Origin of the sequence: Paenibacillus alba (assembly GCF_013204855.1) — a bacterium.
GTDB lineage: Bacteria > Bacillota > Bacilli > Paenibacillales > NBRC-103111 > Paenibacillus_E > Paenibacillus_E alba.
On sequence record NZ_JABMKZ010000014.1, the window covers coordinates 57,672 to 162,927 of the forward strand.

Here is a 105,256-nt window from a genome sequence, read left to right on the forward strand (position 1 = left end):
TCGTTTTGAAAAAGGATACGGCCCTCGAACGGGTTTTCCAGCCGTACAATCGAGCGACCGATCGTTGATTTGCCGCAGCCCGATTCACCAACGAGTCCAACCGTTTCCCCTTCGTAAATCGCAAGACTTACATCGTCAACGGCTCTGACGTGTCCCACTGTCCGGGATAAAACACCTTTTTTTATTGGATAGTACGTCTTTAGCCGATCAATTTGCAGCAAGGGGGTATTCGTTGTCATACGCCGACCTCCTGTGGATGGGGAATGAGGGGTTGAACCGCAGCCTGCTCCTGAGCGACCCAGCATCTCACAAGATGCTCATAACCTACTGCTTGCAGGTCAGGCTGCTGCTGTTGACATCGCTCGGTTGCCAGCGTGCAGCGTGTATGAAACCGGCAGCCTGCTGGCATGCGCTGAAGGGAGGGCACCGTGCCCGGAATGGCTGTGAGCCGTTCCCCCTCTCCTTCCACTCGTGGGATGGAGTTTAGCAGTCCCTTCGTATAGGGATGCTGCGGTTCCCGAAACAGTGTGAACACATCCGCTTCCTCTACAATTTGGCCTGCATACATAACAACCACTTTGTCCGCCATTTCCGCTACGACACCCAAATCGTGGGTAATGAGCATAATCGCAGCGCCGCTTTCCTCGCGAAGCTCCTTCATAAGTTCCAGAATTTGCGCTTGAATCGTCACATCTAGCGCAGTCGTTGGCTCATCCGCAATAAGCAGCTTGGGCTTACAGGATAAAGCCATCGCAATCATAATCCGTTGACGCATACCGCCTGACAGTGTATGCGGGTATACTTCCATGACATCTTCAGCACGGGGCAGGCCGACTTTGCGAAGCATTTGGATCGCGTATGCCTTCGCTTCTTTACGCGAGAGGCTGGTATGCTGCCGAATCATTTCTACCAGTTGGTTTCCAATGGTCAGAACAGGATTCAATGAACTCATCGGCTCCTGAAAAATCATGGCAATATCCTTGCCCCGCAAGCGCCGCAGCTCGGATTCTGACCAGGCGACCAAGTTGGAGCCTTCGAAGCGAATCTCTCCTTGCTTAATTCGCCCATTTTGACCTAGAAGACCCATCACAGATAACGAAGTTACACTTTTCCCGCAGCCCGATTCTCCAACAATCCCAATGGTTTCGCCGGCTTTAAGCTTGAAGCTGATTTCATCGACCGATATTACTTCTTCCTGTCCCGTCCGAAAGACCGTCTGGAGCCGGTCAATTTCCAGCAAATACGTCATCTTCCACACCGTCTTTTCTTATGTAGTAGCGCATCGACACTGCCCGCCAGCAAGCAGACTCAAACGAGAACTGGCGCTTTGACCTCAACAGGAATAGCTGGCAGGTACGGCTTCCCTTGTGTCTTTTTTTGAAACTCAGCTTGAGCCAAACTTAGCAAGTTCCCTCCATCCGTCAGCAGCTCATAGGTGGATAGTGCCAGCAGCTTGGCGGCATGATGCATGCCCTTCAATCCGATCGATGAACCGAAGGCAGCCGTCGCCTGCCAAGTATGCACCTGAACACCAAACGGGGCGCAAGTTGTCATGATTTGACCGGTGGGAGCAATCCAAGATACATCGCCCACATCCGTAGAGCCCCCGCCGGTAATTGGGCCTGTTGGCTTATAATTAACGAATGTCGCAGGCAGCAGGTCATCTTCTGCCAAGCCCAGATCCTTCTGCCGCTTCTTGGCGTATTGCTGCAAAGAAGGCTCCAGTGTTGCAGCCAATGCACCCGCAAACGCCAAATCTTCCTCTGTGAACAGAAGTGGCCCCGCTTCATCTTTCTGGTTAAACAGCAGATCATTCAAGGTTTCATTCACATTAAGATCATAGGCGCCGGCTTTAATCTCCCACGTGACTTCCGTTTCAGTCATAAGGGCAGCGCCTTGAGCAATCTTGATCTGCCGCTCAAGCAATTCATCAACATGAGCTCGATTCGCTCCACGCAGGTAGTACCAAACACTCGCCTTATCTGGAACGATATTAGGCGCTTCACCGCCATTCGTAATGGTGTAATGAATACGAGAGCCGTCAATGACGTGTTCCCGCAAATAATTCGCCCCAATGTTCGTCAATTCAACGGCATCCAGCGCGCTCCGCCCTAAATGAGGGGCAGCGCCAGCATGAGCGGCCCTGCCTTTGAAGAAAAATTCAACCGATGTAAGCGCCGAGCTCGGAATGTTCCACGGCGTGTTCGAATGACCGGGATGCCAGGTTAATGCCGCATCCAGATCATCGAATACACCGGCACGTGCCATGAACGTCTTTCCGGAGAGCACTTCTTCCGCCGGACAACCGTAATAGCGAATGGTCCCTTTCAATTTCTCTTGGACAAGTCGCTCCTTGAGAGCGATCACGGCCTCCACGCCTGCAGTCCCGAGAAGGTTATGACCGCATCCGTGACCTGGTCCATTGACAATAAGCGGCTCGCGAACAGAGCTGACCTTCTGGGACAGTCCAGGTAAAGCGTCGAATTCGCCCAGAATGCCAATGATGGGTGAGCCGTAGCCATATTCGGCAACGAAGGCTGTCGGCACGTCGCCAACACCCGAAACGGCAGTAAAGCCAGCCTCCTGCAGGACGGAGATTTGCAGCTTGGAAGCAAATGACTCCGTATAAGCGACCTCTGGACGGTTCCAAATTTGCAAAGCCTGATCCTCGAACGTCTTCTTATTTTCATCCAGCCAATCGACCAATTGCTTCTTTCCCATCGACAATCACCTCCGAAATCTTATTTCTTCAAATCCCATTGATTCACATTGTTAAACATTCCGATATCCAGCGGTTTGCCTACGATCACGTTTTTCGTTACCGCCAGCAGCCGTTTCTCCGAATAAACAGCAATCGACGGCAAATCCTGATGCAGCGTATCCTGCAGCTTATTATAAATATCCTTGCGCTTCGCCGGATCTGACTCCGTCTCTCCCTTCGTAATCAATTCATCGGCAATCGGGCTTTTGTACTTCGTAATATTGCTCGCATTGTCGCTTTTGAACCCGGTAAAGTAAGAGCTTGGCTCGATATAGAAATCACGCGTAAAAATAGTGATATCGTATTCGCCTTTGCGTACCTTCTGAATCAATGTTGCGAAATCAAATTTCTGGACGTCCACTTTCAGTCCAATAGCCGTTAAATTTTGCACCAGAATATCGGCTGCTTGTTCTCGAATTTTGTTGCCGACAGGGATAAGGAATTGAATCGGCTTATTTGTGTCCCATTTTGCTTCTTGAAGCAGCTTCTTCGCTTTGTCCGGATCATACGTGTATTTCGGAATGTCTTTATTGTAGTAAGGGTGGTAGCTCGGAATGCCGCCATCAATAATTTCCCCTTGCCCTTTGAGCAGCTGATCAACAATCAGATTCCGGTTGAGGGCATAGGCAATGGCCTGGCGAACCTTTGGGTCGCTAATTTTTTCTGTGTTAAAAAAAATCTCCGGTGGGACAGAAGGGTTGCCGGATACCAGCTCCACATTAGAGAAACCTTTCACTTTCTCATAATCGGTAATCGGGATAAGTCCAACGGGCACGGAATTCAACTGAATTTCACCCGTTTGCAGTTGGGCAACCAGATTGGTCGCCGGCAGAACTTTGATGAAAATTTTGTCAAGTTTGGCGACATCGCGATAATAGTTCGTGTTTTTGGCAACTTCAACATATTGGCCCTTCGCAAAGTTAGCGAACTTGAACGCGCCTATGGTCACATCAGGCTTCTGGAAGTAGGGGTGAGTAGCCAACTGCTCTGACGCCACATCTTTCAGAATATGCTGAGGCAGGAAGAACACTTTGGTGCCGAAACGCTCTTTGAAAATGAGGGGATCAATCGGTGTCTTCGTTTTCACTTCAAATGTCTTCTCGTCGATGATCTTCAGCCCGCTAATTTCTGTTTTTCCTTCTGCAAGCTTCCCCGCTTCGTTCACGCCTTCAATAAAGTTCAATTTGAAATTCGTTTCCACTTTTGGATGCAAAGCGGTTTGCAAGGTAAAGGCCACATCGGCCGTTGTGAATGGCTTCCCATCATTCCATTTGGCTGCGGGGTCCAATTTAACCGTAAACGTTTGATTGTCCTTCGTTTCTACGGATTTCGCCAACTTGGGCAGGAATTCGAACTTTTCATTCAGATCGAGCAATGAATCATTAATGAGCGCGATGACGTTATCCGAAGCGGAATCGCCTTGGTCATTGATCTGATTTACCGTAATCGGTGCATTGACGATGCCCACATAGACGGCTTTCTCTCCTTGGGACTGAGGGGCATCGGATGCTTTCGTTGTCGTTGCAGGAGCTGACGATGCTGATGGCGATGGTGTTGGCCCGGAAGTGCCGCAAGCCGAGATCACCAGCATAAGTGCAAGCAGTACATACAGCAGGATGTTGCGATAAACATATTTCATTCGAATGAACCTCCTCATATTTTATTAATCCTATAAACTAACTATGAATTATGTACCTTAATTTACCACTGCATATTTATAACTGTCTAATAGAAGTTTTCTATCCAGAATTTGGTATTACCCTGAAAGATTATTAGGTTTAGAACAATATAAATCATTAGGAATTTGATATTGGATATTGAAAATAGAGTTCTCTATACTTTGGGAAATGATTAACCCACTATTTCAATTGGAATAGAACGGATAATCATAATAAAGAAAAACGGCTGCAACGAACAGCCGCTGTTCAAATATGTGGAGGGATATATGTTGTCAATTCAACGTACACACCGCAATACTGTGCTTTTCCTATTCGCAACACTGCTGCTCATTCTTGCAGCCTGCAGCTCGCAGACCACTGGAACGACAACGAGCGAGACCTCTCCGCAGCGTACAGGCACAAGTTCAGAAGGCCAAAAAATTGTTTATATTCCAACCTTTAGTCCAACGCTAACGGTAAGCCCCATTAATAATCAGGGCAGTGGGGCATCAACGATTGTCATCAGTCTCTTTAACGACCCTTTGTACGATCTGAATGATAACCTCGAATTTGTACCAAAGCTGGCCAAATCCATTGAAACCAAAGATAATCAGACATTTATTTTCAAGCTGGACCCTGCTGCCAAATGGAACGATGGTCAGCCATTTACGGCGGACGATGTTGCGTTCACCTTGCAAACAGCCCTGAATGCAAAGGTAGATACAACCTTTAACTTCAGCTTTATTGAAGGCCTGAATGCGGCTGGGAAACTGGATTCGGACAAATCTGCGATCAGCGGAATTAAAGTCATTGACAGTACGACCTTCGAGCTCAAAACGAAGCAGCCGATCGCTTTGACCGTACTGCAGGAGCGCTTTGCCAACAAGATCTACTTCATCCCCAAGCATATTTTGAAGGATGTGCCCATGGAACAAATCAATGCTCACCCTTACTTTCAAAATCCTGAAGTGACGATCGGCCCGTTCAAATTCGTCAAGTTTGTCAAAGGCGCTTACGTTGAGGTAGCGAAGAACACTTCCTACTATCGCGGCGTGCCTAAGCTCGACAAAATATTTTTTAAAGATGTTGCGGCTGAAACGATATTGCCGCAGTTGCAGACGGGCGAGCTGCATATGAATACTTTGCCATTTGGCACGATTCCTATCACGGAGCTGGAGAAAGTGAAAGCTTTGCCTAATTTTGACGTATCCGTTTCCGAATCCGCTGAGCCGCTTGTTGCTTTTTTCAACACTGAAACCGTGCCTCTGAAAGTTAGGCAGGCTATCCCGTACGCGCTCAATCGAGAGCTTATCGTCAGCCAACTGCTGAAAGGACAAGGCAGTGTTGTTGATGGCCCCATTCCAGGCAATCATCCGAATTACAACAAAAATATACAGCTGTTTACCTATCAACCAGACAAGGCAAAAGCTTTGTTGAAGGAAGCGAATTGGGATGTCAACAAACCCCTCCGGGTTTTGATCCCTACCGGCAACGCCATCCGTGAGCACGCTTCGGAGTTAGTGGTGGAAAATCTGGAGAAAGCCGGCTTCAAGGTGCAAGCGGAGAAATACGACTATCCTTCCTTGATCGCCAAGGTACGTAAATTTGACTATGATATCGCGATTTACAATACAAGCTTCTTTATCGACCCGAGCTCTTACTTCTCGAACTTAAAAAGCGACAGCGCCAATAACTATACGCGCTACAAAAATCCGCAAGCAGATGAATTAATCACCCTTGGCGAATCGGAGACAGATCCCGCTAAAAGAAAGCTTATCTACGATCAATTGCAGGAAATCCATCATACCGATCTTCCTCACCTAAGTCTCTATACGGAGAAGAAAATCGCAGCCGTTTCTCGGAAGATTCTTGTCGGTAAACCTCTGCGATTAGGGATGTTCAACAATGTCAATGAATGGGATTTAAAATAGGAGGAAGCCCTTATGAGCAGCAATGTCGTCCAACCTCTTGCAAAAGAATTTGAATTTGGCGTTTACACCTTTGGGGATCTGCTTGCAGACCCCGTATCCAAACAGAAAAGAAGCCCTGCGAGAAGATTACAGGATATCATCGCGGCAGCCAAGCTTGCCGACGAGGTTGGTCTTGATGTATTCGGGCTAGGCGAGCACCATAAACCTGATTTCGCGATTTCCTCTCCCCCCGTCGTGTTAGCGGCTATCGCGCAAGTGACCCAGCGCATCAAGCTAACGAGCATGACGACCGTACTTAGCATCCTGGATCCTGTACGCGTATTCGAGGATTATGCAACCGTTGACCTGCTGTCAGCCGGCCGTGCCGAAATCGTCGCAGGTCGCGGCGCCAAAAATTCGCTGGATGCTTACGACTTATTCGGCTGCGATCTTGCCAGCTATGAAACTCTTTTCGATGAAAAGATCGATCTGCTGCTGCAATGTGTGGAGAGCGAAAGCGTAACTTGGGAGGGGCAATTCCGTTCTGGCCTCACGAATGCTGCCATCGTTCCCCGCCCTCTTCAAAAAGAATTGCCTGTCTGGTTGGGTATGGGCGGCACCTTAGAGAGCGCTGTCCGAGCCGGCAAGCTAGGCAGAGGCGCCCTGTTTGCCTTGCTCACAGGCGATCCAGCTAGGCTTAAGTCCATGGCAGAGGCTTACAGACAAGCCGGACTGCACGCGGGGCACGATGCTTCCAGATTGCGCATAGCGGTTGCCAGCCACGGCTGCATCGCGTCGGAACCTGAACAGGCATGGCGGGAATTCTCTCGGTATTATGAGAATTATGTGGGGCGCTTTCTGCCCAAAATTAATGAGGGCTTCCCTCATATCGACCCGGCTAAAGTAACAGATCCGCAGGAGGGGCTTGCCGTAGGAACGCCTGAGCAAATTGCGGCGAAAATCTTGTTTCAGCATGAGCTGATCGGACATAACCGTTTTATTTTGCAAGTCGACATCGGCGAACTTCCCTTCGAGAACGTGGCCACAACAATCAAATTGCTGGCGACCGAAGTAGCCCCTATCGTTCGCCGAGAAATTGCCCGTAAAAAAAGCAAAGGAATGGAGGAAGTTTCCACATACTGAGCGGCAGTACTTTTGGAGGTACATCCTATGGCACCGTATATTGTTCGTCGTCTTCTCATATCCTTGCTGGTCTTGCTAGGGATAACGATCCTTAATTTTATGATTATTAATTTGGCCCCTGGGAATCCTGTTGAGCTGTTCATCGACCCCGATACACCCAAGGAGCTCGTTCAAGCGCGGAAAGAACTGCTAGGACTGAATGCCCCGCTCTTCACGCAATATATCAAATGGTTAGGGGCTTTGCTGCAAGGGAATCTAGGCTACTCCTTCAGCTCTCACGCGCCTGTCCTCACTATCATCGGAGAACGGTTGGGTCCTACGCTGCTGTTAGCCGCTGCCTCCTTGCTATTCGGGCTCCTTATTGCCATCCCAATCGGTATTCTAAGTGCCTTGAAGCAAAATACGAAATTTGATTATTGGATGACCGGCTTTTCCTTCATCAGCGTCTCTGTTCCGCAATTTTTTTTAAGCTTAACCCTCATCTATGTCATTGCAGTCAAACTCCATCTTCTGCCAACCGGCGGCATGGTGACTTTGGGTTATGAGGGGGACTTGCGAGATCGGCTCATTCATTTGGTCCTCCCCGTGCTTGTACTTGGCAGCGTCGTCGCCGGCAAAAAAGTGCGCTATATACGCTCCAGCATGCTCGAGGTCTTGAAGCAAGATTATATGCGCACTGCGCATGCCAAAGGACTGCATCCCTTCGTTGTAATCAACAAACACGCGCTGCGCAATGCCTTGGTTCCGATCATTACCGTCATCGCAGCCGAAATTCCTATTTTGCTCGGTGGAAGCATTGTGATTGAACAAATATTCCAATGGCCAGGCATTGGCAGACTAACGTTCTTATCCATTCTTTCCCGGGATTACCCTATCTTAATGGGACTCAATCTCGTAGCTGCTATCATTGTGCTTTTAACTAATCTCCTCACAGATATTCTGTATTCGCTGGCCGACCCTCGGATTAAATATGATAGTTAGTTAGTCAGTTCCTCAAGGCAAAAGGCCTCCAAAACCACTGAACAAGTGGGATTGGAGGCCTCTTTGGCTCAAATTTAGCTTACTTCTGCAAACCGCTTTGCGGTTGCTGTTTGATTTTACCAGGCCAGAAAGACAAATCTCCCAGCAGCATGGTGATCGAAGGCACAAGGAATGGCCTTACTATAAAAGTATCCAGAATAACGCCAATGGCGCAAATGACACCAAATTGGACCAGCACTTGAATCGGCAATGAGGCCAATACAGCAAAGGTTCCTGCCAGAATAAGTCCCGCTGATGTAATGACGCTGCTCGTCGTACTGACACCAAGCCGGATGGCATCCCTCAGCTTCAATCGATTGCGCTCCTGCCAAATGCTCGAAACCATGAATATATTGTAATCCTCCCCCAGAGCCACGAGGAATACGAACGCATAGAGCGGAATTAATCCTTGGATAGCCGACGTATCCATGAAGTAATGGAGAATGAGACACCCAGCTCCCAAAGCAGAGAAGTACGAAAGCAGGACCGTAGCAATGAGATAGACCATCGCGACAATCGAGCGCAAATAGATTAATAGCAGTAAGGCAATGACGATGATAACAACCGGAATAACCATATATGTGTCTCGTTCTACAACACTTTTGGTATCATATTGCGTGGCGGTTTCACCACCCACCCAAACTTGCGGCGTCGACAATCCCGCTTCCTGCAGCTTCTGCTCCGTTGTTGAACGGATTTCCGGAATGCGATCAATGGATGAAAGCGCATAGGGATCTTCTTTAAAAATCAGTTCGTAGGCTTTGTATGCTGCATCCTTTTTACTGTCAACAGGCTTAGAAACAGACTCTACATAGGGAAGCTTCGTTAAGGCTCCCTGCACATCCGCTTCTTTCCCCTGCGTGTTGACAATTATTTTCACCGGAGCAAGCGAACCTGGCGAAACATGCTCGGAAAGCAGCGAAAAACCTTCACGAGACGGCATGGTTGATGGGAAAGATTCCAAAATGTTATACGTAAATTTAATCTGCGGTGCAAAAGCAGCAAGCGCGATTAGAATAATTAGACTGACGGCAAGAACGCTTTTAGGCTTCTCTGTTACGACGTGTCCTAGTGCAGCACTCATCTTGCCGACAGGCTTCTGCACACGAATCTTTCTCCCTTTGCGAGCTTCTTTCTCAGCACGCATCTCAGGCGTCAACGGAATAAACGGGAAAAAGGATACGCGCCCTATAATAGCAAGCAAAGCAGGAACGAGGGTTAAACTGGCTATAGCCATAATAAAAATAGCTACGCTGAACGGGATCGCAAAGCGATGATTGGACCCGTAATGGGCAAAAAGCAAAGCGAGCAACGAAACGATGACCGTTAAACCGCTCATCCCTATGGCTCCTGCAGCGCCTCCGAAAGAAGCACGCAGCGCTGCGTATTTGTCTTTCTCTTCCAGTAAAGCTTGCCGATATCTGGCTACAAAGAACAGGCAATAGTCTGTTCCAGCGCCGAACAATAACACTGTCATAATCGAAATCGATTGCGCGTCTACAGTGATCCAGCCTTGTTTGGCGAGGAAACCAAGAATCGGCGAAATGATGCCATAGGCAAAACCCACTCCCACCAGTGGAATGATAGCGAGAATTGGGGAACGATATAATACGATCAACAGGATCAACACGAGAAGAACCGTAGCTAGAAGCAGCGCGAAGTCAGCTCCTTTGAACAAGGCGGTAGCATCCGTTTGAATACCGACAGGGCCGGTAATCCGGGCGTACAATCCTGCTTCGCCAACTTTAAGTGCGAACGGGTCCGTTCCTAGCTGATTTGCTGCTATTTCTTGCAGTTTCTTCAAATCCGCTTGCAGCACGTTGGTTTCTGTCCCTTCGTTAAACGAAATCGGCAGAACCAATAAAGTGCCATCTTTCGAAAGCATCGCTTTCACAGCTTGCGCTGGCATTTGGTGCAGCGGCGGCAAGCCTTTTTGTGCGGTGAGTGGCGTATCCGTCAACTGCTTCGCAATCTTCTGGATGGCGGCGATGTCCGGATCTGTTAATCCTGCCGCCCGGTACCAAACGACCAAAGCAGGTACGCCTTCATCGCTTGGGAATTGCGCGCGCATCGTATCGCTCGCTTGAAGCGACTCAGAGTCGATAGGCAGCTTACTGGCACCATTATTTTCTTGTGAATTGACGTTAGGCAAAAAGACGGATAAAATTCCAGTTAGTAAAACCCAAATGAGCAAAGTGATCCATTTGCTGCGACGACCGGCCACGATCGCTCCCAGCTTGCTGAATAGAGGATTTTCATGCATATTGAAACATCTCTCCTATAGCTTATTTGTAGTTAAGTAAGTATTTAAGTTACACAATTAATTATATATACTATATAGTTAATTAATCAACAGGTTATTTTTTTCAGGAGTGATTGCTATGGATAAAAAAACGAAACCACTCGGTAGACCCCGCGCTGCACAAGGGGAAATGCCGCTCACTCAAAAAATATTAATGACGTCCATCCCGCTTTTTCTGTCCAGAGGCTATGAGTCGGTTTCCATGGATGATATCGCCAAAGAGTGTCAGGTAACGAAAGCTTCCGTCTATTATTACTATCCCTCCAAATCAGACCTACTGACGGCGTCCATGGTCCAGCTGATGGATAATGTCAGAAGGGTTACTTTGAAACGCTTAAGCCAACCTGCCTCACTTCGTGAAAGGCTTCTGGACATCACTGAAGCTCACTTGAAAGCCATTGATTTCGATCTGCATTCCTTCATGCGTAAAATGGAGGCGACGCTCTCCGAAGAGCAAATGATCACCATGCGCAAATCCGAGCAAGGAATTCTAGACGCGCTCGAGGAGGAATTCAGCAAATCTGTCTCGTCAGGTGAAATTGGACCTATTGATGCCCGTGTCATCGCTCGTGCTTACACTTCTCTCTTAATGATGGGGCATGCCCGGGATGGAAACGGCAATAAAATGTTTCCGCACGAAAGCGAAGCCGCTAAACAAATTATTGACATCTTATGGCATGGTTTATTCCCGCCCCAATAAGTAAAGGCAGCCTCATCAGCTCAATGAGCTGCGAGATGCCTTACACTCGGAGTTTCCGCCAACTCCACTCTTAAACTGCATCTGCATCCAGACAAGCAAAATCGATCAAAGTCGAACTGAGACTGCAAAAAAGGCAGGCTCAAGCTCGATAAAGACTCAAAACCGATCAAACTCGAACCGTGACTGCCGAAAACGCCGGCTCAGAGGTGGAAATGCTGCAGTCCCCCACTGAGTCTGCCAAAAAGGCAGGCTCAAGCTCGATAAAGACTCAAAACCGATCAAAGCCGAACTGAGCCTGCCGAAAACGCCGGCTCAGAGGTGGAAATGCTGCATTCACCCACTGAGTCTGCCAAAAAGGCAGGCTCAAGCTCGATAAAGACTCAAACCGATCAAAGCCGAACTGAGTCTGCCGAAAACGCCGGCTCAGAGGTAGAAATGCTGCATTCACTCACTGAGCCTGCCAAAAAGGCAGGCTCAAGCTCAATAAAGGATCAAAACCGATCAAAGTCGAACTGTAACTGCCAATTTTTGCCTTCTCAGACCGGGTTGGATGCTTCTCCCCCACTGAGACTGCCTCAGCATTAAAAAATGGCAGCAAAAAAGACAGCCCCGAATGAATCGGAATGCTGTCTTCGTTGTTTGTGCTATGACACTATTTATAAGTGGGAAGTCCCAATTTCTTATAACTTGGTGACGTTAGCTGCTTGAGGACCACGGTTGCCTTGAGTAATATCGAACTCAACGGATTGGCCTTCTTCTAATGTTTTGAATCCTTCGCCCTGAATTGCGGAGAAGTGTACGAATACATCGTCGCCTCCATCAACAGAAATGAAACCGTAGCCTTTTTCTGCGTTAAACCATTTCACTGTACCTTTCAAATGAACGACCTCCTAAAAATATCGCCATCTATGACGAATAAGGAAATTATATCATCCTCAGGAAGAGAAATCAACGCTCAAAACGCTGTGGATAAGCTAAAATTTGTTGATGTACCAACGGTTTCCTCCTATGCAGGCAGTGGTTTGATTATGCATAAATATTGATGAGAATTGGGTAAAAAGGGTAAATTCGCTTCTCTTCTTTCAGCGGAAAAGCCTTCCTGATCAAGCTCGTTTATTAATTCATTCAACCTGCGATATTCGACAGTTTGAAAACTAAGCAATGGGTAAATTCGCACCTCACCACCAGGCTTGCAGATACGAAGCAGTTCTCGAACCGCAGCTAGATGAAACGCAAAATCAAATTGTTCTTCATATAAAAACATAAAATGACTACATAAGACTAACTCGAAGGTCTCGTCCTCAAATGGCAAATCTGGAAGATAAGACACATGGTATCTATTTCCTGCGTCATTCTGGGAGAAATCCTCAGCAAATCGTCGCAGACTTGCGATGCGGCCTGCTTTGTGCTGCTCGACGGAGCCGTAATAGGTCCAGTCATAGACATCCCTCAGCTTCTCCATCTTCGCGGCTACTACTTCAATCTCTTGAAATCCATGCTCTGTAATAGCTTCCACCGACTTCTCGTACAGCGGATCTGCCGCTTCGGCCATAATACCAAGCTGCCTGGCCTCTGTAGTGAACGAAGACGCACCGCCTGCTACATCTAGAACACGCTTACCTCTCAAATCTTCTGTCTGCAGCATAAACATTTTCTCATACTCTGCGAATGATCTTGAGGTCATGGCGACCCCTACTTGTTCATAAACACGCTTCTGTTCCATGCTCATCTCTCCTCAGCTCATCTCTGCAATCGCTTGGATTGCCTCATAGCCCTTTCCCTATGGAAAGGATTAGGAAAATTTTAGCATAAGACGAACTTCCTTCGCAATAGCAACTTTAAGGGACTTCCTGTTTGGAAATCAACTATATTTATGGTACGATTGCCTATATCTTTGCGTTCAAGCAGAAACGAGGAATCACATTGTCAAATCAACCTTTTAAGAAGCATACGATTTACAAAAAAGACAAATGGAACATGCTCAATGTCGAAGTACAAGGCACCAAGATTGTGCTGACTGAAATAAGCGATCAATGGGGCGAAGAATGCCATACCTTTATCGGCCGTCCGGCGATGCTGCACTGGGCGAATGAGCGCTTTGCGAAGGATAAATTCCAAGGTACCGATGAAGAATGGCAAGCCATTATGGACGCTTTCAAAGCAGTCTAACTCGGTGATCATTGCATTTACACACAAGCCTTGACTTTAGGCTCGTCTTATCCCTATAATAAAGTTAACTTCATAGCGTTTACTCCAAAGGGGAGTAGCTGATACAGTAAAGTCGTCAATTCGGATCCTCATCAGGTCCCGGCTTTATTGGCAACGACAACGTTGTTAGCAAGACCTTTGCCATGTTTATTGGTGAAGGTCTTTTTTGATGAATTAGAGCCTTCACCGCCATCGGTGTCAGGCTCTATTTTTTTTCAAAAAAAATGCTAAAGGGAGTGTTTGTTCATGGAATGGTTATCAACTGGTTTTTTTCTCTCGCTGCTCAGCATTATCCTGATTGATTTGGTGCTTGCAGGAGACAATGCCATCGTGATCGGTATGGCTGCTCGCAATTTGAAAAAGGAAACACAAAAGCAAGTTATCCTCTGGGGAACGGTTGGTGCGATCGTTATCCGCGCACTTGCCACATTGGTTGTCGTCACGCTTTTGAAAATACCTGGTCTATTGTTAGCAGGCGGGCTACTGCTCCTCTGGATTTCGTATAAGCTCCTTAGCGAAAAGAAAAATCACGAAAATGTGCAAGCCAAAGACAGCATGTGGGCAGCCATTCGAACCATTATTATTGCCGACGCGGTCATGGGCCTTGATAATGTCATTGCGGTAGCCGGCGCTGCACACGGTAATTTCTTGCTTGTCATTATCGGTCTTCTCGTAAGTGTGCCTATCGTTGTATGGGGAAGCACCTTATTCATTAAATGGATCGAAACGTATCCTTGGATCATCTACATCGGCTCCGGTGTGCTTGTTCTAACAGCTGGCAAAATGATCACCGGAGAAAGCTTTCTTGCTCCTTATTTTAACTCGAATCCGCTTGGTAAATGGTTGTTCATCGGACTTCTTATCGTCGTTGTGCTGGCCGTAGGCAAATGGTCCAAAATGGTTGGGTATTTGGTGGAAGTCGGGGATCGCGGTCAATTGACCTTGCCGAAGGAATTAAGCGATGAAGCGCAAATTGTTCCGGAAGATCGTTTTACGGTGAAAATGGATGCTCGCGGCCAATTAATACTGGTCAAAGCCGAGGATGACGATAACGAAAATCCAGATGGAACGATGAAGCACGCTGGATGAAAAAGGAGTTTGCGCTTCATACAGCGAAACTAACTATCATGCGCTTATGAGCAAGCGTCATACTCTATAGGGATAAGGATGATTCTGCAATGACCAATTCCGGTTCTATTATCACATTTGTACTCGTATCCTTTTGCCTTGCCATCATTTTAATCATGAAAAAAGACAGTCTCCCAGCACAAATGAAGCGGTACCTTGCCTTATTGGCGATCGTGATGGTCTCGTTATCTTTTGTTCTTATCTTAATCAGCTTCTTTGGAGCCGGAATGTAAATTTACTTCCTTCCAGCTTTTTCATATAATCATAAATGAATAGGTTAACGGTCATACTAGGTGAAAACCATGATATGGGATTTCAACTGAATCTCAACGTGGGAATATGCCGGGAGCGTGACCGCAATGCGCTGGATCTATGTGACTGCGGCAATGGGACTTCTTCTCAGCTCTATCCCCACAGCCGATTTGCATGCAAAGGAATACCAACGACCCCAAACTCATAACAAGGACAGGAGGGCTCCAATGACTCAACTATTGGAACGCAAGCAAGTACCGGCCGAGCACCGCTGGAATCAGGAGGATTTATTCGCCGATCAGAAGGCTTGGGAACAGGAATTTCAAGAAGTGAAAAACTCGCTTGGCAAAATTAGCGCCTTCCAAGGTAAACTCAGTGAACCCGCTACCGTGAAGCAATGTTTCCAATTGGAAGATGAGGTCTCTCTGAAAACAGAAAGACTGTATGTGTATGCCAACATGAAACATCATGAAGATACAGCAGAACCAACCTATCAAGCCTTATCGGAGAAAGCCAAAAAAATCAGCGTCGAGGTCGGAGAAGCACTCTCCTTCATATCACCTGAAATTCTAAGCCTCTCGGATGAAAAGCTGCAGCAGTTGGTGAATGATCCTTCCTTGGCTTTTTATAAAGATACACTTGAAGAAATGATTCGCCAGAAGCCTCATACACTGACAAAAGAGCAAGAAGCTTTGCTTGCCCAAGCGGGCAACATGGCCGGAGCTCCGAGCACGATCTTCAGCATGTTGAACAATGCTGATTTAAAGTTCCCGAAAATCAAGAATGAAAAAGGCGAGGAAGTCGAACTCACCCACGGCAGCTACATTCAATTCTTGGAAAGTCGCGATCCCGAAGTGCGGAAAAACGCTTTCCATGCCGTATATGAAACGTACCGCAGCCATAAGAATACGATTGGCGCTACACTCAGTGCCAATATCAACAAAAATATTTTCTATGCCAAAGCTCGCCACTATCCATCCGTTCTTGAATCTACCTTATTCGGGGACAACATCAAGAAAGAAGTCTACACCAACTTAATTTCCACGATTCACGACTCGCTTCCTCAGCTGCAGCGTTACTTGAAGCTCCGCAAAAAGCTGCTGAAGGTCGATGAGTTACATATGTATGACCTCTTCGCTCCGCTGGTCGAAGAATTCAAAATGGATATTACGTACCAACAAGCCAAAGAAGAAATCAAAAAGAGCTTAGCCCCGTTGGGTGAAAACTACTTGAAAATTCTTCAAGACGGCTTCGACAATCACTGGATTGATGTCTATGAGAACAAGAACAAACGCAATGGCGCCTACAGCTGGGGTGCTTACGGCACACACCCTTACGTTTTGTTGAACCATAAAGACAACTTGAACAGCATGTTTACGCTGACTCATGAAATGGGTCACGCCATCCATTCTTATTTGTCCGACGAAAATCAAGAGTACCGCTATGCGCAGTATACGATTTTCCTGGCAGAAGTTGCCTCCACGCTCAATGAAGCACTCCTCATGGACTATTTGTTGAAACGTGTGACAGATCCGAAAGAAAAGCTCTACCTGCTTACCTACTATGCCGATCAGTTCCGGACAACGGTTTTCCGTCAAACGATGTTCGCGGAATTCGAAATGATTACTCACGAGAAATCGGAGCAAGGCGAATCGCTGACACCACAAGAGTTCAGTGAAATATACTTGGGCCTGAATAAGCTTTACCACGGAAAAGACATGGTCGTTGATCAGGATATTGAGATGGAATGGGCACGTATTCCCCACTTCTACAACAGTTTCTATGTATACAAATATGCAACAGGCTTCTCTGCTGCAACTAGCTTTGCCAAGCAAATTCTGGATCAGGGCCAGCCTGCTGTTGATCGCTACCTGGGCTTCCTGAAAAGCGGCGGCAGCGATTACTCGCTGAATATCTTGAAGAAGGCTGGCGTAGACATGTCCACACCGGAGCCGATCAAACAAGCAATGAGCGTGTTCAGCTCGCTGCTTGATCAAATGGAAGAGCTCACTAAGTAATTGAGCAGAGAAAGGTTGTTGGCGAATGCCTGCAACCTTTTCCTCATGAAAGGATGTATGCCTCAATGAAGATGCAATGGTTCCTTATCTCTGCCTTAGTATTTGCCCTCATCACGGCCATATTTGCTGTCATTAATGTGGATCACGTCCAAGTCAATTTCTTGTTCACCCAGACGTCTACCCCGTTGATCCTTGTCATTTTGACCTCCACGCTATTAGGAGGTTTGATTGTTGGCCTCTTCGGGATCGTGCGCCAGTACAAGCTTCAGCGTAAAGTCCGGCAGTTGGAGAAACAACTGCAGGAAGCCCTTATGCCAGCCATTGCCGTGCAGCCACTTGACGACACAGCCGCTGTCGAGCCTAAGCCATCGACCTTGTAAGCACAAAACACCCCTACTGCACATGCGGCAGCGGGGTGTTTGCTTTTTCACAAAGAGATTAATGAACTTATTCCCAGGCACACGGCGCCTCCAACCAAAGAGGAAATAGCGTTCACCGCATCATTGGTCATCCATTTGATACCGCGTATTTGCCTCGTTTCCTGTTCACAATGCGCGTGTTTCTCTATCGTTTTCCCGCAAACCTCGCAGTTATACATCACTTGAACGGTAGCGCCAAGCCATGAATCAACTAGAGCCCCGATGAACCCGGAGACAGCTCCAACTGCAACTAAGGTCAGAAGTGCGCTGATCGCCTGATTCGCATTACCCATTTGACTGAACCAACCACCGATTAAACCAATGAATGCTCCTCCCAGCAAAGAAGCCAGCAAGCCTAGTCCGGTAATCCCCCCGGATGTGCCTGCCGTGACACGTCGGCCATGAAGAACAGAGCGAGGTACAGCTTTGCTCATCCCGCCTATTTCTGTTGCCCAAGTATCCGCATTGACCGTTGCCATTACACCCACAAACAACACCCAACAAGCAGGAGCCGGCCATATGGCATTCCCGATACAAAGCAATAAGCCAAGCGCGCCATTCGCGGCAACTTGTCCGGCATCGCGGCGCCCGCCTTTGGCATAACCGCTTTCTGCTGCGGTCTTGCGCCGATGCTTCCATTTGGATAACAATGTTGAAGAGATGAAAAAGGCAATAAGCGTCCCGAACCAAGCTAGACTGCCAAGCGCAAACATCATAGTTCCCAGTACAACTGCGGAAATCATACCAGACAAGGAAAGAGACCTTTTCCAGTACGCAGCACCTGAGATCAGCAGACTTCCTGCCAACCCCCAAATCCACGCCATAAGCTGCACCTTCCTCCAGCATCCATCTATCATGATAATTATTGTAACATAGGTCATTAGGCAACTTCATTTTTCATAAAGAAATATTAATTTTCGACAAAAAATCGCATAAATCGTGGCTCAAGGCAGGAAAGCAACCTATCCGGGAGGAATATATGGTAAACTAATTTCGATAAGCAAGGAGGCTGACATGGAGCACGATCAATTCAATCTACCATCCCAAAAGGAAGACCTGGATCCCCAAGAAATGCTGCGTGTCATATTTGACTATGCAGCCAAAATTGCGAATGAACGAACACTAGACAACGTACTTATGTTGATGGCTGATATGGGACGCGAAATGATTGTCTCTGATCGTTGTACCGTCTGGCTGCTGGATACGGCCAAAAATGAACTTTGGTCCAAAGTGGCTCATGGCCTTGATGAAATCCGTATTCCAAGCAATGCCGGCCTTGTTGGGTATGCCGTCACTTATGATAAAGCTGTATTTATTGATAACGCTTATACAAATGAAGAATACAAACCGTATCTCCTGAATGGCGCTTTGCGAACAGACCAACAAACGGGCTACCGCACCAAGGCACTCATGGTTATTCCATTCCGCAACAGTCAAGGAGAAATTATGGGCGCGTATCAAGCCATTAATAAGCTGACCGCGTGCGAACAATTCTCAGATAAAGATATGGAATATTTAACCTTGGCTGCCTCCTATGCAGGCAAATCACTGGAATCCGCCTTGCTGACAAGCGAAATCGAAGAAACGCAAAAAGAAATTATTTTCAGAATGGGGGAAATTGGCGAGAGCAGGTCCCAAGAGACAGGCAACCATGTCAAACGTGTAGCGGAATATTCTTATCTGCTGGCGCTCGGTTTAAAGATGAGTCAGGAAGATGCTGAACTTCTGAAAATGGCCTCCCCTATGCACGATATTGGCAAAGTAGCCATCCCCGACAGCGTGCTGAACAAACCCGGAAAACTCACGGAAGACGAATTTAAATTGATGCAGAATCATACGGTCATTGGCTACAATTTACTTAAAAATTCAAAACGCCATATTCTCAAAACAGCTGCTGTTGTCGCTTATGAGCATCATGAGAAATGGAACGGACGTGGCTACCCACGTGGAATCAGCGGGGAGGACATCCATATTTTCGGTCGAATTACTGCACTTGCGGATGTGTTTGACGCCCTCGGCAGTGAACGAGTATACAAAAAGGCTTGGGAGCTCGATCGCATCTTGCACTTGTTCAAAGAAGAGCGCGGGCATCATTTTGACCCTCAAATTGTCGATGTCTTCTTCGAGCAATTACCCGCTATTCTTCGTGTTCGCGATGAATACTCCGATGCTGCTTCTGTGGATCCAGATGTTGTTTAACCCAAATAAAAGGCAGTTTCTCTAGTCCATATCGACTTTGAGAGACTGCCTTTGCTTTTTAAGCGCGAATCGTCGCTGCAGCGACTACGTCTTCGCCCCAAATCAATTCCAAGCGATCCCCATCACGAACAGGACCAACGCCTTCCGGTGTCCCGGTATAGATGATGTCTCCAGCGCCAAGGCCATAATGCTTAGCAATGTAATCCACAATGGTTTGTAGATCGAAGATCATGTTGCTGATATTGCCATTCTGAACCATGCCGCCATTCTGGCGCAGCTGAAAGTTCGTTTCCGTCAGCTTGGCAGTTCCAGGGAATGGACGAAATGCGCTAATTGCCGCTGAGTTGAGAAAACCTTTGGCAGGCAGCCAAGGTTGACCTTTTTTCTTAATGACATTTTGCACATCTCGAAGGGTAAAATCAATACCAAGCGCGTATTTATCAACAAGCTCATCTACTTGGATGCCTGCTGTATAAGGCTTTGCGATATGTAGGACTAGCTCTGCTTCATAATGAATCTCGCCTTGATCGGCAGGAAGCGTCAATTCTCCCCCTTGCATAGCAGCAAGAGCATGCGTCGGTTTCGTAAAAATCATCGGCTGATCCGGAACATCGTTCCCCAGCTCTGCGGCATGTGCGCGGTAATTGCGGCCTACACAGTAAATATTGCGAATAGCTTCTGTCATGTTCGTTGCTCCTCTGTCTTATTTCTTGCTTACTTGGCCATTATCGTTCACGCGAGCCCCAATGGAAATCTGACTTAATCGCTGAAACAGCTTGATGCCATCTTCCTGGTTCATCGGTGTCGGCAGTGCGGATTTGGTTAAAATCGGCACAAGGTGGAGATCGCAGGATTTGTCCTTGGTGCATGCGGCTTCCAAAATAACCGTCTCCCAGGTTTTGGGATTGTCATTGGTAGTAAAAATAAAATTACCCAAGCTATAGGCAATCCACTTGCCTTTGTATTGCTCAAAGCCTTGCATCACATGAGGATGGCCGCCAACAATCAAGTCAGCGCCGGCATCGATGTAACGATGAGCCAGATCGGTCTGATTTTTATCGGGATGATCGCTTCGTTCAACGCCCCAATGGGTAACAACGACCACGAGATCGGCACTGGCTTTGGCCTTTTGAATCGCTTCTACCGGCGGCTTGTAATTATAGGTTTCAGCAACCCCCAGATGATTGGGTCCTGCTTTCCAAGAAGCTTCCGGTACAACACGGCTAAAGCCGAAGACGGCAATCTTTATGCCGTTTTTTTCTACAATGACCGGCTTATAGGCTTCATCCGTATTTTTACCAGCGCCAACGTGCTCGATCCCTTCTTGATCCAGCGCATTCAGCGTATCTTGCAAGCCCTCGGGACCGTAATCCATGACATGGTTATTCGCCAAATTCACGATATCTACGCCTGCGGCTTTCAGGGGCGGTAAAGCCAGCGGTGAGGAACGATAGACGTATTCCTTATTTTGAACTGTACCTCTAGTCGTTATCGGTGTTTCCAAATTGGCAATAGTGAAATCCGGCTTGCTCAAGTAGTCTTTTACATTCGTATACGGATAATCGTAGCCTTTTTGCGTCAAAATATCTTCTACTTTAGAGGCCATAATGACATCCCCCACAAAGGATAGTCTCACTTGCCCACTGCTGCCCGCCGGCTTGTCCGATACAATTGGGGACGGCGACACAGTGACAGCTTTTGGCGTAGACTCTGGACTAGGCTTAGCTGTTGCCTTTGCTCCTGATGAACTCGCAGGCTTCACAGGTTGAGTTGTTCCCGTTGCGACCGGCGATGCAGCTGACTCCGCTTCTTCCGTCGTTCGGCTATGGGATGACCAGTACGAAGCGCCAATTCCTATAGCGAAACAAACGGCTGCAGCCAGTGTCAGTCCCCCCATCACTTTGAGCGGCGTTTTCTTCAGCGCTGCACGCTCTTTTTTCGGTTTACGGTGACGATCTTGTCTGGATTCCATTCAAAACATTCCCCTTTCCCCCTACAAATTATAACAGAAGAAGCTCGGGTTGGGTAATCACAGACATCTCACATTTTCAGGATGAGGCGCTATGTGGTATAACAGAAGCAATGAGAATACGCTGCACGTTACGCAAAGAAAGGAAGCCTTTTATGTGGGAGAAAATAGCAATCATTTCGGATATTCATGGAAATTTACCTGCACTGGAAGCTGTCCTTACCGATATCGAACGTCGTGGAATAAAGCGCATTATTTGTCTGGGGGATCTCGTTGGCAAAGGGCCTGATTCCGCTGCCGTTGTTGACCGTATCCAAACCGTATGTGAAACCGTTGTTCAAGGAAACTGGGACCTTGGGATTACTCTTCCGCAGGATCAACCATCTGGTTTGTGGCATCAAAAGCAGCTTGGTGAAGCGCGTCTGGCCTATTTGAAGCAGCTCCCTTTTTCTGTGAACTTATCGATCAGCGGCAAAAGCTTCCGGTTATTTCATGCTTCCGCGCAAAGCGTTTATCACCGGGTGAAACGCAAAGCGTCAAAGAAGGAGCGTTTAGCGATGTTTCAGGATACAGAGATGACAGGCGAAGCACCGGACGGAAAGCAGCCCGAAATCGTCGGCTATGGCGACATTCATATTCCTTATCTGCTTACGCTCAAGAACCCGTCGGAAAAGTCATCTGAGAGCCTCGCCAGCAGTGGTCTGATGCTTTTTAATGTAGGAAGCGTGGGAACCCCCTATGACGGCATACCGCAGGCTGGCTATTGCATTGTCGAAGGTGAAAAGGATGCCACAGAGCAAGCCGGATTCTCCATTCAATTCGTCCGCGTTCCGTACGATATTACGCTCGCTGTTAAATTGGCTTACGAAGCCCAGATGCCGGAAAGTCAGCGATATGAACTTGAAATTACGACAGGCTTAGTGCATAAATAAACGAAGATTCAAATAAAAATCATGTAGAATGAATTGAAATAATCGTGGGAATTACTTCCACAATATGTTAATATAGGTCTATCATTGAAAGTGAGGATCTCATTCATGAATTTGAACTGGCGCAAAATTGTATTGATTGTCCTATGTGCTGAAGTGCTGTTTATTTATTGGAATGGCCTCAGCGCCGTCCCATTCAAAAAGCATCAAACCACGAACCCAATTTCGACGCCGCAATCTGTAATCCCAATCACTCAGTTAAAGCCCAGCACGCCCAACCCTACGAACTTAAATGATCTGTATATAATTGACCAAAAGGCTTCTTAATTCTGAGCAGCACAATAACCTTCAAACCCACTTGCACTGCGGGCTTGAAGGTTATTGTGCTTTCTAACCGAAATACGTTTCCTTATCTGACTCTGGCAAGCGCCAATCCATCATAAGCCGGAAGAATGGTGCTTTCCAAACGCGGATCGCTAGCGATGGACTGGTTGAACTTCCGCATGGCTTGAACGGATGTTTTGTTCTGGTTAGCATCCACGACCTTGCCTCGCATCAACGTATTATCGCCAGCAATAATGGCACCCGGATTCGCTAATTGGATGGCAAGCTCTAAGTAATTCGGATAATTGACCTTGTCTGCATCAATGAAGAAGAAGTCGAACCGCTCCCCTTGTGCAAGCAGTTCATTCAGATGAACCAACGCTTCACCGATACGGTAATCGACAAACGCTCCAAGCCCGGCATCCGTCACATTTTGCTTCGCTACCTCAGCAAACTCCTGCTTCAACTCGAGCGATATCAGCTTACCGCCCTCCTTCAAGCCTCGAGCCAAACAAATTCCGCTATAACCGCCAAGCGCCCCAATTTCCAGTACCTTCTTAGCGCCGATCATGCCAACCATCATGGTCAAAAGTCTACCGTATCCGGGAGCAATCGAGATCTCCGGCATATTGTGGGTGCGAATGACTTCTTGCACGCGTGCAAGAACTTTATCCTCTTCATACAAGCCTTCCATATAGCTTTCGGGCGTAATTGTCTCCATGCTGGTGTCCTCTCCTTAGACCTCATAACTTGCATTTTGAGGTTTTCGTTTGTAAGTGCAACCTATTTGTCCTATACTTGTTAATTGTATGAGTTTTATGAGCGATGCACAACCCGGATGGAAGGAATTCAAACATGCCACAACAAATTGAACTAATCGCAACTTGCCCAATGGGACTTGAAGCCATCGTTGCCCGCGAGATTCGTGATCTTGGTTATTCCGAGGTCACCGTCGAAAATGGACGCGTGCGCTTTATCGGAGATGAGCTTGCCATCTGCCGCGCCAATCTATGGCTGCGTACGGCTGATCGTATTTTAGTCCTCATGGGCCAATTCAAAGCGTTGACTTTCGATGAGCTCTTCGAAGGTACGAAGGCGCTTGCTTGGCCGGACTGGATTCCGAACGATGCTGAATTCCCTGTTGAAGGGCGTTCCCATAAGTCACAATTATCAAGCGTTCCTGCCTGCCAAGGCATCGTAAAAAAAGCCGTTGTAGAGAAAATGAAGCTCCGCTACGGCACCGAGTGGTTCCCGGAGAATGGGGCGCGTTATGTGATTGAAGTCGCCCTTCTCGGCGATATCGCAACGCTGACCATCGACACGACAGGCCCCAGCTTGCACAAGCGCGGCTACCGCAAGCTTGTAACCGAAGCGCCGCTGAAGGAAACCATGGCAGCGGCTATGATCCTGCTCAGCCGCTGGAAGGTCGACCGGCCGCTCTACGATCCATTCTGCGGCTCGGGCACCATCCCGATCGAGGCTGCGATGATCGGCTGGAATATCGCGCCAGGCCTGCGGCGCAGCTTCCCTAGCGAGGCGTGGGGAAATATCCCGCGCAAGCTATGGGACAAGGCTCGCGACGAAGCCTTCGATGCCGTGAAGGACGATGTTCCGTTGAACATCATCGGCAGTGACATGGATCCCTCTGCCATCGAAGTGGCAGAGGCGGCAGCCAAAGCCGCCGGCTTGACCAAACAGTTCCAGCTTCGCGTGGAACCTGTGGCCAAGGCTCGCCCGCGCGGCGACTATGGCTGCTTGATCACCAATCCCCCCTATGGGGAGCGGCTTGGTGAGGCTCAAGATGTGGAGCTGGCGCTGCGCCAGCTCGGTGCGCTTACCGCTCCGATGCCGTCTTGGAGCATGTTCATTTTAAGCCCGAGCACGCAGCTCGAGCATTATATGAACCGTCGCGCTGACAAAAAGCGGAAACTGTTTAACGGACGGATTGAATGTAATCTGTTTCAATATCTTGGCCCGCTTCCGCCACGCAGACACACGGATAAGTAGTCGTTGAATTTGAAGTTAAAAGCCTGCAAACCCATCTAGAGGGATTTGCAGGCTTTTAATCATTTTAAATTTTCCGAATAAATCTTTAATATCAAATCTTGTTAAAGCCGTGATATGCTGAAACAAATGGATGCGAGGAGTTGTTAGCGATGAAAAATGTACTTATCTTAGGCGGGACACGATTTTTCGGCAAAAAATTAGTGGAGCAATTGATCCGTGAGGAGAACGATGTAACCCTTCTAACAAGGGGGCTGACTTCCGATTCATTCGGCAGCTCCGTGAAGCGTCTGCAGGCAGATCGTACCGATCCGGCCGCTCTGCGCAGCGTGCTGGGCTCCTCTACCTATGATGTCGTTTATGACAATATTTGCTTTACTCCGCAAGAAGCAGAGGCTGCCGTGCAGTTGTTTGAAGGACGCACAAGGAAATACATCGTAACTTCATCGCTGAGTGTCTACCCCTTTGGGGAATCTCCAAAAATAGAGAGCGATTTTGACCCTTACCGCTATCCTTTACCTGAACCTTATCCGCCAAAAGGCGATTATGCGGAAGGAAAACGGTTGGTCGAGGCTGTCATGTTTAAAAAAGCGCCATTTGCAGTGGCGGCGGTTCGGTTCCCCATTGTATTGGGGCACGATGATTACACTCGGCGCCTGCATGTTCACGTTGAGCATGTACAACAAGCGCTCCCTCTCGGGATACCGAACCTAAATGCGCGAATATCCTTTATCCACTCGGATGAAGCTGCCTCTTTTCTGGCCTGGCTCAGGAATTCCAATCTGGAAGGACCCGTCAATGCTTGCTCTCACGGCGAGATATCCCCTGGACAAATCGTCTCCCTGATAACACAGGCAACAGGCAAACAAGGGAACATTCTTAGCCAAACAGAAGATAAGCATATGTCCCCATTCGGGGTACCTCAATCGTGGTACTTGGATACGAGTAAAGCACAAGCTGCGGGGTTTGCGTTCCAATCCATACACGATTGGCTTCCGAATTTAATCAAGGAGATTTCCAGCCAATAATTCGACTTTACTATTTTGGGCTTTCATTCGATCAAAACGAAGGCTCCCATATCCAAAAGCCTGCGAAAATGCAGGTATTTCCGGCGAAATCGGCTGAAATATGCAAAAGCCTGCGATTGTGCAGGCTTTTTAAGCTTTTTCACTCACTAATCAAAAAAACGCCTCAAAAGCCTGCATAATCGCAGGAATCTATTGATTTGGGTCATTCCACGACCAAAAAGGATGCATAATTGCAGGAAATTAGCTAGAGTCGGATATTCTATCCATTTCGATGAATCGGGATGGTTTCAACGCAAAAAAAAAGATACCTTCAACGGTATCACAACAGCCCGATACATTTATCTAATAAAAAAGAACCATATGAATAATGCCCAGATAGGAATCATGACGATGAAGCCCCACAAGCAGCCTTTGGCCAAACTCAGCTTTGGCTCTTGCTCTGTTCTCTCCTTGTGCATCTTACTCATGTTCCACCAACTCTAAGGGCAGCCCATCCGGATCTGCAAAAAATGTATATTTATTACCCGTAATGGGATCAATGCGCACGGGTTCCACCTCAATTCCTTTGCTTTGCAGTTCACTTACGCTTTGTTCCATGTTGCGAACAACAAATGCCAGATGCCGCAGTCCACGTGCTTCAGGCTGGTTCACGCGCTGAGGGGGATTAGGAAAAGAAAACAACTCGATTTGCTGATCCGTCCCGCCAATTTGCAAATCCAATTTATAAGAGTCCCGTTCTTCCCGATAAGTTTCTTGAATAATGGTCAGGCCAAGCAAATCGACATAGAAGTGCTTAGAGCGTCTATAGTCGGAGCTGATAATCGCTACATGGTGAATGCGTACGAGTTCCACATCGAATCCCCTTTCCGGTGTCATTGTTGAAAAAGCCGCATTATGGGAACTCCCCCTCCTGCGGCTCGATTCATTTATTTTATCCGTCAGCTCTCATCGTTTCAACTATTTTCTGCAAAACTTCCTCGGCACGATCATACTCAATTTGACATGTACCAGCTGCTTGATGACCGCCGCCTCCGTTTTGAAGCATCAAATTGCCAATATTCGTCTTCGATGAACGGTTCACAATGCTGTGACCACAAGCAAAAACGCAGTTTTGCTTATTGCGCCCATCCACAATCCAGATTGACACATTTTGCTCAGGGTATAGCGCATAGACCATGAAACGGTTGCCCGGATAGATAGTTTCCACATTGCGCAGATCAGTAATAATGACATTACCCTCCGTACGTGTGTAGGTTTGAAGCATTTCACGATACAAAACATCCAATTCCAAATAACGGGCTACGCGCTCTTTGACATCCGGCAGTTCCATGATTTCATCAACGGATTTGGATGCACAGTGCTCGACCAGCTCTTCCATAAGTTGATAATTGCTGATCCGATAATCGCGATAACGACCAAGTCCTGTCCGAGCATCCATAATAAAAGAAAGCAGATCCCATCCGCTTGGATTCAAAATATCCTCTTTGCTGAACTGAGCTGAATCGGCTTTATCTACGCCTTGCATAATATTATCGATGTCGCCAAAGGTTTCTTTGCCGCCATAATAATCATAAACGACACGAGCCGCGCTTGGGGCAATACGCGTTTCTCCTTTGAATTCAACCTTTTCGCCCATTCTTTCCAGTTCGCTGGAATGATGATCGAACCATAAGCCACAGCCCGGCACATAAGGCACATTAGCCAAAATATCATTCTCAGTTACTTCAATTAATCCGTCCTGCATATCTTTGGGATGAACGAATTTCATCTCATCGATCATGTTCATTTTTTTAAATAGCATGGCACATACTAAACCATCAAAATCCGAACGCGTGATTAATCTCATGCTCGTAAAGCCCCCTAGCCGTAGTTCTAAAGAACTACTATTCCATATATTCATTATTATATCAGCTTCTGTCGATTCGTGACAATGCTTTTGTCTTTACAAACCCTTGTCACATCTGACAAAAAAAGAACGGTTAGCCTAAATCGGCTGCACCGTTCTTAATTTGGAAGTCAAGCATTGATATAATCTTGTTAAGAAAGCTTCGATCTGCGAGATCGGCGGTATTTTGACGGAGAGCTTAACTTCGCCTTTCCAATAGAAAATCAAGATGCTGTTGCTTCTCCCTTGAAACATTTCAACATCCCAACAGTTTTCGTTTAGGGCATATTCTTCTCGATTAATCATCAGTTTTGGCCCATCCGTGGATGGAACCAAACGGGCCACATGATTACCGCATAGTGAAGTTATTTTTTGTTCTTCATGGAGTTCAGACTGCATACTGCTTGGTCCTCCTTATTCACCTTAAAATTTGATTATGACAGAGAAAAACCCCACAATGATCATCCGATCGGAGGGGTTCTATGTTGAATACCCAATCGTTCGGCGGCTGGCTGGCAACTTACCCCTTTCAGGACAAGGAAGCCCCTCTAGCTTTGCGTCACTGGCTTTCGTCAGCTTTGCCTTTGTCGAGATGTGTAACAAGATGTATCATGCGTGTTCCTATCTCATATCTACACTCTCAAGGATAAGGGAAGTTGTTTTGAATTCGAATAGTTCTTAAGAACTATTTTTCCAGTTTTTTTCACAAAACTGCCTTTTTCGACGCTGTTTTTAGCAACCTTTGACGATTGGCGCCTCTCCAATAGAAAATTGAGCCTGCCATCGTCACCACTGCCATGATGCTGAACAACGTACTTCCGCCATACGAGACAAGTAAAAAACCGCCAACCCAAGGCCCCATGAAATGACCGATATTCGTTAATGTCTGAGCGCCAAAATACGTTCCCCGCATATGATCGGGCGCTAATTTATCAATGAGCATATTCGCCGCTGGGTAATTCAAAATTTCTCCCAAGGTAAAAATACTCATGGATAGAATTAACCAAACGAGCGAATGCGAAAAAGCAAATCCAACGTCCCCAAAGGCAAACATTAAATTGCCAAATACAATTGCCGCAAGCGGTGTGTATTTTTCAGCCAGCCGAGTCAAAGGAATCTGCATGACGATAACGACGATTGCATTCACGCTCATAAGAATCGCAAACATTTTCACACCATCGACAAAGCTCTTTTCCAAATACTGTGAAAGTGTCACCATCACTTGCGAGTAACCGATGGCTCCAATAATGCCACCCAAAATATAATAGCGGAAAGTCAGATCACTATGAACGACACGCCAAGCAGAGCCAAAGGTAACCGGTGATTTCTTCTCACCTTCGATTTTCTTAATTCCGAATACAATCAGCAGTACATATAGAGTAACCGCATAAATAAAATAAATGATTCCCGTAATTAGAAAAGGCAGGGCACCGCTCCATGTTGCAAAAAACGCCCCCAACAACGGCCCAACCGCGACACCGACGTTGATCGCCATATAGCGCAGTGAAAATACATTCAATCTTTTCTCCGGTTTCGTCAAATCGGCCATTAACGCCTGCGACACCGGCTCATAAAAGGATCGGCATAACCCATTCAGCATATTGAGCAGCATGAAAAGGACAGGCAATTTCACCACACTGAAACCTAGAAATACGAAAGCCCAGCCAAAAAGCGCAGCCAGCATTATGATTCGTCTGCCGAAGCGATCCGATAAGGTACCGCCAATAAAGCCGCCAACTGTACCTGCCAGAGCTCCCATCCCAATGACGACACCAATCATCACGGCACTCATCGACGTATGCCTGGCCAAGTAAATCGCCAGAAAGGGCAAGCTCATGGAAGACGCCGCCCTTGCCATCACGGTTCCTAGAAGCAGCGTATGTACAATAGGATGATAAGAACCCAGAAAACCACGTAACCGATTCATGTAAAGAGACTCCATTCGCCAATTAATTTACCCACGGTCAATGAAAATGAGCATCGAAAACTCATTATACACGAAATTTGGCGATACGTGTCTTAAATCTGTCACTTTTTGTTTAAGGGTGGTTGATCAGATTGGGGTATGTGGGATGAGGTGAGATGCGGTGAGATGCGGTGAGATGAGTGAGATGAGTGAGATGAGTGAGATGAGTGAGATGAGTGAGATGAGTGAGATGAGTGAGATGAGATGAGGTGAGTGAGGTGAGGTGAGATGCGGTGAGATGCGGTGAGATGCGGTGAGATGCGGTGAGATGCGGTGAGATGAGATGAGATGCGGTGAGGTGAGGTGATGTGATGTGATGAGGGGGATTAAACTGATTAGGTTGCTGAAGCTCGTCCGACTGGCGGAGCGTAGTTCTTTTTCGTCTATAAGACATACTCTCTGCAAACTCTTTGCGTCATTTCATAGTCCAAAGGGAACTATGATCCGCTATATGGCTGAAAACCGCCTAATCTCACGCCAAGGGGAACTATGGTCCGCTATTTCACCATTTCATGCTCGAAATCAGCATTTTCCACTTAAATAGCGGACCTCAGTTCCCACTCATGCTGCTTTCACCCTAATTCCCACCAATTAGCGGATCGTAGTTCCTTTTCGTCTATAAAACATACTCACTGCTTCATTTCCTAGCTGCTGCAGCTTGATCCGCAGCTGGAACTCGACGAACACGAGGAGCCTGAGCCTGAGCCCGAGTCGGAGCTGCAACTGCTGCCTCCACCTTGATCGCTGGAGCTGGCTCCGTCGCCTCCATTACTTCCATCGCTTCCATCGCCTCCATTACTTCCATCGCTTCCAAAGCTTCCGCAGCCCGAAGATGAACAACTGCTTTGCCTGTCTTTCTCTATATCCACTTGATTCTCAGGCAAGTAGTCATTGATTCCACTTGCGTAATTCTCCGAATCATTGATCGAGAAGAACATCATCGCACCGGCCAGATATACCATGCTGGTCGGCCCGATTAGCGAGTCTCTCCAACCGGTCTCCTCCAAACTGCGGCTGTTCGCCGACTGTCTGGCTTCCTCCATCGCTTGGGCAATCAGCAATCGGATCGTCTCAGCGACTTCCGGATACCTCTTCGCCTGCTCCATATCGAACCATAGCTCTGCAAGCTCAGCTTCATTCCCTGAACGAAGCAGATCCGTTCGTTCCTTATCGAGCGGATTCCGGAAAAAACCGTTCCAGCAGCGCGTACTGGCAGGAGCAAACTCAAACAAATGGGCATAAACCCAGTCGAACCAAGCTCGCTCCCCTGGCATTTGCTTAGGTTCCCTTTCTGGAGAGTGATGAATAACGCCTCCGGCAAATTGATCGCCGAACCGTTGATATTCGCGTGTAAACATCAGCAGCTCATGCCAAATGTCGTCAATTTCATTGCTGAACATCGGTGTTCGCTTCAATACCAGATTCATCAAGAAAAATCGTTTCAACTCAAACCATTTGCAAGCAAATTCATCATCTGTCATCTGCGGATTTTCGGTTTTCACACGATATTGGAGTCTTTCTACATAATCGAATGGGAGTGCGCTGTCAAGCTTAGCAGCAATGCGTTCTAATGGAATACCGGGCAGCAAACCAAGTCCTTGAGGCAGTTCCGAAGCTCGATAGCTAGGTGTGGATCTCCCTAGGCGGTTGCGCCTCTGCGTTTTGGATGATTTACGGAAAAGAAAACGAAACATGGGTATCCCTCCTTTTTTCCAATATAACACATCTCTGTTAACTGTAGAATAACGTCCAATGGAAAACATTGTATGAAAGACCTATAATGCTTGTAAGGAGGTGCGGAATCATGAAGATAGCCGTTACCGGCGGAAGCGGATTTATTGGCAGAAGATTGATTGCTCATTTGCAGCTGCAAGGCCATGAATTAATAAATATTTCACGTTCTCCCAAAGCTGTTGACCCTGCTGTACGCACGGTAACTTGGGATCAATTGCAGAGCTCGCCGCTGGAACTTGAAGGTCTGGATGCGATCGTCAACCTTGCTGGGGAATCCATTAATCAACGTTGGACTGCTAAGGCCAAAGAACGCATTGTCCAATCTCGCATCAAAGCAGCAGAGCAGGTAGCTCAGTTAGTTGAGCGGATGGCCAATAAACCGAAGGTTGTTGTCAATGCGTCCGGGATGTCGGTTTATGGAACGTCAGAAACGGCTGTCTTTGACGAACGAAGCCCTCATCATCAGGTCGATTTCTTGTCTGGAGTCGCCCAGCAGTGGGAACAAGCAGCAGATCGCATCCAAGGAACGCGAATCGTCAAAGTACGTGTAGGACTTGTGCTGGATGGAAAAGAAGGAGCATTTCCCAAAATGGCGCTGCCCTATAAGCTTGGTGTCGGCGGCCGCATAGGCAGCGGCAAGCAATGGCTCTCCTGGATTCATATTGAAGACATGGTGCGGTTGATTGACTTTTGCATCCAGCATGAAGCGATTGTCGGACCTGTTAATGCCACTGCCCCTCATCCTGTTACCAACAAGGAATTTGGGCAAGCACTTGGGAAAGCGATGCATCGGCCAAATCTATTCCCGCTCCCGGCCTTTGTCATGAAGCTGATTTTCGGAGAGTTGTCGACACTGCTCTTAGATGGCCAAAAGGTGCTGCCTCGTGTACTGCTTGAGCATGGATTTTCCTTTAAATTTGTAACGGTTGACAAAGCACTTGCCGATATCGTCTAATACATAAAACCCAGATCCGCGAGCTAGGCTCAGTGATCTGGGTTTTTCTATGAATAGCCTATTTGGTGGAGAGGTCGTCTGAAACTTGAATCAGTTGTAACTGCGTTGGAGCACCCGTTAAAGTTAATACCCCTTTATCATCATAGCTGATGCCAAAATCGTTGTCGTTGACAATCGCAATTGTATTCTTATCCACAACAGTCAAGCCTTCGATTTTCTCATAAGGGTAACCCAACTTCGCGATATCAACGATCAACTCTTTGCTGACTGGCTGAATGCCTTGATCTTTGAGCTGCTGGATAGACAGACTTTCCAGGTTGTTGCTGATTTCTTTGCCTAAAATATTCGTAGCTTTAGAGAAATCGGATTTGTAGATTCGTTTCAGCTGCGCATCAGCGCCTGCGTTTTTATCTCGCTCATCGACGAGAAGCACATCACTGGACAGCGCGGACAGATCACTGATAACGATATCCTTTTGGTTTACTTTTACAAACATACCAGCTTGCTCTGCCACGTACACGTATTCACCAACGATTTGCTTGGTAGCAATGTCCATTTTGAGAATACGCAAATTCCGGGAAGCCTCGCCTGTTTTCTTATCCGGGTTCGCCATTGGGCTTTGAATGGATGTATACAAGAACTTGCCGTCAGGAGAAATGGTAATACCCTCAAAACCACGATTGGAAATACGTTTATTGTAAACCTCAGGAAGTGTGTCATAGATCGGAATTTGAGCGCCCGCTTGTACTAATTTCTCCTTGGAGCCTTTGGGAACGTAACGGCCAAGAATCGTGCCATCGCGTTTAACTTGAAGAATAGAAGGACGGTACTCGTCCGAAATCCAGAATGTATCATCAGAAGGGCTATATGCGATGCCTTCCAAATCCAAACCATCCGGGTCATACGGAAGCTTCGTTACACCTTTCTCATCATAAGGAACTTCATCCGGTCCAACTAAGTTAGGCAAGCCTGTTATGTATTTGCTATTGGTGACTTTATCGAGTTTCCCATCGGGAAGTGAGAGTTTAATCGTTTCCAGAATTTCAATGGCTCCGTTCGAAATCTTGAATTTATATAAGCGTGGAGCGTAGTTCTCGATGGGGAACGTACGTAATTTATCTTTGCCAACTTCGCCGTTTGGACCACGATCCGCAAGGGTATAAAAGATATCAGGGGCATCTTTCGGTAAATGAATAAGTCCTGAAAAGCCGCCTTCTTGAATACCTTTATCCAGAACCGGAGCATTCTTCCATTCGAATTTACCAGTAACTTTGGGCATATCCTTTAGACCAATCGTTTGAGTCCATTCATTCCACTCCACTTGCTTCCCCAGTGCCTCGCCAATGGTGCGAAGCGGAACGTAGGTGCTGCCATCAATAACGACAGGATCTTTATCGAGTGTAAGTGTTTTGCCGCCGGAAGTCAGTTGAAATTTAACAGCAACAGCCTCAAGCGCTGCCGGGCCAGCCGACACCACTGTTGTTGTGGAGACTGCACCAAGTGCAGCCAATACGATAAGCAATCGTTTTCTTCTAAACAATCTTTTCATCTTAACCCTCCGTTATCTATTCAACGTTTACTACGATTAGCATAAAGCTTGTTTATTCGCTGGATGTTAATGGAAAATCAACGTTTTGTAAAATTTAAAATAGTCTTTGCAATCCCTTTAAAAGTTGTGTACAATTAATTTGTGTAAAATAAATAAGAGAAGGTGATCCTTTTGAACGTTCATCAATTTTCAGCTCGGACCAACCGCGGCGAAGAAAAGTCTCTTGCCGACTACAAAGGTCAAGTGCTCCTTATTGTTAATACGGCAACGAAATGCGGACTCGCGCCTCAATTCAAAGGACTTCAAGAGCTCCATGACACCTATAAAGATCAGGGCTTCAGCGTGCTTGGCTTTCCATGCAATCAATTCAAGGATCAAGAGCCCGGGGATGACGCTCAGGTTGAGCAAGCTTGCCAGCTTAACTTCGGAGTTAACTTTCCACTCTTCTCCAAAATCAATGTAAACGGCCCTGACGCTCATCCGTTATATCGTTTCCTTAAACAGCAAGCCTCCGGCTTATTCGGCTCAGGAATTAAGTGGAATTTCACGAAGTTTCTCGTCGACCAAGACGGCAAAGTGCTGAAACGCTTCTCCCCTACGACTTCCCCCAGCAAAATTGAAGGTCAAATCCGCAAATTGCTGGAGAAATCAGCCGTTCACGCCTAAAAAAAGGAATAACGAAAAAAGCATCCTGTCCATTAATGGAAGGATGCTTTTGCTATTTCACATATTTTTTGGCTTTTTCAATGACTTCATCTTCAGTTGCCGCAGTCACATAGCGGCCGTTTATGAAAATAAAAGCAAATCGGGAACAGGGGCCGCAATAGGATTTGCACGCCACTTTGACCTCAGTCTCCGGAGCAATGACGCCAATTTTGGAAATGGCGGATTTGACTTTCATGTGTTTGCATTTATCACAAATGCGAATATCATTGCGCATTAGTGATCTCCGTGATTCCCCTTGCTTGGGTTCGTAATCATGAAGCCTTCTTCTGGTGTGTAGAAGTAATCAATGCGGATACCATCCAGCAACGGCTCATTTTTGTCCAAAATAACATCAATTCCTTTATCCGTGCTGACAAGGACGTCATTGTCTGTTTTATCGTCAAGACCCAAACCATAGTGAGCGTGGTCACCGTGAGAATGTGTCACTTGTACACGAACCAATAACCCTTTGTTTTCTTCTTTATCAAGCTCCAATTGAAGTACTTTTGCTGCATTGCGAGAAATTTTGACGTTCATATGTACACATCTCCTGAAACTATAATTTTATTTCTTATTGTAAAGAATCTAGGGCACGAAATCAACCTTTGTCCTAGGATCTATCTAGAATAACGATTGTATGGAACAATAACCGCAACTCTTGCTAATTCGTGGCACGAACTTTAAAATACATAGTAGTGAAAACAAATGACACTAAATACATGGAAGTAACTTACTTACCCAGATGTTAGTGCTGCCAAAAATGAAAGGAAGCGATCTTATGTCAACCCTAGAGAATGAAAAAGTCGCTCCACTCAGCAATTATGTTCCGAAAGTACCTAAAGAGATCGAATGTTCCATTGAACGGACACTGGAAGTTATTGGCGGCAAATGGGCATTTCTCGTGCTTCGGGAATTGTTTTGCGGGACGAAGCGATTCGGTGAGCTGCAGCGTCAAGTTACAGGCATAAGTCCCAAATCATTAACCGATATCCTTCGGCATCTTGAGGAACATGGCGTTTTGGAACGAATGGCCTACCCGACGGTTCCTGTTACGGTGGAATACACATTGACACCAAAAGGCGAGGATTTGCATCAAATATTAAAAGAAATGAAGCTATGGTCAGCAAAATGGACATAATGAGACCATATCGCTAGAGGAGCTGGACACATATGATTACCATCAAAACAAAAGAACAAATTGAAAAAATGGGCAGAGCCGGACGCATCTTGGCTGATTGCCATAAAGAAATTGCCAAAATGATTCGCCCTGGCATCACGTCCTGGGAAATCGATCAATTCGTTGAAGGCTTTCTGGCTAAAAATGGCGCTACCCCTGAGCAAAAAGGCTATCACGGGTATCCCTACGCGACGTGTGCATCTGTCAATGATGTAATTTGCCACGGTTTTCCCAAGAAAGAACCATTAAATGACGGTGATATTGTCACCATTGATATGGTCGTGCGCATTGATGGCTGGCTGGCGGACTCAGCTTGGTCTTATGCGGTCGGCACGATTTCGCCGATTGCGGAAAAGCTGTTGAACGTAACAAAGGAGTCTCTCTACAAAGGCATTGAGAAAGCGATTCCCGGCAACCGGATCGGCGATGTCTCCCACGCTATTCAAGTGTACGCGGAATCCCAAGGCTTCTCCGTTGTTAGGGATTTTATCGGTCACGGGATTGGCTCAGAAATGCATGAAGAACCGCAAGTTCCTCATTATGGACCAGCCGGCAAAGGGCCTCGTATTAAAGAAGGCATGGTTTTCACGATTGAACCGATGCTTAATGTGGGCAAATTTCATTCCAAGGTCGACGCGGATGGGTGGACAGCTCGTACTTATGACGGAAGCCTTTCTGCTCAGTATGAACATACCATTGCCATCACGAGTGAAGGCCCTATTATACTAACCGAACAATCATGATGCCGGAGGAACAAGCATGCTTTCTTTTTACAGGAAATATTGGAGAACAGCCTTTGACATTGCTCTCATTGTTCTAACCGTTTATCTCTTCATGCTCTTGTTCAGCTACTTGTATCGCATTGCAACTCCTATCTTTCTGGCTCTGATCATTTTTATGATGATCGAGCCTTTTGCTAGGTTTTTGCATCGAAAGGGTATGCGCAAATCAATCGCTTCGGCCATTTCAACCCTGCTCTTCGTTCTTATCATTTTGGGAGCGCTCGCAGGTGCTGTCGTTATTTTCACCAGCCAGATCATGAGCCTTGTCGATAAAGTCGATGATTATCAAGCCATATTCAATGATCAAATCGTACATAAAATCAGTGAATTAAATGACCGCTTCCAGACCTTGCCTCCCGATGTCATTACGAAAGCCAAAGATTATGCCGGGCAGTTCGCGGGCAATGCCTCCAAATTCATCATTGCTTTCCTATCTGGATTGGTCGCTTCACTGACCACTTTCTCCACCTTTATGTTCAACTTCATCGTCGGCATTATTTTGGCCTACTTCCTCAGTATTGAAATTGATTCTTGGAAGCGTCTGGCCGGTGAAAACACACCCAAAACCTTTAAGACCGTTTTCTTTTTTCTCAAGGAAAATGTGGTCAAAGGTATCGTCTCTTACATAAAAGCACAGTCCAAATTGATCTCCTTGACGTTCATCGTTATTTTTATTGCACTGCTCGCGCTTGGCGTTAACAATGCGTTCTCTATCTCGCTCTTATCCGCCATTTTCGATGTGCTGCCGCTGCTTGGCGTTTCAACCTTGTTCATTCCTTGGATCATTTATCTGTTCATTGTTGGTCAAACAAGCTTGGCGATTTGGCTTAGCGCCATCCTGCTTGTTGTCATCATGGTCAGACAAATCATGGAACCCAAGATTACAGGTGAATCACTTGGGGTATCGGCATTTACGACGCTGGCTTTCATGATCGTTTCGCTTTCCTTGTTTGGATTTGCGGGCGTTATCCTGTCTCCAGTTCTCATCATTCTTATCAAAGCCCTACATACGCAAGGCTATTTGCAGCGCTGGATTCGCAAGCCGGAAGACGAATATGTCGAAGGCAACCTTCCATATAACGGACCTTAACAGGAACAAAAGCCTCGGTGGCCAGATAACTGGCAGATCGAGGCTTTTGTTCGTTCATACACGATGCCTGCTGCGATAGACGGAAGGCGCCATGCCGATCTTCTGCGTGAAAACGCGGCTCAAATAAAATCCGTTTTCATATCCGCATTTGGCTGCGATAGCGTCCAAGGTCAATGTGGACCCCTCCAGCAAATGGCGTGCTCGCGCAAGACGAATCTCATTCAGAAATTCTGAAGGGGTTTGGGCAAAAGCCTTGCGAAACTTGCGGGTAAGCTGCACGGCTGACAGACCTAATCTTTCCGCTACATCCAGCATAGACAGGCTGTCGTAAGCATGATCCATAATAAACTTGCGCGCATGCTCCATCAACTCATCGGTCTCGATGAGCGCTTTCTCTTGGCTGGATTGTTCTATTCGAAATATCCGAAGCAAATCCATCACCATGTGCTGCTTATGCAGCGTAATTTCCTCATCCCAGCCCTGCAGCTGCCTCAAGTAACGATAATCCGACGCCAATCGCTCTCTATCCTGAATCGTCAGCTTGCCTTGCCAATCACCTTCGTATTCCGAGCTGCGTTCTGACAGCCACACAAACTGCAAAAAGTGAAACGACAAGGGCTCACGGGTTTTCCTTCCAAAGGGAATCCGCGGAGGACAAATCACCAAATCTCCAAAACCGGCATCCCCCTCATGTTCTCCAATCTTGTACTCGAATCGACCTTCTTCTACCGCAAATATCGTCCAGCTCGAATATTGATCGACATCCAGCATAAACGCTGTCTTCTGGTGCCAGTACACATGAGAAATGAGCTTCATTGGCATCTCATGAAAGGCCATCCTGCCGCACCTCCGAGAATATGAAATAAAGTATATGCTTATTGTAACTCTCTGCATGTTAATTGGGAATGAGATCTTTTATTATGAAATCAAAGACATTACATCATTCAGTGAGGTGCTAAAAGTATGAAGCATGAAATCGTTTCATCGGATATAACCGTTGTAGGAGGCGGATTAGCAGGTGTCTGTGCAGCCGTTGCTGCGGCACGACTTGGTCAAACCGTTTCTCTTGTTCAAAATCGCTCCGTCCTTGGCGGAAATGCCAGCAGTGAAATCAGGGTTTGGGTATGTGGCGCTACCTCTCACGGCGTTCATCGAAATGCGCGGGAGACAGGCATTATGGGTGAAATGTTTGTAGAAAATCAATACCGCAATATCGACGGCAATCCTTATATCTGGGATCTGATCGTCCTTGAGAAAGTCAAAGCCGAGAAAAATATAACTTTATATTTGAACACGGATGTCCATGAAGTTGACGCAGATGGCGATGAGACCAATCGTACTATTCGCTCCGTTACTGGCTGGATGATGGGCTCCGAAAGACGAATTCGCTTCGATAGCCGGGTGTACCTGGATTGTACGGGAGATGGCCTCGTTGGCTTCTTAGCCGGGGCGAAATTCCGGATTGGGCGGGAAGCGCAAGAAGAATTCCAGGAGGAATGGGCACCACTCGTTCCCGATGATATTACGCTAGGCAGCACGCTGCTGTTCTATACGAAAGACGCTGGTCGTCCGGTTAAATATATTGCGCCAAGCTTCGCCAAGGATATCACCCAAACTTCAATCCCCATGAAACGCGTCATTCGCAGCGGCGATAACGGCTGTGCTTACTGGTGGATTGAATGGGGCGGTGAACTGGATACCGTTCATGATAATGAACGGATACGCGAGGAGCTTTCCTCTGTTATTTATGGCATATGGGATTATATCAAAAATTCCGGCAAATTCGACAGTGAAAACCTGACGCTGGAATGGATCGGTTCCGTTCCGGGGAAACGGGAATACCGTCGTTTCGTCGGGGACTACGTGCTGAATCAGAACGATGTCATCGCACAGGAGCTGTTCGAAGACCGCGTCGCCTTCGGCGGCTGGTCCATTGATTTGCATCCGCCGCAAGGGATGTATGCGACAGCCAAAGGCTCCAAGCATATGCATATGGACGGCAGCTACCATATCCCGTTCCGCTCCCTCTACTCCGTCAACGTGACGAACATGTTGATGGCAGGGCGCAACATCAGCGCGTCCCACGTGGCCTTCGGCACGACGCGCGTCATGGCGACGTGTGCCGTCATCGGCGAAGCCGCAGGCACAGGAGCCGCGCTCTGCGCGGCCAAGGGCATCTCGCCCCGCGAGCTGCACGACGGCTACTTAGGCGAGCTGCAGCAAACGCTGCTGCGCCAAGATGCCGCTGTGCTTGGCCTGAAGAACGCGGACGCGGATGATCTTGCGTTAAGCGCTGTCGCAACAGCCTCCAGCACGTTAACGCAGCTTGCGCTTGAGCAATCCGCTTCGGTCGTGCCGCTGGCTGCGCATATGGCCCTGCTCGTGCCGGCTGACCCATTCATAGACGGCGTTGAGCTGCTCTTAGACGCGTCGGAAGCAACCGAGCTGACTGTTGAGCTCTGGAGCACAGGGAAGCCGCAAAACTATGTCCCTGAAGCTCTGGTGACGTCTATCCAAGTCCCTGTGGCACAAGGCTCCCAGCAGTGGGTGAAAGCCGCGCTGGCGTGGCACCCGGATTACGCACAGAATGCTTTTATCATTCTAAGAAGCAATCCCGCTGTTTCTGTTCATTTGTCGGCCTCGCCGCAGACCGGCGTACTTTCCTTTAAATTTGCAGGAAACGATCAGGAATTAGCTGACTTCGGAGATATGCATCATCATCAGCCTGTCATCGATTGGAACCAAAAAGACTTCGTCCGCAGTCCGCTCTGTTTCCGCTTGCTTTCGCCTACCTCAGCGTTCTCAGCAGATAAAGCGACTGACGGCTACAAGCGTCCTTACGGAGGTCCGCATCTCTGGTCGTCGGCCGCGCTGAACACCGCTGAACCGGAATGGCTTGAAGTAAGCTGGCCTCAGCCCGTTAGCATTCAAAAGGTACTTCTCACATTCAATGATGATGTGAATGAAGACCTGATCAACCTGCATCATCATCGAACCGAATTTGAAATCATTCCTGAGCTGGTCAAAGATTACAAACTGCAAGCCTTCATCAACGGAGATTGGACCACTGTCGCTGAAAGAAACAGTAATCACACGCGCAGCTATATTCATATACTGCCTGCAGCCGTAACAACAGATCGTCTTCGTGTGCTGGCCGCTTCAACGAATGGAGCGAAGCGCGTCGAACTTGTAGAAATCCGTTGCTACAGTTGAACAAAACGCAAATAACTTGCCTTTTCCACGAGGCACATTTATGATAAGACTAATAGAAAGTTGATGTGTGACTGGCGGAGCATGGATACCCATGAGGAAGCACATCGATGCAGCAGCCGTACGCCTGGGCAAAGGTAAGGGGATTATCCCCTTGCCTTTTTGTGTTTTATCAACATTTGAAAGGTGTGGACAACTATGTATGCAGAAACCTTAATTTTGGATGGAAATCGCGTTGCCAATCAGATCAAAGAAGATCTTGCTGTAAGAATTGAGCAATTAACAGCCAAAGGAATACAGCCTTGCTTGGCGACGATTCTCGTTGGAGATGATCCTTCATCGGAAACTTATGTGCGCATGAAAGGCAATGCCTGCAAACGGCTTGGGATTCATTCCAGACGCATCCATCTTGATCAATCAACTACGACAGATCAGCTGATTGCCGTGATTCAGGAATTAAACAGAGATTCGCAAGTCCATGGCATTCTGCTGCAGCATCCCGTCCCTCATCATGTCGATGAAAGAGCCGCCTTTGAGGCTATTCAGCCTGAGAAGGATGTGGATGGCGTAACCATGCTTGGCTTCGCCCAAAATGCTTTTGGAATAGCCAGCTTCCCCTCCTGTACCCCTGCAGCGATCATCGCGATTCTCGATCATTATCAAATTCCGATTGCAGGCAAGCATGCCGTCGTTATTGGCCGCAGCCCTATTTTGGGAAAACCGGTGTCCCTTATGCTGCTCAATAGGAACGCTACCGTGACGATTTGCCACTCCAGGACGGAAGGACTCGAACATCTCGTTCGGCTAGCTGATATCGTGGTAGCTGCTGTCGGCAAGCCTGCTTTTGTTCAGGGAGATTGGATTAAGCCTGGCGCTGTTATTATCGATGCCGGATACAATCCGGGCAATATCGGAGATGTCGATTACGAAGCTTGTCTCCCTATCACCAGTGCCATCACACCCGTACCAGCTGGAGTCGGACCAGTGACCATTGCTACGCTTTTGAAACATACGATTGACGCCGCTGAAATGACGAATCCGTAACAAGCAGATACGACATAATTTTCCTTAAAATAGGTCTTAATAACCCTTGTTTAACCTTACATGATATGTTATATTAAAAGTGCGACAAATCAAGGTTTTCACTTCAAAAAGTTGACATAGGAGTGATGAAAATGGGCCAAAATTCCGTTCAGATTCTGCAAGGCGAAGAACTAATTCGTGTGGAAATGACTGTTAAGGAAGCGCTTGCTTTAACAGGCGCTAAGTTCAATCAGAACCACAAGCTAGAAACAGATGCCATCAAGAAGGTTAAACAAACGTTAGAAGACAAGCTGCTGACTCCCAACCATTAATCTTATATACCTTTACCGCACATCGCCCTGATTGAACGATTTCCATCGTTCGCAGGGCTTTTTGTTTTATTTGTATCAAAATCAACCGAATGCTTATACTAATTCTCGCACTACCCCAACTTACATCCTAAGGAGTGAAGATCATGTCATCCGATCACAAACAGCAAGGACAAAGCAGAAAAAATACGACAACACGCACACAGGATCAGAAAAGCGGCAAAGGTCATAAATAACAATCATTTAGGAGGGCTAACCGATGCTTGATCAGTTGGAAAGCAATTACGATTGTGCCAACGCAGGTGCTGATTTGCACAGTTTAAAGCAAGAGCTTGAGCAGTTCCAAGGTCAAGCCGCCAGCTCAGACACAACGCAGAAAGAACAGCGCAATCGTCTCGAAAACCAGATCCGTTTCATCGAAAACAAATGTTCAATTACCCGTGAGCATAACCCGCAATGAAGAAAAGTCCATGCCTTTGCTTAGAGGGCATGGACTTTCCTATTAGTTTACTTTTCTGCGTGTCAAAATACACGGAACCCCTTTACCCAAGGCCCCAGGCTGCGACATCATGGATAAATATCGAAGTCCCCTCGTACAGGGCGTTTTGCAAACTGCGCAAGTGGACGATTCTACAAGTCTCATCGTGTACTGGACTCTGGACGAAAGCTCTTTCTTCTTGGTTACCTTGCCCTTCCCTTTAGGTGGTGCCATCTCCCACGCCTCCCAACTGTTTCCTCCCTTCAGTATATGAAGCTTGGGCTGAACGGTTCTTAGGAGGCATGGTCAAGTTCAAGCGACTTGTCTATTGGTTGACCACTTGCAGGTCCATAGCTGTCAACAGAATAGGAACAAGCTCTGCGTAAAGCGAAGCGAAAGATTCCACAGGCAAAGGATTTTCTCCGCAGCCAACTTCCACCGTGAAGCCAGGCTTGCGAAATTGCTGGATGAACCAATCTTTGTACCCCGCATCGCTGTCGGAGAGCTTAACGGCTTGGTAATTGCCAGCTAAGGATAACCGCTCGGCATACATCTCGGACTCCGGAGGCTCATAGCCACGGTAGTTCCAATAAATTTCTCTTCCTTGTGTATGCAGCGCTACAACGATTTCAAAGGGATGAATTTCCGTGAACCTCACCATGGCCGCCGCCTCCGGCTCGGTCAGTGGCGCTTCACCGCCGTAATCCCGCGGTCCTGGACCCAGCTGAACTCGGCGTGCAGCCTCTTCCTCCCAATAAGCCGGGAATTGGTCGTTGAGATCCACCCCCCGAATATTGGCCTTCCAGCCGCTAAAATCCAAGGAACCTCCGTTCCACTCCAGCAATTGCTCCCGATGCGGATGTTCTTCAACGCCTTGCAGGACAAGCTCAACCCCATCTGGATTCACCATAGGGACCACCCAAAGCGAATATTCAGAGAGAAGTCGTCTCACATTGCTGCCGTGCCATGCCGTTCCCCTCGCGTACGAGCAAGCCAGATCCTCTACGAATTGCATGATCAGAGGAGTCGTTATCCATTCATTCGCATGAATGGCTGCTTGAATATGAAGCTCCCTTGCTCCTTGACCGATTCGAAGAGCCGGAATACTTTTCCCCATCACACTCTCACCCATAACGCCTACTTGAAGAAAAGGATAAATTTTGCCTAACCGATGCAATTCCTCACACAGTGTCTCATACCCGTATCCTAACACGCGACCACCTCACAGCTCTGTTATCTCATCTTTCTGTTATCTCATCTTCGTAGGATATGAATATGCCATTTGGCTTAGAAACATGCGGTATCGGCTTAATCGCAGGCTTTTCAGCTTTTCAAGCGATTGAAAAGAAAAAACCTGCATTTCTGCAGGTTTCAACGTTGACATGACCATTTTATATAATCGTAGGTACCTGCCAAACAACGGGAGTTATGGAAATCTGCTCTTTGAGCCAGTTTTCAGCTATTTTCTTGAACAGCTCGGGCTCCCCGCTGCAAAAAAATTGATGAATCGGCAGCTGCCCCGATGTGGCAAGCAAATTGCGATGGTAGAGAATCGTACTGATTTCTCTCGCCGTCTCATCTGCCGAAGAAATCAAGGTGACATTCGGGCCCATCACACTGGATATAGCTTCCGTCAAAAAAGGATAATGCGTACACCCCAGAATCAAGCAATCCATGGGCTTGCCGACGAGCGGTTTCAATGATTGTTCAACAACCTCATGCGACCGATCCGCATCGAACAACCCCTTTTCCACGAGAGGAGCCAGTAAGGGGCAAGCCTCGCTATACACTTGAATGTGCGGCGAGATTAAGCGCAATGCATGCTCATAGGCTTTGCTTCGAATGGTTCCATCCGTGCCAATGACCCCGATGATCCCGCTTCTCGTATGCTTGATTGCTGCTCTAGCTCCTGGTGAAATGACCCCAAGCACGGGAATCGATACCCGCTCCCTAATATCGTCAATGGCAACTGCTGTTGCCGTATTGCAAGCGATAACAATCATTTTGGGATTAAATTGAATTAAATAATCAACGATTTGCCTCGTGAATGTCTGCACTTCTCCCGCAGATCTAGGACCGTAAGGACTTCGCGCTGTATCTCCAAAATAAATGACTTTTTCTTGCGGCAATTGTCTCATGACTTCTTTGACAACAGTTAATCCTCCGACCCCGGAGTCCAGTACGGCTATCGCTTGCTGCACACCTATCCGCTTCCTTTGCCGCTTAATTAAATACGGAACCACATGGATAGAATATGAACGTACAAGCTGAAAGGTACCTAGGTGAAAAACTCAGATTTCTGACCTGTCGTCTACTTTTTAGGCTCAAGCTCACTCACAAGCGCAAATTCATAGCCTTTTTTCTTGATCTCTTTGCAAATGCGTGACAGTGCCTGCATATTTTCCTCAGAGCCCTGATGCATCAAAATCACATTGCCATCATGCAAATTATTCATAATGTCATTGTAAGGATCTTCTGCCCCATTCTCTCTCTTCTCCCAATCACGCATAGCCGTTGACCAGAATACGGATGTATAGCCCATGCTTGAAACCAAGCTTAAATTATGCATATTGTAGTGTCCATAAGGAAAACGGAAATATTGCTCCACTTCTTTTCCCGTTAATTGTTTATACAAGACTTCAAAATCCGTAATTTCTTTCCGAATTTGGTCATCGCTCATCTCATTAAAATCATTGTGCGTCATCGTATGGTTGGCAATAAAATGACCATCCGCGACAAGCTTTTTTAAGTAGTCAGGATTCTTCTTAATGTTGTTTCCGGAAATAAAAAAGTTAGCCTTCACACCGTTTTCCTTCAAGGATTTCAGCATCAAATCCACTTCAATCAAAGGACCTCCGGCATCAATAGTTAAATACACCTTCTTACCGGTGCCTACCCATACGGCTTTCTGATCTGCTGTGAAAGATTTCGTCTCTTTGGGAAAATCAGGAACTTGTCCGGTTTTCTTCTTCATATAGTACCAAGAGTAAGGTACCTTCTCGGCTGAGGAAGGCTTTGGAGTAGCCCCAACTACTGCTGACTTGGGTGTTGCCGTAGGCACCGGAGTTGCCGTTGGCTTCGTCGTGTGCGTCGGATCTGGTGTGGCTTTAGGCGTCGGCGTAGGTGCCGCAGTTGGTTTAGGAGTTGGTGTTGGTGTCGGCGTTGCCGCCGAGGTAGCTTTAGGCGTTTCGGTTGGAGCTGGATTGGAAGCTGAGGAAAGCAGGCTTTTATCTGCACAACCGATCAATGTTGCGCTAAGAACGATCAGTAGTGCAGCGCTTTTGGTAATTCGCGTCATAGTAGCACCTCGTTATAGAATGAATACATCGGTATTCATTTCGACAGCACTAGACAAATTACCTGCCTATTGGAAGATTTTCTTATTATTTCGTGGCGCGATACGTCAAATATTGGAGGATGCTGATTAAAATGAATGCAGCTCCAGCAAGCATTGGAATCGTAATAAATCCAAGCCAATTCAAATAATCCACATCACAAGGCACAGGACCGCATCCCGTCGCTGATTCATGAAAAATGCCCGATTGCAGCAAGACATGATAAATCGAAATACATGCGCCCCACAGGGTCAATGGCAGTACATAAATCGTAAGTTTATAATCTCTGCGTACAGCTGCAATTCCTAAAATGATGGCTAAAGGATACATCAAAATTCGTTGATACCAGCATAATTTGCAAGGTAAAAAATGCATAATCTCTGAGAAATAAAGGCTTCCTAAGGTAGCAATTAGAGCAATTAGCCACGATAGATGCATGCCATTGTCTCTTAACCATTTGTTTGACATCTGAGCTCGTCCTCCCCTTCCTCCTTATTATAGAAAAATATAGAAAGGAAGTCTAACCTGTTCGGCCGAAATTCAGCCTTTCAGCTGCTCGATCGGGCAGACTAGTCAAAATCTGGACACGTAAGGCTGTTTTTCGGCCTTATGGAGGCGCTTTAGCGCTTCCCCTTCACTTTAAGGCCGAAATTCAGCCTTTCAGCTGCTCGATCGGATTCTCATAATAAACAAAAAAGCGGCAAGCAGGCCAACTCTCGCCCACCCGCCGCTATCCTTATACAGAGAAGCTGTAAGCTACTTCTTCCGTCTGTTTCACGAGCTCCCGCCACTGCTCAACAGGTACGATATCAACGACTGCTTTGATCGGTATGCTGGAGAAATCCAGCTGCGGCACGGCCTCCAGCTTCATCCGATTCGTGACCAGCCGGTCCAGCCAGCCGGGATAGTTCTTCTCCATCTGCTGCAAGCGATAGATGGCTGTTTCAAAATCTTTGCGAGCCGCGTTGACGGAACCAAGCACGCATTTGTTCTCCAGCACCATGCTCTGATTGAGCATGTCAGATGAAATCTCCAGCTTGCGGTCCGCTGGCGTAACTCCCAGCAGCGCCAACACGCCGTTGGGCGCCAGAACGGCCATGGCCTCGAAGGCCAGCGGGCTGAAGCCCGTGCATTCGAGAATGAGATCTAGCGGCTTGCCGAGACGCTCGGCATATGCCGTCAGTGTATCCGCAGCACTCGCGGCGCCTGCCTGCTGATACATGCCGCCGCTGATCTTCACAAGCTGCGCTTGCAGGCTGTCCTGCGGCGACATCGACCAGACATAGACCTCAAGCCCAAGCAGCCGGCAGGTCATCGCGGCAAGCAAGCCCAGAGGCCCTGAACCGAGAATCAGCGCCGTCTTCGGCTCCCAGATCAGCCGCTGCTGCACGCGCAGCACCTGATCCCATACTTTCTCGACGATGCTTTGCGGCTCGACCAGCATCCCATGCTGGAGCAGGTCCAGTGGAACCTGCACCAAGTACCGCCCTTCTTCCTTGTAATACTCGGAGAGGAAACCGTTCGCCCCTTTGATGCCGCGTTCCACATACTCCCCAGTCTGGCAGAAGTCCGAATGTCCATTGCGGCAGTTCACACAGTTTTGATTGCGGCAAGGCCTTCTCACAATCGCGGTCACCAGATCGCCCTTGCGGAAGCCGCTGTCCGTCCCAGCCTCGGTAACGACGCCAAGCGATTCATGTCCTGTGGTCAGATCATCCTCTCCTTCCGGAGGAACGCCGTATTTCTCCTTCAAGATCTCTTTGTCTGTACCATCCAGCCCCACGGCCAGCACCTTCACGATGACCTCTTGAGGATGTGAAAGAACAGGATCCGGCAGGTCTTCGATTTCTATCGTGGGATTGCCGTTACGCAGATTTTTGACTCGAATAGCTTTCATTTCTTCCTCTCCTCCAAGCTAGTGATTGACCGGTTCGAGTACTTTGTCTTCACTTGCATCTACGCCTGATTTCGCCTCTTTGGACGTCAGCGTTTTTAATTTAGACAAGTATTCCTGCGCCACCTTAATAAAAGAAGCATGCGACCAAGTCAACGGCGAAACTGACATCGGCTCTCCTGAGAACGGGTGCACTTGTTCAGCCATAACGCCAGAGGGCAGCGCATGGTTGATTGCCCAGCGCATCAAATTTTCAGCCTCCACAAGGTCTTGTACCGTCTTAGCTGTTGCTATCAGCCATTCCGCGTACCAAAGCGTGCAAATAAACCAAGGGTTCCCCGGAACCTTCGCAACATCATTGGTCACTTGATGATAGTAGTCGTTCTCATAACGCGCGATGCCGCCAATGTCTGTCTGTACCCATAATTTATCTTTCAATGCTTTCATCGTAGCAAGGAGTCGCGGATCCTCCAACTGAAGCAGACCGAAGTCAAATAGCGCATACATGCTCATATCCATGGTATAATCGGGAATATATTTATTTTCCTCATAGCTCCAATACAAGGCTCTTAGGAACCTATTCTGTTCGGGTGCAAACAGCTGCTGCTCAGCAGATTTTTTTACCAATTCTGCAATATCAGCATAATAAACAGCCCGTGCTTTATCTTCGTGAAATTCGGCGAAGCGAGCTGCAGCTACCAGGCCTGCATAGACGGAAGAAACCGTGAAAGCAAGCACACCGTAGCGCTCCTCCCAGAGGTCATAAGAGGGCAGCGGAAGTCCGGAAGCATCCCGATAATGCACGAGGAAATCAGCCGCAGGCTTCACCAATTTCTCATAATCCTCTCGGGACTTATCGAGCGTGCCTGCCAGCTTATGATGATGCCACAAGGTGAACAGCACCAGTGCAGTCTCGTCCTCTTGAATAGCAAGCTGCTTCTTCCCTTGTCCGTCTACCCAAGGATGCCAGCTTGAACCAACCGAGCTGTCCGGGTTATATTTATGCATCAAATATCCTTCCGGGGTGAGTACCTTCAAACAGAAATCGAAAAACTTCCGAGACAATTCATGATAACCGGCACGATCCAGCGCATGCGAGACTAAAGCACCGTCACGAGGCCACATATACGAGTAGGTATCTTTGGCAAATTTCAAAATGTCGGAATCATTCGCTGCGATAATCGCTCCCCGATTATCCACATTCGTTCTTGTAATCAGCAAGCATCTTTTATAAAATGATTCCAAATCAGGCTTCAGCAGCGATAATTGATGAGCATCCTGGTTCACCCATTTGACCCAATGCTCGTGTGTCCGCTGCAGTAGAACCTGTGGGGTTGCGGTGCGAAGCTGCTGTTCCAGCCGCTCTACTTCCTGCTTTGTTTTTCCGAAACAAATCCAAAACCAAGCTTCTTTTGAACTATTGGCAGGCAGTTTCAATGTCAATTCGATGATGCCATCCACAGAGCCTTGTGCAATCGGGTTCCCTCCCAAATGGCCATCTTCCGCATCACGCCAAGTTCCTTCCAGCCCATGAATGCCTTTTTGTCCCGTTGCATAACCGCTGGGAGCCGGTTTCTCGCTATCTGGTGACAAGCAGGACAGTGACATATACCGGTGTCCCTTATAGAAAACGAGCGAGTTTAGTTCCGGATCATAATAAATGGTATCACCGACGCCATTCCCATAGATCTGCAGGTCCAAATGGAAATAAAGTTTGATTTCTCGTTCGACATCAAAGTGATTTTCAACCTTCACTTTTCGCACAAATGCATTTTGCTGAACATCGACACCATCTCGAATTCCGAAACTGAGTCCAAGCCTTTCATGGCTGCATGGCACATCGGTAACAAGCGAATCCTCGAGATAAGTCAGTTTCTTAGACACCTCTGGATTGTCAATCCAGAAAAAACCTTCCTGACACCAAATGCCAAAATGTGAAAGATGATCGCTAGATTGATTCTCCTGACCTACTAAAGGGTAATACATGTCACGAATATTATAAGCAGCATCAAAATTAATAAGCACATTCCCATTTCCGATAGGTAAATCTCTTGCCATGCGATCAGCCTCTTTCCAAGATGTTGCTACTAATTTACCATTTGAAGCGTCTAAATATGCACGCAGGCCTCTGAACAGGAAATTGAGGGAAATAGCACCAATTGGGCTTTAGACATTTTCATTTCACGCAAACTCAATTACAATAAGAAGTATATGGAGGGATTCACAATTATGAAGCAATTAGAAGGATTCGGTAAATTTTTGGAAAGCTTGCGAGGTAAGATGTCATTACGTGAAGCAGCCCACAAAAGCGGACTTTCACATGCCTATATTAGGGACCTTGAATTAGAGCGGAATCGTTCGACAAATGAGAAAATCAACCCTTCACCCGTTACGTTAAAGAAGCTGTCGGATGCCTACAACATTTCGTACACAGATCTTATGGCCAAAGCCGGCTACTTAGAAAATGAGCAGGAGCTCATGGCTGAGCAAGCTGAACAAGAGCAAGTCGCTATGTCGGACGCTATGTATATTGAAGTCACGTCCAAAGAAATTATCTTTCATACACGACTTGGTCAAATCAACAGAAGTGTGAACTCGTTGCTCGATTTCAGTCTTTTTCTGGATCAGCTTGATGAACAAGGCTTTAAAAAGATGGATACCGATTTATTCGTCAATCTGAATTATGTGCAGAAATATGTGGAGCGAGAAGGCAAGCTCTATTTCGATCCGCTAGGTATCGGCAAATATGTCGTTATCGCGGCGATTAGACAAAAAAAATATCACGATCTGCTTATTCGCAGTGTCGCAGCCAATACCGGCAAAGCTCTCGAGTTTCATTACGACCGCAATACGGGAACGGCAGAAGCAGGTTTCTTTCCATTAAAATTTCCTGGCTGAAGCCATATTTACAAAAAAAGGAGAAACGGTTCAGTGCAATCTGAAACCTTTTCTCCTTTCTTTTCGTCTAAGTATAAGTGTGGTTAAAATGATTTTTGGTAGAGAGGATTGGTACTGCATACATGGCTGTCCAACAAACCGCTTCCCCGCCGTCTCGTCTAGCGAGCAATAAACGGAGAAGATCCAAAGGATTGAATTTTTTCGTATATGCGATTTTAAGTGTGGCTTTCCTTGCTGTGTTATCGCTTTGTTGGTTTTTCCTGACTGCCTCAGGGTCGAATATACGACTGATGATGGCGGATACGTTGATTACAACCCAACATCGGGATTGGGCCAAATATTTGATAGGTTCAACTGAATTGCAGAAGCGTGTTGAGGCCTATTGGAAAAGTTTTGATGACATGGGAAATGAGAAAGATAAAGGGATTGTTCAAATCCCGCCAAGCCCAAATGCCCAAACCCCCGTAACTGTTAAAAAAGAATTAGTTAAGATTGAGCCTATATCCGGCAGCAATTTCAAAGGACAGCTTGTCACCATTTCCGACCCCAAGAAGCTGCGAATTGCCGTACCTGAGAAGGTCGGCAAAGGCGAAAAAGTGTCCTCCATGGTGAAGAGAACCGGAGCGATTCTCGGTGTGAACGGCGGCGGATTTATCGATCCCAACTGGGAAGGCAATGGCTTTCAGCCAGAAGGCATCGTGATGTCCGGAGGCAAAATCTTTTACAATGACAAAGGCATGAACGGCACGGTGCAAGTTGTCGGCATTGACAAAGAAGGCAGAATGATTGCCGGCAAGTACAAAGTCTCTGAGCTGGTGGACATGGGCGTACAGGAAGCTGTTTCCTTCAGTCCGCGGTTCATTGTCAATGGCGTTGGTCAAATTAAAAGCCAGGCCGATGGCTGGGGCATAGCTCCACGAACGAGCATGGCACAAACCAAAGACGGCTCTATTCTGTTCGCTATTATTGATGGCAGGCAGAAGCATAGCATCGGCGCAACCTTATATGATGTGCAGGAAATATTCCTTGCGCATGGCGCAGTAACAGCAGCGAATTTAGACGGCGGTGCTTCAACCGTACTCGTGCATAATAATGCTATTATCAATAAACCTTCCAGCGAGTATGGGGAACGTTATCTTCCCACAGCATGGCTGCTGTACGATCATCCCGAAACGGCTCCCATCAAAAATGTGTGGGAAGGCCTCGATATTCGCAAAATTGATCCATCGAAGTGGTAAATCCAAAACCTCCGACACCAAAAGGCATCGGAGGTTTTATTGTTTTAGCGATTCCCTACAATAACCAAATCTTCAGCAGCCTCAGACGCTTGAATATCATCAAGCTCATCTTCATTTTTTGCTTCTTTCCACGAACGAACTGTGTCCACAACACCGGAAGCCGCGTCTTTCGCTTTACCGACAATTTCCGTTGTTGCAAGGCTTACGCTTTTGGCAACACCTTGTGTCTTTTGGCTCACCGTGCTGGCAATTTGGACGGTTTTATCGCTTACCGCTTGCGCTTGCCCGGCAATGTCACTTCTTAGCTCACGGCCCGATTTAGGTGCGAATAAAAGCGCAGTTGCCGCTCCCAGCAAGCCGCCTACCACAGCTCCGATGAGAAGATCTTTTCCCTTTTTTTCATTGGACATGTAACATCCACTCCTTAATGATCTGATTTGGCATTCCGATGCGCCTGCCATCTTTGCCACAGCTCGTAGCCCGTCGTTGTCCACTCCATGACGTCTTGAATACGTTTCTGGTGGGTATGTACAACCTTTTCCGCACCATGAATAGATTCATTCATCAGGTGTGCCCCTTTGCGAATAACAGAAGCGACATCCCCTATAGAGGCTCCTGCTTTCTCGATGGATTGAATCGTCGGCTCAAGTGCAAGAACTTGCCTATGCACCTCTTCAGTAAGTTGCCCCGTTTGCTTCAAAAGTTGCTCTGATTGTTCTGCTGTGGCAATTACATGCTGTTTGATTTCTATAATGGCGTCATCCAAATGAACAATCGTGCGTTTCGCAGCTATTAGGAATCGCACAGCAAATCCAATGAGCAAAATGAAAGCAAGCGCTGAACTGACCATACTGATCTCGATCCAAGACATGACGAGCACCTCCTGTGTGAGCTTAAAAAAGCGCGTATGCGTGTCGGCTTCTAGACGAATGCCTATGAATTACTACAGTATAAGTAGCAGCAGCTTGTTTTGACACAAAAAAACTGGAAAAATTTCAGGGACCTGTCATAATGAAAAACAAACGATACCTACTGGAGGAGAAACATGAACAGAGAGCAAGGACTTAAAGAGATTGAACGCACCCGAATCATAGCCATCGTACGCGGGGTCCAGGAGGCACATATCCAAGCTGTCGCAGAAGCGCTTCTGAAAGGCGGCGTGACCGTTATGGAGGTTACCCTGAATACTCCCGGTGCCCTTCATATGATTGGCTCGCTGCAGCAGCACTGGGGGGCTCAGATGTACATCGGAGCTGGAACTGTACTCGACCTGGAAGATGCCAAGAAAGCCGTTCAAGCGGGTGCTTCCTTTCTGGTCACCCCGAACATGGACGAGGATGTCATTCGTTGGTCCAGTGAGCAAGGCATTCCCATTTTCCCTGGGGCTATGACACCGACAGAAATCGTCAAGGCTTGGAGAGCAGGCGCAACCGCTGTTAAAATCTTTCCAAGCGGGAGCCTTGGGCTCACTTATATCAAAGAATTAATGGGGCCTCTGGACCACATTCCGATGATTGCCGTGGGCGGCGTTACGGAGGACAATATTAAGCAGTTTCTGGATATTGGCTGCTACGGCTTAGGCATCGGCGGCTCCCTCATCAACCTCAAGGAGATCGAAGCTGGTCGTTTCGAGTGGATCACAAACAAGGCGGCAAGCTTGCTCGCGGCATCCAAATAGAGATAGCAGAGTTTAGTGGATACGCCTTGCTTGCTGGAACGAACTCATACATATATTGCTGCCTCGCTTGAGGCAGATTTAGTCACAAAAAAGGCTGTCTCCCAAGTAGAAAACGACTTGAGAACAGCCTTTTTAATCTGAATGCTTAAACCTTAAATCGGGAAAGCAAATCAACAAGCTCCTGTACAAGGCTGCCTAAGGCCTCGGCTGAAGCGCCGATTTCCTCCATCGTAGCCAACTGCTCTTCCGAAGCGGCAGCCACATTTTGAGCATTGCTTGAGGAGCTTCTGGCGATGCTCGCCAACTGCTCCACAGTAGCCAAAACCTCTTCTGTGCTTGCTGACATTTGCTCCGAAGCTGCTGAGACTTCCTGAATCTGTCGGTGCACTTGATCCATTTCTGTCGTAATGGAAGCGAAGATATGTCCGCTTTCCGTTACAGCTTGAACGCCTCTGTTCACTTCAAGAGTACCTTGATCCATGCTCTTCACAGCTAGCTTCGTATCCTCACGGATTTCGCTGATGAGCTCGACAATTTCATGAGAAGCCGCATTCGATTGTTCAGCAAGCTTGCGAACTTCAGCTGCGACTACGGCAAAGCCTTTGCCGTGCTCCCCTGCTCGGGATGCTTCAATCGCCGCATTCAAAGCGAGCAAATTGGTTTGTTTGCTTATCGCCGAAATGACGCCAATGATATTTCCGATCGCTTCTGAGCGCTCGCCTAGTCGGCGAATAACTTGCGAAGATTCATCAACTCTGTCTCTGAGCACCGTCATCTGACGAACAGCCATCTGAATATTCTCATTCCCTGCTGACGTTTTCACTCTCACCTCATCTGTAGAATCAGAAACGTGAGCCGTCGACTCGGCAATCCGCTGTACACCTATCGCCATTTCTGTCATCGCGCGCGAGGTTTCTTGCGCATCGCTCAATTGGGTCTCGGATCCGGCAGCCATCTCCTGAATCGAGATTGTGATCGTTTCCGCCGCTCGACTTGTTTGCTCGGCACTTGCCGTAAGCTGCTCCGAGGTGGCTCCAACCGACATGGCGTGCTCAGTGACCGTGTTGATCATAGCGCGCAGCTTATCGACCATTGTGTTGAACTGTTCGGACATCATTCCGAATTCGTCCTTACTATGGACGGTCAGCTTCTCGGTAAATTCGCCTTCTGCCAGTTTAACGGAAAGCTGACTTACCGCACGAATAGGACGAAGCACCAGCATTCTAATAATGAAGTACATAGTGACTGCAAGTAGAATCAATGCCGAAATAGCAATGACTAGGGACAGCTTGAGTTCATCGTAAAAAACATTCAAAATCATCTTCTTGGGAAAGATTGTTTCCATAAACCAGGTCTGATCTGAATCCTTCAGAACAATCGGCGTGAATAAATGGAGATCTTGACCGCTGCTTCCCTCCATGTAGACGGATAATTTCCCTTGCTTGACACCATCCCACACGGATGCGGCTGCCGGGTTTTCATTATAGTTTTTGGTTACTTTATCCGGTGAGTTGCCATGTGCAACGTAATTACCCGCTGACGAAATCATCGTTTCATAGCCGCCCAGCGGCTTCAGTTGTTCAATTTGTTTCTGCAAATCGCTAAGCGCTATATCTGCGCCTATGATCCCCACGAAATTTCCCTGCTTATCCAAAATTGGCATAATTAACGACGTTATCAATACATCTTTTCCACTGATCGGATACAGATAAGGCTCAATCCATGTATTTTTTTTCGTTTTCTTGGCGATTTGGTAGTAGTCCCCTGCACCATCTTTCTCATAATCAAGCAGCGGCTGCACATCGATTTTATTATCAACTTTGACCACATAAGGAATAAAACGGCCCGTGCTGTCATCGTACGGCTGTTTCTTTATATTCGCCGCATCTTTTTTATCAAAAGCATTAGGTTCCCAAAGCGTATACAAACCCAGAAGATTATCATGCTGCCCTAGCTCAGTGCTTAACATTCTTACGACGGCTTCACGTGTCAGTGACTTCGTCATGCTTGCATCCAAAACCACCCCGCGAAGTACCGATAAGATAGAGATCGTTTCATCTACTTCTTGTTGAAAACCTGTTGATACACCTCCAGAAGCATGATTCGCCTCAGACTCTCCATGGCTTAAGCTCGTAGTATAGATTAGCTTGAGATTCACGCCAATCAAACTTCCAAATGCCAACAAAAGCACCAAACCAATGCCAATTCCCAATTTAAAGGACAACTTCCGGTTACGCAGCCACATCATGTTAATCGCCCTCTCTCTAATAAACCTTTTTAAAATTTTATCGACATTTCGACATTTTTTTTGAATAGTTGTGCACAAATTAGTTTGGAAATAGACAAATAAAAATAGCCGTCTACGAGAACATAACGCTCAGGTAGATGGCTATTTATTTTGGGAAATGATATATAAACATTTGTTGCCGCCTTTGGCCAAACATTCCGTTCGCTCCACACTGGCATCAAGCAAATTTTGAAATAAGGCTAATTCACATCTGCATGCTTGTTGAAACACGTTAGCCACTTGTGTGATGGGACAGTTATGCTCACTGAACACAAACTCGCCTTCTTCCACTTGTGACCAATCCACCATATAGCCATTCTCATTCTGGATGAGTGCTAGCTCGGCTACCCGTTCTTCCAAGCTTTTGTCCTGCATTCTTGATGCGTAGCGGGCCTGAAGTTTGTCTTGCCTGCCTTCGAAAAGGCGATCAATCTTCTCATTCCCTTCGCCTTCTAGCAGTTCATCCAATAAATCTATGGTAAGCTGCATGTATTTCTTAGGAAATAATTCATCCGCGAGTGGGGCTAATGTGTATACGTTTGTCGGTCTGCCCATCGCCTGCCGGACGAGCTTTGTTTCAAGCAAATTATCCTTCTCTAAGGCATGAATATGGCGTCTGACAGCCATCTCCGTAATCCCGAGCTGCTTGGACATGTCATGAACACTTAAAGGTCCCTGCGTTTTGAGCATAGAAAGAATCACTTTTCGTGTGGATGTTTCAAGTGCTGCATTCATTTGCTCACCTGCCTTCGGACTGTTGTTTAAGTCTCATTTTACAGCAACATGCCCAATAAGTAAATTAAGAAACAACTATGTATGTTATTCCAGTTCACTCTTGATAAATGCCCGAACACTTGCAGCGAATTCCTCAAAAGTCACCGGAATGATCCGAATTAACGGATTTAATTCCTGCCGATTCCATTCCACGTACTCCTGGACTAGCGGCTTTCTAAGCTTCACCAGCTGCAGCAGAGTTTCCTTCAATGGCTCTGAATAAGCACCTTCTCCGTGCACAATTTCCACGATATCCTCATAGCTGCTAGCATCACGTAGAATAAAAGCATCAATCAGCAGACTTCCGATATCCGTCACCGTTTCAATAGCCAAGTGCAAAATACGTTCTTGCGCAAGCTGCCATACAAGATTATTGGTGCCTTGATCCCACTGCTGCACCAATTGACTGCTCGCCTCAGCCAGCGATGACAGGAACTCAATTCTTTGATCAATTTGTTCATGATTAATAAAATACATGGGGCTATCTCCGTCCTCTTTTTCGCCATTTCGTCCAAATCATCATTGCAAAAAAAGTAATAATGACCAAAAATATTAGCAATACCGCCTGCATGACATATTCATAACTCACGTTCGTTCACCCTCTTGATCTCGCTTGTTTCAATCTTCTATCAGTGTATCGCGGGAGCTATTAAGCGTCAAGCAAGCCAGATCCACTGTGATCTATTGTTGTTTCTCTCATTTCTTTCATGTTACAGTGAAAAAAGTGAAAAAAGGAGATTTTACAACTTATGTTATCCAGACCCAAGCTACCTGAAATCGACAACGTGCGCGCGTTGGCTATTATTGCCGTTCTTCTTATTCATGGCACCTCAAACGCGACTCTGCTGCCGCTCGGCACCGCTTCGCAAGCTTTATTTTTCATTTTGAACAAAATTAGCTTATTCACCGTTCCCTTGTTCATCTGGATTAGCGGTCTCGTCCTATTCTACACCTATTTCGACCGCTGGGAGCCGGGTATGGCAATTGCCTTCTGGACCAAGCGCGTGCGAAAAATCTTGATTCCGTATGTAGGCTGGTCATTGTTCTACTACCTGTTCAATCAATTCATGTTTCATGGAGAAATCCATGTTGACCCTGTTTACTTCATCAAACTTTTGGTATCCGGGAATGCCAGCTATCATCTTTATTATATGATTATTATCGTGCAGTTCTACCTGTTGTTTCCATTGTTGATGACGGCCGCAAAACGATTCCCCCGATTCCGCCAAAGCCTGATTCCACTAGGAATTATCCTTCAAGTCTCAGGGTATGGCTTCCATCATTGGGTGCATCCTATTCCTGAATACACGTCTTTATTTATCAGCTACTTGGCGTTGTTCGCATGCGGGGCTTTTGTCGGGATTCACTATTCTGCTGCTGTTTCTTGGTCCAATCGTTATCGAAGCTGGCTTTGGAGCATCGCGCTGATAGCCGGAGCCAGTTATGCCTCAATGCTGCTGCTTCACCAATATAGCCTGATTTCCCTCGAAAATACATGGTACGAGCTGGCGCTTCTTGTCTATTGCTTGGCGATCCCGCTTTGCGTCTTGCAATGGGCGCGCAGACTCGTCTTTATGAGCTCGTCGTTAAGCCGCTTGATGTCATCCTTGGGAGCCGCATCCTTCGGGATCTACCTCTTGCATCCCGCGCTGTTGACCCTCTGGGATCGTCTAGCGCCTGAGCAAGGGAGGTTTCTGCTCTATGACCTTCACACGATCTGTTCCGTTGTGATCGGGCTGTTTGGTTCTTGGCTGCTCGTTAGGCTGTCTACGAGCATAATCAATAAGAAAAACCTGAGGCGCTAACCTCAGGTTCTTCTTATTGGAACCGCGCCAAAAGCGCCCAACGCCGCTGCTGTCTGCGGCTGTAGCGCGGCAGGCCGCGGTAAATATCCAGTGCTTCGCGATAGGCACGCTTCGCGTCTTCCGTGCGGCCCAGCTGCTTATAGAGCTGGCCCAGCCTGTAGTAGGCTTCGACTGATGAAGAGTGCAGGTCGCGGAACTGCTCGATGAAGCTGGCAGCTCTTTCCGGTTCCTTAGGAGCCAGCGCCTCGCCGAGCCGCAAATAAGCTTCGCCAAATTTGACACGCGGGTTGAGCTTTACGGCTTCAAGCATCAAGCTTTCGCCTTTGCTCAGATCGCCTAACTTTAAATAACACAACCCAATTTCGTAATGCACATCAGCAGAGTCTTCCATGATCGTAAGTGTTTGTTCCAAGTAGGGAAGGGCTTCCCGATACTTTTTGCGTTCAAGTAAAATTCGAGCTAATTCAAGCTTCGCAGACGTATTATGCGGATTTGCATACAAATCGTTTCGCAATTTGGAAGCACGTCGGCTTAGCTGAAATGGCTTAAATATATTTGGCGTTAGTCCGATAAATCTTCTATCTAACAGATATAGAATCACGAGTAGAATAAGAAGTGCGAGAAACGGATTGCCAACAAGACGCCATAACAAACCAAAAGCCAAAAATTTGAGTAACACGGTAATCCCCCCTTTCAACTTCCTAATACTACCATATTATGAGGACGTTGGTCATCCGATCCATAGAAAAAAGCATCGATTTGCCCGATGCTTCCCTCATAAACTTCGCACAACTTACGAATCGCAGCTGCACCCCGCATATGATATAATGAAAAGAAAAAGGGAGTTACCTTCATGAGCGATCCACGCAAAGAGCTTTGGCACAAAAGAAAACAGCTGGGCAGATCCAAATATTTAATTCTATTCGGCCTGCTCCCTTGGGGCATCGGACTAACGATAGTGACCAGTATTATTGAAATCATCAGTTTCAGGGAACTCAATCCAGTGTGGATTCCCATTCGTTTACTCGTCTTTTTCTTTATTGGATTCTTCGTCGCTAATGCTCGGTGGCATGCAATGGAAACCCGTTACGAACCCTATGTAAGACGACCCTAAAGGGTCGTTTTTTCATTCTTTAGTGTAAATAAGTTTGATCCTCTACATCATCTGTATGAAAGAGGGATGCCGTTCGACTGAGCTTAAAATGCTCTTCCAAATCTGTACGAATCGAGCCCATGGCTAGGATCTCTTCTTTAAATTCCTCTCGTTCCACCCACTTATTGTGAAATAGCTCCTCGGATACGTCCTGAAACGCCTCATGCAAATTGTTATCATACCAATCGATTTCATTCGACGCCTCTTTGCGGTACACATGTCTCAGGTCAAAGTCATGATCGGCTGTTGCCGCAAACTCAGCAAGCAGCAAACCATCGATACCATCCGCTTTGACCTCAACATCCACACACCGCACATCATTTCGTTCTGTGTAGCGTACAATACTGGCTTTTTTTATTTTACTCATCTTCCTTACCCTCCAAATGATTTTTTCATAAAGAGAGTATTTCCCGTTTTGCAGCTTTTATCAACCGCTGGGGGCGAACCATATTTTCCGAAAATCAACCCAACCCAGGTCGTTTATACTCACGCCTTTAATCGAATCATGATAAGTCGTTTGCAAGGAGCGATGGAGAACAAATAGGAAGGACTTCTCTTCCTGCAGAACCTCAACTAGCTGATGCAGCTGACAAATACGCTCCTCCCTGCTGGAATTCAGAAGAATTTTATCAATCTCCTGATCGACCCAAGCCATGCGTTCTTCGCTCAAATGGGCACGGACATAGCTATTGCTTTGCTTCAGCGTTTGAATAATATGAAGGTCATACTCACTTTCCATACAAATGTGATAGAAAATCAGATCAGCTTCCATGATCGTATCGAGCTTCATCATCTCCGATTTCTCACGAGTCGTCAGATGAATGTGAATGCCTGCTTTGGCACACTGCTGGCATATCCAAATCGCATCTTCATTATTGTTGCTATAGATGAACATCTCTAGAGCTTCACCGCGATATCCTATCTCATCAAGCAATCGTTTCGCTTCTTCCACATCTGTCCGATAAGGAGCAGCCGATCCAATCAAGGTAGGCAAAAAACTGCTCGCAGGCGCCTCTCTGAAGCCGCCGAGCTCTTCAATCATCCTCTCGCGATCTAGGATAAGATCAATCGCTTGTCGAAAGGACGGATGCTGCTGCGGGCCATCTTTACTCTGATTGAACGTGAGGAGACTGCACCCTAGAATAGACTGCTCAATCTGGTGCCATTCCGAATCCTTCCCAACTGCTCCCACGGGTTTACGGGAATTCGTATGGTCACAAAGCACCTGCACCGTGTCCCAGCTTGGACCCGCCTCGGCCAAATCGTGAGGCAAAAGCCAAATTTCCACTTGATCCAAATGAGGCCTTACGCCAAAATAGCTGTCAAATGCACGCAGCTTACAAATATAATCGTCATTGCGTTCCAGCCGGAAAGGCCCTGTTCCAATCGGCATTCTTCCGAAAATCTCCTCATTATCGCGGCAAATTTCCTCAGGCAAAATCGCTAAAGATGAATGTGATAATTGCTGCAAAAAGAGAACATTCGGCTGCTTCAGCTCAATCGCTATCGCACTCCGATTAAGCACAGTCATATTCTCGATGCTTTCCGTCATCCAGCCTTGGCTTGCAGCCGCACCCAGTTCCTTGATCCGGGATATGGAATAATAGACATCAGATGCCGTCATTTCTCGGCCATGATGGAACAGTACGCCTTTTCGCAAATAAAAGGTGTAATGCAAACCGTCTTCACTAACTTCCCAGTAGTGTGCCAAATGTGGCTCAATCGCCTGCGTCTGCGGATTATTCAGAACCAGCGTATCAAAAATCTGATTCATAAGATGGCTGTCAAAAGCAAAAAACGAATAGGCCGGATCCAAAGAGACCAGCCATTTGTACACAGGAAAACGCAGCGTGTCCTTATAACGCTCCTCGTGCTCAACCGCGCGATAACCAAAAAAACTGAATAGCCAATCGATGAAAGAGTCCTGCAACGCCTCTCCCCTGCCCAATTGGTGTATCAGCTCAATCGTCCCTTTATAATCTCCCTGACTCGCTAGAGCCATAGCCTGTTTCGAAATCATATCCTCAGCAGAAACCAGAAACGTCAGCTCTGAAACGTTGCCTCTACCTCTTCCGGGCTTCCAGGAAATCCAATCCTGATCACTCATTTTTCTCAGCAAAAGCTTCACATTCCGCGTTGAACAATACAACCGATCCGCTAATTCATCTAACGTAATAGGCTGCGGCACCTGTTCAACCCCATGCTCAAAACCTGCCCGAAGCTCTAAGAAATGGCTCAACAGCTGCATAATCCAACTCCTATCCGTAAAAGGGGAAATCATTAAAGTGAATTATACACTTTTTGTTCCCCTTATTCTAGATGTAAACTTAACCTAACAGGAAAAGAAAGGGAGGTGTTCATGATGCAACCAACAGACTTATATGTATCTGAAAAATTAATGCAATGGCAGCAGCAGGATTTGGAAGCTGAAGCTCGCGAGCTTTGGAAGTTTAAATCCATCAAGAAAAGAAAAGTGTACATGCTGCTAACTAGCTTATTCTTCTTCGTTTAATCCACTTGCGGATCCCGACAACAGCGAGGATTACGAGAACAGCGAGAACAACGCCAATGGAATCAATCGCAACATCAATCGCATGACCCGTTCGACCATTGACAAAAGTTTGATGCCATTCATCGGATGCCGCATAGAGCACCGAAATGATTGAGGAGGTGAGCAGTGCGATGACGACTTTAACAGGCTTCGCCAAGAGCGCTAAGGACCAGAGCAGGGCTAGGATAGCGAATTCGCTAACATGCCCTGCTTTTCTTATGAAGAACTCAATTATACCAATGGGGTCCTCCCATGAAACCAATTGATGATCATACGTAAATTTCAAGCGCGGTACACTCATTTTCAACTGGTCCGCAGTGAGCTTGGATTCTAAAAGAGGACGCAAGCTTTGCTGCTGATACGTTTCCGCCGACTTAAAAAAAATAAACGCCATCCAAAGGACGGCTGCAGCTAGAAAAACATAAAAATATCTGTGTGAAGCTGCACGCTGCATATCCATTTTATCCCCTTATGGATTCAATTTCTTACGAATGCTGAACAAAGCAAAAAATTCGATCACCATCAGATTTACCGCTGAAACTCCATAAAAAGCAATCCCAAACATCATATAGAAGGTATCCGAAGTCACTGATTTCCACCAGAGTGCCGCAGCAAGCGTTAAAACAATATTTAAAGCTGTTGTTATCCAGAATGAGAATCCTAAGCGATTCGTTTTCCGCATGAGCCACACGCCAATCACAAACGGGATTACAAAAGCAATACCCAAGAAAGTCCAATACAACACTGCGTTCGACACGTTCCGTCACTCCTACACGATCAACTAGTTTATTTTCCTAGCGTAGCATGAACATGCGGCTGAAAACAACGTTTACCGCTGTTTGCAACAGAAACGTCAAATGACTAAGGCCAGAAAAATAGGAATAATAATTTTCTGCATCAAGGGCTTGCCTGAGGCAACTAATTCATGTATAATACGAAAAGTCGACATTATTAATAACGTCATCGCGGGGCCTTAGCTCAGCTGGGAGAGCGCATCGCTGGCAGCGATGAGGTCAGGGGTTCGATCCCCCTAGGCTCCATATGTGAAAGAAGCATCACAACCTATTGGTTGTGGTGCTTCTTTCATTTGGAGCCATGGGGAGAGAACCCCGGTGGGTTCGCCCGCGCGGACGGAGCGGATGAATAGGCTTCGAAGAATAACTTCACGTGCAGGAGCACGGCGTCTGAATCTTCCGCTAAGGTTGTCTTCGTCGATTTTGCTTCGTTAGCCATTTAAATCGAGATTCATACATCCCCCTAGGCTCCATACTAGAAAAACCTCAATCCATTTGGATTGAGGTTTTTTGTATGGATCATGGGGGTGAGAACCCCGGTGGGTTCGCCCGCGCGGACGGAGCGGATGAATAATCTTCGTAGAATATACTTCACGTGTAGGAGCACGGCGTCTGAATCTTCCGCTAGGCTTGTCTGCGTCGACTTTGCTTCGTTAGCCATTTAAATCGAGATTCATATATCCCCCTAGGCTCCATACTAGAAAAACCTCAATCCATTTGGATTGAGGTTTTTTGTATGGATCATGGGGGTGAGAACCCCGGTGGGTTCGCCCGCGCGGACGGAGCGGATGAGTATTCTTCGTAGAATATACTTCACGTGCAGGAGCACGGCGTCTGAATCTTCCGCTAGGCTTGTCTGCGTCGATTTTGCTTCGTTAGCCATTTAAATCGAGATTCATACATCCCCCATGGCTCCATATGTAAAAGAAGCATCACAACCTATTGGTTGTGGTGCTTCTTTCATTTGGAGCCATGGGGAGAGAACCCCGGTGGGTTCGCCCGCGCGGACGGAACGGATGAATAATCTTCGTAGAATATACTTCACGTGTAGGAGCACGGCGTCTGAATCTTCCGCTAATCAGGATTCGTACATCCCTTAAGCTCCATAAATGCACCTAGGCTCCTTCTTGACGCACTGAGAAAATAAATAAAATTTGGCTCAACAACCTTGAGCACATATCGTTATTTTGATAAAATAACGATATACTGACAGAAGGAGAATTAATATGCCAAATATTCGCCCCAGTTCAGATCTAAGAAATCATTACAACGAGATATCTGAGTTTTGCCATAAATATGATGAGCCTGTCTACATTACAAAGAATGGTCAAGGCGATTTAGCTGTAATGAGTATTGAAACATACGAAAAAATAGTGGGAAAGTTCGAACTGTATAAGCTACTGGATGAAGGTATGGATGAATTGAAAAAGCAGAAGGTACGACCTTTTCAGAAGGCACTTGCAGACATCGAGAAGGGAATTTCTGAGTGAGCCGAAAATATCATTTAGTAATCACTGAGCTGGCAGAAGCCGATTTGCGAAAAATCGCCGACTATATCGCAAACGAATTATTGGAACCGACGACAGCGCGAAAAATGATTACCCGAATCGCTGAGGCCATTTTTCAATTGGAGCAAATGCCTTTTAGAAACGGTTTAGTTCGCGATGAACGATTGGCAGCGAATGGCATTCGACATATACTCGTTGACTCGTACATCGTGTTCTATGTCATCTCAGAAAAAGAAGAAACCGTTACAATCGTTCGGATTCTTTACGGAAAGAGGCAATGGAGCAGTTTGCTCTAAATACTTTTTGGTAGTGAAACCGACTCACTCGGGAGAGCGCCATAATGAAAAAACTTTTCGGCAGGCTCAGCGTGCTTTCGCGGAGATGCAGCCTTCTTCGCGCGTTGAGACTGCTTTTTCAGCAGGCTCAGAGCGAATTCGATGTTGTCTCCCTCCCGAGACTGCCTTTTTGGCAGGCTCAGCGTGCTTTCGCGGGGATATAGCCTTCTTCTCGCGTTGAGACTGCTTTTTCGGCAGGCTCGGAGCGAATTCGATGCTGTCTCACTCCCGAGACGGCCTTTTCGGCAGGCTCAGCGTGCTTTCGCGGAGATGCAACCTTCTTCGCGCGCTGAGACTGCTTTTTCGGCAGACTCAGAGCAAATTCGATGCTGTCTCCCTCCCGAGACGGCCTTTTTGGCAGGCTCAGCGTGCTTTCGCTCAAAGAATAACTCCACGTGCAAAGGCTCCCCCTTCCGTGAAAGAGAGAGCCCATCATCGTTTAAAAATAATTACAATTCAAAACTGCTTCGCATACAAATTAGCGTACACGCCATTTCGCGCAAGCAATGCATCATGCGTACCTTGTTCCGCAATACCGTCCTCCGTCAATACGATAATTCGCCCTGCATTGCGGATTGTGGAAAGGCGATGGGCAATTATGATGGTTGTACGCCCATTTGCCAGCAGTTCTAAGGATGCCTTTATGATTCTTTCGCTCTCGTTATCCAGTGCGCTTGTTGCCTCATCTAAAATGAGAATGGGTGGATTTTTTAAGAATACGCGAGCAATGCTTAGCCGCTGCTTCTGTCCACCGGACAGCTTGACACCCCGTTGGCCAATCTCGGAGTCATAACCATTTGGCAAGTTCATAATAAAATCATGAGCATTGGCGTGCTTGGCTGCTGCGATAATTTCTTCATCGCTGGCTGCTTGATTTCCATAACGGATATTTTCCATCACCGTCCCAGCAAAAAGGAAAACATCTTGCAGCACAAAACCAATTTTTTTTCTTAATGACTCTAGGCCGATATGACGGACGTTAATCCCGTCTATTAATATCTCCCCGTCTATCGCATCGTAAAAGCGAGGGATGAGCGAGCATAATGTCGTTTTACCCACACCAGACGGACCCACTAAGGCAACATACTCACCCGGCTGGATACGCAGCGAAATGTTTTGTAAAACTCTGTCCAAATGTTCTTCATAATAGAAGGAAACTTGTCTGAACTCAATCTCCCCGTGTATCTCCGGCAAAACTATGGCATTCGACTTGTTTTCGATTGACGGCTTCAAATTCATGACTTCCATAAAGCGCTGAAAGCCAGTGACTCCTTCTTGAAGCTGTGTGCTCATATGATTCAGTCGTTGAATCGGCTCGATCATAAAACCGATATAGAGTAAAAAAGTAAGCAAATCCGATAAGTCTAAAGTAGCGTTGACGATACTGGCACTGCCAAAGATGATCACCGTAATCGTAATCATTTGAATAATCGTTTCAAAACTATTGTAAAAAAGCGCCTCAGCTTTATACGTGATCTTACGGCTTTCGAAGAAACGGACATTTTCCTGGTTAAACTTCTTGATCTCTACGATCTCGTTGGCAAACGATTTTACATCACGGATACCCGTAAGACTATCCTCTACCTGAGCATTTACATCCCCGATTCGCTCTTTGTTTCTTCTTATTGCCTTATTCAACATTTTATTAAAATACAAAGCCAAGAGCGCTAAAAATGGTAAAAAGCAGAATACGGCAATCGTTAATGGCGCGTTAATAAAGAACAAAATACTAAATGCTCCAACAAAGCGAACGAGATATTTCATGTAATCTTCCGGACCGTGATGGTACAGCTCGGAAAGCAGCAGCAGATCATTCGTTATTCGCGACATGAGCCGGCCTGTCTTTTCTTTATCGTAAAAGCTATGCGGAAGCTTTTGCATGTGAGCGAATAGTTCACTGCGCATATCACTTTCCATGCGAGCGCCTATTTCATGGCCTTTGTAGTCCACAAAGTAATTACCGATATTCTGGATCGCGACTAAAACTAGCATTAGCCCCCCAACCCCATACACTTCATGGAGAGCAATTGATAAGTCTCCTTCGAGAATATCTTTCGTAATATACCGAACGAGCAGCGGAAACACCAAGGTCGCAACTGATGTGATAAAGGAGCAGGCTAATACTAAAATAAACAGGCTTAAATACGGTTTGTAATATGAGAAAAATTTATGAACTGTAGAACGCATCGAATTTCCCCTTCTTTGTGTTATTTAAAACACATATAAGGGATATACCGTTTATAACTTAAGAAAGTGTTTCCCCTTATATGTTTGCACCGTAGAATTCATCATTTTTTTCATGTCAATTCCTCCTTGTTTTTTATAACTCCATCGTAAACCCTTCCAGTTTAAACCTCATGGTCTTATTTGGTTATAGTTAAACTTTATTCAAACTTTGAAATGTAAAAATTCTCAAAAAAGACGAAAATCTGATTTCAAGGGTAGCTTGATATCAGGTTTCCGCCTTTAATTTATGGAATATGCGAGATAAGAACTCTAGTTATTGCTTGGAAATATCCTTATAATAAACCACTTCTTCATGTGATATCATTTCTACTAATTTTGGCGAGGCCCAATATCGACCATTATATTTAATAACGTCACCAGATGCCAAATACTTCAACAATGAGACCGGATCCCCTGTGCTATATTCTACCCAATCTGTTAAATCTAAGGTACCATCAGATTTCTTTGGTGGGGCAGAGGATTTTTTGGCAGAGTTATTATTTTTTAATTTGTTTGCATCAGCTATAGCCTTTGCTTTTGCTTCTGCTTCTGCCTTAGCCTTTGCTTCGGCTTCAGCTTTTATCTTTGAATCTATATACGAATCAGTTAGTTGAATAAATGACAATAAACTTTCTTTTGCTTTATCTTGTTTAATATCGTTTGTTTTTGCTTTAGCATTATCAATTTCTGTTCGGGTAATGGATTCTTTTACAGTGGATTTTTCTGATGATGTAAATAAATCATCAACCATCCTTGTTGCAGTTAAAATTTGTTCTTTTTGAGTTTCGGCATCATTAATTTTAGTCATCATTTCATTAACAAAGGAAGGCTTATCCGACTTTAGTGTATCTAACTGGTCTTTGTAGGACTTAATGTCAGCTGATTCAATAATTGCGCCATTTTTATCAAAAAGTTTATCTATATTCTGTTTTACTGAGAACATCTTCTCCACATAACTTATGTCAAAAGAAGCTTGATTGAATAATGTGGAAGCTTGGGGCGAAAGTTCTTTATTATTAATATTCAAAAATAAGTCATGTGTACTTTTTATGATGTCATTGTTAACATGATCTGCAAGATTCATTTTTTGGTTGTCTTTATATAGGGAATTCACCTTCTCTTGAATCGTTGAAATATCTGCTACTATAGCCATTTCTTTCTTCGCTTTATTATCTTGAATTTTCCAAATGACGAAACCCGAAATACCTGCTACTAGTAATAAAGCCACAACTGAAATGATTATAGTTTTTTTCATGCAAAATCTCCTTGGTTTTAAATAGAATTGTAATATATACCATTCGTTTGTTCAAGGTACATTGTGAATTTTTTCCCGTATTAAACCGATAGGGGTTCGATCCCTCAGGCTCCCCCAAATCAATAAACGACTCCACGATCATTGTCGTGGAGTCGTTTATTGATCTGGCATGTCCGTGTGAGCTAAATCCCAATGGAACGTTCTTTCGTAGATTTTGTACATATCTAAAACGGATTTTCTTATTTTATAATTGCACTTAAAACATCGTCGATTTTTTTCGTTTTCGCAATCGCTCCGCTAGCCATCCAGTAGTTGCTGGGCATTTCGAACACATGGCCGTTTTTGACGGCCGGGAGGTTTTTCCACAGCGTGCTATTCTCATACTCGGCCATAAGAGTCTTCGATTCCTTCCCCTGCACCAGTACGAAAATATAATCAGCGTCCAAATCAGGCAATTTCTCCAGTGAAAGAGCTTGAGCGCGATTCCAAATTGTAGAGGACATCATCGTGGGCGTCAAAAGTCATGCAATCATCCCTTGGTTGTTTTCGACTTTATTGATAATCATTATCATTCATTATAAAGGAAATCCTAAATGGCATCAAACCAAAATTTTTGCCGTGAGATATCTGTAGTCAATAAGTGAAACTTACCGATGCGGGGACCGTATCGCTGCCAGCGATGCGGTCAGGGGTTCGCCCGCGTGGACGAAACAAAGTGAAGGTTCCGTAAGAAGAATACCCAAAGGCAGTAAAAATAACAAATAAAGACTCCCAAGGTAAATTCCCTGGCAGCCTTTATTAATTAATGAGCATGATTTAATTTCTTTAGTTCTTCAATGGGAAGTCCTGTGAAATCCGAAATGGATTCTATGTCCATTCCTTTTGCCAGCATTTTAGTAGCTACTTCAAGTTTGCCTTTTAACTCGCCTTGCCTTTCTCCTTCTTCTCTCGCGCCCTCCATAGACGAAGCCTCGTCATGCAAAGCTTTTTGTCTCATTTCATAAAGCCTACGTGTCTCTGCATCCTGACTAAGGAATTCCAGAACATTCATCGCTTTTCTGAGTTCAGGTTCCTGCATGTTGAACACCTCCCAATTGTCTGTATTGTCACTTTTCAGAAAAAGTAACCAATTTAACAATCCGCCTGTAGCGGTCATTTGTTGATGGTTCAGCTTTGACAGCTCGAGAAAATGTATTTCAAGATCGTCAGTCAATGAAATGCCGCTGCTGTTTTCACGTAAATGAAACACATTATGATAACGGTCATTCGGAAGGATAGAAAAATTAAGAATATTGATGGTGACACACTTCTTTAGATTCTTGTATGATTGTCCTTCTTCAAGCTGGCTTGCATATTGCTTACTCCAATAATACAACGTACGTTTCTCATTGTCATAGCGGTTAAATAACTGCATTTCGATATTAATCAATTTGCCTTCTATCGTTCTAGCCTGGATATCAAATATGGATTGTTTATCTTGAGGCGAGTCTTTATCCGTGTAAGGATTCATAAGTACGATTTCGGTAAGCGGCAGCTTCTTGGAAAGTACGATTGAGGAAAGCCAGCAGCACGTCCTTATTTTCTTCGCTTCCGAATATTCGCTTAAAAACAAAATCGTTTTTGGGGTCTAGCAAATCTCTCATGAAATCAACTCCAATTCTTATTTTATTATATCATGAAGCTTCTGAAGGATGCATTATTTGTAAACGAACGAAAAAGAAGCACCACAACCTAATGGTTGTAATGCTTCTTTTCGAAGTCGGTATCATTTTATTTAATAGAAGCTTCATAAATGTCTTGAATGGTTTTGGAAAGCATCGCGTTGAATTCATGGTCTGTTTGCTCGGCCGTTAGGCCCTGCGACAAGGCACGCGAGAAACTGGCGATCAATCCATGATTATTTGCCAGCTTCTCATTCGCTTCCGCTTGCGTGTAGCCGCCTGACAAAGCCACAACCCGGACAACATGCGGATCCTCCATTAAATCGCTGTAGAAATTGTTTTGCGTCGGTATGGAAAGTTTCAGCATGATTTTTACGTCTTTGCCAAGTTTGGATAGTTGATCGAAAATCTCAACTTTTAATAGTTGTTCCGACGTTTCCTTATCTGCGCTATTGATATCAACTTCCGGTTCGATGATCGGAACCAGTCCCATCTCGGCGATTTGAAGACCGATGGCGAACTGCTGCTCAACGACTTTTTTGATACCGGCAGGATTGGCTTCTTTAATAAGTGAGCGCATTTTCGTTCCGAAAATGTTTCGCTCCGCCGCGCGCTTAAGCAGGTCATTTAGACCGGGAATAGGCTTCATGAGCTGAACCCCGTTTTCAAGGTCGGCAAGCCCTTGATCAACTTTTAGAAATGGCACAATGCCTTTCTTCTCCCATAGAAAATCGGCTGTAAATTGCCCGTCAATGGAACGGTCCATGGTGTTCTCAAATAAAATCGCACCCAAAATGTACTCGGAATCAAACGCAGTACTCTTAATAATGCGCGTTCTCATCTCGTGCACCAATGTATACATCTCTTCTTCATTCGAATAGCTGTTTTCCTTAATGCCATACTGCAGCAGAGCCTTAGGAGTACTTCCACCGCTTTGGTCCAAGGCCGCTATAAAGCCCTTTCCCGTTTGGATTCGATCCAATTGATTTGTATTCATGGATATGTTTCTCCTCCTATTTCATGGACTGAATTGCCTCTTGAATCTTATTAATTATATCACTTCTACTTGCAAACATACATTTTAGGCATGCATGAGAAGCAGGGCCCGCAGACAGCAGTAAACAACTGCCAAACAGCGTCCTTTAGGGACTCTGAACTGGCAACAACGAATTAGCAATCAAAGACAATGTTTGCCTGTATACCGCATAAGCAGATTGTACATCTCCCAAGTGTCCACCCATGTAAAGATGAATAACGCCGTGGAGCGAGGCCCAGACTATACGTACAATGGATTCCGTGTCATAATGGCCGGGAATCAGTCCTTGCTCTTGGGCATGGCTGATCACGGTTATTAATTGACGCATGGCTGTTACGGTGCCATGTACACTTGCCTCGTCCGGTTTGAAATCTGCAAAGGCACCTCCGAACATCAGCTTATAATAGCTGGAGTAACGCTGCCCGAATTGCCAAAAGGTTTCTCCTAAATTCATCATATGCTGTACTGGATCAGCAGCTTGCGGAGTCGCCTCGAATTCGTTTGCCAGAAGCTTGCAACCATCCAGATACAACTGCTGAGCCAAGCCCTCTTTATTAACAAACAAGCTATAAATAATTTTTGTCGAGCAACCCATTTTCTGCGATACTTTACGAACCGTAACCGCTTCCGGCCCCTCTTCTTGCAAGAGCGTTGCCGCAGCATCAACAACGAGTTTGCGGAGATTTTCAGTATTTTGCAAGCGAGCTTCTTGGTAGGTTTTCAATACTCGTGAGTTCACATTGGAGGAGATCTCTTGACCGCTCATAATCATCACCTTCGGTTATCGTGATTGCATCAGGAAACAAATTTCCTGACTCTCTTGCAAGGAATTTTATATAGTTGTTACGCAGTTGTCAATGAGACATTGGATGTTCAAAGAGCATATTGACTTTCTAAAAAAGGCGAGTTACAATCAAACCATTCGGAAACACTGTTACCAAACGGCGCAATAATTCTTATCTTTCTTAGGCAATATAAATTTCTCATGCTCAAATGGTAACAGTGTTTCAATATTATAACACAGTATTCAAAAGGAGAATAGAACTATGAAAATTCAAGGTAAATGGGCGCTAATCACGGGAGCTTCTTCTGGTATAGGAGAGCAATTCGCAAGACAACTGGCCAAACAAGGCAGCCATTTGGTACTCGTTGCCCGATCAGAGAGCAAGCTTGAGAGCCTGGCAGATGAGCTTAGAAAAATGTATGGCGTCAAAGCCGAAGTTATCTCTATGGACCTTGCGAAAGAGGGAGCGCCCAGCGAGCTATATCAGCAATGTCGACGTTTGAAAGTGAATATCGACATGCTTATCAACAATGCAGGCTTTGCCACACATGGTTATTTCGAACAAGTGTCAGGTGCGCGTCAACATGAAGAAGTTATGCTCAATGTCGCCGCTGTTGTAGATATGACCCACTTGTTCTTGCCGGACATGTTACGCAATGGCTCAGGTGCAGTTATTAATGTTGCTTCAACCGCCGGATTTCAACCGCTTCCCTATATGGCCGTATATGGGGCAACGAAAGCTTTCGTTCTGTCATTTACTCAAGCGTTATGGTGGGAAAACCGCGACCGCGGCATTACATTCTTCGCACTTTGTCCCGGTTCAACGGACACCAGCTTCTTTAGTGTCGTAGGAACGGAAGAAGCCTCCGTCGGAAAGAAAGATACGCCAGAAAGAGTCGTAGAGGTTGCACTTCGCGCGTTGAAGGAAGGGAAAATATACGTCGTTCCGGGTGTACAGAATTATATCGGGGCACAGTTATCACGATTCATAACACGCAAGCAAGGTCTTCGGCTTGTTGGAGGCATGCTTCGTCCACGTGGAGGCTCCAGCAATAATAACAATTATAAGAATCTAGGTGATCACTCTGATCTTGCAGGGAGGACAATTCGATGAAAGCTATTTTTCGGTAAAATCATAGTTCAAATCTAAATCTAACTTATTAGACATAGGAGGCGCTATAATGCCAAACACACAAGTTCGCTCCGTTAAATCAACTGAAGGCGTGAATCGCCCTCAACGCTCACAGCGCAAAATAATGCGTAGATTTGTGTTATCGCTGCTTATGTTGCTCCTTCTTGGAGCAATCGTTTTCTTGCTTGTGCCTTCACCGATCGAACCGGCAAAATGGTCCGTGCCAACCGCCCCCTCTTTGCAGGAACCTGGCCCATGGCAAAACAATAATAAACTCAGCTCGGCTCAGCTCGTTACTGATGCCCCTCAATCCCCGGAATTCATTACATTCGATAAGGAAGGCCAGCTATACACAGGAGATTCAGATGGGAAAATTTATAAGGTTACTTTCGATGCAGAGGGCAATCCACAAAAAGCCCAAGTGTTTGCAGACACCAAAGGAACGCCCAATGGGCTTAAATTTGACTTTTATGGAAATTTGATCGTGACTGATATCCAAAAGGGGCTGCTGTCTATTAACCCATCCGGGAGCATAGAGGTTTTGGCCGATCAAGTGGACGGCAAGCCGATCTATTTAGCTAACGAGCTTGATATTGCCAAGGATGGCTCGATTTATTTTTCCGACACTTCGAACTATGGCCGCGTGACTTTCAGTGAAATTGCCGAGAACAAGCCGTACGGACGTTTGCTGAAGTATGATCCAATGACCAAGCAGACGACTGTCCTATTAGAAGGGCTCTATTTTGCAAATGGGGTCGCGTTGTCTAGTGAGGAAGATTATGTGCTTGTAGCTGAATCGTATCATTATCAGTTGACTAGGTACTGGCTGAAGGGACCGAAGAAGGGGACATCTGATATTTTCGCAAGTAATCTCGCAGGCTTCCCTGACAACATTACACGAGACGAGCAAGGTCGTTTCTGGGTCGGTATTTTCACGACACGCATTTCTTTTGTAGATCTGATGCACCGCAACCCTTGGTTGGCCGGTACCATGGCCAAATTGCCGGAGTCGCTGCTTAGTGGCGCAAGTGCACCGGCGAAGCATGGACTTGTTGCGGAGTTCAGCCCGCTGGGGGAACTCACTGGAAGTTGGCACGACCCAATAGGCTCACTGTACGGCGTAACTACGGCTGTAAACCATAACGGATATTTATATATTGGAACTGCGCCTGGAGGAAGTCAGGGCGTTCATCGCGTGTTATTAGCTAAATAATGTTAGATTCGCGAGCAAATGGTTGTGATGATCGCACATGCGCTCCTACAGGAGCGCGTTTTTTCTTAAGTCCGCTTCGTAAAAAAAGAATTCATAAATTTACCCATATAGATATTGAAAAAACACCTGTTAGCACCCTTTAGAAGGAGATAGTATTGACATTGCAAACGCTTTATTATTTTATAGTCATTATTATCTTGTATTAAGGGAGTGTATGAATGAGTAAAAAGTATTCTTTTAAACATGTTGCTGTCTCTTTTTTATGCGGATCATTGTTCTTCTCTGGGATTGGTCTTGCAGCTACAAACCCAGCAGACATTAGCCTGCAAAAGTTAAAATTAATCGTGAATGGGGTAAATAAAAGCGCTCCAGAAGGTTTGTACAATAATCAGGGGGACTTGGTGCCGGAAACACTGATGTATCAGAATACAACGTACGTTCCTATTCGGTTGATCGGGGAGCTGCTTGGCAAGAGTGTTGAGTGGAAATCCGACAGCAGATCCATCATGATCGGAAGCAACACGGTTGATCCAAGCAAAAACAAAGTCGTTCTGGATGCTTCCAAACTGCTTACTTTAGATGCAGACACATTGAATGAAGCAAAACGCAAATATTTGGCGGGAGATTCATTTATTACACAAAGCGTGAATCAGTTGAAGAAGGATGCAGATTTGGCTATGCAAAAAGGCCCTTTTTCAATTCTGGATAAAACCACGGTTGCTCCAAGCGGCGATAAGCATGATTATGTCTCGATCGGTGTTTACTGGTGGCCGAATCCTGATACACCTGATGGAAAGCCCTATATACAAAAAGACGGGCAACAAAACCCAGAAATCAATACGAATAAATTCGACAGAGATAACTTCGGCAAAACCAGCTCAGGTATTCGTACATTATCGTTAGCTTATTTCTATACCGAAAACGAAGCTTATGCTGAATACGCGGCCAAATTGCTCAAAGTTTGGTATCTGGATGCCGCTACGCGCATGAATCCGAGTTTAAACTACGGTCAATCCGTTCCTGGTGTCAATGAGGGCAGAGCAGCGGGTATTATCGAAACGTTAAATATTTTTAATACACTTGATCCTGCCACGATTTTAAAAGGTTCGAACTATTTATCCGATCAAGACTTCAACAAATTCAAAGAATGGATTGGCGACTATATGAAGTGGCTAATGGAAAGTCCGATCGGTAATGACGAGAAGAATGCCACAAACAATCACGGCAATTGGTATGACGCACAAGTCGCCGCCTATGCCTTATTCAGCGGGAAACCCGATATTGCCAAGAAGGTAGCTGAAGAATCAAAAAAACGAATTGCTGCGCAAATTGAACCGGATGGAAGTATGCCTCGTGAGTTAAGTCGGACGCGTTCCCTGCATTATTCGACTTACAATATGGACGCACTTACCCAAGTTGCTCGCTTGGGAAGCAAAGTCGGAGTGGATCTTTGGAATTATAAAACGGCTGACGGCCGCAGCATTCTTAAAGCTTTGGAGTTTCTGAGCCCCTACATAAGCAAGCAAAAAGCATGGGAGTTTGAGCAAATAAAAGCAGAGAACCTTTCTTCGGCAATTCCTGTCATGACGACTGCTGCGAAAATCTACGGCAAACAAGAATTCCGAACCGCCGCTGAACAATTATTGAAAGAAAAAGATGCGACAGCGCGAGAGCACTTGTTGTATGGCGTTCCGATGAGTTTAAAGTAACGACTCAAAAAAATATAACACTACTAAACTAATCCCCTCACACTTCCTTTCTAGAAGAATATGTTAATAGAAAGGTAATGAGGGGAGGTGATTGGACATGCCCTTTACAACTGGTGTCATTACGAATACGAATGTTACTGGAACAGCAGCATCCAACATTGTTGTAAACACAAGAAATATTGATCTCAGCAACACAGCTATCATAACGGTTCAAATTTTTGCTTCTGTCAATTCAACTGTTTTCCATACGGACTACGCCACTTCGTATATTGTTCTACCAAATGCCTATGATGTACGTGAATTTTTCATTGCAGGCAATGTGGCTTATGAGGTTCAAATTAATGTATTAAACACAACAAGTGCGATAATGTCAGTTTTCGGTTTAGATGGATTCGGAAATCTGGTAAATGATCAACGGATTCTTCAGTCAGACATGTCTTTTATTACAAGTTTAAGTCCCCCAATGTAAAGAATAGCTGAGGCCCTCATCAATGAATGAGGGCCTCAGCTATTTTCGCCCTCACACGAGCTTCATGATGATTGGTATATGAATATTATTTTTGAAGCATAATAAGTCGTCTTCCAAACAAAACCAAAAGGAGTGTTGTATATGCGTGAAGGTTTGATTCCTGCCGTTCTTGGAACTGTAGTTACTGCTTCTGGTTATACAATCCTTAGAGGCAAGAATAAAATTGCCGGTATGGGTATCCTTGGCTTTGGAGCTGCTCATGTTATTCTTGGAGCAATCGACTTAATTGAGCATCGGTAAGTTTGGCAAGATGAACGGGGAGGCGAACAATCGCCTCCCTCCATTCTTAACTGTACAAGCCATTTGGAGAAGGACGATCTACATTCAGGAGATACTCATATGATCTTGTTTTGCAATATCGCTTTGCTGCTGGCTAGTATCCTCACAGGATCTCTAAAGAGATGGCAACTTTATTATAAAACCGTTCTATACTTATCTTTTTGCAATTTGCTTTATAACGTTTTATGCAGTCACTCTTTAACGTGGTCCTTTCACTCTGATTCCCTGCTGAATCATAAGACAACAGATTTGTTGAATACTTTTGTCCTACTGCCCTGCACGGCCATTTTATATTTGCATTTTTTCCCAACTTCCAAGAAAAGAAGCAAATTGTACTACTATCTCGCATGGGTTGCCGGATTTTCAGCAATTGAATACTTCTGGTACATCCTTGACTTAATCATCTACAACCATGGCTGGAGTTTTCCATGCTCTGTTGCCTTTTACTTCGCTATGTTCTACGCACTGGAGCTTCACCATAGAAACGTGAGTAAAGCGCTATTCTTCTCCTTATTCGCTATTTTATTTTTAGTTATTACCTTTAAAATTCCAATATGGAAGTAAAGACGTTCTCAGCGGCCATGCCAAGCAGTGATTACAGCGCCTTTTTTTAGCACATTATAAGCTATCTCGCATTCTATATAGAGAATCTATATAGAAACGAGGTGATAGAAATGGCTCGCGCAAAAGCTGTTCCTCAACCTGATTTGGTATTGATTACTTGGACAAGGAATCCTCTGGTTCCCGGTTCCGCACGCAGGATTACTGCAGTTCGTATTATTGGCAATACGCAACCTTGTACATTTACGTTGGTACGCAATGCATTGCTTATTAATGCCTTAAACTGTTTATTAGATCATGATATTGGCTTTAAAATCGTATTCCAGAAAAAAACATCAACTATCAGCGGATATCTGTTATTGCAACGCAATTGATCATTATGACTGAGGGCAGCCCAAGGGCTGCTCTTTTTTACTATATAGTATTGCAATCTCCTAATAGATCGGCTGCGTTGTGCAATTTCAGCACATGGTTTATACTTCTCTTTGAAATTATACTTAATTACAAAGGAATGATAGCATGTTAACCAATAATCCCGAATACTGGATTTCTAAGCTCGAGCTCATAGCCCACCCCGAAGGGGGTTATTATAAACGGACCTATCAAGCTGAAGAACAAATTTCTGATCAGGAATTATCCGTTCAGTTCACGGGCCAACGATTGCTTTATACCAGTATCTACTTTCTCTTGCAATCACATGATGTCTCGCATTTCCATCGGTTAAAATCGGACGAATTGTGGTATTTTCATGCCGGAAGCCCCTTAACCATTCATGTCATTCATGAAAATGGCAGCTATGAAGAAGTAAAATTAGGACTTAATTTGGAAAATGGCGAAACCCCGCAATATTTAGTCCCCAAAAATGCCATTTTCGGATCTTCCGTTATGCGGAACAACACCTTCTCACTAGTTGGATGTATGGTGTCGCCAGGCTTTGACTTTCAGGACTTTGAACTGTTGGCACAAGATGATTTACTTCAGCAATATCCGCAGCATAAGGACATCATCAAAAGACTAGCCTATGAGCTGCTTCCTGTGTAATGAACTATCTACCTATAAAAGCCGCCTATCACAAGGTGGCAAGCAGCCACAAGTCAAAGAATACTTAGACAGTAAAAAAAACCTTCATTGCCGCTATAAAACGTGGCTCTGAAGGTTTTTCGCATTTGAGCAAGATTTAAATGGAATTAAGAATGGAAATCCTGACCGGAACGAACTTCTTTGACATAACCGGCACGGATGACAAAATCACCAAAGTGCTCGCTGTCCAGACGTTCTTTCGCATATTGATTAACCATCGGTCTCAACGAATCCAGAATCTCGGTTTCACCGATATTTTCTTTGTAGAGCTTATTCAAACGGCTTCCGTTATGCCCGCCGCCCAAATACATATTGTACTTGCCTTGCGCTTTACCAATGAACGCGATTTCCGCCAACATAGGACGAGCACAACCGTTCGGGCACCCTGTCATACGGATAACAATTTCCTTATCACGCAAACCCGCTTCTTCCAGCATCGGTTCAATCTTGTCGATCAACGTAGGCAAATAGCGCTCCGATTCAGCCATAGCCAAACCACAGGTTGGGAAGGCAACGCAAGCCATAGAGCTTCTCCGCAGTGCAGAATAATGCTGCCCATCCGTTAGGCCATATTCGTTAATCAGTTCTTCAATTTTCTTTTTCTTCTGAGAGCTGACGTTTCCGATAATCAAGTTCTGATTCGCGGTAAGACGGAAGTCTCCTGTATGGATTTTGGCAATCTCACGAAGCCCTGTCATCAGGTAGAAATTGTCTTCGTCTTTCACGCGGCCGTTCTGGATGAACAGGTTGTAATGCCATTTGCCATTACTTCCTTTGACCCAACCATAACGATCACCATTGTTATCAAAATGGTAAGGGCGCGCTGCTTCCAGCTTCCAGCCCAAACGAGCCGTTAGCTCACCAATGAACCAATCGATGCCGCGGTCATCAATCGTATATTTAAACCGAGCATGCTTACGCACCGAACGATCGCCATAATCACGCTGAATCATAACCGTTTTCTCGGCCAAATCAATCATTTGCTCAGGCTTGATGAAGCCGATCACTTGCGCAACTTGCGGGTAAGTCAAGGTATCGCCATGGCTCATCCCCATGCCGCCGCCAACGGACACGTTAAAGCCTACCAAACGTCCATTTTCCACGATAGCAATGAAGCCCAGATCCTGGGAGAATACATCCACATCGTTGGAAGGCGGTACGGCTACGCCAATTTTGAACTTACGCGGCAAATAGACATGACCGTAGATAGGTTCTTGTTCTACGCCATCCAAGCTATCTAAGACTTTCTCACCATCCAGCCAAATCTCATGATAGGCTTTGGTATGTGGATCAAGATGATTACTTACACGGCTGGCCCACTCGTAAACTTCAGCGTGGACGTCCGATTGAAATGGATTGGGGTTACACATGACGTTGCGGTTCACGTCGCCGCAAGCCGCTAATGTGCTAAGCAAGGCATCGTTCACTTCACGAATTGTTTTCTTCATATTCCATTTCAGCACACCATGCAATTGGAAAGATTGGCGCGTTGTCAGGCGAATCGTTCCGTTCGCATATTTATGTGCTACGCGATCCATCATCAGCCATTGGTCGGGCGTAACGATCCCGCCAGCTGCACGTACACGCAGCATGAACTGGTAAGCAGGCTCCAGCTTCTGCTTTTGACGCTCATTGCGAAGATCTCTATCGTCCTGCATGTAGCTTCCATGGAATTTCATCAAGCGATTGTCGTCTTCAGGAATCGAACCTGTGATGGCGTCTTTAAGTGTTTCTTCAAGGCTGCCTCGCAGGTAGTTGCTTCTAATTTTAATCTCTTCTACATCACTGTGCGGCGCACTATTAGGTGAAAGTAAATTGTTATCTGACATTGTCGGCCTTACTCCTCTCGCGATCGCTGGGATACGCTTAGTAAACATCCCTTTGATAACGTTTTTGCTGTTGCATACGGGTTAAATATTCTGCCGCTTCTTCAGGACTGAAGCTGCCCTCTTGTTCAATGATCGTCGCTAAGGTTGCATGTACATCATGCGCCATTTTCTTTTCGTCTCCGCACACATATACGCACGCGCCTTCTTGAAGCCATTTGTAAAGCTCCGCGCTCTTCTCGAGCATTCTATGCTGTACATATACCTTCTGGTCGGTATCACGGGAGAAAGCAACGTCCATACGCGTCAATACGCCATTCTTAAGCCACTTCTGCCATTCGACCTGATACAGGAAGTCAGTTGAGAAATGTTGATCACCGTAGAAGAGCCACGATTTGCCTTCGGCTCCAATTTCCTCGCGTTCGCCTAGGAAAGCTCTGAATGGAGCAACTCCCGTACCTGGACCGATCATGATGATTGGCGTTTCCGGGTTTTCTGGAAGCTTGAAGTTCGGGTTGTTTTGAATATAAACCGGCAGCGTTTCGCCAGCCTTGATACGTTCTGCGAGTTGAACGGAGCAAACGCCATAGCGTTCTCTTCCTTGCGCTTCATAACGAACTGTACGGACTGTCACATGCACTTCATCCGGGAAAGCTTTGAAGCTGCTGGCAATCGAATATAAGCGAGCAGGCATTTTCCGAAGAACGGCTACAAATTCAGCGGCAGGAATCCCTTTTAAGGAATAATCCTGCACCAAGTCGAGCAGATCGCGGCCAACAAGATAAGTCTTCAGATCTTGCTCGTGTCCTGCAGCTGTCAGCTCCAGCAAACCCGCATTGGAAGTAAGTTTAGCCACTTGTTCCATCAATGGCTTAGTCAGCACGGTAATCTCGTAATTGCGAATCAATGCCTCATGCAGTGCACGCTGTTCGCCATTTTTATTTATTGTAACAAGCTCATCGGATTTCCATCCCATAGCTTCGATTAATTCGTCTACAAGACGCGGGTGATTCTCGGGATAGATGCCGATGCAATCGCCGGGTTCATATTGCAGGTTGGAGCCTTCCAAGGAGATTTCAAGGTGTCGTGTTTCGCGATCTGACCCACGGCCATTCAGGTTTAAATTCTCAAGAACTTCCGCTTGGAATGGATTCGTTCTGGAGTATTCCGATTCAGCCCCGGAAGCGACTGCCGCTCCTGCTCCAGTTGCTGTGACAGCAACGGTTGAAGCTTCACTCAAAGAACTTAGAACGGAATTGATCCATTCTGCAGCAGGCTCATCGAAATCTACGTCGCAGTCGACACGAGGGGAAAGGCGTTTGCCGCCCAGCTCTTCCAACCTTTTGTCAAAATCCTTACCGGTTTGACAGAAAAACTCATACGAGGTGTCTCCGAGCGAGAGGACAGAAAAGCGCAAATCGTCCAATTGCGGTGCTCTTTTACTATTTAAAAACTCATAGAAAGAAATGGCGTTATCCGGCGGATCTCCTTCTCCATGAGTGCTTACGAGTACAAGCAAGTTTTGAATCTTTTTCAAATTGTTAGGTTTGAAATCAGACATCGAGGAAAGGGATACTTGAAAGCCGATTTCTTCCAGCTTCTTGGTAACCTTCTTCGCTAAACCTTGCGATTTGCCGGTCTGTGATCCGAAAAGCACCGTTACCTCTTTGGAGATGACCGGAGCGTTAGCTGCTGCTGTCGCTAATGGAGCCACTGGAGCTGCTCCCACTGAAGCGGCGGCTGCTGATCCTTGGGTAGCCGCAAGATACCCATTTAGCCAGATCCGTTGTGTATCTGTTAGCGTAGGAAGTAGACGGTTAAGCAATTCTACTTGTTCCTGATTAAAAGGACTGTTTGTTACTTGAAATTCCAAGAATATCCACCTCTCATAGCCTGCATTGATATGAACCCCTAAACATACCTCAATATATTCACTCACCTGAACCTATCATGGCTGAGTGATCAGGTCAATTAGAATGAATTTATAAGATCTATCAGTAATCCTGATAAAGGACTTTCGTCCTCAAAAGATAAGCTTTGATAGGCCTCCAGCCAGCTTATCTTTCGATCCGATGTCTGTCCAGCCTATTATAACAGATCGATATGTCTCGCTAAACCATCTTATTTGGCAGACAATTTGGCCTCGCGATTATGCCTAGGGTAGAAACTAATCATAGCTGCAGCTAATCCCAGCAGAAGCACAACTCCTGCCAACCATGGATGATACAAAAGTGTTGAAGTCGATTTCAACAAGTAGCCTCCCGCCCCAGCTCCAGCTGCCAAACCTACATGCACGAATGAAGTATTCAAGCTAAGAACAAGATTAGCGGATTGCGGGGCTTGCTGAATAAAGTAGCTCTGCACAGCAGGACCACTGACAAACATCGATAAAACAATAAAACCGATGAATACTAGGCTCAGTATCCTCGACTCTACACTTATTGGTAACAAGGCTACTGCAGTGATTTGAACAATTAAGCTTAAGGTAATCACACGGGCAGCTCCCCATTTATCAACACTGTACCCTCCCAACCTAGATCCGATGGCGCCAAAAATACCAAGTACAAGCATAATAAGGCTGATGGCAGTTGCTTTGATCTCCAAGACATCTTGCATGAATGGGGTCATATAAGTAAATACAATCGAGCTTCCGGATTCTTTGAAAATCGTAATGAACAGCCCGCTTACAATGGCGAAGCTGCCCAAGACTTTAATTTGCTTCATAAAAGAAATTGGCGCATCCCCTTCGATTTCCGGTACAAGTCGATAGATGACAAAGGCAATCAATGCGCTCAGCACACTCAGCATGATAAAAATAGACTGCCAATTCAACCATTTCGATATTAGGATTCCAATGGGTACACCCAAAATCATCGCCGTGCTAAATCCAAGAACGATGGTGCCAATCGCACTACCTAATTTCTCAGGAACAACTAGCCTAGCAACAGCGCCGAACACAGTGACGAAATAGACACCTGCACTCATTCCAAGTACCGCCCGGGATATCATTAATGGCACAATAGTCGTACTGAGGGCAGACAATAAGCTTCCTATAATAAAGACAAACAATGAGCCAAGCAATACCTTCCTACGACCAATTCGGGCTGTCAGAGCGACCAGAATGGGAGTTGCTATCGCAAAGGATAACGAATACGCCGTAATTAATTGCCCGGCTAACGCTAAGGATATTTGCAGATCTTCAGCCATATAAGCAAGAATGCCAGACACCACCAATTCAGCCGTAGCTGTTAAAAATATCCCAATCGTAAGCACATAAATCGTTAATCGATTCATCCTCATCATCCTCCTCAACTTCTCTTGAATGTATTATAATGAAGAGGCATACTTTACGTAAGAAGGCAAATTAAATGGTCTTTATCCAAATATTTTGACTACCTATACAATAGTAAGTAGGTGAGATGAACATGAAAAACGTGCAAAAAGAAGAACACAACTCCTCTCCAATCTGTTCAGTACTGCAAATTTTAGGAGCCAAGTGGTCTTTCTTAGTCATTGCTGAACTGGCTAAGGGTCCAAGACGCTTCCAACAACTCCATCGAGATCTAGTCATCGTCAGGACGCAATCCTTAACCGATGCTCTTCGTCATTTGGAGAAAAATGGCATCGTCCATCGAGATGTCTTTCCTACTGTGCCTGTGTCCGTAGAATACTCATTAACAGAAAAAGGTGCGGATTTTCAATCTTCATTGAAGGAAATGGAAAAATGGGCACTTAAATGGGGAGATTCTACGCAATTCATTTGACATAATAATGTAACAATGTTATAAAATTATTGAATAGCACTCGAAGTAAGAGAGTGCTAACGCCGTTCTAGGCATGAACTTATGAACATAGTCCATCGTTCAAATTCGAAAGGAGATCTCCCAGTGGAAAAGAAACAATTTCAGGCTGAATCCAAGCGTCTATTGGAAATGATGATCAACTCCATTTACACCCAAAGAGAGATATTTCTTAGAGAGCTCATCTCCAATGCCAGCGATGCCATTGACAAAATTTATTACAAAGCTTTAACCGACGATGCGTTAGTTTTTGACAAAGATAGCTATTTCATTAAAGTGGCTGCCGACAAAGCAAACCGCACGTTAACGATACGCGATACAGGAATTGGGATGACCAAAGAAGATTTAGAGAATAACCTGGGGATCATTGCGAAGAGCGGATCACTGGCTTTCAAGAAGGAAAACGAATCCAAAGACGGTCACAACATTATCGGACAGTTCGGTGTAGGCTTCTATTCCGCCTTCATGGTCGCTGATCTCGTAACAGTGACCAGTAGAGCCCTTGGCAGCGATGTGGCTTACAAATGGGAATCTACGGGCGCTGACGGGTATACCATCGAGACTTGCGAGAAAGATACCGTTGGTACAGAAATCGTCTTGAAGATTAAAGAAAATACCGAAGATGACAATTATGATGAATATTTGGACGAGTATCGCTTGAAGGCCATCATCAAAAAATACTCCGACTTCATTCGTTATCCGATTAAAATGGACATTGCCGGCAAACGACTGAAAGAAGGCAGTGAAAGCGAGTTCGAGGATTACGAGGAAGAGCAGCATGTGAACAGCATGGTGCCGATCTGGCGCAAAAACAAAAGCGAGCTCACGCCGGATGATTATGAGAAGTTCTATAATGAGAAGCATTATGGCTTCGACAAGCCGCTGAAGCATATTCATGTTAGTGCCGACGGTGCTGTGGTTTATCAAGCGATTCTCTTTATCCCTGAAAATATGCCTTACGATTATTACTCCAAAGAGTTTGAAAAAGGTTTGGAGCTTTATGCGAATGGCGTTCTGATCATGAACAAATGCGCGGATCTGCTTCCCGACTACTTCAGCTTCGTGAAGGGTATGGTCGATTCCGAAAGCTTGTCCCTGAACATCTCCAGAGAGATGCTCCAGCATGACCGCCAACTGAAGCTGATTGCCAAAAATATTCAAAGCAAAATCAAAGGCCAGCTGCAAAGCTTGCTGAAGGACGAAAGAGAGAAATACGAGCAGTTCTACAAGGCTTTCGGCCGTCAACTGAAATTCGGCGTCTACAGCGACTACGGAACCCATAAGGAAGTCCTGCAAGACCTGTTGATGTTCTACTCCTCCAAGGAGAAAAAACTCGTTACGCTGGATGAATATATCGCTAGAATGCCAGAAGATCAAAAGTATATTTATTACGCTTCCGGAGAATCGATCGAACGCATTGATAAGCTTCCACAAACGGAGATTGTTTCCGAAAAAGGCTATGAATACTTGTATTTCACCGATGATATCGATGAGTTCGCGATCAAAATGATCATGACTTACAAAGAAAAAGAGTTTAAATCCGTATCCAGCGGCGATCTTGGCATTGAATCGGATGATAAAGAAACAGAAACCGAGTCCGACAAAAACGAGAACAAAGAGCTTTTCGAATACATGACGAACTTGTTGTCTGGCAAAGTATCCAATGTGAAAGCATCCAAACGGTTGAAAACACACCCGGTCTGCTTATCCACAGATGGTGATGTCACCATTGAGATGGAAAAAATATTAAATGCGATGCCGAACAATCCGAATGTAAAAGCCGAGAAAGTGCTGGAAATCAACGTTCATCATGAAGTGTTTGCTTCGCTGAAGGACGCTCTTGCCAAAGATAAAGAGAAGCTGAACCTCTATACGGCTCTTCTCTACAACCAAGCGCTCTTAATCGAAGGCTTGCCTTTGCAGGATCCCGTAGAATTCACGAACGACATTTGTAAAATCATGGTTTAAGCCTTGGCTTAGGTTTACATTTATCAAGTAAAAAGAACCTTGAATTCCATGTGAATGTACATGCGAATCTGGGTTCTTTTTTTACAATCCTCTTTTTACGGAGCCATCATCCCTGAATATCGGGAGAAATATCCTTTTCATCGCAGCTTTTCATGGTTTCAACATTTGCATAGACATAGGCCAATAAACGAACATGATCAATTCCGAGAGAGTAAGCAACCTTAACAATGTCTAACTCATAAGAAATGCTTGGAATTTGATTGGACTTGACGGACATATGCTTCAACCATCCTTCGAATAAATGTAATTAATGGATACGTGATCCGTAAATGTGATATAGTTTTGATACAAGCATGAATCGGTACGATAAAGGCAAAACCATTGAAAAGTGGTGACGCAAAGCTATAGGGACTAAATTGGCATTACCCAATGCTCAAAATGTCAGCCAGCTACCGGTATAGCCTCCGTCCGATTCATAGAGAAGCATTAGGAGGAGATAAAAGATGGTAGAAAAAATTATGGTAGATGGGACAATGAGTTTAGACGTTAAACAATTGATTGACAATTTGCATCTTCCGGAAGACGATATTCTGAATATGTTCTCCTTTAAGTTTGATAACAACATTCTGTCACCCGAGGAAGCGATTCGATTTATTCATTTTCTGCGAAGCGAGTTGGACAATCGTACTCAATAAAAGAATTATGCATCAAAGCATACAAAAATACAGTCGGTTGATGTCTGAAAAATTATTTTTTTTCAAACCTTGCTAAATCACGGAATGGCAGCATTTACAGGGAATAAACAAAAAAAGACAACGGATAATCCGCTGTCTTTTTTTTATTTTCTGTCAAATTTCGTGATTATATGTACAAAACGTATGTCGCTCAGCGCATTCCGCTAATCGTTCTTTCCCAATATTTGCGTAAGCTCTTTCAAAAACATATTAATATCTTTGAACTGTCGATAGACGGAGGCGAAGCGAATGTACGCCACTTCATCGACGGGATACAATTGCTCCATTACGATTTCTCCAATGCCCAAACTTTCAACTTCGGCATGAGCTGTGGTGCGCAGCTGCATTTCGACTTCAGACACGACCATTTCCAGTCTCTCCATCGAAACAGGTCGCTTCTCACAAGCACGAATCAGGCCTCTCATAATCTTCTCTCGACTAAATTCTTCCCGACTTCCATCCTTTTTAATCACAATAAGCGGAGTTTCTTCCACCATCTCAAAAGTCGTGAATCTTCTTGCGCATTTCTCACACTCGCGACGCCGACGGATTGATTTATTTTCATTGGCTGAACGGGAATCAAGCACTTTCGTACCGGAATAGTCACAGAACGGACACTTCATTCGCTATCACTCCTTTCTCTTGGGTTTGCAGGATTACCATATGTTACAAGTTATGAAGTTTGAAGTTCTGCGCACAATACTAGTACCAACCGACAAGGAGGTGAACAGACATGAGCGCAGGACAATCCCGCAGCAGCAACACTTTAGTCGTTCCTCAAGCTAACGCAGCGTTGGATCAGTTGAAATACGAAGTAGCTCAAGAGCTAGGTATCTCTATCCCACAAGATGGATACTACGGTAATATGGCTACTCGTGACACTGGTGCCATCGGTGGTCACATTACTCGTCGCCTGGTACAAATCGCAGAACAATCTTTGGCTGGTCAATTCAAGTAATCTTGAAGATTAGCTTCTGAATCTGCCAAACAGGAAGTATTGGACTTTAGGCCCCCAAAAGGAGCTAGTCCAATGCTTCTTTGTTTTGTACGGATGCGGAGCTCTCCGAGCCCTCTGTGCCCCATCGGTCGGAGTAGAGGTTCGTATATTTCTCGTAATAATATAAGACACGCGAAACGTAATGACGCGTTTCTCCGAATGGAATTTGATTAATATTCGCTTGGGAGCCATCCCAAATGTCATTTTGCTTCCACTTATTCACGTTACCTTGCCCCGCATTGTAAGCCGCAATCGTATAGAACAGATTTCCATTGTAATGCTTATTGAGCCAGCTCAAATACCAAGATCCTAGATTGATGTTCACATCCACTTTCAGCAAATCTTCTGGCGCATGCGGTTCCAGATTCGTGGATTGCACAATCCACTCGGCTGTATCCGGCATAAGCTGCATAAGACCCAGAGCCCCTTTTTTGGACTCCAGATGATGCCTATAGTTCGTTTCTACGCGGATGATAGCGGCAATAAGAAAAGGATCTACCTTATGTTTCGCCGCGCTCTGCTTGATTTCCTGCTCAAAGTAGATGGGATACAGCTTTCTTCCTATAAAAGAGCTATTCATAAAGAGGACAAGCAGAAAACCAACAAGCAAAAGGGCAAAAACACGTTTTTTACGCAAAAACGTCATGAGAGCCCCTTCCTCTGCCAAAATCGCTCCACCTCGGCATTGGTTTCTTCCCAAGATCCGCTGTTGTCGATAACAACATTCGCCAAGCTTCGCTTCTCTTCAATAGACATTTGCGCATGAATCCTGTTGTTAGCTTCCAGCTCCGTCAGCCCGTCTCTTTGCATAAGCCGTTCCAGTTGGATGTGACGGGGCACATATACGACCAAGACCTCTTCAAACATATAGCTTAAATTAGATTCTATCAATAAAGGGACATCAACGACAACAAGCTTATTCGGAAATTGCTTTTCGTAGGCTTCCATCTGTTCCCGCATTTGCTTTCGGATAGGGGGGTGCAATAAACTTTCGAGCTGTTTCCGCGCTTCTGTCTGACCAAAGATGATCTCGCCTAGCTTCTTGCGATGAAGAGAACCATCTGGGTGTAGAACAGCTTGTCCAAAGTGGGCTGCAACCTGTTCAAGAACAGGGCTGCCGGGCTCGACAACATCGCGGGCAATTTGATCCGCATCTACCAATAGAGCGCCGCGGCTAACCAGCATGGCACTAACCGTGCTTTTGCCGCAAGCGATTCCTCCTGTTAACCCGATATTCATGACCATTCTCTCCTAATTCGACTATAACATTTTCAATAAGCCCATCAGAATAAGTACACATCCCGGGAGAATTGACAACTTCTTCATCCAATTCATCTCTGCGTAACGAAATCCAACTCTTAAGCCTAAGGCAATAAAAGAACCGCTGGAGATAGAGATCACCGAAGCCGTCATTAAAGGGACAAAACCAATTAAAGCCGCGCCAATCCCGGCACCAAAAGCATCCAGTGATAGTGCAAGCCCCAACAGCGTCGCTTCTGAAGCCGAAATATTCCCGGATTTATCGACATCTGCAATCGACGGTGTTCGTAAAATTTGAATAACAAGACCAAAGCGTTTCAATTCAATATTCAAAATCTCTTTTGTTCTTTGCAGTGTGTCTAACGGAATGAGGTCGGAAGCTTCAGGCGAATTTATATCTTGAGACGCTTGAATACCGCTCACAGATGCTTGATCCAACGTCTTCCCGGCATCTCGCTGCTCCGAGGACTTCTGTTGTCTCATTTGGACTAACGCCCAGACGCCTATTCCAATCAAAATGAGCGCACCGATTCGCTGAGCAACCATCGGAGACATGAATGAGGACATCAGCACGCCAATTTGCATTGAACTGTAAATAATGATACCAGACCACAGCGATATAATACCAATGGATAGAAACGGAATACGTATTTTGCGCAGCCCATACATCACACCAACACCGAAACCGTCTAGCGAAACTGCAAAAGCCAAAATGAGCAAAGAAAGTACAGGAAGCATAATACCCCTCCTAAGAGTGTTACCCCGTAAACACGCGAAGTCAGCGGTGTTTATCTGGGCTAAGTACTCCTTATCATATGGAGAGGGTGCACTTCACGTGCCTACTTCTCTAACTTCTTTCGGATCCTCTGGCGTTTGAGTGGCTGACAGACGGGGCAAATATGCGTGCCTCTGCCGCCAACGACCGTTTTGTAGATCTCTGTTCCGCATTTATTGCAGGCTTGCGACTGCCGGCCATAAATGTTCAACTGGTGCTGAAACAAGCCAATTTCACCTTGTCCGTTCACATACGATTTAATTGAAGATCCTCCGACTTCCACGGAATCCGCTAATGTCTTAATAATCGCAGCGTGAAGCAAAATGAGCTCCTTCTTGCTGAGCGACGATGCTTCCCTTTCCGGATGGATGCCAGCCAAAAATAGGGACTCGTCTACATAAATATTCCCGATGCCAACAATATATTCTTGATTCAGCAGCAGCGGCTTAATCTTCGTGGATCGATGAGCAATCCGGTCACGGAAAGCTTCGAAGGTAAAGCCTTCATCCAGCGGCTCCAGACCCAGCTTATGGAGCGGAGGCTGTGTCAGCTCTTCTCCTCTGGGGAATAGATGCATCGTTCCAAACTGGCGAACGTCTTTGTAGCGGAGCTCGCTGTCGTCTGTGAACCGGAATAAGACATGGGTATGCAGCTCGAGCGGATCGCTCGCGTCATACACCCCATATCGGCCTTCCATACGCAAATGAGAGACCATGACATAATCGGTAAGGATGAATCGCAGGAATTTCCCGCGACGCTCAATGGTTTCAATGGTTTGTCCTTGCAGCAGCACCTCAAAAAGCTGGATATCGTCCGGTTTCTGGATAATGCGCGGCAATCTGACCTGAACCTGCGCAATCGTTTTTCCGGTGATTAAATTGTTCAGCGTCCGTTTGACTGTTTCGACTTCGGGTAGTTCAGGCACAGATGTTCACCTCTTTTATTGGTTGATTGTAAGAAGCTTACTTGGCATCATACCAAGTAAGGCCGAAATCAACGTCCGCACTAAGCGGAACGTCCAGCTGAAGGGCAGCCGCCATCACTTCAGGAACGATACGGCGCATCGTCTCCAGCTCCGCTTCCGGAACTTCGAAGACGAGCTCATCGTGAACTTGCAGCAGCATCCGGCTCTTCAGCCCTTCTTGCTTCAAGCGGTCGGCCATCTGCACCATAGCAAGCTTGATAATATCAGCCGCCGTACCTTGAATCGGCGTATTCATAGCCGTGCGTTCTGCAAAGGAGCGCAGATTGAAGTTCGAAGCCGTAATTTCAGGTAGATAACGTCGGCGCTGCAGCAGAGTGGTGACATACCCATCTCGGCGTGCGTCCTTCACGATATCGTCCATATATTTGCGAACCCCTTGGAAGACAGCAAAATATTGTTCAATGAACTGCGCTGCGTCCTTGCGGGTAATATCTAAGTTCTGGGACAAGCCATAGTCGCTGATCCCGTAAACGATACCGAAGTTAACGGCTTTGGCTTGGCGGCGCATGTTGGCGTCGACCGCGCTCTCCGCCACGCCGAAGACGTCCATCGCCGTCTTCGTGTGGATGTCCATGTTCTGAAGGAACGCTTCCTTCAGCTTCTCATCCTGCGAGATGTGCGCAAGCACGCGCAGCTCGATCTGTGAGTAATCCGCAGCAAGAATGTACCATCCAGGCTCGGATGGAACGAAGACCTTGCGGATCTTCCGCCCTTCCTCCAGACGAATCGGGATGTTCTGGAGGTTCGGGAACTGGCTGCTGAGCCGGCCTGTGGCGGCAATGGTCTGCCGGTAATAGGTATGCACCTTACCGGTCTCCGGCCGCACCTCTTTCAGCAGCCCCTCGACGTACGTCGATTGCAGCTTCGCGAGCTGACGGTAGTGGAGGATCTGCCCTACGATTTCGTTGTAGGGCGCAAGACGCTCGAGCACCTCGGCATCAGTCGAGTAGCCGGTTTTGGTCTTCTTCCAAGCTGGCAGCCCCAGCTTCTCGAATAGGATCTCGCCAAGCTGCTTCGGCGAGTTGATGTTGAACTCGACCCCAGCTAACTTGTAGATGCTGGTCATGATCGTGTCCAGCTGCTTCACAAGCTCGACACCAAGCGCTTTAAGGCCTTCGGCATCCACATGGATGCCGCGCAGCTCCATCTCTGCAAGTACGCCTGCAAGCGGCTGCTCAAGCTCGTAGAAGAGGCTTTGCATCTCGCTCTTCTCCAGTTCATCGCGCAGCACCGGTACGATGCGCGCAATCGCCATCGCTTTGCGGCCCAAATGGTCGCTAAGCGCGGCAAGGTCAGGCAAGCGGAACTTCGCGCCCTTGCCGAATACTTCTTCGTCGGTCTTAACGCCAGGCAGCCCGTACTTGAAGGTCAGGCCGCTCAAGCTGAGATTCGATTCCGTCGGATCGAGCAGATAAGAGGCCAAGAGTGCGTCGAAATCCACACCCGCCAGCGTGATGCCTTGCCATGCCAACACCAACCGTGCACGGTGGAGGTCGAAGAGCTGCTTGTTCTTGGCTTCATCGCCAAGCCATGCGCGCAGCGGCTCCCCGGCAGCACTCTTAAGAAGCTCAGACGGCACATAATAGGAGACATTCGCGGCGCCATCATCAACAAACCAGACCACACCAACTAGCGCGGCTTGATGCGGGTTCTCACCTACAGCCTCTACATGAATTGCAGCGCTATCTCCTAGTCTCGCGATCAGCTCTCCGAGATTCTCCGCTGTGACAGCTATCGCTTCCAGAGTCTCAACCTGCTCCTCCGAGACAGCCCCAGGACCGAAATCCATCTTCTCCAGCAGTGATTTAAATTCTAATTTGCGGAACATGCCTGACAAAGCTTGTCCATCAAAGCCGTCATAACGGAACGTATCCCACTGCGTTTCCATCGGCACTTCCCGGAAAATTGTCGCGAGCTCTTTACTCATTATCGCGTCTTTCGCGTGCTCTTCGACCTTCTCCTTCATTTTGCCTTTCAGATTAGCCGAATTCGCCAGCACTTCTTCCACGGAACCATACTCATGGAGCATTTTCAGTGCCGTTTTCTCCCCAACGCCAGGTATGCCCGGAATATTATCCGAGGTATCGCCCATTAACCCTTTAAGATCAATGATTTGCCCAGGCGTGAGGCCATATTTCTCTTTGATTTCTTGCGGATTGTACAGCTCAACCTCCGAAATCCCTTTGCGGGTAATCGCAACAGTGACATGGTCGGAAGCTAGCTGCAGCATATCCTTATCTCCGGAGACGAGCAGTACTTTCTCGCCCTTCTCATCAGCCGCTTTGGTCAAAGTTCCGATAATATCATCGGCTTCATAGCCTGAAAGCTCGAACTGCGGAATTTTGAAAGCGGTCAGAAGCTCTTTGATCAACGGAAACTGCTCGGAAAGCTCTGGCGGTGTTTTGGCGCGTCCGCCTTTGTAATCGGCATATTCTTTATGTCTAAACGTAATTTTTCCCGCATCAAAAGCAACGAGAAAATGTGTCGGTTTTTCCTCTTCAATCAATTTGAGCAGCATCGTTGTAAAGCCATACACGGCATTCGTATGCAAGCCATTCGAATTGCTGAGCAGCGGCAAGGCATAGAAAGCTCGATTCGCAATAGAGTTACCATCAATAATAATAAGCTTATCCATAAGTTCGCACCCCGATTTTTGACATACTTCCTTCATCATAGCATACGAAATTAAAATAAAAAAACGGTTCCGCACATAAACATAAAAGGAAGGCATGATTCGATGGCCAGGACTTCAGAAGGAGGTTCTCCGTATGAGCCCTTTTTTCTCACCAGCACGCAAAAAGGTCATCTTTTTTGATATGAATAATACGATACTGGATCGTAGACAGTGCTTTGATTCGGCATTCCTGGAAGTTATGAACGACTACACGGCGAGGTGGGAGCCGGACGAATCGCTCTTCTCCGCTCAAGATGTGCTGCAAAGCTACAAGATGGAATGGAGCCGTCACCGAAAGGCACCGATTCGAAGTCCAATTTCCCCGGATGAGCTGCGCCACATCTGCTTGCGCAAAGCACTACATGCCTTGCCGGTAAGCGTTAATCCGGCTTTTACGCGCGCTTTTTTTGAACAGGTTGAAGAACAGGAGGATCACTTTGTCGCGCTCTTCCCCGGTGTGGAGGACACGCTGGATGCCCTGTCTCAAAACTATCAGCTTGCGATCATCAGCAATGGAAATCGAAGGCGGCTGCAAAATAATTTGGAGAAAATGAAACTGACCCCTTGGATTGACCAAGAGCGCTTATTCAGCTCAGAGAAAGATGGTCCGCGTAAACCGCACCCAGCGATCTTCGAAAGTGCCTTGAAATCGATGAACGCGGTTCCTAACCAATGCGTGATGGTTGGCAATTCGTGGCGTAATGATGTGGTAGGGGCTGCCTCAAGCGGCATGGACGCGATCTGGATACATCCTGGAAATATCAAAAAAATATCCGAGCGCCGTATCGGAAAGCAGAAGGTCATAATTATTCGTTCTTTTAAACAGTTGGTGTACACTTTCTAAGCAAGTTTGCTAGCCAATATTTTGAAAATAATAAATGCTGCCTTGATGTGCTTTGGCTTTCTTCTTAAGAAGCGCCGCTGTGTGTGAAATGTGTTCGAGTGAAATGGGAGATTCACAACTGCATACGACAAGCGAAAGGGACAATGTGACTCCCTCGCTCTTCACTTTATTCCCGCTCCGGTCCCACACGTACTCCCATTCCTCATCTTCATAGAACATCTGGACACCTTGTTCAAATCGGCGAATCATCTCCTTGCACAATTGCTCCGGTGCCTGCGTTCCAGAAATCGCGATAAAATCGTCGCCCCCCACATGCCCCACAAAATCATAAGGTGTTCCGCAAACGGCAATGGCTTGCTGCATGACATCTGCTGTATATTGAATCAATTGATCCCCTTTTTGAAAACCAAACCGATCGTTGAACCATTTGAAGTAATCCAAATCCGCATATACCACATGAAATGGCTTGTTGTCGCTGATCCGTTTATTCAATTCCCGATTGATTTGCAGATTGCCCGGAAGTCCAGTCAGCGGGTTGGCTACACGCGCAGATTCCATCCGCACATTCGTAATGCTCTCAAGGATCGTCCGAATCGAAGCCGCGCCCGCCATTTTACCGTGGCTTGTAATGATCACAAGATCATACAAATGATGAATGGAGCGAGAAGTCGCCATCTGAGAAACCTGCTCGACGTAGGTGAACTCGTCCACGATAAGCGGCGCTTCGTCCATGATCCCGTCGATCGTGCGATTCCAGAACAAGGAAAACGCATATTGCCCGGCCAAATGCTGAAATAGGCGTTCCCGCATCACAAGGCCCACCGGTACGTCCTCATCCACAATGACTACCCCGACAGCTTCTTGATGCTTCTTGAAATGGTCCGCTACAACTGAAATCAGCACCCGCTTATCGAATACTTGAACGGGAGTTGTCAGGTCTCCAATGTTCCACGTCATGCTGCCGCCCTGCACTTTGCGATGCTGCCAGATTAACATGCTCAAATTGTCCGGCAGTTTAGCAGCAGCTTCATTCGGTTTACCTAACAAAAACCCTTGCGCGTAATGGACACCGAGCCGGGTTAATTTAATCAGTTCATCCTCATGCTCGATGCCTTCAGCAATAAGAGAGATATTCATTTTAAGCGCAAACGTAACGAAGGTTTCGAGAATGTACTCTTTCACTTTGCTTTTATGTATGTTTTCAATCAGCGACCTGTCGATTTTGATAAAATCGGGCTGCAGCTCGGCAATCGCTTGCAAAGAGGAATATCCCGCTCCGGCATCGTCAATGGCAATCCGGTATCCTTGCTTGCGGTAATGCTCGAGAATCTTCTTAGCCAGAGAGAAATCCTCAATCGAGCTTCTTTCCGTGATTTCAAAGACGACATTGTTCGGACTGAGACCGTGATTCTGCAATATTTCAAGGGTCTTACCGGGAACAAACCCAGGATCGTACAAGACTTGCGAAGAAATATTAATAAATAGCAGCTGCTGCGGATGCTCCAAAATAGATCCTTGAATGGCTTTCTCGCGCGCCAACTGTTCAAGTGTATAAAGTTCGCCTTGCTGCTCGGCAAATTGGAACATGGCTAGCGGGGAGTGAAACGGACTTTCCTTCGGGCCTCGAATTAAAGCTTCATACCCCATTACTTGACCATCCTGCAAGGAAACAATCGGTTGATAGACGGAATAAAGGAGCTGCTCCTTAATCATCTTATGATACTGTTCCAACACCTCTGACTGAGCACTCATGTCCATCATCCCTTGTTTGTTATTACGTATAACGCTAGTCTAACAAACCAAATAGCTGCCTATATTAACCTTATGTAAAATCTTTGTAAAGACTTCAATAAAAAAAGAGGTAATTTCATCTTTTCCACGAAAAGAAAAGGGAGAATCGCTAGGTGCTTAGTCGGCATATGCAAGCACGGAAAGGATTTGAAATGGAACACCAGGTCAAAATCTTGGCGGTAGATGACCGCTACGAGAACTTACTGGCTCTAAGCAGTATTCTGGCTTCTTCGCACTATGAAGTTATTTGTCTACAATCCGGCGAGGAGGTTCTGCGCTACTTATTAAAGGAACCTGCCGATCATATTGCGGTGATTTTGATGGACGTACAAATGCCCGGGCTTAGCGGCTTTGAAACGGTCGAATTAATTAAGCAGCGCAAAGCTTGCCAAGATATTCCTATTATCTTTCTTACAGCGCTTAGCACGTCGATCGAGCATGTATTGAAGGGCTACCATGTCGGATCGATCGACTACTTATTCAAGCCTGTCCATCCCGAGATGCTGCGCAAAAAAGTCGATGCCTTCGTCAATATGCACTTGAATCATCAGAAAATCAAAGCACAAAGTGAACTCTTACATAAGCGAACCTTAGATCTCGAAGAGACCAATCGCAAGCTGGCTGAAGCCGATGAGAAGTTGAAGCAGCAGAATGTCCTTTTGGAGCAATGGGTAGAAGAACGTACCTCCGAATTGGTTGATGCCCACGAGAAACTGTTGAAATCTCAAGAACACTTCAAGAAAATGTTTATGCTCTCACCTTCCTTAATGGCCATTCGGCGTCTGCCTGACCTCACGTATCTGGAAATTAATGAAAGCTGGAAACAATACACAGGATATGGCGATGAAATTCTGGGTACGACGCTGAATCTCTTGCGAACAGAGCAAGGAGACTATGTCTCCAGCGATGAAGTGATCCATAATTGCAAAGTGAAATACGAAACGAAGTCAAAGGAAGTTCGAACCGCTCTGCTTTCCACGGAAATCATCGATATCGAAAATGAAAGCTGCATGCTGCAAGTTGCCGTAGATATCACGGAGAGCTTACGATTCGAAACAGAAATGGCGCGACTTGCGCAATTGAACTTGGTAGGTGAAATGGCTGCCGGAATTGCCCATGAAATTCGCAACCCCATGACGACCATTCGCGGCTTCCTCCAGTTATTTCGTGAGAACGATCGAAATATGCAAAAACAATATATCCCTATCATGCTGGAAGAATTGGACCGCGCCAACGAAATTATTACTGAATATTTATCACTCGCCAAAAATAAACAATCCCATCAACAAGCAGAAAATATTAATCGAATCATCGAAATGCTGCTGCCTCTCATCCAAGCGGAAGCCGTCATGTCCGGCAAGCATGTCCACTATGAATTCGCTCCTTGTCCAGATATTCAGCTTGACGACAAAGAGATGCGCCAGCTCATATTGAATATGTGCATGAACGGCTTGGAAGCTATGCACGTGGGAGGTAGATTGCACCTTCAAACCTACCAGGAACAAGATCATGTTGTCCTTCTCATCGGCGATGAAGGGACAGGCATTGATGAGCATCATCTGGAGAAGCTTGGCAGGCCCTTCTTCACGACCAAAGACGAAGGAACCGGGCTCGGCTTAGCCATCTGCTACAGCATCGCCGCGAGGCACCAAGCTTCCATTGAAGTTCAAACCAGCTCGAGTGGGACAACCTTTTATATTCGTTTTCCGCTTCCGAATTCTCCGGAATGAAGTGCCCGTAGACACAAAAACCTTCAAATCCAGATACGTGGATTTGAAGGTTTTTGTGCTAACTCGATGCAGCTGCTTTGCATATGGAACTTATGGAACCTACACGTTCAAATCTTTGCGCTTGCCTGTGACCATATAGATAACACCTTCACCGATATTGGTCGTATGATCTGCGACGCGCTCCAAGAAATGAGCTACAAACAACAAATGTGTCAATTGGCGGTTGCGGTTATAGTCGGAGCTCATCAGCCCCATTAACTCCTGCATCACCGTGCTGTAGAGCTTATCCACACGATCATCCTTCTCAGCCAGTGACGCTGCTCTGTGAACGTCGCGCTCTGTGTAGGACAGAAGGCTTTCATGCAGCATTTCGATGGCGATCTCCGCCATTTGCGGAATAACTTCCAGCGGCTTCACCAATTCTTCCCCCGCGAAGCGGATCGTAATCTTGGCGATATCTACGGCATGATCTGCGATGCGTTCCAGATCCGTAGCAATTTTCAGAGCTGTTCCAATGATTCGCAAATCACTTGCCATTGGCTGCTGCAAGGCAATTAAACGCAGGCATAATTCATCGATTGTCGTTAGATAATCATCAATCAGGTCATCGGTCTTGATCACTTGCAGTGCAGCCTTCTCATCCAGCTTAGCTAGAGACTCCACCGACTTGTAAATCAATTTCTCTACACTTTCCCCCATATCCTGCAGTTCTTTCTGTAAAAGTGTCAACGATTGATGAAACCCTGGTCTTGCGTCCATTTGCCTGTCCCCTTTCGATGTGGTTAGCCGAATCTTCCAGTAATGTAATCTTCCGTACGTTGGTCATTCGGGTTTGTGAAAATCTTATCCGTTTTGTCAGTTTCGACTAAGTACCCATTCAAGAAGAAGGAGGTCATGTCGGAAATTCTCGCGGCCTGCTGCATGTTGTGTGTCACGATAATGATCGTATATTTCTCTTTCAACGTTTGCGTCAATTCTTCCACCTTCAGTGTGGAAATGGGATCCAACGCAGATGTTGGCTCATCCATCAACAAGACGTCCGGTTCAACAGCAAGCAGACGCGCTATGCATAAACGCTGCTGCTGACCACCGGATAATCCGAGAGCAGATTTGTGCAAACGATCCTTAACTTCGTCCCAAAGCGCTGCTTGTACTAGACTACGTTCTACGATTTCATCTAGAACTGCTTTCTTCTTCGTGCCATGAATGCGCGGTCCATAGGCGATATTGTCGTAAATGCTCATCGGGAACGGATTCGGACGTTGGAATACCATCCCGACACGCTTGCGCAAGGAAACGACATCGGAATCGGAGCCATAGATGTTATGACCGTCTACAGCCACATTTCCTGTGATTCGCACACTGTCAATCAAATCATTCATACGGTTCAGCGTACGCAGAAAGGTCGATTTCCCACAGCCGGAAGGCCCAATTAATGCTGCAATGGTACCTGTTTCAATAGCCAGCTCGATATCATGCAGCGCGTGATTTTCTCCGTAAAATAAATTCAATTTATCTGCTTTAATTTTATGTTTAGTTGCCACGTTTATTTCCCCCCGGAAAGTCTTTTTTGTAGAATTCGGCTCGGTATGCTAACCAGCAAATTGAAAATTAATACGACGATTAGGAGCAGCGCGGCGCTGCCTTGTGCGATTTGTTTAGCATCTGGTACAAGAGCTTCGGCACCAACATACCAGAGATGGACAGATAACGTCTCCCCCATTTTGAGCGGGTTGAAATCCGGAAAGAAACGGGAAACCGATAGACCGGCTGTATAAATGAGAATTGCAGATTCACCTAATGCGCGCCCGGCAATCAAAGTAATCCCGGTGATGAGGCTAGGCAGTGCCGCGGGTATAAGCACCTTGCGAATGGCCTGCCATTTCGTTGATCCAAGTGCTAAGCTTGCCTCCCAGTAAGATTCAGGCACTGTTCGTATGGACTCTTCAGTGACCCTAACCATGACGGGTAAATTAAGTAGAGCAACCGTTGCCGCTCCACCGATAATGGAAAACTTCAAGCCAAGCAAATTGGCGAATAATAGAAATCCAAACAATCCGAAAACGATAGATGGCACAGAGGATAAAGCTTCTACGGAAATACGGACGAGATCCGTAAACCAATTCTTTTGGGCATAGATAGCTAAGTAAATACCGGAAAATAATCCGATCGGAATGGAAATTAACAAGGACAAGAATAAGACATAGAACGAATTGAACAACTGCGGCCCAACACCACCGCCTGCTTTGATCTCTTCCGACTTGCCGAAGATGAAATGCCAGGACAAATGAGGAACGCCTTCCCCTAATATGCGAACAAGGAACCAGGCCAGGATAGCAATGATCAAAATGCCTGCGGCCCAAAAGTAAAATGTAGCAATACGATCGGTTGTTTTACTTGTCATTTCAGTTCACTCCTTTTGGCCACGATACGAATAATGAGAATTAAGGATAAGGAGATCACCAATAGGAGCAAAGCCATTAAGTAGAGCGCATTATTCCAAGCGGAGCCGTAATTGGTATTTCCCATATCTTTGACGATTGCTGTTGTTAACACGGTAGTGGAATCCAGCAAGGATTTCGGCATTTGCGGCGAGTTTCCGATCACCATGAACACGGCCATTGTTTCGCCGATTGCGCGGCCCATTCCGAGAATGATAGCCGTCAGAATCCCTGGTCTTGCCGCTGGCAGGAGGACACGCCACATCGTTTGCCACCGCGTTGCTCCCAAGGCTAGGGAAGCCTCCTCTAAACGACTAGGAAGCGCTCGAATAGCATCTTCGGAAATGGAGAGAATAGTCGGTAGAATCATAATCGCCAAGATAATAGAAGCTGGTAGAATCCCATAACCAATTCCGCCTGTAAACTTGCCCAAAGCAGGAACGATGACCGTCATCCCGATCAGACCGTAGACGACCGACGGAATCCCAACAAATAAGTCTGTTGCCGGGCGCATAATTTCGCGCATCCATTTCGGTGCGATTTTGGCCATGAACAAGGCGCCGGACAATGCTAATGGCACCGAGAACACGACGGAAACCAGCGTCATAAGCAATGTGCTATATAGAAAAGGAAAAGCTCCAAATTTATTTTGGCCAGGTGTCCAATCAGTGGAGAAGAAGAATTCGAGTGGACTTACATCTTGAAAGGTCTTAATTCCCTGCATACCAACGAAGACAATGATGGAGAAAATAATCGCGGATACAAGCGCAGCGCTTATAACAAACACCCAACGCATGAGGCTGTCCTGTCTATGTTGTCCTTGAGTCCATTTGGTAACGAGTGGACGGCTCTTTTCCGAATTCGTGCTTGTTAGTTTGTCTGCTACTGAATTCAATGGGTTAATCCCCCTTCTATTAATAAACGCATGTCTCTTACATACCTTACTTCTAGGATAGGTTACGATTGTCATTGGATCGTTAATGAATTGTTAAGAGAATGTAAAAGTTTTATTTTGTCGTAAAAAAAAAGAGCGCCCCATGTTGCGAGCGCTCTTGTTGGAAGTTCTTATTATTTTTTGAGCAAATCAGCAGGCAAGAATTTCAAATCACGAACTTGTTTGCCTTGGAATTCTTTGCTGGAGATGTAAGCGATGAAAGCTTTAGCTGGATCTTTTGCTTCGCCTTTTGTATACATGTGCTCAACACCAAACAATTTGTAAGTACCGCTTTTGATGTTTTCTTCGGAGAAAGCTACACCATCAATTTTCAATGCTTTTACAGTATCATCGATATAAGGCGTATCAACATAACCAATGGAGCTGGATTGGCCAACTACCGCTGTTTTCATAGCGCCACTGTTTTCTTGTGTGATACCGTCTTTTGTGAATTCTTTGCCATCAAGAATAATTTGTTTAACAAGCGTACGGGAACCTGAGCTGTCTGGACGGTGAACAAGAACGATTTTCGCGTCATTGCCGCCAACTTCTTTCCAGTTCGTGATTTTACCCATGTAAATGTCAGCTGCTTGTGCTTTTGTTACGTTGTCTACTTTCACGTCTTTGTTCACGATGAACGCGAAAGGCGCGATTGCTACTTGGTGGTCAACTAGACCTTTATCTTTATATTCAGCAGCTGGCTCAACATCGGAGTTACCAATGTCAGAAGTACCGTCAGCTACGTTTTTAATTCCTGTACCGGATCCGCCTGCCGTAACGTTAATTGTTACTTTCGGGTTCTTTTCCATAAATTCCGTTGCCGCTTGTTTCACTAAAGGAAGAAGTGCACTGGAACCGGAAGCTGTTACCGTACCGCTAAGTTCTGTTTTTGGAGCATCTGTAGGTTTAGCTGAAGCAGCTGTACTTGCAGCAGGTGTTGCAGAAGCAGCAGGTTTCGTCTCTGTTTTTGCGCCGCAACCGACCAATGACCCCATCATTAATACCGCGGAAAGTGATAATGTAATTCCTTTTTTCGACATGAACTTGAACATGGTTAGCATGTCCTCCTTTGATTTTATGTTACTGGTTATAGTTAGCTTTGCGCCGTTCTCTTCTGTCTGGCTCACTAACTTACTTCCCTATGGTAACAATCAAATGTAAATTCCAAACCCACGAAACGTAAACGTAATGTAAAACTTTTATTCTCATATCTTTCTGATAGAAATATGGGTAAATTTACATTTGATTTACACAATACAACGCTATAGTTAATAGAAGAGTCCTATATTAATAAGAAAAAACAAGAATTGAGTCGGTTCTTGTCTTATTAATGGAGGGATGACAATGCGTAAGATGTCCTTGTTCAATATGACCATGCGTTCCCGATTAATGGCTAGCTTTGGTGGAGTTCTCCTCATTTTTCTGGCAGTTGCTTTCTTCAACTTGCACCAGGTCAGTCAAATTAAACAACATATGAACGATCAGAATGACAAAGTTGAATTGAAGGTACTCGCTTTGGAATTAAAGGAAATGGTTCAAGAAATGAATATCATTGCTTCAGGCCTGGAGATTTCCAAAAAACCTGAATTCATCTTGAAATATAATAGCAAGCGTCAGCCTTACAATGATTTCATTAAAAAAATAGGCGATACCGCTACAACGCCGGATCAAATTAAATGGCGCAGCCAATTGATTCAAATTTCGGTAGACTACATTAATAACTTCGATTCTGCCGCCCAAATGATTCAAGGAAATGGTACAAGCCCCAAAGATCTGGAGATTAACCTGCTCTATTTGTATAATGAATCCCAAGAACTGAAGGATAAAATATTTGAGCTTGTAGATAAGTTTTATGTAACTTATGCGGATTCAGCTGATCAAGCTATCACGGATTCCACTCAAGCCCTTGATAGTACCAGCCAAGTCATGATGATTGCGGCATTTCTCGTGCTGGTCGTGACGATCCTGATTGCCATCCTGCTCATACGTTCCTTCATTAGACCTATCTCCCGATTGCAAAAAGCGGTAACGCAGATTGCCAGCGGTGATCTGACTCAAACGATTAACTCGGATTCCAAAGACGAACTTGGCACTTTAAGCAACAGCTTCGACCATATGATCCTTCAAGTTCGTCATATGCTGAGTGCAACGAAGAACATTGCTTCCTCCCTGTCGGACCATTCGCATGAATTTCATCGTTTCTCTCGGATAACGGCTACGGCGAACACGGATATTTTGCGAGCCATCCATGAAATTTCGCACGGTGCCGACGAGCAAGCGATCAAAACCGAGCAAAGCTCGTTCATTATCGCTGAGCTGGAGGCGGAGATCCGTGATATTACCGCGTACACGTATGAAATGAAGCGCGCCAGCGACGAAGCCGCGGCAGGCACGCTGCAAGGCACAAGCTCCGTTCGGGCGCTGAAGCACTCGTCCGAGCATTCTCAGGCGCTGCTGAACAAGGTGGACGAAGCGATGCACACGTTGGCCGCCAGCTCGAAGCAAATTGGCGCCATCATTTACTCCATCACGGAGATTTCGACGCAGACGAACGTGCTGGCCTTGAACGCCGCGATCGAAGCGGCACGAGCCGGCGTCCACGGACGCGGCTTCTCCGTGATCGCAGATGAAGTTCGTCAGCTGTCCCAGCAGACGAACGAATCGTCCAAGACGATCAGCACGATCATCGGGGCGCTGCAGCAGCAAATCAAGGAGCTGCAAAGCTCCTTGTTCGAAGCCCGCGATTCAGCGCTGGCTCAGAGCAGCCGTGTCGCCGACACGTTGGGCTCTTTTGAGAGCATCGATCACTCCATGCAGGGCATGAAGGAACAGATTGAGCATATCCATCTGAAGATCGAGCAAGCCCGCTCCAAGAACGAGGAGCTTGTGCATTCTGTGCAATTCGTAGCAGCTATCGCACAGGAAACTGCGGCCGGCGTCGAGGAGGTCAACTCGACCTCCATCCAGCAAGATGCCTCGATTCGCCGCATTGCCGAAGAATCCGATGACATCCTTGAGCTCGCGCAGCAGCTGTTTGCGGAGATCAGCAAGTTCAGGACCGTCGATGAGTCGGACGAGTTAGCGAACGGTTTGGAGCTTGGGAATGATGACGCAGGTGCGTCATCGAGTGACTCCAAAGCAAACGACGATTCTGAATCAAAGTTTGACTCAGGAGCAGTTAATTCGCTGGATGCTGTGTCTCCTACTGTGGCAAGCGTCACATCTCCCGAAGTGCAGAGTGAGAGTGCAGAAGGTAAAGCTTCACCAGAGGCTGACTCCTCTAAGGAGAAGGCCGCGGAGAAAAAAGAACCTGTGCTTGTCGGCTAGCCGTGTTTTACTTAGCTGCCGAGTTGAGATAACGAAAGACCTGAGGCGGACGTGCCTCAGGTCTTTCGTTTGTGTGGGGGATGCGGAGTTGCCTCGCGAGACTGCCTTTTTGGCAGGCTCAAAGGCTGTTCCCTGCTCTTCTACCCTTGAGCCTGCCATTTCAGCAGGCTCAGCTCATCTTTTGCTCAGTTCTGCCACTTTTCCCGCCCGAGACTGCCTTTTTGGCAGGCTCAGGGGCCGTTCTCTGCTTATCTACCCCTGAGACTGCCATTTCGGCAGGCACAGCTCAGCTTTTGCTCAGTTCTGCCACTTTCCCCGCCCGAGACTGCCTTTTTGGCAGGCTCAGGGGCCGTTCTCTGCTCATCTACCCATGAGACTGCCATTTTCGCAGGCTCAGCTCATCTTTTGCTCAGTTCTGCCACTTTTCACGCCCGAGACTGCCTTTTTGGCAGGCTCGAGGGCGTTTCCCTGCTCTTCTACCCTGAGACTGCCATTTCGGCAGGCACAGCTCAGCTTTTGCTCAGTTCTGCCACTTTCCCCGCCCGAGACTGCCTTTTTGGCAGGCTCAGGGGCCGTTCTCTGCTCATCTACCCATGAGAC

Annotated in this window: 105 protein-coding genes, 1 tRNA gene, 1 pseudogene and 3 riboswitches (1 of these 110 running past the window's edge); of the genes and pseudogenes, 47 read left to right on the forward strand and 60 right to left on the reverse strand. The window is 46.2% G+C overall.

Going from position 1 to position 105,256, the window contains the following annotated elements:
- The 4 genes in view from HQN90_RS18560 to HQN90_RS18575 are tightly spaced (at most 59 nt apart) and all read right to left on the reverse strand, a layout consistent with a single transcriptional unit that may run on beyond the window.
- A protein-coding gene (locus tag HQN90_RS18560; RefSeq protein WP_173221385.1) for an ABC transporter ATP-binding protein crosses the window boundary here: on the reverse strand, positions 1–239 show its 5' end (the start). It extends 736 nt beyond the left edge of the window; only the first 239 of its 975 coding nucleotides appear in the window; its start codon is at positions 237–239; its stop codon lies off the left edge, out of view.
- Positions 236–1,249 (reverse strand): ABC transporter ATP-binding protein, encoded by a 1,014-nt coding sequence (locus HQN90_RS18565; protein ID WP_173221387.1) that lies wholly within the window; start codon positions 1,247–1,249, stop codon positions 236–238. The genes HQN90_RS18560 and HQN90_RS18565 overlap by 4 nt, the downstream gene beginning before the upstream one ends.
- 59 nt (positions 1,250–1,308) lie before the next feature.
- Entirely contained in the window at positions 1,309–2,721 is a 1,413-nt protein-coding gene (locus tag HQN90_RS18570; protein ID WP_173221389.1) for an amidohydrolase, read from the reverse strand.
- A gap of 20 nt (positions 2,722–2,741) precedes the next feature.
- Positions 2,742–4,400, reverse strand: coding sequence for an ABC transporter substrate-binding protein (locus tag HQN90_RS18575; RefSeq protein ID WP_173221391.1), 1,659 nt, complete (start codon positions 4,398–4,400; stop codon positions 2,742–2,744).
- 306 nt (positions 4,401–4,706) lie between these two features.
- On the opposite strand from HQN90_RS18575, the gene HQN90_RS18580 reads away from it, so the two are divergent.
- From HQN90_RS18580 to HQN90_RS18590, 3 genes are read left to right on the forward strand one after another with little or no spacing between them, the layout of a single operon-like run.
- The gene (locus tag HQN90_RS18580; RefSeq protein WP_216855370.1) at positions 4,707–6,350 is read left to right on the forward strand and encodes an ABC transporter substrate-binding protein; all 1,644 of its coding nucleotides are present in this window, start codon (positions 4,707–4,709) and stop codon (positions 6,348–6,350) included.
- A gap of 12 nt (positions 6,351–6,362) precedes the next feature.
- Positions 6,363–7,472, forward strand: coding sequence for an LLM class flavin-dependent oxidoreductase (locus HQN90_RS18585; RefSeq protein ID WP_173221393.1), 1,110 nt, complete (start codon positions 6,363–6,365; stop codon positions 7,470–7,472).
- 27 nt (positions 7,473–7,499) lie between these two features.
- A complete protein-coding gene (locus HQN90_RS18590) occupies positions 7,500–8,453 on the forward strand; it encodes an ABC transporter permease (RefSeq protein WP_173221395.1) in 954 nt (317 codons plus the stop codon).
- Positions 8,454–8,532: 79 nt separating this feature from the next.
- Here HQN90_RS18590 and HQN90_RS18595 read toward each other — a convergent pair whose 3' ends face one another.
- On the reverse strand, positions 8,533–10,755 hold the full coding sequence (locus HQN90_RS18595) for an MMPL family transporter (RefSeq protein ID WP_173221397.1): 2,223 nt from the start codon (positions 10,753–10,755) through the stop codon (positions 8,533–8,535).
- A gap of 118 nt (positions 10,756–10,873) precedes the next feature.
- Between HQN90_RS18595 and HQN90_RS18600 the strand changes: the two genes are divergently transcribed.
- Positions 10,874–11,494: a TetR/AcrR family transcriptional regulator gene (locus HQN90_RS18600; RefSeq protein ID WP_173221399.1), complete on the forward strand. Its 621-nt coding sequence runs from the start codon at positions 10,874–10,876 to the stop codon at positions 11,492–11,494.
- Positions 11,495–12,174: 680 nt separating this feature from the next.
- On the opposite strand, the gene HQN90_RS18605 is transcribed toward HQN90_RS18600, so the two are convergent.
- Positions 12,175–12,372, reverse strand: coding sequence for a cold shock domain-containing protein (locus tag HQN90_RS18605; RefSeq protein WP_028556542.1), 198 nt, complete (start codon positions 12,370–12,372; stop codon positions 12,175–12,177).
- A gap of 128 nt (positions 12,373–12,500) precedes the next feature.
- A complete protein-coding gene (locus tag HQN90_RS18610) occupies positions 12,501–13,217 on the reverse strand; it encodes a class I SAM-dependent methyltransferase (RefSeq protein WP_173221401.1) in 717 nt (238 codons plus the stop codon).
- Between the two features lie 254 nt (positions 13,218–13,471).
- Here HQN90_RS18610 and HQN90_RS18615 point away from each other — a divergent pair, with 254 nt between their 5' ends.
- From HQN90_RS18615 to HQN90_RS18635, 5 genes are all read left to right on the forward strand, one after another.
- Complete coding sequence (locus tag HQN90_RS18615) at positions 13,472–13,663, forward strand: hypothetical protein (protein WP_079413842.1); 192 nt, start codon at positions 13,472–13,474, stop codon at positions 13,661–13,663.
- A 285-nt stretch (positions 13,664–13,948) separates the two neighbouring features.
- Positions 13,949–14,791 (forward strand): TerC family protein, encoded by an 843-nt coding sequence (locus HQN90_RS18620; RefSeq protein ID WP_173221403.1) that lies wholly within the window; start codon positions 13,949–13,951, stop codon positions 14,789–14,791.
- Positions 14,792–14,880: 89 nt separating this feature from the next.
- A complete protein-coding gene (locus HQN90_RS18625; protein ID WP_079413817.1) occupies positions 14,881–15,063 on the forward strand; it encodes a hypothetical protein in 183 nt (60 codons plus the stop codon).
- Between the two features lie 246 nt (positions 15,064–15,309).
- Positions 15,310–17,100, forward strand: coding sequence for an oligoendopeptidase F (gene pepF, locus HQN90_RS18630; protein WP_246362603.1), 1,791 nt, complete (start codon positions 15,310–15,312; stop codon positions 17,098–17,100).
- A 65-nt stretch (positions 17,101–17,165) separates the two neighbouring features.
- A complete protein-coding gene (locus HQN90_RS18635; protein WP_173221407.1) occupies positions 17,166–17,480 on the forward strand; it encodes a LapA family protein in 315 nt (104 codons plus the stop codon).
- 47 nt (positions 17,481–17,527) lie between these two features.
- On the opposite strand, the gene HQN90_RS18640 is transcribed toward HQN90_RS18635, so the two are convergent.
- Entirely contained in the window at positions 17,528–18,343 is an 816-nt protein-coding gene (locus tag HQN90_RS18640) for a DUF92 domain-containing protein (protein WP_173221409.1), read from the reverse strand.
- Positions 18,344–18,533: 190 nt separating this feature from the next.
- Here HQN90_RS18640 and HQN90_RS18645 point away from each other — a divergent pair, with 190 nt between their 5' ends.
- Positions 18,534–19,718: an HD domain-containing phosphohydrolase gene (locus tag HQN90_RS18645; protein ID WP_173221411.1), complete on the forward strand. Its 1,185-nt coding sequence runs from the start codon at positions 18,534–18,536 to the stop codon at positions 19,716–19,718.
- A 58-nt stretch (positions 19,719–19,776) separates the two neighbouring features.
- Here the strand turns inward: HQN90_RS18645 and HQN90_RS18650 are convergent, their stop codons facing one another.
- Both HQN90_RS18650 and HQN90_RS18655 read right to left on the reverse strand, forming a co-directional pair.
- Positions 19,777–20,403 (reverse strand): fumarylacetoacetate hydrolase family protein, encoded by a 627-nt coding sequence (locus HQN90_RS18650; RefSeq protein ID WP_173221413.1) that lies wholly within the window; start codon positions 20,401–20,403, stop codon positions 19,777–19,779.
- 18 nt (positions 20,404–20,421) lie between these two features.
- Positions 20,422–21,690 carry a CapA family protein gene (locus tag HQN90_RS18655; protein ID WP_246362605.1) on the reverse strand — a complete coding sequence of 423 codons (1,269 nt, stop codon included), beginning with the start codon at positions 21,688–21,690 and terminating at the stop codon, positions 20,422–20,424.
- A gap of 152 nt (positions 21,691–21,842) precedes the next feature.
- On the opposite strand from HQN90_RS18655, the gene HQN90_RS18660 reads away from it, so the two are divergent.
- Positions 21,843–22,619, forward strand: a complete 777-nt coding sequence (locus HQN90_RS18660; RefSeq protein WP_173221415.1) for a metallophosphoesterase family protein — start codon at positions 21,843–21,845, stop codon at positions 22,617–22,619.
- Positions 22,620–22,724: 105 nt separating this feature from the next.
- Complete coding sequence (locus HQN90_RS18665; protein WP_173221417.1) at positions 22,725–22,943, forward strand: hypothetical protein; 219 nt, start codon at positions 22,725–22,727, stop codon at positions 22,941–22,943.
- A gap of 82 nt (positions 22,944–23,025) precedes the next feature.
- Here the strand turns inward: HQN90_RS18665 and HQN90_RS18670 are convergent, their stop codons facing one another.
- Positions 23,026–23,661 carry an O-methyltransferase gene (locus HQN90_RS18670; RefSeq protein ID WP_173221419.1) on the reverse strand — a complete coding sequence of 212 codons (636 nt, stop codon included), beginning with the start codon at positions 23,659–23,661 and terminating at the stop codon, positions 23,026–23,028.
- 134 nt (positions 23,662–23,795) lie between these two features.
- Here HQN90_RS18670 and HQN90_RS18675 point away from each other — a divergent pair, with 134 nt between their 5' ends.
- Positions 23,796–24,947, forward strand: coding sequence for a THUMP domain-containing class I SAM-dependent RNA methyltransferase (locus HQN90_RS18675; protein WP_173221420.1), 1,152 nt, complete (start codon positions 23,796–23,798; stop codon positions 24,945–24,947).
- 149 nt (positions 24,948–25,096) lie between these two features.
- Positions 25,097–25,972 (forward strand): NAD-dependent epimerase/dehydratase family protein, encoded by an 876-nt coding sequence (locus tag HQN90_RS18680; protein ID WP_173221421.1) that lies wholly within the window; start codon positions 25,097–25,099, stop codon positions 25,970–25,972.
- Between the two features lie 459 nt (positions 25,973–26,431).
- Here the strand turns inward: HQN90_RS18680 and gloA2 are convergent, their stop codons facing one another.
- The 5 genes from gloA2 to HQN90_RS18705 form a co-directional block, all read right to left on the reverse strand.
- A complete protein-coding gene (gene gloA2 / locus HQN90_RS18685; protein WP_216855371.1) occupies positions 26,432–26,848 on the reverse strand; it encodes an SMU1112c/YaeR family gloxylase I-like metalloprotein in 417 nt (138 codons plus the stop codon).
- A gap of 55 nt (positions 26,849–26,903) precedes the next feature.
- Positions 26,904–27,818: a DHH family phosphoesterase gene (locus HQN90_RS18690; RefSeq protein ID WP_173221423.1), complete on the reverse strand. Its 915-nt coding sequence runs from the start codon at positions 27,816–27,818 to the stop codon at positions 26,904–26,906.
- 138 nt (positions 27,819–27,956) lie between these two features.
- On the reverse strand, positions 27,957–28,256 hold the full coding sequence (locus HQN90_RS18695) for a hypothetical protein (RefSeq protein ID WP_173221424.1): 300 nt from the start codon (positions 28,254–28,256) through the stop codon (positions 27,957–27,959).
- 101 nt (positions 28,257–28,357) lie between these two features.
- A riboswitch (cyclic di-GMP riboswitch) is annotated at positions 28,358–28,450 on the reverse strand.
- Between the two features lie 110 nt (positions 28,451–28,560).
- Positions 28,561–29,784 carry an MDR family MFS transporter gene (locus HQN90_RS18700; RefSeq protein ID WP_173221426.1) on the reverse strand — a complete coding sequence of 408 codons (1,224 nt, stop codon included), beginning with the start codon at positions 29,782–29,784 and terminating at the stop codon, positions 28,561–28,563.
- Between the two features lie 683 nt (positions 29,785–30,467).
- Positions 30,468–31,517 (reverse strand): glycine-rich domain-containing protein, encoded by a 1,050-nt coding sequence (locus HQN90_RS18705; RefSeq protein WP_173221427.1) that lies wholly within the window; start codon positions 31,515–31,517, stop codon positions 30,468–30,470.
- 110 nt (positions 31,518–31,627) lie between these two features.
- Here HQN90_RS18705 and HQN90_RS18710 point away from each other — a divergent pair, with 110 nt between their 5' ends.
- Positions 31,628–32,512 carry a TIGR01777 family oxidoreductase gene (locus HQN90_RS18710; RefSeq protein ID WP_173221429.1) on the forward strand — a complete coding sequence of 295 codons (885 nt, stop codon included), beginning with the start codon at positions 31,628–31,630 and terminating at the stop codon, positions 32,510–32,512.
- 58 nt (positions 32,513–32,570) lie between these two features.
- Here the strand turns inward: HQN90_RS18710 and HQN90_RS18715 are convergent, their stop codons facing one another.
- Complete coding sequence (locus HQN90_RS18715) at positions 32,571–34,061, reverse strand: esterase-like activity of phytase family protein (RefSeq protein WP_173221431.1); 1,491 nt, start codon at positions 34,059–34,061, stop codon at positions 32,571–32,573.
- A gap of 171 nt (positions 34,062–34,232) precedes the next feature.
- On the opposite strand from HQN90_RS18715, the gene HQN90_RS18720 reads away from it, so the two are divergent.
- A complete protein-coding gene (locus HQN90_RS18720) occupies positions 34,233–34,727 on the forward strand; it encodes a glutathione peroxidase (protein WP_173221433.1) in 495 nt (164 codons plus the stop codon).
- A gap of 52 nt (positions 34,728–34,779) precedes the next feature.
- Here HQN90_RS18720 and HQN90_RS18725 read toward each other — a convergent pair whose 3' ends face one another.
- On the reverse strand, positions 34,780–35,001 hold the full coding sequence (locus HQN90_RS18725) for a DUF1450 domain-containing protein (RefSeq protein WP_079414984.1): 222 nt from the start codon (positions 34,999–35,001) through the stop codon (positions 34,780–34,782).
- On the reverse strand, positions 35,001–35,303 hold the full coding sequence (locus tag HQN90_RS18730; protein WP_079414982.1) for a heme biosynthesis protein HemY: 303 nt from the start codon (positions 35,301–35,303) through the stop codon (positions 35,001–35,003). Before HQN90_RS18730 ends, HQN90_RS18725 begins: the two co-directional genes overlap by 1 nt.
- 241 nt (positions 35,304–35,544) lie before the next feature.
- Here HQN90_RS18730 and HQN90_RS18735 point away from each other — a divergent pair, with 241 nt between their 5' ends.
- The 3 genes from HQN90_RS18735 to ytvI are packed head-to-tail and all read left to right on the forward strand — an operon-like array spanning position 35,545 to position 37,815.
- Positions 35,545–35,904, forward strand: a complete 360-nt coding sequence (locus HQN90_RS18735; RefSeq protein WP_079414980.1) for a winged helix-turn-helix transcriptional regulator — start codon at positions 35,545–35,547, stop codon at positions 35,902–35,904.
- A 32-nt stretch (positions 35,905–35,936) separates the two neighbouring features.
- Positions 35,937–36,686 (forward strand): type I methionyl aminopeptidase, encoded by a 750-nt coding sequence (gene map / locus HQN90_RS18740; protein WP_079414978.1) that lies wholly within the window; start codon positions 35,937–35,939, stop codon positions 36,684–36,686.
- Positions 36,687–36,702: 16 nt separating this feature from the next.
- Positions 36,703–37,815 carry a sporulation integral membrane protein YtvI gene (ytvI, locus tag HQN90_RS18745; protein ID WP_173221435.1) on the forward strand — a complete coding sequence of 371 codons (1,113 nt, stop codon included), beginning with the start codon at positions 36,703–36,705 and terminating at the stop codon, positions 37,813–37,815.
- A gap of 54 nt (positions 37,816–37,869) precedes the next feature.
- Here the strand turns inward: ytvI and HQN90_RS18750 are convergent, their stop codons facing one another.
- Positions 37,870–38,652 (reverse strand): helix-turn-helix domain-containing protein, encoded by a 783-nt coding sequence (locus HQN90_RS18750; RefSeq protein WP_173221438.1) that lies wholly within the window; start codon positions 38,650–38,652, stop codon positions 37,870–37,872.
- A 126-nt stretch (positions 38,653–38,778) separates the two neighbouring features.
- Here HQN90_RS18750 and HQN90_RS18755 point away from each other — a divergent pair, with 126 nt between their 5' ends.
- The 4 genes from HQN90_RS18755 (at position 38,779) to HQN90_RS18770 (ending at position 42,837) form a co-directional block, all read left to right on the forward strand.
- Positions 38,779–41,028, forward strand: a complete 2,250-nt coding sequence (locus HQN90_RS18755; protein ID WP_173221440.1) for an FAD-dependent oxidoreductase — start codon at positions 38,779–38,781, stop codon at positions 41,026–41,028.
- A 57-nt stretch (positions 41,029–41,085) separates the two neighbouring features.
- Positions 41,086–41,165, forward strand: a riboswitch (ZMP/ZTP riboswitch).
- Positions 41,166–41,223: 58 nt separating this feature from the next.
- Positions 41,224–42,069 (forward strand): bifunctional 5,10-methylenetetrahydrofolate dehydrogenase/5,10-methenyltetrahydrofolate cyclohydrolase, encoded by an 846-nt coding sequence (locus HQN90_RS18760; RefSeq protein ID WP_173221442.1) that lies wholly within the window; start codon positions 41,224–41,226, stop codon positions 42,067–42,069.
- A 131-nt stretch (positions 42,070–42,200) separates the two neighbouring features.
- Positions 42,201–42,380, forward strand: a complete 180-nt coding sequence (locus HQN90_RS18765; protein WP_173221444.1) for a hypothetical protein — start codon at positions 42,201–42,203, stop codon at positions 42,378–42,380.
- Positions 42,381–42,636: 256 nt separating this feature from the next.
- The gene (locus HQN90_RS18770) at positions 42,637–42,837 is read left to right on the forward strand and encodes a DUF2524 domain-containing protein (protein WP_173221446.1); all 201 of its coding nucleotides are present in this window, start codon (positions 42,637–42,639) and stop codon (positions 42,835–42,837) included.
- A gap of 42 nt (positions 42,838–42,879) precedes the next feature.
- On the opposite strand, the gene HQN90_RS18775 is transcribed toward HQN90_RS18770, so the two are convergent.
- The 7 genes from HQN90_RS18775 to HQN90_RS18805 form a co-directional block, all read right to left on the reverse strand.
- Positions 42,880–43,089, reverse strand: coding sequence for a hypothetical protein (locus HQN90_RS18775; protein WP_079414965.1), 210 nt, complete (start codon positions 43,087–43,089; stop codon positions 42,880–42,882).
- Between the two features lie 91 nt (positions 43,090–43,180).
- Entirely contained in the window at positions 43,181–44,068 is an 888-nt protein-coding gene (locus tag HQN90_RS18780; protein WP_338042351.1) for a M14 family metallopeptidase, read from the reverse strand.
- A gap of 178 nt (positions 44,069–44,246) precedes the next feature.
- A complete protein-coding gene (gene racE / locus HQN90_RS18785; RefSeq protein ID WP_338042352.1) occupies positions 44,247–45,056 on the reverse strand; it encodes a glutamate racemase in 810 nt (269 codons plus the stop codon).
- 110 nt (positions 45,057–45,166) lie between these two features.
- The gene (locus HQN90_RS18790; protein WP_173221448.1) at positions 45,167–46,153 is read right to left on the reverse strand and encodes a polysaccharide deacetylase family protein; all 987 of its coding nucleotides are present in this window, start codon (positions 46,151–46,153) and stop codon (positions 45,167–45,169) included.
- A gap of 85 nt (positions 46,154–46,238) precedes the next feature.
- On the reverse strand, positions 46,239–46,658 hold the full coding sequence (locus HQN90_RS18795) for a disulfide oxidoreductase (protein ID WP_173221450.1): 420 nt from the start codon (positions 46,656–46,658) through the stop codon (positions 46,239–46,241).
- 268 nt (positions 46,659–46,926) lie between these two features.
- Positions 46,927–48,087 (reverse strand): glucose 1-dehydrogenase, encoded by a 1,161-nt coding sequence (locus tag HQN90_RS18800; protein WP_173221452.1) that lies wholly within the window; start codon positions 48,085–48,087, stop codon positions 46,927–46,929.
- An 18-nt stretch (positions 48,088–48,105) separates the two neighbouring features.
- Positions 48,106–50,142, reverse strand: a complete 2,037-nt coding sequence (locus HQN90_RS18805; protein WP_173221454.1) for a glycoside hydrolase family 15 protein — start codon at positions 50,140–50,142, stop codon at positions 48,106–48,108.
- Between the two features lie 171 nt (positions 50,143–50,313).
- Between HQN90_RS18805 and HQN90_RS18810 the strand changes: the two genes are divergently transcribed.
- On the forward strand, positions 50,314–50,982 hold the full coding sequence (locus HQN90_RS18810) for a helix-turn-helix domain-containing protein (RefSeq protein ID WP_173221457.1): 669 nt from the start codon (positions 50,314–50,316) through the stop codon (positions 50,980–50,982).
- A 122-nt stretch (positions 50,983–51,104) separates the two neighbouring features.
- The gene (locus HQN90_RS18815) at positions 51,105–52,220 is read left to right on the forward strand and encodes a phosphodiester glycosidase family protein (protein WP_173221459.1); all 1,116 of its coding nucleotides are present in this window, start codon (positions 51,105–51,107) and stop codon (positions 52,218–52,220) included.
- A gap of 44 nt (positions 52,221–52,264) precedes the next feature.
- Here the strand turns inward: HQN90_RS18815 and HQN90_RS18820 are convergent, their stop codons facing one another.
- Positions 52,265–52,630 (reverse strand): YtxH domain-containing protein, encoded by a 366-nt coding sequence (locus HQN90_RS18820; RefSeq protein WP_173221461.1) that lies wholly within the window; start codon positions 52,628–52,630, stop codon positions 52,265–52,267.
- A gap of 14 nt (positions 52,631–52,644) precedes the next feature.
- Positions 52,645–53,091: a DUF948 domain-containing protein gene (locus HQN90_RS18825; protein WP_173221463.1), complete on the reverse strand. Its 447-nt coding sequence runs from the start codon at positions 53,089–53,091 to the stop codon at positions 52,645–52,647.
- A 174-nt stretch (positions 53,092–53,265) separates the two neighbouring features.
- Here HQN90_RS18825 and HQN90_RS18830 point away from each other — a divergent pair, with 174 nt between their 5' ends.
- Positions 53,266–53,898: a bifunctional 4-hydroxy-2-oxoglutarate aldolase/2-dehydro-3-deoxy-phosphogluconate aldolase gene (locus HQN90_RS18830; RefSeq protein ID WP_173221465.1), complete on the forward strand. Its 633-nt coding sequence runs from the start codon at positions 53,266–53,268 to the stop codon at positions 53,896–53,898.
- A gap of 145 nt (positions 53,899–54,043) precedes the next feature.
- Here HQN90_RS18830 and HQN90_RS18835 read toward each other — a convergent pair whose 3' ends face one another.
- The 3 genes from HQN90_RS18835 to HQN90_RS18845 form a co-directional block, all read right to left on the reverse strand.
- Positions 54,044–56,146 carry a methyl-accepting chemotaxis protein gene (locus tag HQN90_RS18835; protein ID WP_173221467.1) on the reverse strand — a complete coding sequence of 701 codons (2,103 nt, stop codon included), beginning with the start codon at positions 56,144–56,146 and terminating at the stop codon, positions 54,044–54,046.
- Between the two features lie 141 nt (positions 56,147–56,287).
- Entirely contained in the window at positions 56,288–56,920 is a 633-nt protein-coding gene (locus HQN90_RS18840) for a helix-turn-helix transcriptional regulator (RefSeq protein ID WP_173221469.1), read from the reverse strand.
- Between the two features lie 84 nt (positions 56,921–57,004).
- Positions 57,005–57,436, reverse strand: a complete 432-nt coding sequence (locus HQN90_RS18845) for a DUF86 domain-containing protein (RefSeq protein WP_173221470.1) — start codon at positions 57,434–57,436, stop codon at positions 57,005–57,007.
- 272 nt (positions 57,437–57,708) lie between these two features.
- On the opposite strand from HQN90_RS18845, the gene HQN90_RS18850 reads away from it, so the two are divergent.
- A complete protein-coding gene (locus HQN90_RS18850; protein ID WP_173221472.1) occupies positions 57,709–58,764 on the forward strand; it encodes an acyltransferase in 1,056 nt (351 codons plus the stop codon).
- A 13-nt stretch (positions 58,765–58,777) separates the two neighbouring features.
- Here the strand turns inward: HQN90_RS18850 and HQN90_RS18855 are convergent, their stop codons facing one another.
- Complete coding sequence (locus HQN90_RS18855; protein WP_173221474.1) at positions 58,778–59,443, reverse strand: tetratricopeptide repeat protein; 666 nt, start codon at positions 59,441–59,443, stop codon at positions 58,778–58,780.
- Positions 59,444–59,617: 174 nt separating this feature from the next.
- Here HQN90_RS18855 and HQN90_RS18860 point away from each other — a divergent pair, with 174 nt between their 5' ends.
- Complete coding sequence (locus HQN90_RS18860) at positions 59,618–59,878, forward strand: hypothetical protein (protein ID WP_173221476.1); 261 nt, start codon at positions 59,618–59,620, stop codon at positions 59,876–59,878.
- Positions 59,879–59,897: 19 nt separating this feature from the next.
- Here HQN90_RS18860 and HQN90_RS18865 read toward each other — a convergent pair whose 3' ends face one another.
- A complete protein-coding gene (locus HQN90_RS18865) occupies positions 59,898–60,284 on the reverse strand; it encodes a hypothetical protein (protein WP_173221478.1) in 387 nt (128 codons plus the stop codon).
- A 60-nt stretch (positions 60,285–60,344) separates the two neighbouring features.
- Positions 60,345–62,165, reverse strand: a complete 1,821-nt coding sequence (locus HQN90_RS18870; protein ID WP_173221479.1) for an ABC transporter substrate-binding protein — start codon at positions 62,163–62,165, stop codon at positions 60,345–60,347.
- A 111-nt stretch (positions 62,166–62,276) separates the two neighbouring features.
- Here HQN90_RS18870 and HQN90_RS18875 point away from each other — a divergent pair, with 111 nt between their 5' ends.
- Positions 62,277–62,429: a hypothetical protein gene (locus tag HQN90_RS18875; protein ID WP_158082188.1), complete on the forward strand. Its 153-nt coding sequence runs from the start codon at positions 62,277–62,279 to the stop codon at positions 62,427–62,429.
- On the opposite strand, the gene HQN90_RS18880 is transcribed toward HQN90_RS18875, so the two are convergent.
- Both HQN90_RS18880 and HQN90_RS18885 read right to left on the reverse strand, forming a co-directional pair.
- Positions 62,407–62,928, reverse strand: coding sequence for a VanZ family protein (locus tag HQN90_RS18880; protein ID WP_246362609.1), 522 nt, complete (start codon positions 62,926–62,928; stop codon positions 62,407–62,409). The two genes, HQN90_RS18875 and HQN90_RS18880, sit on opposite strands and share 23 nt — an antisense overlap.
- Positions 62,929–62,937: 9 nt before the next feature.
- On the reverse strand, positions 62,938–63,225 hold the full coding sequence (locus tag HQN90_RS18885; protein ID WP_173221481.1) for a hypothetical protein: 288 nt from the start codon (positions 63,223–63,225) through the stop codon (positions 62,938–62,940).
- 210 nt (positions 63,226–63,435) lie between these two features.
- Here HQN90_RS18885 and HQN90_RS18890 point away from each other — a divergent pair.
- The 3 genes from HQN90_RS18890 (at position 63,436) to HQN90_RS18900 (ending at position 65,066) form a co-directional block, all read left to right on the forward strand.
- Positions 63,436–63,508 (forward strand) — tRNA-Ala (locus HQN90_RS18890).
- A gap of 980 nt (positions 63,509–64,488) precedes the next feature.
- A complete protein-coding gene (locus tag HQN90_RS18895) occupies positions 64,489–64,752 on the forward strand; it encodes a type II toxin-antitoxin system Phd/YefM family antitoxin (protein ID WP_173221483.1) in 264 nt (87 codons plus the stop codon).
- Positions 64,749–65,066 carry a type II toxin-antitoxin system mRNA interferase toxin, RelE/StbE family gene (locus tag HQN90_RS18900; protein ID WP_173221485.1) on the forward strand — a complete coding sequence of 106 codons (318 nt, stop codon included), beginning with the start codon at positions 64,749–64,751 and terminating at the stop codon, positions 65,064–65,066. The genes HQN90_RS18895 and HQN90_RS18900 overlap by 4 nt, the downstream gene beginning before the upstream one ends.
- A gap of 495 nt (positions 65,067–65,561) precedes the next feature.
- Here the strand turns inward: HQN90_RS18900 and HQN90_RS18905 are convergent, their stop codons facing one another.
- The 6 genes and pseudogenes from HQN90_RS18905 to HQN90_RS18930 form a co-directional block, all read right to left on the reverse strand.
- Positions 65,562–67,292, reverse strand: a complete 1,731-nt coding sequence (locus HQN90_RS18905; protein WP_173221487.1) for an ABC transporter ATP-binding protein — start codon at positions 67,290–67,292, stop codon at positions 65,562–65,564.
- A 313-nt stretch (positions 67,293–67,605) separates the two neighbouring features.
- Positions 67,606–68,586 (reverse strand): toxin Cry1Ac domain D-VI-related protein, encoded by a 981-nt coding sequence (locus tag HQN90_RS18910; protein ID WP_173221489.1) that lies wholly within the window; start codon positions 68,584–68,586, stop codon positions 67,606–67,608.
- A 239-nt stretch (positions 68,587–68,825) separates the two neighbouring features.
- Positions 68,826–69,104: an ABC transporter substrate-binding protein gene (locus HQN90_RS18915; protein WP_173221491.1), complete on the reverse strand. Its 279-nt coding sequence runs from the start codon at positions 69,102–69,104 to the stop codon at positions 68,826–68,828.
- Positions 69,105–69,388: 284 nt separating this feature from the next.
- Positions 69,389–70,229, reverse strand: a pseudogene (locus tag HQN90_RS18920) (Rpn family recombination-promoting nuclease/putative transposase).
- A gap of 127 nt (positions 70,230–70,356) precedes the next feature.
- Positions 70,357–71,244 (reverse strand): fructose bisphosphate aldolase, encoded by an 888-nt coding sequence (locus HQN90_RS18925; RefSeq protein WP_173221493.1) that lies wholly within the window; start codon positions 71,242–71,244, stop codon positions 70,357–70,359.
- 145 nt (positions 71,245–71,389) lie between these two features.
- Positions 71,390–72,049: a TetR/AcrR family transcriptional regulator gene (locus tag HQN90_RS18930; protein ID WP_173221495.1), complete on the reverse strand. Its 660-nt coding sequence runs from the start codon at positions 72,047–72,049 to the stop codon at positions 71,390–71,392.
- Positions 72,050–72,329: 280 nt separating this feature from the next.
- Between HQN90_RS18930 and HQN90_RS18935 the strand changes: the two genes are divergently transcribed.
- The 8 genes from HQN90_RS18935 to HQN90_RS18965 all read left to right on the forward strand — a co-directional run bounded on the left by HQN90_RS18935 (position 72,330) and on the right by HQN90_RS18965 (position 78,531).
- Positions 72,330–73,181 carry an SDR family NAD(P)-dependent oxidoreductase gene (locus tag HQN90_RS18935; RefSeq protein ID WP_173221497.1) on the forward strand — a complete coding sequence of 284 codons (852 nt, stop codon included), beginning with the start codon at positions 72,330–72,332 and terminating at the stop codon, positions 73,179–73,181.
- A gap of 67 nt (positions 73,182–73,248) precedes the next feature.
- The gene (locus HQN90_RS18940; RefSeq protein WP_173221499.1) at positions 73,249–74,412 is read left to right on the forward strand and encodes an SMP-30/gluconolactonase/LRE family protein; all 1,164 of its coding nucleotides are present in this window, start codon (positions 73,249–73,251) and stop codon (positions 74,410–74,412) included.
- A gap of 218 nt (positions 74,413–74,630) precedes the next feature.
- Positions 74,631–76,121, forward strand: a complete 1,491-nt coding sequence (locus tag HQN90_RS18945; RefSeq protein WP_173221501.1) for an alginate lyase family protein — start codon at positions 74,631–74,633, stop codon at positions 76,119–76,121.
- Positions 76,122–76,218: 97 nt separating this feature from the next.
- Entirely contained in the window at positions 76,219–76,590 is a 372-nt protein-coding gene (locus HQN90_RS18950) for a hypothetical protein (protein ID WP_079414933.1), read from the forward strand.
- A 141-nt stretch (positions 76,591–76,731) separates the two neighbouring features.
- Positions 76,732–76,890 carry an asparagine synthase gene (locus tag HQN90_RS18955; protein WP_173221504.1) on the forward strand — a complete coding sequence of 53 codons (159 nt, stop codon included), beginning with the start codon at positions 76,732–76,734 and terminating at the stop codon, positions 76,888–76,890.
- A gap of 99 nt (positions 76,891–76,989) precedes the next feature.
- Entirely contained in the window at positions 76,990–77,493 is a 504-nt protein-coding gene (locus tag HQN90_RS39985) for a CBO0543 family protein (RefSeq protein WP_420851062.1), read from the forward strand.
- A gap of 110 nt (positions 77,494–77,603) precedes the next feature.
- Positions 77,604–77,864 carry a hypothetical protein gene (locus tag HQN90_RS18960; RefSeq protein WP_173221506.1) on the forward strand — a complete coding sequence of 87 codons (261 nt, stop codon included), beginning with the start codon at positions 77,604–77,606 and terminating at the stop codon, positions 77,862–77,864.
- A 145-nt stretch (positions 77,865–78,009) separates the two neighbouring features.
- The gene (locus HQN90_RS18965) at positions 78,010–78,531 is read left to right on the forward strand and encodes a cupin domain-containing protein (protein WP_173221507.1); all 522 of its coding nucleotides are present in this window, start codon (positions 78,010–78,012) and stop codon (positions 78,529–78,531) included.
- 146 nt (positions 78,532–78,677) lie between these two features.
- Here HQN90_RS18965 and cysI read toward each other — a convergent pair whose 3' ends face one another.
- The 3 genes from cysI to HQN90_RS18980 form a co-directional block, all read right to left on the reverse strand.
- Positions 78,678–80,399: an assimilatory sulfite reductase (NADPH) hemoprotein subunit gene (cysI, locus tag HQN90_RS18970; protein WP_173221509.1), complete on the reverse strand. Its 1,722-nt coding sequence runs from the start codon at positions 80,397–80,399 to the stop codon at positions 78,678–78,680.
- Between the two features lie 37 nt (positions 80,400–80,436).
- The gene (locus HQN90_RS18975) at positions 80,437–82,269 is read right to left on the reverse strand and encodes an assimilatory sulfite reductase (NADPH) flavoprotein subunit (protein ID WP_173221511.1); all 1,833 of its coding nucleotides are present in this window, start codon (positions 82,267–82,269) and stop codon (positions 80,437–80,439) included.
- A 248-nt stretch (positions 82,270–82,517) separates the two neighbouring features.
- On the reverse strand, positions 82,518–83,690 hold the full coding sequence (locus HQN90_RS18980) for an MFS transporter (RefSeq protein ID WP_173221513.1): 1,173 nt from the start codon (positions 83,688–83,690) through the stop codon (positions 82,518–82,520).
- Positions 83,691–83,821: 131 nt separating this feature from the next.
- Here HQN90_RS18980 and HQN90_RS18985 point away from each other — a divergent pair, with 131 nt between their 5' ends.
- Both HQN90_RS18985 and htpG read left to right on the forward strand, forming a co-directional pair.
- On the forward strand, positions 83,822–84,160 hold the full coding sequence (locus HQN90_RS18985) for a winged helix-turn-helix transcriptional regulator (protein ID WP_246362611.1): 339 nt from the start codon (positions 83,822–83,824) through the stop codon (positions 84,158–84,160).
- A 123-nt stretch (positions 84,161–84,283) separates the two neighbouring features.
- Positions 84,284–86,164 (forward strand): molecular chaperone HtpG, encoded by a 1,881-nt coding sequence (gene htpG / locus HQN90_RS18990; RefSeq protein ID WP_173221517.1) that lies wholly within the window; start codon positions 84,284–84,286, stop codon positions 86,162–86,164.
- 106 nt (positions 86,165–86,270) lie between these two features.
- Here htpG and HQN90_RS18995 read toward each other — a convergent pair whose 3' ends face one another.
- The gene (locus HQN90_RS18995; RefSeq protein WP_173221519.1) at positions 86,271–86,441 is read right to left on the reverse strand and encodes a hypothetical protein; all 171 of its coding nucleotides are present in this window, start codon (positions 86,439–86,441) and stop codon (positions 86,271–86,273) included.
- Positions 86,442–86,525: 84 nt separating this feature from the next.
- Positions 86,526–86,621: riboswitch (cyclic di-GMP riboswitch) on the forward strand.
- Between the two features lie 46 nt (positions 86,622–86,667).
- On the opposite strand from HQN90_RS18995, the gene HQN90_RS19000 reads away from it, so the two are divergent.
- Positions 86,668–86,859 carry a hypothetical protein gene (locus HQN90_RS19000; protein ID WP_079414922.1) on the forward strand — a complete coding sequence of 64 codons (192 nt, stop codon included), beginning with the start codon at positions 86,668–86,670 and terminating at the stop codon, positions 86,857–86,859.
- A 203-nt stretch (positions 86,860–87,062) separates the two neighbouring features.
- On the opposite strand, the gene nrdR is transcribed toward HQN90_RS19000, so the two are convergent.
- Positions 87,063–87,521 (reverse strand): transcriptional regulator NrdR, encoded by a 459-nt coding sequence (gene nrdR, locus HQN90_RS19005; RefSeq protein WP_079414921.1) that lies wholly within the window; start codon positions 87,519–87,521, stop codon positions 87,063–87,065.
- A 110-nt stretch (positions 87,522–87,631) separates the two neighbouring features.
- Between nrdR and HQN90_RS19010 the strand changes: the two genes are divergently transcribed.
- On the forward strand, positions 87,632–87,856 hold the full coding sequence (locus HQN90_RS19010; protein ID WP_079414920.1) for an alpha/beta-type small acid-soluble spore protein: 225 nt from the start codon (positions 87,632–87,634) through the stop codon (positions 87,854–87,856).
- Between the two features lie 64 nt (positions 87,857–87,920).
- Here the strand turns inward: HQN90_RS19010 and HQN90_RS19015 are convergent, their stop codons facing one another.
- From HQN90_RS19015 to polA, 5 genes are all read right to left on the reverse strand, one after another.
- On the reverse strand, positions 87,921–88,541 hold the full coding sequence (locus tag HQN90_RS19015) for a lytic transglycosylase domain-containing protein (protein WP_173221521.1): 621 nt from the start codon (positions 88,539–88,541) through the stop codon (positions 87,921–87,923).
- Positions 88,538–89,134, reverse strand: coding sequence for a dephospho-CoA kinase (gene coaE, locus HQN90_RS19020; protein WP_173221523.1), 597 nt, complete (start codon positions 89,132–89,134; stop codon positions 88,538–88,540). The genes HQN90_RS19015 and coaE overlap by 4 nt, the downstream gene beginning before the upstream one ends.
- A gap of 21 nt (positions 89,135–89,155) precedes the next feature.
- Positions 89,156–89,893, reverse strand: a complete 738-nt coding sequence (locus HQN90_RS19025; protein WP_173221525.1) for an MntP/YtaF family protein — start codon at positions 89,891–89,893, stop codon at positions 89,156–89,158.
- Between the two features lie 101 nt (positions 89,894–89,994).
- Positions 89,995–90,855, reverse strand: coding sequence for a DNA-formamidopyrimidine glycosylase (gene mutM, locus HQN90_RS19030; protein WP_173221527.1), 861 nt, complete (start codon positions 90,853–90,855; stop codon positions 89,995–89,997).
- A 37-nt stretch (positions 90,856–90,892) separates the two neighbouring features.
- Complete coding sequence (gene polA / locus HQN90_RS19035; protein ID WP_173221529.1) at positions 90,893–93,550, reverse strand: DNA polymerase I; 2,658 nt, start codon at positions 93,548–93,550, stop codon at positions 90,893–90,895.
- Between the two features lie 133 nt (positions 93,551–93,683).
- Between polA and HQN90_RS19040 the strand changes: the two genes are divergently transcribed.
- Positions 93,684–94,433, forward strand: a complete 750-nt coding sequence (locus tag HQN90_RS19040; RefSeq protein ID WP_173221531.1) for an HAD family hydrolase — start codon at positions 93,684–93,686, stop codon at positions 94,431–94,433.
- A 9-nt stretch (positions 94,434–94,442) separates the two neighbouring features.
- Here the strand turns inward: HQN90_RS19040 and HQN90_RS19045 are convergent, their stop codons facing one another.
- Positions 94,443–96,185 carry a GGDEF domain-containing protein gene (locus HQN90_RS19045; protein WP_173221533.1) on the reverse strand — a complete coding sequence of 581 codons (1,743 nt, stop codon included), beginning with the start codon at positions 96,183–96,185 and terminating at the stop codon, positions 94,443–94,445.
- Between the two features lie 167 nt (positions 96,186–96,352).
- Between HQN90_RS19045 and HQN90_RS19050 the strand changes: the two genes are divergently transcribed.
- Complete coding sequence (locus tag HQN90_RS19050) at positions 96,353–97,954, forward strand: response regulator (RefSeq protein ID WP_246362614.1); 1,602 nt, start codon at positions 96,353–96,355, stop codon at positions 97,952–97,954.
- 99 nt (positions 97,955–98,053) lie between these two features.
- Here the strand turns inward: HQN90_RS19050 and phoU are convergent, their stop codons facing one another.
- The 5 genes from phoU to HQN90_RS19075 all read right to left on the reverse strand — a co-directional run bounded on the left by phoU (position 98,054) and on the right by HQN90_RS19075 (position 102,381).
- Positions 98,054–98,713, reverse strand: a complete 660-nt coding sequence (gene phoU / locus HQN90_RS19055) for a phosphate signaling complex protein PhoU (protein ID WP_079414913.1) — start codon at positions 98,711–98,713, stop codon at positions 98,054–98,056.
- 23 nt (positions 98,714–98,736) lie between these two features.
- Entirely contained in the window at positions 98,737–99,504 is a 768-nt protein-coding gene (gene pstB, locus HQN90_RS19060) for a phosphate ABC transporter ATP-binding protein PstB (RefSeq protein WP_079414912.1), read from the reverse strand.
- A complete protein-coding gene (pstA, locus tag HQN90_RS19065) occupies positions 99,501–100,358 on the reverse strand; it encodes a phosphate ABC transporter permease PstA (RefSeq protein ID WP_173221535.1) in 858 nt (285 codons plus the stop codon). Before pstA ends, pstB begins: the two co-directional genes overlap by 4 nt.
- The gene (pstC, locus tag HQN90_RS19070) at positions 100,355–101,290 is read right to left on the reverse strand and encodes a phosphate ABC transporter permease subunit PstC (protein ID WP_079414910.1); all 936 of its coding nucleotides are present in this window, start codon (positions 101,288–101,290) and stop codon (positions 100,355–100,357) included. Before pstC ends, pstA begins: the two co-directional genes overlap by 4 nt.
- Before the next feature lie 173 nt (positions 101,291–101,463).
- Positions 101,464–102,381, reverse strand: coding sequence for a phosphate ABC transporter substrate-binding protein (locus tag HQN90_RS19075; protein WP_173221539.1), 918 nt, complete (start codon positions 102,379–102,381; stop codon positions 101,464–101,466).
- Positions 102,382–102,673: 292 nt separating this feature from the next.
- On the opposite strand from HQN90_RS19075, the gene HQN90_RS19080 reads away from it, so the two are divergent.
- Positions 102,674–104,656, forward strand: coding sequence for a methyl-accepting chemotaxis protein (locus HQN90_RS19080; RefSeq protein ID WP_173221541.1), 1,983 nt, complete (start codon positions 102,674–102,676; stop codon positions 104,654–104,656).
- A 393-nt stretch (positions 104,657–105,049) separates the two neighbouring features.
- Here the strand turns inward: HQN90_RS19080 and HQN90_RS38330 are convergent.
- Positions 105,050–105,256 (reverse strand): hypothetical protein (locus tag HQN90_RS38330; protein WP_216855374.1); only part of this gene is annotated, 207 nt, incomplete at its 5' end.

Coding starts and splice junctions, on each gene's coding strand:
- HQN90_RS18565 (WP_173221387.1), bottom strand. CDS start 1,249: ATGACGTATTTGCTGGAAATTGACCGGCTCCAGACGGTCTTTCGGACG.
- HQN90_RS18570 (WP_173221389.1), bottom strand. CDS start 2,721: ATGGGAAAGAAGCAATTGGTCGATTGGCTGGATGAAAATAAGAAGACG.
- HQN90_RS18575 (WP_173221391.1), bottom strand. CDS start 4,400: ATGAAATATGTTTATCGCAACATCCTGCTGTATGTACTGCTTGCACTT.
- HQN90_RS18580 (WP_216855370.1), top strand. CDS start 4,707: ATGTTGTCAATTCAACGTACACACCGCAATACTGTGCTTTTCCTATTC.
- HQN90_RS18585 (WP_173221393.1), top strand. CDS start 6,363: ATGAGCAGCAATGTCGTCCAACCTCTTGCAAAAGAATTTGAATTTGGC.
- HQN90_RS18590 (WP_173221395.1), top strand. CDS start 7,500: ATGGCACCGTATATTGTTCGTCGTCTTCTCATATCCTTGCTGGTCTTG.
- HQN90_RS18595 (WP_173221397.1), bottom strand. CDS start 10,755: ATGCATGAAAATCCTCTATTCAGCAAGCTGGGAGCGATCGTGGCCGGT.
- HQN90_RS18600 (WP_173221399.1), top strand. CDS start 10,874: ATGGATAAAAAAACGAAACCACTCGGTAGACCCCGCGCTGCACAAGGG.
- HQN90_RS18610 (WP_173221401.1), bottom strand. CDS start 13,217: ATGGAACAGAAGCGTGTTTATGAACAAGTAGGGGTCGCCATGACCTCA.
- HQN90_RS18615 (WP_079413842.1), top strand. CDS start 13,472: ATGCTCAATGTCGAAGTACAAGGCACCAAGATTGTGCTGACTGAAATA.
- HQN90_RS18620 (WP_173221403.1), top strand. CDS start 13,949: ATGGAATGGTTATCAACTGGTTTTTTTCTCTCGCTGCTCAGCATTATC.
- HQN90_RS18625 (WP_079413817.1), top strand. CDS start 14,881: ATGACCAATTCCGGTTCTATTATCACATTTGTACTCGTATCCTTTTGC.
- pepF (WP_246362603.1), top strand. CDS start 15,310: ATGACTCAACTATTGGAACGCAAGCAAGTACCGGCCGAGCACCGCTGG.
- HQN90_RS18635 (WP_173221407.1), top strand. CDS start 17,166: ATGAAGATGCAATGGTTCCTTATCTCTGCCTTAGTATTTGCCCTCATC.
- HQN90_RS18640 (WP_173221409.1), bottom strand. CDS start 18,343: ATGGCGTGGATTTGGGGGTTGGCAGGAAGTCTGCTGATCTCAGGTGCT.
- HQN90_RS18645 (WP_173221411.1), top strand. CDS start 18,534: ATGGAGCACGATCAATTCAATCTACCATCCCAAAAGGAAGACCTGGAT.
- HQN90_RS18650 (WP_173221413.1), bottom strand. CDS start 20,403: ATGACAGAAGCTATTCGCAATATTTACTGTGTAGGCCGCAATTACCGC.
- HQN90_RS18655 (WP_246362605.1), bottom strand. CDS start 21,690: ATGGAATCCAGACAAGATCGTCACCGTAAACCGAAAAAAGAGCGTGCA.
- HQN90_RS18660 (WP_173221415.1), top strand. CDS start 21,843: ATGTGGGAGAAAATAGCAATCATTTCGGATATTCATGGAAATTTACCT.
- HQN90_RS18665 (WP_173221417.1), top strand. CDS start 22,725: ATGAATTTGAACTGGCGCAAAATTGTATTGATTGTCCTATGTGCTGAA.
- HQN90_RS18670 (WP_173221419.1), bottom strand. CDS start 23,661: ATGGAGACAATTACGCCCGAAAGCTATATGGAAGGCTTGTATGAAGAG.
- HQN90_RS18675 (WP_173221420.1), top strand. CDS start 23,796: ATGCCACAACAAATTGAACTAATCGCAACTTGCCCAATGGGACTTGAA.
- HQN90_RS18680 (WP_173221421.1), top strand. CDS start 25,097: ATGAAAAATGTACTTATCTTAGGCGGGACACGATTTTTCGGCAAAAAA.
- gloA2 (WP_216855371.1), bottom strand. CDS start 26,848: ATGACACCGGAAAGGGGATTCGATGTGGAACTCGTACGCATTCACCAT.
- HQN90_RS18690 (WP_173221423.1), bottom strand. CDS start 27,818: ATGAGATTAATCACGCGTTCGGATTTTGATGGTTTAGTATGTGCCATG.
- HQN90_RS18695 (WP_173221424.1), bottom strand. CDS start 28,256: ATGCAGTCTGAACTCCATGAAGAACAAAAAATAACTTCACTATGCGGT.
- HQN90_RS18700 (WP_173221426.1), bottom strand. CDS start 29,784: ATGAATCGGTTACGTGGTTTTCTGGGTTCTTATCATCCTATTGTACAT.
- HQN90_RS18705 (WP_173221427.1), bottom strand. CDS start 31,517: ATGTTTCGTTTTCTTTTCCGTAAATCATCCAAAACGCAGAGGCGCAAC.
- HQN90_RS18710 (WP_173221429.1), top strand. CDS start 31,628: ATGAAGATAGCCGTTACCGGCGGAAGCGGATTTATTGGCAGAAGATTG.
- HQN90_RS18715 (WP_173221431.1), bottom strand. CDS start 34,061: ATGAAAAGATTGTTTAGAAGAAAACGATTGCTTATCGTATTGGCTGCA.
- HQN90_RS18725 (WP_079414984.1), bottom strand. CDS start 35,001: ATGCGCAATGATATTCGCATTTGTGATAAATGCAAACACATGAAAGTC.
- HQN90_RS18730 (WP_079414982.1), bottom strand. CDS start 35,303: ATGAACGTCAAAATTTCTCGCAATGCAGCAAAAGTACTTCAATTGGAG.
- HQN90_RS18735 (WP_079414980.1), top strand. CDS start 35,545: ATGTCAACCCTAGAGAATGAAAAAGTCGCTCCACTCAGCAATTATGTT.
- map (WP_079414978.1), top strand. CDS start 35,937: ATGATTACCATCAAAACAAAAGAACAAATTGAAAAAATGGGCAGAGCC.
- ytvI (WP_173221435.1), top strand. CDS start 36,703: ATGCTTTCTTTTTACAGGAAATATTGGAGAACAGCCTTTGACATTGCT.
- HQN90_RS18750 (WP_173221438.1), bottom strand. CDS start 38,652: ATGGCCTTTCATGAGATGCCAATGAAGCTCATTTCTCATGTGTACTGG.
- HQN90_RS18755 (WP_173221440.1), top strand. CDS start 38,779: ATGAAGCATGAAATCGTTTCATCGGATATAACCGTTGTAGGAGGCGGA.
- HQN90_RS18760 (WP_173221442.1), top strand. CDS start 41,224: ATGTATGCAGAAACCTTAATTTTGGATGGAAATCGCGTTGCCAATCAG.
- HQN90_RS18765 (WP_173221444.1), top strand. CDS start 42,201: ATGGGCCAAAATTCCGTTCAGATTCTGCAAGGCGAAGAACTAATTCGT.
- HQN90_RS18770 (WP_173221446.1), top strand. CDS start 42,637: ATGCTTGATCAGTTGGAAAGCAATTACGATTGTGCCAACGCAGGTGCT.
- HQN90_RS18775 (WP_079414965.1), bottom strand. CDS start 43,089: ATGGCACCACCTAAAGGGAAGGGCAAGGTAACCAAGAAGAAAGAGCTT.
- HQN90_RS18790 (WP_173221448.1), bottom strand. CDS start 46,153: ATGACGCGAATTACCAAAAGCGCTGCACTACTGATCGTTCTTAGCGCA.
- HQN90_RS18795 (WP_173221450.1), bottom strand. CDS start 46,658: ATGTCAAACAAATGGTTAAGAGACAATGGCATGCATCTATCGTGGCTA.
- HQN90_RS18800 (WP_173221452.1), bottom strand. CDS start 48,087: ATGAAAGCTATTCGAGTCAAAAATCTGCGTAACGGCAATCCCACGATA.
- HQN90_RS18805 (WP_173221454.1), bottom strand. CDS start 50,142: ATGGCAAGAGATTTACCTATCGGAAATGGGAATGTGCTTATTAATTTT.
- HQN90_RS18810 (WP_173221457.1), top strand. CDS start 50,314: ATGAAGCAATTAGAAGGATTCGGTAAATTTTTGGAAAGCTTGCGAGGT.
- HQN90_RS18815 (WP_173221459.1), top strand. CDS start 51,105: ATGGCTGTCCAACAAACCGCTTCCCCGCCGTCTCGTCTAGCGAGCAAT.
- HQN90_RS18820 (WP_173221461.1), bottom strand. CDS start 52,630: ATGTCCAATGAAAAAAAGGGAAAAGATCTTCTCATCGGAGCTGTGGTA.
- HQN90_RS18825 (WP_173221463.1), bottom strand. CDS start 53,091: ATGTCTTGGATCGAGATCAGTATGGTCAGTTCAGCGCTTGCTTTCATT.
- HQN90_RS18830 (WP_173221465.1), top strand. CDS start 53,266: ATGAACAGAGAGCAAGGACTTAAAGAGATTGAACGCACCCGAATCATA.
- HQN90_RS18835 (WP_173221467.1), bottom strand. CDS start 56,146: ATGATGTGGCTGCGTAACCGGAAGTTGTCCTTTAAATTGGGAATTGGC.
- HQN90_RS18840 (WP_173221469.1), bottom strand. CDS start 56,920: ATGAATGCAGCACTTGAAACATCCACACGAAAAGTGATTCTTTCTATG.
- HQN90_RS18845 (WP_173221470.1), bottom strand. CDS start 57,436: ATGTATTTTATTAATCATGAACAAATTGATCAAAGAATTGAGTTCCTG.
- HQN90_RS18850 (WP_173221472.1), top strand. CDS start 57,709: ATGTTATCCAGACCCAAGCTACCTGAAATCGACAACGTGCGCGCGTTG.
- HQN90_RS18860 (WP_173221476.1), top strand. CDS start 59,618: ATGAGCGATCCACGCAAAGAGCTTTGGCACAAAAGAAAACAGCTGGGC.
- HQN90_RS18865 (WP_173221478.1), bottom strand. CDS start 60,284: ATGAGTAAAATAAAAAAAGCCAGTATTGTACGCTACACAGAACGAAAT.
- HQN90_RS18870 (WP_173221479.1), bottom strand. CDS start 62,165: ATGCAGCTGTTGAGCCATTTCTTAGAGCTTCGGGCAGGTTTTGAGCAT.
- HQN90_RS18875 (WP_158082188.1), top strand. CDS start 62,277: ATGATGCAACCAACAGACTTATATGTATCTGAAAAATTAATGCAATGG.
- HQN90_RS18880 (WP_246362609.1), bottom strand. CDS start 62,928: ATGGATATGCAGCGTGCAGCTTCACACAGATATTTTTATGTTTTTCTA.
- HQN90_RS18895 (WP_173221483.1), top strand. CDS start 64,489: ATGCCAAATATTCGCCCCAGTTCAGATCTAAGAAATCATTACAACGAG.
- HQN90_RS18905 (WP_173221487.1), bottom strand. CDS start 67,292: ATGCGTTCTACAGTTCATAAATTTTTCTCATATTACAAACCGTATTTA.
- HQN90_RS18910 (WP_173221489.1), bottom strand. CDS start 68,586: ATGAAAAAAACTATAATCATTTCAGTTGTGGCTTTATTACTAGTAGCA.
- HQN90_RS18925 (WP_173221493.1), bottom strand. CDS start 71,244: ATGAATACAAATCAATTGGATCGAATCCAAACGGGAAAGGGCTTTATA.
- HQN90_RS18930 (WP_173221495.1), bottom strand. CDS start 72,049: ATGAGCGGTCAAGAGATCTCCTCCAATGTGAACTCACGAGTATTGAAA.
- HQN90_RS18935 (WP_173221497.1), top strand. CDS start 72,330: ATGAAAATTCAAGGTAAATGGGCGCTAATCACGGGAGCTTCTTCTGGT.
- HQN90_RS18940 (WP_173221499.1), top strand. CDS start 73,249: ATGCCAAACACACAAGTTCGCTCCGTTAAATCAACTGAAGGCGTGAAT.
- HQN90_RS18945 (WP_173221501.1), top strand. CDS start 74,631: ATGAGTAAAAAGTATTCTTTTAAACATGTTGCTGTCTCTTTTTTATGC.
- HQN90_RS18950 (WP_079414933.1), top strand. CDS start 76,219: ATGCCCTTTACAACTGGTGTCATTACGAATACGAATGTTACTGGAACA.
- HQN90_RS18955 (WP_173221504.1), top strand. CDS start 76,732: ATGCGTGAAGGTTTGATTCCTGCCGTTCTTGGAACTGTAGTTACTGCT.
- HQN90_RS39985 (WP_420851062.1), top strand. CDS start 76,990: ATGATCTTGTTTTGCAATATCGCTTTGCTGCTGGCTAGTATCCTCACA.
- HQN90_RS18960 (WP_173221506.1), top strand. CDS start 77,604: ATGGCTCGCGCAAAAGCTGTTCCTCAACCTGATTTGGTATTGATTACT.
- HQN90_RS18965 (WP_173221507.1), top strand. CDS start 78,010: ATGTTAACCAATAATCCCGAATACTGGATTTCTAAGCTCGAGCTCATA.
- cysI (WP_173221509.1), bottom strand. CDS start 80,399: ATGTCAGATAACAATTTACTTTCACCTAATAGTGCGCCGCACAGTGAT.
- HQN90_RS18980 (WP_173221513.1), bottom strand. CDS start 83,690: ATGAATCGATTAACGATTTATGTGCTTACGATTGGGATATTTTTAACA.
- HQN90_RS18985 (WP_246362611.1), top strand. CDS start 83,822: ATGAAAAACGTGCAAAAAGAAGAACACAACTCCTCTCCAATCTGTTCA.
- HQN90_RS18995 (WP_173221519.1), bottom strand. CDS start 86,441: ATGTCCGTCAAGTCCAATCAAATTCCAAGCATTTCTTATGAGTTAGAC.
- HQN90_RS19000 (WP_079414922.1), top strand. CDS start 86,668: ATGGTAGAAAAAATTATGGTAGATGGGACAATGAGTTTAGACGTTAAA.
- nrdR (WP_079414921.1), bottom strand. CDS start 87,521: ATGAAGTGTCCGTTCTGTGACTATTCCGGTACGAAAGTGCTTGATTCC.
- HQN90_RS19010 (WP_079414920.1), top strand. CDS start 87,632: ATGAGCGCAGGACAATCCCGCAGCAGCAACACTTTAGTCGTTCCTCAA.
- HQN90_RS19015 (WP_173221521.1), bottom strand. CDS start 88,541: ATGACGTTTTTGCGTAAAAAACGTGTTTTTGCCCTTTTGCTTGTTGGT.
- coaE (WP_173221523.1), bottom strand. CDS start 89,134: ATGAATATCGGGTTAACAGGAGGAATCGCTTGCGGCAAAAGCACGGTT.
- HQN90_RS19025 (WP_173221525.1), bottom strand. CDS start 89,893: ATGCTTCCTGTACTTTCTTTGCTCATTTTGGCTTTTGCAGTTTCGCTA.
- polA (WP_173221529.1), bottom strand. CDS start 93,550: ATGGATAAGCTTATTATTATTGATGGTAACTCTATTGCGAATCGAGCT.
- HQN90_RS19040 (WP_173221531.1), top strand. CDS start 93,684: ATGAGCCCTTTTTTCTCACCAGCACGCAAAAAGGTCATCTTTTTTGAT.
- HQN90_RS19045 (WP_173221533.1), bottom strand. CDS start 96,185: ATGAGTGCTCAGTCAGAGGTGTTGGAACAGTATCATAAGATGATTAAG.
- HQN90_RS19050 (WP_246362614.1), top strand. CDS start 96,353: ATGCAAGCACGGAAAGGATTTGAAATGGAACACCAGGTCAAAATCTTG.
- phoU (WP_079414913.1), bottom strand. CDS start 98,713: ATGGACGCAAGACCAGGGTTTCATCAATCGTTGACACTTTTACAGAAA.
- pstA (WP_173221535.1), bottom strand. CDS start 100,358: ATGACAAGTAAAACAACCGATCGTATTGCTACATTTTACTTTTGGGCC.
- HQN90_RS19075 (WP_173221539.1), bottom strand. CDS start 102,381: ATGTTCAAGTTCATGTCGAAAAAAGGAATTACATTATCACTTTCCGCG.
- HQN90_RS19080 (WP_173221541.1), top strand. CDS start 102,674: ATGCGTAAGATGTCCTTGTTCAATATGACCATGCGTTCCCGATTAATG.